Origin of the sequence: Streptomyces sp. HD, from assembly GCF_028369295.1 — a bacterium.
Lineage (GTDB): Bacteria > Actinomycetota > Actinomycetes > Streptomycetales > Streptomycetaceae > Streptomyces.
Map to the genome: position 1 here is coordinate 1 of NZ_JAQMYP010000045.1, position 84,294 is coordinate 84,294.

75 protein-coding genes and 2 pseudogenes are annotated in these 84,294 nt (G+C 70.5%); 31 read left to right on the top strand and 46 right to left on the bottom strand.

Annotated features, from left to right (window positions below):
* Positions 1-339 precede the first annotated feature (339 nt).
* Genes POF73_RS33985 through POF73_RS34000 form a run of 4 tightly spaced genes read right to left on the bottom strand, consistent with a single transcriptional unit; the run spans position 340 to position 3,932 of the window.
* Entirely contained in the window at positions 340-1,431 is a 1,092-nt protein-coding gene (locus tag POF73_RS33985) for an amidohydrolase family protein (RefSeq protein ID WP_272122919.1), read from the bottom strand.
* A gap of 21 nt (positions 1,432-1,452) precedes the next feature.
* Entirely contained in the window at positions 1,453-2,247 is a 795-nt protein-coding gene (locus POF73_RS33990) for an amino acid ABC transporter ATP-binding protein (RefSeq protein WP_272122920.1), read from the bottom strand.
* Complete coding sequence (locus POF73_RS33995) at positions 2,244-3,077, bottom strand: amino acid ABC transporter permease (RefSeq protein ID WP_272122921.1); 834 nt, start codon at positions 3,075-3,077, stop codon at positions 2,244-2,246. Before POF73_RS33995 ends, POF73_RS33990 begins: the two co-directional genes overlap by 4 nt.
* Positions 3,078-3,080: 3 nt before the next feature.
* Positions 3,081-3,932, bottom strand: a complete 852-nt coding sequence (locus POF73_RS34000; RefSeq protein WP_272122922.1) for an ABC transporter substrate-binding protein — start codon at positions 3,930-3,932, stop codon at positions 3,081-3,083.
* A 155-nt stretch (positions 3,933-4,087) separates the two neighbouring features.
* Here POF73_RS34000 and POF73_RS34005 point away from each other — a divergent pair, with 155 nt between their 5' ends.
* Positions 4,088-5,188, top strand: a complete 1,101-nt coding sequence (locus POF73_RS34005; RefSeq protein WP_272122923.1) for a pyridoxal-phosphate-dependent aminotransferase family protein — start codon at positions 4,088-4,090, stop codon at positions 5,186-5,188.
* A 28-nt stretch (positions 5,189-5,216) separates the two neighbouring features.
* On the opposite strand, the gene POF73_RS34010 is transcribed toward POF73_RS34005, so the two are convergent.
* The gene (locus POF73_RS34010; protein ID WP_272122924.1) at positions 5,217-8,261 is read right to left on the bottom strand and encodes a M56 family metallopeptidase; all 3,045 of its coding nucleotides are present in this window, start codon (positions 8,259-8,261) and stop codon (positions 5,217-5,219) included.
* A 31-nt stretch (positions 8,262-8,292) separates the two neighbouring features.
* Complete coding sequence (locus POF73_RS34015; RefSeq protein WP_272122925.1) at positions 8,293-8,787, bottom strand: hypothetical protein; 495 nt, start codon at positions 8,785-8,787, stop codon at positions 8,293-8,295.
* Positions 8,788-9,025: 238 nt separating this feature from the next.
* Between POF73_RS34015 and POF73_RS34020 the strand changes: the two genes are divergently transcribed.
* From POF73_RS34020 to thpD, 5 genes are all read left to right on the top strand, one after another.
* Positions 9,026-9,562, top strand: a complete 537-nt coding sequence (locus POF73_RS34020; protein WP_272122926.1) for a DinB family protein — start codon at positions 9,026-9,028, stop codon at positions 9,560-9,562.
* 305 nt (positions 9,563-9,867) lie between these two features.
* Positions 9,868-10,374 (top strand): diaminobutyrate acetyltransferase, encoded by a 507-nt coding sequence (gene ectA, locus POF73_RS34025; RefSeq protein ID WP_272122927.1) that lies wholly within the window; start codon positions 9,868-9,870, stop codon positions 10,372-10,374.
* A 30-nt stretch (positions 10,375-10,404) separates the two neighbouring features.
* On the top strand, positions 10,405-11,676 hold the full coding sequence (gene ectB / locus POF73_RS34030; protein ID WP_272122928.1) for a diaminobutyrate--2-oxoglutarate transaminase: 1,272 nt from the start codon (positions 10,405-10,407) through the stop codon (positions 11,674-11,676).
* Positions 11,677-11,748: 72 nt separating this feature from the next.
* Positions 11,749-12,153 (top strand): ectoine synthase, encoded by a 405-nt coding sequence (locus POF73_RS34035; protein WP_272122929.1) that lies wholly within the window; start codon positions 11,749-11,751, stop codon positions 12,151-12,153.
* Between the two features lie 7 nt (positions 12,154-12,160).
* Positions 12,161-13,063: an ectoine hydroxylase gene (gene thpD / locus POF73_RS34040; RefSeq protein ID WP_272122930.1), complete on the top strand. Its 903-nt coding sequence runs from the start codon at positions 12,161-12,163 to the stop codon at positions 13,061-13,063.
* 23 nt (positions 13,064-13,086) lie between these two features.
* On the opposite strand, the gene POF73_RS34045 is transcribed toward thpD, so the two are convergent.
* The 6 genes from POF73_RS34045 to POF73_RS34070 form a co-directional block, all read right to left on the bottom strand.
* On the bottom strand, positions 13,087-14,088 hold the full coding sequence (locus POF73_RS34045) for a maleylpyruvate isomerase family mycothiol-dependent enzyme (RefSeq protein WP_272122931.1): 1,002 nt from the start codon (positions 14,086-14,088) through the stop codon (positions 13,087-13,089).
* A 105-nt stretch (positions 14,089-14,193) separates the two neighbouring features.
* Complete coding sequence (locus POF73_RS34050) at positions 14,194-14,811, bottom strand: RNA polymerase sigma factor (protein ID WP_272122932.1); 618 nt, start codon at positions 14,809-14,811, stop codon at positions 14,194-14,196.
* Positions 14,812-14,856: 45 nt separating this feature from the next.
* Positions 14,857-15,909, bottom strand: a complete 1,053-nt coding sequence (locus tag POF73_RS34055; RefSeq protein WP_272122933.1) for an aminotransferase class V-fold PLP-dependent enzyme — start codon at positions 15,907-15,909, stop codon at positions 14,857-14,859.
* A gap of 99 nt (positions 15,910-16,008) precedes the next feature.
* Entirely contained in the window at positions 16,009-16,734 is a 726-nt protein-coding gene (locus POF73_RS34060) for a DsbA family oxidoreductase (protein WP_272122934.1), read from the bottom strand.
* 75 nt (positions 16,735-16,809) lie between these two features.
* Positions 16,810-17,313 carry a GNAT family N-acetyltransferase gene (locus tag POF73_RS34065; protein ID WP_272122935.1) on the bottom strand — a complete coding sequence of 168 codons (504 nt, stop codon included), beginning with the start codon at positions 17,311-17,313 and terminating at the stop codon, positions 16,810-16,812.
* The gene (locus POF73_RS34070) at positions 17,310-18,305 is read right to left on the bottom strand and encodes a GlxA family transcriptional regulator (protein ID WP_272122937.1); all 996 of its coding nucleotides are present in this window, start codon (positions 18,303-18,305) and stop codon (positions 17,310-17,312) included. The genes POF73_RS34065 and POF73_RS34070 overlap by 4 nt, the downstream gene beginning before the upstream one ends.
* Positions 18,306-18,376: 71 nt before the next feature.
* Between POF73_RS34070 and POF73_RS34075 the strand changes: the two genes are divergently transcribed.
* A complete protein-coding gene (locus POF73_RS34075) occupies positions 18,377-19,765 on the top strand; it encodes an MFS transporter (protein ID WP_272122938.1) in 1,389 nt (462 codons plus the stop codon).
* On the opposite strand, the gene POF73_RS34080 is transcribed toward POF73_RS34075, so the two are convergent.
* Positions 19,725-20,333, bottom strand: coding sequence for a DUF1349 domain-containing protein (locus tag POF73_RS34080; RefSeq protein ID WP_272122939.1), 609 nt, complete (start codon positions 20,331-20,333; stop codon positions 19,725-19,727). The two genes, POF73_RS34075 and POF73_RS34080, sit on opposite strands and share 41 nt — an antisense overlap.
* Before the next feature lie 182 nt (positions 20,334-20,515).
* Here POF73_RS34080 and POF73_RS34085 point away from each other — a divergent pair, with 182 nt between their 5' ends.
* The gene (locus POF73_RS34085; protein ID WP_272122940.1) at positions 20,516-22,240 is read left to right on the top strand and encodes a sensor histidine kinase; all 1,725 of its coding nucleotides are present in this window, start codon (positions 20,516-20,518) and stop codon (positions 22,238-22,240) included.
* A 93-nt stretch (positions 22,241-22,333) separates the two neighbouring features.
* Positions 22,334-22,996 (top strand): response regulator transcription factor, encoded by a 663-nt coding sequence (locus POF73_RS34090; RefSeq protein ID WP_272122941.1) that lies wholly within the window; start codon positions 22,334-22,336, stop codon positions 22,994-22,996.
* A gap of 143 nt (positions 22,997-23,139) precedes the next feature.
* Here POF73_RS34090 and POF73_RS34095 read toward each other — a convergent pair whose 3' ends face one another.
* Positions 23,140-24,669, bottom strand: coding sequence for an aldehyde dehydrogenase (NADP(+)) (locus tag POF73_RS34095; protein WP_272122942.1), 1,530 nt, complete (start codon positions 24,667-24,669; stop codon positions 23,140-23,142).
* Positions 24,670-24,811: 142 nt separating this feature from the next.
* On the opposite strand from POF73_RS34095, the gene POF73_RS34100 reads away from it, so the two are divergent.
* The 5 genes from POF73_RS34100 to POF73_RS34120 all read left to right on the top strand — a co-directional run bounded on the left by POF73_RS34100 (position 24,812) and on the right by POF73_RS34120 (position 30,066).
* On the top strand, positions 24,812-25,585 hold the full coding sequence (locus POF73_RS34100) for an IclR family transcriptional regulator (protein WP_004002235.1): 774 nt from the start codon (positions 24,812-24,814) through the stop codon (positions 25,583-25,585).
* A gap of 84 nt (positions 25,586-25,669) precedes the next feature.
* Positions 25,670-26,668: a hypothetical protein gene (locus POF73_RS34105; protein WP_272122944.1), complete on the top strand. Its 999-nt coding sequence runs from the start codon at positions 25,670-25,672 to the stop codon at positions 26,666-26,668.
* A complete protein-coding gene (locus tag POF73_RS34110) occupies positions 26,665-27,921 on the top strand; it encodes a sensor histidine kinase (RefSeq protein ID WP_272122946.1) in 1,257 nt (418 codons plus the stop codon). Before POF73_RS34105 ends, POF73_RS34110 begins: the two co-directional genes overlap by 4 nt.
* On the top strand, positions 27,918-28,568 hold the full coding sequence (locus tag POF73_RS34115; protein WP_272122948.1) for a response regulator transcription factor: 651 nt from the start codon (positions 27,918-27,920) through the stop codon (positions 28,566-28,568). The genes POF73_RS34110 and POF73_RS34115 overlap by 4 nt, the downstream gene beginning before the upstream one ends.
* A gap of 55 nt (positions 28,569-28,623) precedes the next feature.
* The gene (locus POF73_RS34120) at positions 28,624-30,066 is read left to right on the top strand and encodes a peptidoglycan D,D-transpeptidase FtsI family protein (protein WP_272122949.1); all 1,443 of its coding nucleotides are present in this window, start codon (positions 28,624-28,626) and stop codon (positions 30,064-30,066) included.
* Between the two features lie 108 nt (positions 30,067-30,174).
* Here POF73_RS34120 and POF73_RS34125 read toward each other — a convergent pair whose 3' ends face one another.
* Entirely contained in the window at positions 30,175-31,626 is a 1,452-nt protein-coding gene (locus POF73_RS34125) for an NCS2 family permease (RefSeq protein ID WP_272122950.1), read from the bottom strand.
* Between the two features lie 250 nt (positions 31,627-31,876).
* Between POF73_RS34125 and POF73_RS34130 the strand changes: the two genes are divergently transcribed.
* The 3 genes from POF73_RS34130 (at position 31,877) to POF73_RS34140 (ending at position 34,202) form a co-directional block, all read left to right on the top strand.
* Positions 31,877-32,446, top strand: a complete 570-nt coding sequence (locus POF73_RS34130; RefSeq protein WP_272122951.1) for a SigE family RNA polymerase sigma factor — start codon at positions 31,877-31,879, stop codon at positions 32,444-32,446.
* Positions 32,443-33,288: a hypothetical protein gene (locus POF73_RS34135; protein WP_272122952.1), complete on the top strand. Its 846-nt coding sequence runs from the start codon at positions 32,443-32,445 to the stop codon at positions 33,286-33,288. The genes POF73_RS34130 and POF73_RS34135 overlap by 4 nt, the downstream gene beginning before the upstream one ends.
* An 83-nt stretch (positions 33,289-33,371) precedes the next feature.
* Positions 33,372-34,202 (top strand): pectate lyase, encoded by an 831-nt coding sequence (locus POF73_RS34140; protein WP_272122953.1) that lies wholly within the window; start codon positions 33,372-33,374, stop codon positions 34,200-34,202.
* A gap of 117 nt (positions 34,203-34,319) precedes the next feature.
* On the opposite strand, the gene POF73_RS34145 is transcribed toward POF73_RS34140, so the two are convergent.
* Positions 34,320-35,300 carry a right-handed parallel beta-helix repeat-containing protein gene (locus POF73_RS34145; protein ID WP_443049678.1) on the bottom strand — a complete coding sequence of 327 codons (981 nt, stop codon included), beginning with the start codon at positions 35,298-35,300 and terminating at the stop codon, positions 34,320-34,322.
* Positions 35,301-35,535: 235 nt separating this feature from the next.
* Here POF73_RS34145 and POF73_RS34150 point away from each other — a divergent pair, with 235 nt between their 5' ends.
* A complete protein-coding gene (locus POF73_RS34150) occupies positions 35,536-37,734 on the top strand; it encodes a family 43 glycosylhydrolase (protein WP_272122954.1) in 2,199 nt (732 codons plus the stop codon).
* Between the two features lie 3 nt (positions 37,735-37,737).
* On the opposite strand, the gene POF73_RS34155 is transcribed toward POF73_RS34150, so the two are convergent.
* On the bottom strand, positions 37,738-38,547 hold the full coding sequence (locus POF73_RS34155; RefSeq protein ID WP_272122955.1) for an HAD family acid phosphatase: 810 nt from the start codon (positions 38,545-38,547) through the stop codon (positions 37,738-37,740).
* A 329-nt stretch (positions 38,548-38,876) separates the two neighbouring features.
* On the opposite strand from POF73_RS34155, the gene POF73_RS34160 reads away from it, so the two are divergent.
* From POF73_RS34160 to POF73_RS34170, 3 genes are all read left to right on the top strand, one after another.
* Positions 38,877-39,275 carry a hypothetical protein gene (locus POF73_RS34160; protein WP_272122956.1) on the top strand — a complete coding sequence of 133 codons (399 nt, stop codon included), beginning with the start codon at positions 38,877-38,879 and terminating at the stop codon, positions 39,273-39,275.
* Positions 39,276-39,439: 164 nt separating this feature from the next.
* Positions 39,440-40,060, top strand: a complete 621-nt coding sequence (locus POF73_RS34165; RefSeq protein ID WP_272122957.1) for an ABC transporter ATP-binding protein — start codon at positions 39,440-39,442, stop codon at positions 40,058-40,060.
* Complete coding sequence (locus tag POF73_RS34170) at positions 40,057-42,324, top strand: ABC transporter permease (protein WP_272122958.1); 2,268 nt, start codon at positions 40,057-40,059, stop codon at positions 42,322-42,324. The genes POF73_RS34165 and POF73_RS34170 overlap by 4 nt, the downstream gene beginning before the upstream one ends.
* Positions 42,325-42,357: 33 nt before the next feature.
* Here the strand turns inward: POF73_RS34170 and POF73_RS34175 are convergent.
* The 19 genes and pseudogenes from POF73_RS34175 to POF73_RS34265 all read right to left on the bottom strand — a co-directional run.
* Positions 42,358-42,777 (bottom strand): annotated as a pseudogene (locus tag POF73_RS34175) (pectinesterase family protein); the annotation flags it as partial.
* Positions 42,778-42,907: 130 nt separating this feature from the next.
* The gene (locus tag POF73_RS34180; protein ID WP_272122959.1) at positions 42,908-44,221 is read right to left on the bottom strand and encodes a pectate lyase family protein; all 1,314 of its coding nucleotides are present in this window, start codon (positions 44,219-44,221) and stop codon (positions 42,908-42,910) included.
* Between the two features lie 31 nt (positions 44,222-44,252).
* Complete coding sequence (locus tag POF73_RS34185; RefSeq protein WP_272122997.1) at positions 44,253-45,047, bottom strand: rhamnogalacturonan acetylesterase; 795 nt, start codon at positions 45,045-45,047, stop codon at positions 44,253-44,255.
* A 108-nt stretch (positions 45,048-45,155) separates the two neighbouring features.
* Positions 45,156-46,505 carry an ABC transporter substrate-binding protein gene (locus tag POF73_RS34190; protein WP_272122960.1) on the bottom strand — a complete coding sequence of 450 codons (1,350 nt, stop codon included), beginning with the start codon at positions 46,503-46,505 and terminating at the stop codon, positions 45,156-45,158.
* Positions 46,506-46,555: 50 nt separating this feature from the next.
* Positions 46,556-48,556: a pectinesterase family protein gene (locus tag POF73_RS34195; RefSeq protein WP_272122961.1), complete on the bottom strand. Its 2,001-nt coding sequence runs from the start codon at positions 48,554-48,556 to the stop codon at positions 46,556-46,558.
* 33 nt (positions 48,557-48,589) lie between these two features.
* The gene (locus POF73_RS34200; RefSeq protein WP_272122962.1) at positions 48,590-50,131 is read right to left on the bottom strand and encodes a glycoside hydrolase family 43 protein; all 1,542 of its coding nucleotides are present in this window, start codon (positions 50,129-50,131) and stop codon (positions 48,590-48,592) included.
* Positions 50,128-50,973, bottom strand: coding sequence for a PmoA family protein (locus tag POF73_RS34205; RefSeq protein ID WP_272122963.1), 846 nt, complete (start codon positions 50,971-50,973; stop codon positions 50,128-50,130). The genes POF73_RS34200 and POF73_RS34205 overlap by 4 nt, the downstream gene beginning before the upstream one ends.
* Positions 50,973-52,127: a Gfo/Idh/MocA family protein gene (locus POF73_RS34210; protein ID WP_272122964.1), complete on the bottom strand. Its 1,155-nt coding sequence runs from the start codon at positions 52,125-52,127 to the stop codon at positions 50,973-50,975. Before POF73_RS34210 ends, POF73_RS34205 begins: the two co-directional genes overlap by 1 nt.
* Entirely contained in the window at positions 52,124-53,440 is a 1,317-nt protein-coding gene (locus POF73_RS34215) for a pectate lyase family protein (protein ID WP_272122965.1), read from the bottom strand. Before POF73_RS34215 ends, POF73_RS34210 begins: the two co-directional genes overlap by 4 nt.
* Before the next feature lie 95 nt (positions 53,441-53,535).
* Positions 53,536-54,432 (bottom strand): carbohydrate ABC transporter permease, encoded by an 897-nt coding sequence (locus POF73_RS34220; RefSeq protein ID WP_272122966.1) that lies wholly within the window; start codon positions 54,430-54,432, stop codon positions 53,536-53,538.
* Positions 54,429-55,364, bottom strand: coding sequence for a carbohydrate ABC transporter permease (locus POF73_RS34225; protein WP_272122967.1), 936 nt, complete (start codon positions 55,362-55,364; stop codon positions 54,429-54,431). The genes POF73_RS34220 and POF73_RS34225 overlap by 4 nt, the downstream gene beginning before the upstream one ends.
* 182 nt (positions 55,365-55,546) lie before the next feature.
* The gene (gene araD, locus POF73_RS34230; RefSeq protein WP_272122968.1) at positions 55,547-57,292 is read right to left on the bottom strand and encodes an L-arabinonate dehydratase; all 1,746 of its coding nucleotides are present in this window, start codon (positions 57,290-57,292) and stop codon (positions 55,547-55,549) included.
* Positions 57,289-58,197, bottom strand: a complete 909-nt coding sequence (locus POF73_RS34235) for a dihydrodipicolinate synthase family protein (protein ID WP_272122969.1) — start codon at positions 58,195-58,197, stop codon at positions 57,289-57,291. Before POF73_RS34235 ends, araD begins: the two co-directional genes overlap by 4 nt.
* Positions 58,194-58,862 (bottom strand): GntR family transcriptional regulator, encoded by a 669-nt coding sequence (locus POF73_RS34240; RefSeq protein ID WP_272122970.1) that lies wholly within the window; start codon positions 58,860-58,862, stop codon positions 58,194-58,196. The genes POF73_RS34235 and POF73_RS34240 overlap by 4 nt, the downstream gene beginning before the upstream one ends.
* A 122-nt stretch (positions 58,863-58,984) precedes the next feature.
* A complete protein-coding gene (locus tag POF73_RS34245) occupies positions 58,985-59,746 on the bottom strand; it encodes an MBL fold metallo-hydrolase (protein WP_272122971.1) in 762 nt (253 codons plus the stop codon).
* Positions 59,747-59,792: 46 nt separating this feature from the next.
* Positions 59,793-60,440: a dihydrofolate reductase family protein gene (locus POF73_RS34250; protein WP_272122973.1), complete on the bottom strand. Its 648-nt coding sequence runs from the start codon at positions 60,438-60,440 to the stop codon at positions 59,793-59,795.
* A gap of 27 nt (positions 60,441-60,467) precedes the next feature.
* Complete coding sequence (locus POF73_RS34255) at positions 60,468-61,085, bottom strand: TIGR03086 family metal-binding protein (protein WP_272122974.1); 618 nt, start codon at positions 61,083-61,085, stop codon at positions 60,468-60,470.
* 241 nt (positions 61,086-61,326) lie between these two features.
* Positions 61,327-61,752, bottom strand: a complete 426-nt coding sequence (locus POF73_RS34260; RefSeq protein WP_272122975.1) for a VOC family protein — start codon at positions 61,750-61,752, stop codon at positions 61,327-61,329.
* A 75-nt stretch (positions 61,753-61,827) separates the two neighbouring features.
* A complete protein-coding gene (locus POF73_RS34265) occupies positions 61,828-61,986 on the bottom strand; it encodes a hypothetical protein (RefSeq protein ID WP_272122976.1) in 159 nt (52 codons plus the stop codon).
* A 265-nt stretch (positions 61,987-62,251) separates the two neighbouring features.
* On the opposite strand from POF73_RS34265, the gene POF73_RS34270 reads away from it, so the two are divergent.
* Complete coding sequence (locus tag POF73_RS34270) at positions 62,252-63,490, top strand: MFS transporter (RefSeq protein WP_272122977.1); 1,239 nt, start codon at positions 62,252-62,254, stop codon at positions 63,488-63,490.
* On the opposite strand, the gene POF73_RS34275 is transcribed toward POF73_RS34270, so the two are convergent.
* A complete protein-coding gene (locus tag POF73_RS34275) occupies positions 63,427-64,590 on the bottom strand; it encodes a hypothetical protein (protein ID WP_272122978.1) in 1,164 nt (387 codons plus the stop codon). The two genes, POF73_RS34270 and POF73_RS34275, sit on opposite strands and share 64 nt — an antisense overlap.
* A complete protein-coding gene (locus POF73_RS34280) occupies positions 64,587-65,552 on the bottom strand; it encodes a 5-dehydro-4-deoxyglucarate dehydratase (RefSeq protein WP_272122979.1) in 966 nt (321 codons plus the stop codon). Before POF73_RS34280 ends, POF73_RS34275 begins: the two co-directional genes overlap by 4 nt.
* Before the next feature lie 178 nt (positions 65,553-65,730).
* Here POF73_RS34280 and POF73_RS34285 point away from each other — a divergent pair, with 178 nt between their 5' ends.
* From POF73_RS34285 to POF73_RS34320, 8 genes are all read left to right on the top strand, one after another.
* A complete protein-coding gene (locus tag POF73_RS34285) occupies positions 65,731-66,540 on the top strand; it encodes an NAD-dependent epimerase/dehydratase family protein (RefSeq protein WP_272122980.1) in 810 nt (269 codons plus the stop codon).
* Between the two features lie 357 nt (positions 66,541-66,897).
* The gene (locus POF73_RS34290; RefSeq protein WP_272122981.1) at positions 66,898-67,668 is read left to right on the top strand and encodes a DeoR/GlpR family DNA-binding transcription regulator; all 771 of its coding nucleotides are present in this window, start codon (positions 66,898-66,900) and stop codon (positions 67,666-67,668) included.
* A gap of 131 nt (positions 67,669-67,799) precedes the next feature.
* Complete coding sequence (locus POF73_RS34295) at positions 67,800-69,161, top strand: ABC transporter substrate-binding protein (protein ID WP_272122983.1); 1,362 nt, start codon at positions 67,800-67,802, stop codon at positions 69,159-69,161.
* A gap of 2 nt (positions 69,162-69,163) precedes the next feature.
* The gene (locus POF73_RS34300; RefSeq protein WP_272122984.1) at positions 69,164-70,111 is read left to right on the top strand and encodes a carbohydrate ABC transporter permease; all 948 of its coding nucleotides are present in this window, start codon (positions 69,164-69,166) and stop codon (positions 70,109-70,111) included.
* Complete coding sequence (locus POF73_RS34305; RefSeq protein ID WP_272122985.1) at positions 70,111-70,977, top strand: carbohydrate ABC transporter permease; 867 nt, start codon at positions 70,111-70,113, stop codon at positions 70,975-70,977. Before POF73_RS34300 ends, POF73_RS34305 begins: the two co-directional genes overlap by 1 nt.
* Complete coding sequence (locus POF73_RS34310) at positions 70,974-71,963, top strand: zinc-dependent alcohol dehydrogenase family protein (protein ID WP_272122986.1); 990 nt, start codon at positions 70,974-70,976, stop codon at positions 71,961-71,963. The genes POF73_RS34305 and POF73_RS34310 overlap by 4 nt, the downstream gene beginning before the upstream one ends.
* A 65-nt stretch (positions 71,964-72,028) precedes the next feature.
* Positions 72,029-72,253, top strand: coding sequence for a hypothetical protein (locus POF73_RS34315; protein ID WP_272122987.1), 225 nt, complete (start codon positions 72,029-72,031; stop codon positions 72,251-72,253).
* Positions 72,254-72,327: 74 nt separating this feature from the next.
* Entirely contained in the window at positions 72,328-73,530 is a 1,203-nt protein-coding gene (locus POF73_RS34320; protein ID WP_272122998.1) for a TerD family protein, read from the top strand.
* A 93-nt stretch (positions 73,531-73,623) separates the two neighbouring features.
* On the opposite strand, the gene POF73_RS34325 is transcribed toward POF73_RS34320, so the two are convergent.
* The 6 genes and pseudogenes from POF73_RS34325 to POF73_RS34350 all read right to left on the bottom strand — a co-directional run bounded on the left by POF73_RS34325 (position 73,624) and on the right by POF73_RS34350 (position 80,430).
* Positions 73,624-73,773, bottom strand: a complete 150-nt coding sequence (locus POF73_RS34325; protein ID WP_272122988.1) for a hypothetical protein — start codon at positions 73,771-73,773, stop codon at positions 73,624-73,626.
* 258 nt (positions 73,774-74,031) lie between these two features.
* A complete protein-coding gene (locus POF73_RS34330; RefSeq protein WP_272122989.1) occupies positions 74,032-75,069 on the bottom strand; it encodes a LacI family DNA-binding transcriptional regulator in 1,038 nt (345 codons plus the stop codon).
* A 95-nt stretch (positions 75,070-75,164) separates the two neighbouring features.
* Positions 75,165-75,371 (bottom strand): annotated as a pseudogene (locus POF73_RS34335) (pyridoxal-phosphate dependent enzyme); the annotation flags it as partial.
* Positions 75,372-75,374: 3 nt separating this feature from the next.
* Positions 75,375-76,955, bottom strand: coding sequence for a TROVE domain-containing protein (locus tag POF73_RS34340; RefSeq protein ID WP_272122991.1), 1,581 nt, complete (start codon positions 76,953-76,955; stop codon positions 75,375-75,377).
* 341 nt (positions 76,956-77,296) lie between these two features.
* Positions 77,297-78,757 carry an alkaline phosphatase PhoX gene (locus POF73_RS34345; RefSeq protein ID WP_272122992.1) on the bottom strand — a complete coding sequence of 487 codons (1,461 nt, stop codon included), beginning with the start codon at positions 78,755-78,757 and terminating at the stop codon, positions 77,297-77,299.
* Positions 78,758-78,987: 230 nt separating this feature from the next.
* Positions 78,988-80,430: a hypothetical protein gene (locus POF73_RS34350; protein WP_272122993.1), complete on the bottom strand. Its 1,443-nt coding sequence runs from the start codon at positions 80,428-80,430 to the stop codon at positions 78,988-78,990.
* 302 nt (positions 80,431-80,732) lie between these two features.
* Here POF73_RS34350 and POF73_RS34355 point away from each other — a divergent pair, with 302 nt between their 5' ends.
* Positions 80,733-82,562: an endonuclease/exonuclease/phosphatase family protein gene (locus POF73_RS34355; protein ID WP_272122994.1), complete on the top strand. Its 1,830-nt coding sequence runs from the start codon at positions 80,733-80,735 to the stop codon at positions 82,560-82,562.
* A gap of 12 nt (positions 82,563-82,574) precedes the next feature.
* Here POF73_RS34355 and POF73_RS34360 read toward each other — a convergent pair whose 3' ends face one another.
* Positions 82,575-83,309 carry an SRPBCC family protein gene (locus tag POF73_RS34360; protein ID WP_272122995.1) on the bottom strand — a complete coding sequence of 245 codons (735 nt, stop codon included), beginning with the start codon at positions 83,307-83,309 and terminating at the stop codon, positions 82,575-82,577.
* A 13-nt stretch (positions 83,310-83,322) separates the two neighbouring features.
* Positions 83,323-83,937, bottom strand: a complete 615-nt coding sequence (locus tag POF73_RS34365) for an ArsR/SmtB family transcription factor (RefSeq protein WP_272122996.1) — start codon at positions 83,935-83,937, stop codon at positions 83,323-83,325.
* Positions 83,938-84,294: the final 357 nt, after the last annotated feature.

Sequence of the window (84,294 nt, forward strand, 5' to 3'; positions counted from 1 at the left end):
AGCAGGGAGACGTCGAGCCCGGTACGCAGCACGGCGGCGCTCGCACGGCCCTCGTCACCGGTCGCGTGGGCGGTGCCCGCGGCGCCCAGCACCGCGGGACCTGCGGTCAGGGCGGCGGCCGTCGCGACGCCGGCGAGACGGCGTGCGGGCAGGCGGAAGTTCTTGCCGTTCAAGGTGGGGACCCCTCGGAGGAGACTTGCTCGGGACCTGCCAAGAATCGCGCATGCGGGGTGCCCGGTCAGCATCCTGCCGTGAGTTCACCCCTACGTGTGTTTCCCGTGCAGGTTTTCGAACCCCGGGGCACGCACGTTCTCCACAGTCACAGGCGCAACGGGGCTCTCAGCCCACGATCGTCCCGTTCAGGACGATCCGCCGAGGCGCCGCCAGCACCCGTACGTCGGCCCGCGGGTCGGTCTCGTACACCACGAGGTCCGCCGCGGCCCCCTCCTCCAGGCCCGGTCGGCCGAGCCAGGTCCGGGCCGTCCAGGTGGCCGCCGCGAGGGCCTTCGAGGCAGGGATGCCCGCGGTGACCAGTTCCGACACCTCGGCCGCCACCAGGCCGTGCGGCAGGGTGCCACCCGCGTCCGTGCCGACGAAGACCGGGATACCGGCGTCGTAGGCGGAGCGGACGGTGTCGTAGCGGCGTTCGTGGAGGCGGCGCATATGGGCCGACCACTGCGGGAACTTGGACTCGCCGCCGTCGGCCAGCTTGGGGAAGGTCGCGATGTTCACGAGGGTGGGGACGATGGCCACGCCCCGCTCGGCGAACAGCGGGATCAGGTCGTCCGTGAGGCCGGTCGCGTGCTCGATGCAGTCGATGCCGGCCTCGACCAGGTCCCTCAGCGAGCTCTCGGCGAAGCAGTGCGCGGTGACCCGGGCGCCCAGCCGGTGGGCCTCCGCGATGCCCGCCTCGACCGCCTCGCGCGGCCAGCTGGGGGCCAGGTCGCCGAGGTCGCGGTCGATCCAGTCGCCGACCAGCTTGACCCAGCCGTCGCCGCGCCGGGCCTCCTGGGCGACGTACGCGACCAGGTCCTGCGGCTCGATCTCGTGCGCGTAGCCGCGGATGTAGCGGCGGGTGCGGGCGATGTGCCGGCCGGCCCTGATGATCTTCGGCAGGTCGTCGCGGTCGTCGACCCAGCGGGTGTCGGAGGGTGAACCGGCGTCGCGGATCAGCAGGGTGCCCGCCTCGCGGTCGGTGAGCGCCTGCTTCTCGGCGATGTCGTCGTCGACGGGGCCGTGCGCGCCGAGGCCGACATGGCAGTGCGCGTCGACGAGGCCGGGCAGGGCCCAGCCCTCGACGGTACGGACGTCGTGGGCGCCGACGGGACGGTCGTAGGAGATCCGGCCGTCGACGACCCACAGCTCGTCCCGGACGTCGTCCGGACCGACGAGGACCCGGCCCTTCACGTGCAGCACCGCGCGTTCGCTCATGTACCGCACCCTAATGACCGGCTAGTCGCCCTTGCCCACCTGGTCCGAGGTCTCCTCCTCCACCTCGGCCATCGCCGGGTCGAGGAGTCGCGACAGGAAGTGGCGGGTGCGTTCGTGCCGGGGGGCGCCGATGACCTGGTCCGGGGTGCCGTCCTCGACGATCACTCCGCCGTCCATGAAGACGACCCGGTCGGCGACCTCGCGGGCGAAGGTCATCTCGTGGGTGACGACCATCATCGTCATGCCCTCGTGGGCGAGCATGCGCATGACGGCGAGGACGTCCCCGACCAGCTCGGGGTCCAGCGCGGACGTCGGCTCGTCGAAGAGCATCACCTCGGGGCCCATGGCGAGGGCGCGGGCGATGGCGACACGCTGCTGCTGGCCGCCGGAGAGGGACGCCGGGTACGCCGACGCCTTCTCCGCCAGGCCCACCCGCTCCAGGTTCTCGGCGGCCACCTTCGCGGCCGACGCCTTGTCGCGCCGGAGGACGCGGCGCTGCGGCAGCGTGAGGTTCTCGGTCACCGTGAGGTGCGGGAACAGGTTGAACTGCTGGAAGACCATGCCGATCCGGCGGCGTACGGCGTCGATGTCGACGTCCGGGTCGGTGAGCTCGGTGCCGCCCACGAAGACCTGGCCCTTGGTGGGCTCCTCCAGCAGGTTCACGCAGCGCAGCAGCGTCGACTTGCCGGAGCCGGACGGGCCGATGACGCACACGACCTCGCCCTGGTTGATCTCCAGGTCGATGCCGCGCAGCACCTCGTTGTCGCCGAAGGACTTGTGCAGGTCACGGACCTGGATCTCTGCCCTGGTACTCACTTGACGGCCTCCTGGGCCTTCGCCTCCATGCGGCGTACGACGAAGCCGAGCGGGATGGTCACCAGGAGGTAGCACAGGCCGGCGACCAGGATCGGCGTGGAGTTGGCGGTGGTACTGGCCAGGTCACGGCCGAACTTGGACAGTTCGCGCTCCTCCAGCGTGACGCCGAGGAGCAGCACGAGGGAGGAGTCCTTGAAGAGGATGATGAACTCGTTCGTCATCGGCGGGAGGATGATCCGGAACGCCTGCGGGATGACGATCGAGATCATGGCCCGTGCGGGCGAGAAGCCGAGTGACCGGGCCGCCTCCATCTGCCCCTTGGGCACCGCCTGAATGCCGGCCCGGAAAGTCTCCGCCAGATAGGCGGCACCGACCAGACCGAGCGCGATGGCGGCCTTGCCGTAGGTACCGCCGACGATCTCCGTGCCCGGGAAGGCCAGGGGGATCGCCACGCCGATGAAGATGAAGATCAGCAGGGCGGGCAGCCCCCGGAAGATCTCGATGTAGACGCCGGCGACCCAGCGGTACGGTCCGACGGACGACAGGCGCATCAGCGCGAGCACCAGTCCGAGCACCAGGGCGAAGACGAACCCGGACACGGTGTAGAGCACCGTGTTCTTCAACGCCAGCGTGATGACGTCCGGGAACATCTGCCGCGCGACGTCCCCCTGCGCGAACTGGTTCTGCAGTCGGTCCCAGTCGGCCGCGAACGCGAAGGCGATCACGGCCGCGACGAAGACGGCGTACTGGATGCCGCGCGACAGGCGACGCTTCTGGCGCCGGGTCAGGCCCTTTTTCCTCGGCTGGAGTTGTGTGTCTGTGTCGGTCATCGGTCAGGAGGAGGCGGGAGAGGGGGCGGCGGCGGACTCGTCGTACGGGCCGATCCACTGCTCGTACAGCTTCTTGTACGTGCCGTCGGCCTTGGCGTCCTTGATCGCCTTGTTGATGGCCTCGCGGAGCTTGTCGTTGCCCTTCTTCACCGTGACGCCGTACTGCTCACCGGTGTTGACCTGCTCGGCGACCTCGAAGGCGGCCGCGTTGGCCTTGTCCTTCAGCCAGCCCTGAACGACCGGGTAGTCGATGACGACGGCCTCGACCTGGCCGGTGCGCAGGCCGTTGAGGACGGCGTCGGAGGACTCGAAGGAGACCGGGTCCAGGCCCTTGCTCTTGGCGTAGTCCTCGCCGGTGGTCTGCGCCTGGGCGCCGACCTTCTTGCCCTTGAGGTCGGCGAAGGAGGAGATGCCGCTCTTCTTGTCGGCGAGGACGGCCTGGGTGGCCTCGAAGTACGGGTCCGAGAAGTCGACGTTCTTCTTGCGCTCCTCGGTGATGGTCATGCCGGCCGCGGCGAGGTCGCACTCGCCGGAGTTGAGGAACGCACCGGTCTTGAAGTTCTCGAAGGGCGTGTCGAGGATGCTCTGCTTCACGCCCAGGTCGTCCGCGACCAGGTCGATGAGGGAGACGTCGAAGCCCTGCACCTTGCCGTCGATCTCCGACTGGAAGGGCGGGTACGGCAGGTGGGTGCAGGTGGTGAGCTGGCCCGCCTTGACGAGCTCGACACCGCCGGCTGCGGTCTTCGTGCCGCTGCCGCCGTTGTCGCTGGAGGTGCAGCCGGCCACGAGCACCAGCCCGGCCGTCGCGGTGGTGGCGGCCAGAATGCGGGTCCGGCGCCCGAGGGTCGTCTTCACGGGGGGCCTCCTGTCAGGGAACTATGGGTTCCGATTATAAGGATGGGTTTGAGCACCTCAAACCAAACCGATGGCTGTGGAGCCGTTCTACCTAAGATCGGCGGAGTAGACCTCCATGAAGAAGTAGATCTCCACGAAGAAAGCGAGCGCCCTCCATGACCCACCCATTCCTCGATCTTCCCCCGCTGAGCGCCGCGCACTTCGCCTCGATCGAGGACCGGGTGGCCCGGCTGCTCGACACCCTGCAGGACGTCGTGATCATGCAGGGTGAGGCGCTGCTGCCGCTGGAAGGGGCGATCCGGGGGACGGCCGGGCCCGGTACGACCGCGCTGAACGTGATCACCGGTCCGTACGGGCAGACCTTCGGGAACTGGCTGCGGGACTGCGGGGCGACCGTGATCGATCTGGCGGTGCCCTTCCATACGGCGGTCACGGCGGACCAGATCCGGGAGGCCTTCGCCGAGCATCCCGGGATCGACTTCGTCTCCCTGGTGCACGCGGAGGCGGCGACCGGCAACACCAATCCCGTCGCGGAGATCGGCGAGGTCGTGCGGGCGCACGGGGCGCTGTTCTACCTGGACGCGGTGGCGTCGATCGGGGCGGAGCCGGTGCTGCCGGACGCCTGGGGTGTGGACCTGTGCGTCATCGGGGCGCAGAAGGCGATGGGCGGGCCGGCCGGGGTGTCGGCGGTGTCGGTGAGCGAGCGGGCGTGGGCCCGGATGGCGGCGAATCCGGGGGCGCCCCGGCGGTCGTATCTGTCGCTGCTGGACTGGAAGGAGCGCTGGATCGACGGCGGGCGCACGGCGCTGCTGCATGCGCCCGCGCAGCTGGAGATGCTGGCGCTGGAGGCTTGCGTGGAGCGGATCGAGGGGGACGGGCTCGCGGCGGTGATGGCGCGGCACCGGGCCGCCGCGGCCTCCGCCCGGGCCGGGGCGGTGGCTCTCGGCGGGGGGCTGGAGCCGTATGTGTACGAGGACCGGGAGGCCGCTCCGGTCGCCACGACGTTGCGGGCGCCGGTGGGGGTGGTGGCGTCGGAGGTGGTGGCCCGGGCGCTGGAGGTCGATCCCGTGGTGCCGCTCGCCGCGGGAGGCGGGGCGTTGGCCAAGGAGATGATCCGGGTCAATCACTACGGGGCCGATGCGACGGCGGGGGCCGTGCGGGCGAGTCTGGCGGCGTTGGGGGCCGCGCTGGCGGAGAAGGGGCTGGCTGTGGATGTGGAGGGGGCGCTGCGGGCCGTCGAGGAGGCCTGGCGGTAGTCGTGGTCCCCTGGGGAGCCGGCGGGCGTTACCGGGCACCGGGCGGGACCTCGAAGAACCAGTCGGGGTGTTCGGGTGCCTCGTAGTCGGCGTCCAGCAGCACCTTGTCGACCCTGCTCTTGACCGCTTCGGCGCTGTTCCTGGCCCCGCCGATCTCGCGTATGGCGGTCCGGAAGAGGGTGAAGTCCCGCTGGTCCAGGGCCTTCTGGCAGTCCTGGCTGCCCTGCCGGGCCTGGGCGCCGAACTGCTGCCAGAGCAGTCGGGCGCGCAGGTCGGGGATCCGGAAGTAGGAGCCGTTCGCCCACTGTGCGACCTTGCCCAGGTTGACGCAGGCGGGGCGGACCGGACTCAGGGCCTGCTTCAGGTCGCTCCAGTCGACGTCCTTGGCCGCCGCGATCGTGCGCAGTTCTTTGACGAAATGGTCGGCGTGGGCATTGGCGTGCCAGATCAGGTAGTGCCCGCCGAGGCGGTACCAGGCGTGCACCTGCTCCGCCTTCCTTTCGGCGGAGACCGGCGCGTCGGCGACGCCGCCCCACTGCTGCGTGGCGCGCTGGGCGGCCGTCGCGGTGATGATCCGGAGCTTCTGCCGCGCCTGGCCGACCGTTTCCACCGCGGCGATCCCCACCGCCACCGCACAGAGCACGAACACGCTGATACGCCGGGCGCGCACCGCCGATGGTCCTCTCCCGGGAGAGGACATCCGGGCAGGCCGGACAGGCCGGACAGGCCGGACAGGCCGGACAGGCCGGACAGGCCGGACAGGCCGGACAGGCCGGACAGGCCGGACAGGCCGGACAGGCCGGACAGGCCGCCACGCCCGGAACGCTCCTACGCGAGCGCAGACCGAGCCGACTGCCGCGACGACGACCGCGGTGACGGCCCCCAGTACCAGGGTGCCGTTGACCAGGAACAGAAACGCCGGCCCCAGCGACTGCCAGGGAGGCGTCCACGTACAGCTGGACTCAAGGGTGTTCAGGGGCGCGACGCATCCGTCCGAGGAGGTGAGCAGGATCATCCCCGCGAGGCTCGGCAGGGCCGCCGTCTCGGCTGCGATCAGCGCGCCGAGCAGCCGGTAGGGACCGCTTCTCGCGACGGCCGTGATCGCCGCGACCGCTGTCGCCGACACCAGGGCCACGAAGAGCCAGGCCACATAGCTCCACGCGAACATGCCCCCGCGCTGCTCCGGGCCGGGCTGCCAGGTGTGCATGTACGCCTGCACACCCGCGACGGCGGCCCAGCCCACGGCCCCGCCCAGCAGTCCCGGCAGCAGGACCCGGCGCAGCGGCGGAATCCCGTCCCCGGGTGCCGCCCCGTGGGTGCCGGTGCCGCGCAGGGCACCCTCGGCCCAGCGGGGCACGGCCGTGCGCGGGCCGGCGGCCCAGGCCAGCAGCGGCACCACCCAGAACACGGCGACCGCGGCGGGGATCAGGGGCAGCAGCAGTGTGCTCTGCACCGGGGGCATCACCGCGGTGATCGCGGACAACAGGGCCGGGTGACCGGTGAGGCGGCCGGGGAAGTCGTACAGCAGAGCTCTGTGCACCCCGTCGGCGGAGAACGAGAACCCGGTCGCGAACGGTCCCCCGACCATTCCCCACCAGGCGAGCCAGCAGGACAGCAGCACGACGGCGGCCGTCAGGCTGACCAGCAGCGCCGGACGTAGGGTCCGTCCTCGCCAGGTCCTGGTCCACAGGCGGGCGCACTGGGCCACCCACACGGCGTACACCACGCCGGCACATACGACGAGCAGCAGGAACTGGGGGCGGGTCGGATACCACTCGGCCCCCGAGCCGAACCCGGTGATCAGGTTGCCGGCGGTCATCCCGGCGCCGAGCCACAGCCCGCTCCGCAGACCCGAGGGCGCGCGTCCCGACGTCAGGACGGCGTGCGCGACCTCCCGCCACAGCGCGATCCCGACCACCCCGGTGACGAGGACCGCCGACGCCAGGACGACGGCCTGGTTCAGCCACGCGCCGGACACGTAGTACGGCGACAGGTAGTTCAGCACATGGAAGTCGATCAGTGCCGCCGCGGCGCCGGTCAGGAACATCGGCAGCGCTCGGATGCCGAACAGCGGCGCGGGATCGGCCAGGATGTCCCGGCGTAGTTCCCATCGCGGGTGGGTGCGCCACATGTCCAGGAACGGCGTGAAGGCCCGCCGTCGCGCGCCGTCGGCCGGCGCCGGCCCTGCGGTGCCGGCCCAGCCGCTCGGGTCGGCGCCCCAGCGCACCGCCGTCAGGTCGGCGTAGACCTCCCGGCTGTGCAGCACGTTCGATCGCGCGAGGTACACCAGCGCCACCAGGACGACGGGGAGCAGCACGCCACGCGCGGTCGTCGGCAGGCTACTGCGCCAGTTCGACGCCCCGAACTCGATGTAGGTCCCGTAGATCATCGTGCCCTCCCAGATCAGGTAGGGCACGAGCACCATGGCGAGGAACACCCGCCACAGGGCGACGGTGACGTAGGTGATGGTCACGTCCCGGTTGGCGATGTGCGCGAGTTCATGCAACAGGACCGCCCGGAAGCGCTGGGGGTCGCTGTTCCTCCCGGCGAGGAGGCCGCCGTGCAGGCACACGGTGGGACGGCCGTTGCGCCCGAACACGACCGCGCCGGTCGAGAGCGCCGTCGGGTCGACGACCACCCGCGGCGTCCGGGCCAGGCCGGCCGTCGCAGCCAGGTCGGCGAGCAGCCCGCGGAGTTCGCCGTCACGGTCGACCGACTCCAGCGGCACGACCCGGCCGCGCCTGGCCTTCCAGACCGGAAGCACGAGGAACAGCACACCCGCCGCGCCGGACAGCAGGACCGGCCACCCGGCGGTGGCCCACCACGGCGGCGGCGGGGCGTACTTGGCCATACAGGCCAGATAGGGAACGGCCTGGCTGAGGGCGCTGATCAGAGCGGGCCCGTTGCCGAGGTTGTCGGGATCCACCCCGGCGGCGAGATTGCAGCCCAGTCTGTCCCCGCTGCGCAGCGTTTCGACGACGGGCAGGATCATCGCGCCGCCGGCCGCCAGCATCAGGACCACCAGCATCGCGAAGCGGACGGTCGTGCCCACGCCGATCGCCCGCTCGGCCAACTCAGGCCGAGGATCGTAAGCAGCCACCGGATCAGCCCCGGCCCGGGGCGCCGCCGTCGGCCTGGGTGTCCGGCTCCTGTGGGGGGTCGCTCGCCTCGGCCAGCACCAGCCTGGCCACCACGGCGTCCGCGATCTCCTTGGCCCGCCGCTCGGACATCCCCCGCTCCCCGGCGGCCTCCAGCACCTGCTCCCGCACCTGGGCCAGCTGCTCCCGGGTGAGCGGCGGGACGGCGACCGGGGCGGGGCGACGGCGGAAGACCCTGCGCAGGACGGCCGTGGTGCGCTGCGCCGAGCCTTCCACGATCACGTCGGCCGCCCGCCTGGCCGCCTGGTCCACCGTCAGCCATACGACCGGTGTCACCAGGACCATGACCTCGCCCCAGCCGAACCCCAGCGGTTCCCGTCGACGGCCGCGTCCGCTCAGCCGCCGTACGACGGTGGCGTCGTCGAACCGGAACAACCCGTCCACGAGCGGAAGTTCGTCCACCGCCACGTCGGCCACCACGTCGCGGACGATGTCACGCACGTGCCTCCCGTCCGACGCCGTCATCCCAGAAGCCATGTCCGTCCCCCGAAGGCTCGCCGGCTGTCACGTCCGCAAAGTTGACCCGCACACAACAACTCTGGCACGGATTCCGAGGAACCCGGCATGGATTCCGAGGAACCCGTACGCCTGTGGGAAAGCCGGGCCGAGGCGGCCCTGCGGGGTTCGCCCGACGCTGAAAGCCGTACCGCCCCCGATCCCCCGTGCCACCCTCCCCCGCATGACGACCGACACCCCCACCCACCACCTCCCCGACGGCCGCCCGATCCCCCACTTCACCGGCGACGAGCGCCGCATGCTCGAAAGCTGGCTCGACTTCCACCGGGCGACGCTGGAGCTGAAGTGCGCGGGACTGGACGACGCGCAGGTGAGGCTCGCCGCCGCCGAGCCGTCGGAGTTGACGTTGCTCGGGCTGGTGCAGCATCTCGCGGAGTGCGAGCGGAACTGGTTCCAGCGGATGGCGGGCGGGCTGGAGCTGCCGCCGGTGTACGGGGAGGGGAACGAGAGCGGGTACGGGCTCGATGCCGGGCGCGGTATCGGTGAGGCGCTCTCGGTGTGGCGGCGGGAGATCGCGCGGGGGCGGGAGGTGTGTGCCGGGCGGGCGCTGGAGAGTGTGGGGCGGATCGCGGACGGGCCGATGGCCGGGGTCGAGGTCAGCTTCCGGTGGGTGCTCATACACATGATCGAGGAGTACGCCCGGCACAACGGCCACGCCGACATTCTGCGAGAGCACATCGACGGACTTACCGGTGCTTAAATTCTGAGTAATTCTCGAATTCCTTTTAAGGGTAGCTCCCCATTCTCTTCTGCCCGCTTTCGGCAGACCTAAACGCAAAGATTCCGCGAACGCCAACCGACGTATTTCGGGCAGGTCCCGTGAGAGTTACACGGCTGTGACGCGTTCCACATCGCGACCCCTTTGTCCGGTATTAACCGGACAGAAGGTGCATCTCGCGGCCATTTTTAGCCCATCCTCACGCCCGCGTGATAACACACCCAAGGCTCACACGTAACCCCTGACGGCCATGCAATTTCGAATTTCCCTCGGTAAATTCAATTCGCATGACTGCCGCACAAGCAGACCTGCAAATCGACCGTCCGGCGGTGGCCGACGGGGCCGCGCTGTGGCGGATTGCCAGAGACTCCAAGGCCCTCGACCTCAACTCGTCGTACAGCTATCTGCTGTGGTGCCGTGACTTCGCCGGCACGTCTGCCGTGGCCCGCGACGAGCACGGGGAACCGGTCGGCTTCATCACCGGCTACGTACGCCCGGACCGTCCGCGCACCCTGCTCGTCTGGCAGGTGGCCGTGGACGACGCCTACCGCGGCCGCGGCATAGCCGCCGCGCTGCTGGACGGGCTCGTGGCGCGGGTCGGCGGCGAGTACGGCGTCACCGGCATCGAGACCACCATCACACCCGGCAACACCGCCTCGGAGCGGCTGTTCGGCGCCTTCGCCGAGCGGCACGGCGCCCACCTGGAGCGCGAGGTGCTGTTCCCGACGGGCCTGTTCCCGGACGGGCCGCACGATCCCGAAGTCCTGTACCGCATCGGCCCCCTCTCCCTCTGACCTCCCCCACGCATCGAGGAGCGATTCGTCGTGACCATCACCCAGCCCGACCTCAGTGTCTTCGAGACCGTGGAGTCGGAAGTGCGCAGCTACTGCCGCGGCTGGCCCACCGTCTTCGACCGTGCTCGGGGCAGCCGTATGTACGACGAGGACGGCCACGAGTACCTGGACTTCTTCGCCGGGGCCGGCTCGCTGAACTACGGGCACAACAACCCGGTCCTGAAACGGGCTCTGATCGACTACCTGGAGCGGGACGGCGTCACGCACGGGCTCGACATGTCCACCAGTGCCAAGCGGGCCTTCCTGCAGACCTTCCAGGACCTGGTGCTGCGGCCGCGTGACCTGCCCTACAAGGTCATGTTCCCCGGCCCGACCGGCACCAACGCCGTGGAGTCCGCGCTGAAGCTGGCCCGGAAGGTGAAGGGGCGCGAGGCCATCGTGTCCTTCACCAACGCCTTCCACGGCATGTCCCTCGGGTCCCTCGCCGTCACCGGCAACGCGTTCAAGCGGGCCGGCGCCGGAATCCCGCTGGTCCACGGCACGCCCATGCCGTTCGACAACTACTTCGACGGCACCGTCCCGGACTTCCTGTGGTTCGAGCGGCTCCTGGAGGACCAGGGCTCCGGCCTCAACAAGCCGGCGGCCGTGATCGTCGAGAGCGTGCAGGGCGAGGGCGGCATCAACGTCGCGCGTCCCGAGTGGCTGCGTGCGCTGGCCGACCTGTGCGAGCGGCAGGACATGCTGCTCATCGTCGACGACATCCAGATGGGCTGCGGCCGCACCGGCGCCTTCTTCTCCTTCGAGGAGGCGGGCATCACACCGGACATCGTCACCGTGTCCAAGTCCATCAGCGGCTACGGGCTGCCCATGTCGCTGTGCCTGTTCAAGCCCGAGCTGGACATCTGGGAGCCGGGCGAGCACAACGGCACCTTCCGCGGCAACAACCCCGCCTTCGTCACCGCCACCGCCGCCCTGGAGTCGTACTGGGCCGACGGCTCTGCGATGGAGAAGCAGACCCGGGCGCGCGGCGAGCAGGTCGAGCAGGGGCTGATCGCCATCTGCGAGGAGAACCCCGCCGACGTCAAGGAGTACCGGGGCCGCGGCCTGGTGTGGGGCATGGAGTTCCACGACAAGGAGCGGGCCGGGCGGATCGCCCAGCGCTCCTTCGAGCTCGGGCTGCTCGTGGAGACGTCCGGTCCGGAGAGCGAGGTCGTCAAGCTGCTCCCGGCCCTGACCATCACCCCGGACGAGCTGGACGAGGGGCTCCGCATCCTCGCCCGCGCCGTCCGTGAGACCGCCTGACCGGCAGGCAGGACAGCCGGGCAGACGGTCGGGAAGAAGAGAACACCACCACCTAGGAGGCATCGCAACACCGTGATCGTCCGTTCGTTCAAGGACATCGAAGGCACCGAGCGCCATGTGAAATCGGCGTCCGGCACCTGGGAGAGCAAGCGCATCGTCCTCGCGAAGGAGAGGGTCGGCTTCTCGCTGCACGAGACGGTCCTGTACGCGGGTACGGAGACGTCGATGTGGTACGCGAACCACATCGAGGCCGTCGTCTGCGTCGAGGGCGAGGCCGAGCTGACCGACCACGAGACCGGGCGGACGTACGCGATCACGCCCGGAACCATGTACCTCCTGGACGGGCACGAGCGGCACACGCTGCGGATCAAGGAGGACTTCCGCTGCATCTGCGTGTTCAACCCGCCCGTGACCGGCCGGGAGGACCACGACGAGAACGGCGTCTACCCGCTGCTCACCGAGCCCGAGGAGGTGTGAGAACCCCATGACCACCGCCATGACCGGAAACGTCACCGATCTCTACCCCAGCCGCGGTGCCACCGAGGTGTCGACCCCGCGCCAGGACCCCGTCGTCTGGGGCGCGCCCGACACCCCGGGCCCGATCGCGACCGGCGACCTCCAGTCGTTCGAGCGCGACGGCTTCCTCGCCATCGACCAGCTCATCACCGAGGACGAGGTGGCGGTCTACCACCAGGAGCTGGAGCGGCTCGTCAGCGACCCGGCGATCCGCATGGACGAGCGCTCGATCGTCGAGCCGAAGTCCAAGGAGATCCGGTCCGTCTTCGAGGTGCACCGGATCAGCGAGGTGTTCGCGCAGCTGGTGCGCGACGAGCGCGTGGTCGGCCGGGCACGGCAGATCCTCGGCTCGGACGTGTACGTCCACCAGTCGCGGATCAACGTCAAGCCGGGCTTCGGGGCCAGTGGCTTCTACTGGCACTCCGACTTCGAGACCTGGCATGCCGAGGACGGTCTGCCGAACATGCGCACGGTGTCCGTCTCGATCGCGCTGACCGAGAACTACGACACCAACGGCGGGCTCATGATCATGCCCGGCTCGCACAAGACCTTCCTCGGGTGTGCGGGGGCCACGCCGAAGGACAACTACAAGAAGTCCCTCCAGATGCAGGACGCCGGGACGCCGTCCGACGAGGCGCTGACCAAGATGGCCTCCGAGTACGGCATCAAGCTCTTCACGGGCAGGGCCGGTTCGGCGACCTGGTTCGACTGCAACTGCATGCACGGCTCCGGCGACAACATCACGCCGTTCCCGCGCAGCAACGTTTTCATCGTCTTCAACAGCGTGGAAAACGCCGCCGTCGACCCCTTCGCGGCTCCGATACGGCGTCCGGAATTCATCGGCGCACGGGACTTCACGCCCGTGAAGTGAGCCTCACACCGGTGAGGTGACTCTCACAGCCACGCCAGCGACGCGGCCCGCTCCAGTACGTTCCGTACGGCGGCCGCGTCGCCGGTTTCGCCCCGCGGGACGGTTTCCGGGGCGTGCCGCCCGCCGACCAGCAGGCAGAAGTCGACGGGATCGAGGGCGAGTTCGGCCCGGACCGGCTCGTCCCCGGAGCCCAGGACCCACTCCGTGCCCCCGGTGACCGAGAACAGCACCGGGGGCGCGCTGGGTCCCAGGGCCAGGCCGAGAATGCGGACGGCGAGGCGGACCAGCTGGTCCAGGTGTTCCCGGGGCGGCGGCGGGACGGCGAGGCCGAGGGCGCGGCCGATGTCGTCGGTGTGGATCCACGCTTCGAAGCCGCGTACCAGGAAGTGGTCGGCGACGGGCAGCCGCAGCCCCATCAACGTCACGGCGCGCGCGGCGAGTTCGGTGTCCCCGGCCTCGGGGGTGGCGAGCAGCTCGTCCGCCTGCGCGGACCAGTCGGCCACGGTCTCCTCGGGCGTACGGCCCTGCTCGTGCGCGATGACATCGGCACTGCGGCGGTCCCAGGCGTCCTCCCAGCCCGTGCCCTCCGCGATCCGCGAGGGCGGTACACGGGCCGCCACGCCGAGCCGGGCGGCCAGGTGCTCGTCGGCGGCGAGGAGGTGCGCGACGGTGGCGTGCACGTCCCAGTCGTGCACGACCGGCGTGGCCCAGCGGCCCTCCAGCTCGGGCACCAGCGCCTTCAGCCCGGCGACGGCGACGGCGTAGGGGGCGGCGTGCGCGGCGACGCGGGGGACGGCGGGGCGGGTGCGCAGGGCGAGGGACAGCACGCCGTTGTTCCGCCCCGCGGGAGCCCCCGGCGGCGGCCCGTCCAGCAGCCGTACGGTCTCCCGCAGTCGTGCCGCCTCCGCCGCGCAGCTTCCGCACGCGGCCAGGTGCGGCCGGACCGTCACCTCCTCGGCCGGGTCGAGGGCGCCGAAGGCCCAGGCGGCCAGCAGGTCACGTACGGCCTCGTGCTCGTCGGTCATCGCCCGCCTCCTCCCCGTGCCGGTTCCCCGCGAGGACCCGTCGCGCGTTCGCGCGTTCGCTCCGGGTACTCCTCTCGTCTTCCCTGCGAGTACCCCTTCCCGCCATCATGCGCCCCTTTCGAGCGCGGGATCCGGTGGGTCGGCCAAAGTTTCCGCCAAGGAGCGCAGGGCGGTGCGCAGCCGGGTCTTGGCGGTGCCCTCGGGGATCCCCAGCTCGACGGCGGCCTGCCGGTAGGTGCGGCCCGCGAAGTAGGCGAGGTGGACGACCTCCCGTTGGGGTTGCGGGAGTTCGGCGAGGGCGGAGTGCAGCAGGAGGGAGCGTTCCCGGTCGACGACCGTCTCGTCGGGGCCGGGTCCGGCGTCGGGGATGGCCTGGAGCGTGGAGTCGTCGGCGCCGGCGTGCTTGCGGTGCCGGGCCTCGCTGCGGACCCAGTCCACGGCCCGCCGGTGGGCGAGCACGGACAGCCAGGTGCGCAGCGAGCCTCGGCGCGGATCGAAGGCGTACGGCCTGCTCCAGAGCTGGGCGAAGACCTCCTGCGCGACGTCCTCGGCGGCGGCCGGGGACCGGGTGACCCGCACGGCGACCCGCCGTACCAGCCCGCCGTACGCCCCGTACACCTCGGCCAGCGCGCTCTCGTCGCCGTACACCAGCCGCCGGTGCACCTCCGCGTCGGCAGTCGGCTCGACGGACACATCGCCCGTGGACTCCACCGGCACCACCACCCCTGACGCCCTTCCTAGCGCCCCCGGCGGGTGGGCGCCAGTGGTTCACGGAGACAGGGCGTCCAGGAGCCGATCGACATCCTCGGGGGTGTTGTAGAGGTGGAAGGCCGCGCGCAGGTTGCCCGCCCGGTCGGAGACCTCGATTCCGGCAGCGCTCAGCTCGGGCTGGCGGTCGCCGAGGCCTGGCACGGAGACGATGGCCGAACCGGGTGAGGGCACGGGTTCGTGGCCGAGGGTGGCGAGGCCCGCGCGGAAGCGGTCGGCGAGGGCGAGGTCGTGGGCGTGGATGGCGCTCGCGCCGAGTTCCTCGATCAGTTCCAGGGAGGTGCGCAGTCCGGCGTGGGTGAACAGGGCGGGGCTGATGTCGAAGCGCCGGGCGGAGTGGGCGAGGTTCTCGACGGGGCCGTAGCAGCTGTCCCAGGGGAGCTCGCCGGAGACCCAGCCGGCGAGCAGCGGTGTCAGTCCGCCGAAGTCCTCGGGGACGACGCAGAAGGCGGCCCCGTGCGGGCCCATGAGCCACTTGAAGCCGACGGCGGCGACGTAGTCGTACGCGCCCGCGTCCAGCGGCAGCCAGCCGGCCGCCTGGGAGGCGTCGAGGTAGGTGCGGGCCCCGTGCTCCAGGGCGGCGGCGCGCACGGCGGGCAGATCGGCGATCCGTCCGTCGGCGGACTGGGCGGCGCTGACGGCGACGAGCGCGGTGTCCGGGCGGACGGACTCGGCGAGGCGTTCCAGCGGGACGGCGCGGACCTTGAGGTCGCCGCGCATGTGGAAGGGGTTCACCAGGGAGGCGAAGTCGGCCTCGGCGGTGAGGACTTCGGCGCCGGCGGGCAGCGACGCGGCGATCAGCCCGCCGTACTCGGCGACCGAGGCTCCGGACGCGACCCGCTCGACGGGCACGCCCACCAGCCGGGCGAAGGAGGCGCGGACGGTCTCCACGTTCTCGTAGAGCGGGCCGAGCGGGGTGCCCTCGGCCCGCATCCGCACGGCCCGTTCGAGGGCGGCGACGGTGCGGGCCGGCAGCAGTCCGCTGCTCGCGGTGTTGAGATAGACGTTCTTCGGGGCGAACTCGGCGCGGACGAGGCTCTCGAAGGTCTCCATGGCTCCACTCTGGGCCCTGAACACCTATCAGTCCATTGCGATTTTTTGCGTGCGATCGCTAAGTGATGCTTATAGATCGGCGCCGACCTGCGGGTTCACTCAGCGCTGCGGCACCGCGCACCCGTCGGGACCGCACGCGTCGGCGTCACTATGGCCTCCCTGGTCGATGAGCCGGAGCGGCGAGCGCTCGCCCCACGCCTGCGTCAGCGCCTGTTCGAAGACCTCGGCGGGCTGGGCGCCGGAGACGCCGTACGTGCGGTCCAGGACGAAGAAGGGCACGCCGTTGGCCCCGAGCCGGGCGGCCTCGCGCTCGTCGGCACGGACGTCGTCGGCGTAGGCGGTCGGGTCGGCGAGGACCCCCCGGACGTCGTCGGCGTCGAGCCCGGCCTCGACGGCCAGCTCCACGAGCCGCTCGTCGCCCTCGGCGAACACGGACCGCTCCTCGGCGAAGTTCGCCCGGTAGAGGATCTGGATCAGCTCGTCCTGCCGGCCGTGCTCCTTGGCGAGGTGCAGCAGGCGGTGCATGTCGAAGGTGTTGCCGTGGTCGCGGTCCCGGGTGCGGTACTCCAGGCCCTCGGCGGCGGCCTGCACACCCAGGTTGTCCTCGGCGGCCTCGGCCTGCGCCTCGCTGATGCCGTACTTCTTGGCGATCATGGGGATGACCGGGCCGGTGTCGGCCTTGTCGCGTCCGGGGTCCAGCTCGAACGAGCGGTGCACCACCTCGACCTGGTCGCGGTGCGGGAAGGCCTGCAGCGCCTTCTCGAAGCGGGCCTTGCCCACATAGCACCAGGGGCAGGCGATGTCGCTCCAGATCTCGACGCGCATGTCTTCGGCTCTCTCCCAGTCGTACGGGTACGGAGACTCCCTCCGGTTAGTGGGTGAACGTTCAAGCAGCCCGGTTCATTCCCCGGTCACGGAGAAGCGCAGGAAGAGATGGTGGTCGCCCTCGGCGGGCGGGTTCTCCGGGTCCGGACGCCAGCCCCGGCCGGCGTAGAAGGTCTGCGCACGCCGGTTGTCCACGTGCACGTCGAGCACGGCCGTCCGCTTGCCGTCGGCCCGCCACTCCTCCACGCAGGCGGCGTGCAGGGCCGCACCGACGCCTCGGCCCCAGTGGTCGGGATCGACATGGAACTGGAACAGCTTGACCAGGTCGGCGGGGGCACCCTCGGGGGTGCGGAAGGACGCGAGGCCGATGATCCGGCCCTTCTCCACCACGCACCGCACATGCCCGTCCGGCCGCGCGATGGCGCCCTGCCAGACGGCGAGCCAGTCGGTGCCGTCGTCCGGGATCCCGTCCGGGTAGTACGTCGCCCGGGCGCGTGCGTGCAGGGCGGCGACCGTCTCCGCCTCGACGGGCAGCACGGTACGGATCACCCGGATCGCGGTCTCTCTGTCACTGATCATGCAACGTTGGACGTGACCCCGGACGCGGCGGTTCCGAGCCGGCTGAACTGCGCCCGATAACCGCTCGGCGTCAGTCCCGTACGGCGCACCAGATGCCCCCGCAGCGAGTCGGCGGTGCCCAGACCGCAGGCGCGGGCCACCTGGTCCATGGGCAGGGCGGTGGTCTCCAGGAGTTCCTTGGCGCGCTCGATGCGCTGGTGCAGCAGCCACTGCAGCGGGCTCACCCCGCTCTCGGCGTGGAAGCGGCGGGTGAGGGTGCGGACGCTGACGCCTGCGTGCCGGGCCAGGTCGGTGAGAGTGAGCGGCTTGTCGAGGTTGCGCATGGCCCAGCCGCGGGTGTCGGCACAGGCGTTGCCGCGCTCGGGCGGCAGCGGGGTCTGGGTGAACTGGGTCTGGCCGCCGGGCCGTACGGGTGCGACGAGGGCGCGGCGGGCGACCTCGTTGGCGACGGCGGCGCCGTAGTCGGTGCGGATGACGTGCAGGCACAGGTCGATGCCGGCGGCGTAGCCGGAGGAGGTGACGTAGGGGCCGTCCTGGACGTAGAGCACGTCTCCGCGCAGGTCGACGTGCGGGTAGCGGCGGCGCAGCTCCTCGGCGTGGGCCCAGTACGTGGTGGCCCGGCGTCCGTGCAGCAGGCCCGCCTCGGCGAGTTGGAAGGCGCCCGTGCACAGGGAGGCGATCCGCTTGCCGTCGGCGGCCGCCTCGCGCACCGCGGTCACGATCCGCGCCTCCGGCTCGAAGGGCTGACCGGTGCCGGCGACGAGCACGGTGTCGGCCTCCCGTACCGCGTCGAGTCCGTGCCGTACATACAGGTCGAGCCCGCCGCTGGTGGGCACCGGGCCCGGCTCGGCCGCGCAGATGACCACCTCGTAGCCGGGCCGACCGTCGACCTCGACCTTGCCGAACAGCATCTCCGGGATGGCGAGGTTGAACATCGACACGGGCGACGGCGCGACGACGGCGATGCGGTGCGGGGCGTGCGGCTGGGGCATGGCCAGAACCTCCGGGTGCATGGCATTCCGGCCACTACTGTACGACGGCGCGGATCATCAGCATGGAGGGCATGTCAACGAACCAGACCCTCAAGGGCGACGAACTCGCCACCACACAGGGGGAGTCGGGACCCAGGAGGTCCTCCGCCGCCCTCACCCTCACCGCCGGTCTCCTCGGCTTCGCGCTGGTCTGCCTCGACGCGTCCATCGTGAACGTGGCGCTGCCCGCGATCGGTTCGTCCCTCGGCGGCGGGATGTCCGGCCTCCAGTGGGTGGTGGACGCCTACACGCTGGCCTTCGCCGCGCTGATGCTGTCGACCGGGGCGTTCTCGGACCGGGCGGGTGCGAGCCGGGCGTTCGGGCTCGGTGCGGCCGTCTTCACGCTGGCCTCGGCGGCCTGCGGACTGGCGCCGAATCTGCCCGCGCTGATCGGCGCGCGGGTGGTGCAGGGCATGGCGGCGGCGGTCGTGCTGCCCGCCTCGCTGGCGCTGGTGCGGCAGGCGTACGCCGACCCGGCGCGGCGGGCACGGGCGGTGGCCGGGTGGGCGGCGGGCGGTTCGGCGGCGGTGGCGCTGGGTCCGGTGGTGGGCGGTGCGCTGACGACGGCCTGGGACTGGCGCTGGATCTTCTTCGTCAACCTTCCGGTCGGTGCCCTGATCCTCGCGCTGCTGGTCCGGGCCCCGCGCTCGCGTCGCCGCCCGGCACCGCTGGACCTGCCCGGCCAGGTGACGGCGGTGGTGGCCCTCACGGCACTGACGTTCGCGGTGATCGAAGGCGGGGCGGAGGGCTGGGCGGCGCTGGCGGTGGCCGTGGTGGCCGCGGTCGTGTTCGTCCGGATCGAGGCACGGCAGTCTCACCCGGTCGTCCCGCTCGGCCTGTTCCGCAACCGGACCGTCGCGGTGGCGGTGGCCGCGGGAGCGGCGGTCAGCGTGGCCTTCTACGGCCTGGTGTTCGTCTTCTCGCTCTTCTTCCAGCAGGTCCAGCACCGTTCCGCGCTCCAGGCCGGCCTGATGTTCCTGCCGATGACGGGCCTGATCGCGGTGACGAACGTGGTGGCGGGCAAGCTCGCCGGCCGCCACGGTCCCCGGCTGCCCATGCTGGTGGGGCAGGGCCTGGCCGTCGTAGGACTGCTCATGACGCTGTACGTCGACAGCGGCACGCCTGCGGTCCTGGTGGCCCTGCTCCTCGTCCCGATGGCGCTGGGCTGCGCGCTGACGGTGCCGCCGCTGACCGCGGCCATGCTGGAGGCCGTGCCCGCCGAGCGAGCGGGCCTTGCGGCCGGCGTGCTCAACGCGGCGCGGCAGACGGCGGGGGCGCTGGGCATCGCCGTGTTCGGGACGCTGATCTCCGACGGCTTCGTGGCGGGGATGCGGGTGAGCGTGATCGTCAGCGCGGCCCTGCTCGCGGTGACGGGTCTGCTCAGCTTCCGTCTCGCAGGTCCTTCGGCCAGTTCGGCCTGAACTCCAGGTGGTCGTACGTCACGACGCAGCCCTCCCCCATCGGCGACTGCGTCATGAACCCGACGAGGGCGGCGTCCGCCTCCTTCTCCTCCCCCAGTGTGAAGAGGCGGACGAAGGTCCAGTGCTCGCCGTCCCGGGAGGCGTGGAAGGCGAAGGCCCGCCCGGTCCGACTCACCCGCAGCCAGACCGAACTGCCCTCGACGCTGAAGGAGTTGGCGTCGTCGGAGTGCCCACGGGTGACCACCGTGCACACGGTCGGCACATCCGGCGAGTACTCCAGACACAGCTTGGCCCAGGCCCGCTCCCCGACATGGACGTAGAGCACCCCGGCGTCGAAGGCGGCGGCGAACCCGACGGTGACCCGGGCGATCAGCTGGAAGTCCCCCTCGGGCGAACCGAGCAGACGCGGGGCGTCGGAGGCGGGGTCCAGAGCCTCCCCGGTGGGCGGCACGAACCGGTCCTGCCGGGGCCCGGCCCATCCGGAGAGGATGCCGTCCTCGTAGAGCCAGTGCCCGTCGGGACCGTAGGTACGGAGAGGGAAGGGCAGTTCGGGAAGTTCCACGTCCATGCCTGGATTCTTCCAGGCGATGCCCGGCGACGGGGCCCGAGGGGTGGTCCCGGTCGGCGGGACCGGAAGGCGTCCGGAATCGGTGTCGACTTTCGTCGTTCGCGACCGCACCGAAGGGCGGATGCGGGTGCCCGGCGGCCGGTGTCTATCGTCTGCGCGTGGACGCAGCCAACAGTTTGCGCATGGACGCAGCCCATGCACCGCTTGCCGACCTGCCGCTCCGGGCCCGGCTCGCCGCCGCCTCACCGTGGAGCCGCAAGCGGATCGCGGGGGAGGCGGCGCTCGCCCTCGTGCTGGCCGGGCTCGCCGGTCTGTTCGGCGGGGTGGCCTTGTTCGGGGCGTGGGCCGGTGCCGTGGCCCTGGCGGTCGCCGTGCTGTCACTGGCCCGTCGTTCGCTGCCGGCGACAGTGCTGATCATCTCGTCGGCCCTGGCCGGTGGGGTGGCCGGCGTGACACCGCTGCTCATCTACGCGAGCTGGTCGGCGGGCAGCCGCATCACGCGACCCGGGCGGGCGCTGGCCGCGTACACCGCCGGGTTCGTGCTGAACGTCGCCCTCACCATGCGCGAAGCGGTCGAGGAGAAGAGCGAGCTGTCGCTGCTCGCGACCACCGTGCTGGCCGCGGGCGCGTTCGTGGCGGTGGCGGTCGTGCCGGGCCTCGCCTCCCGGTACCGCGCCCAGCGCCACGCGTTGCTCGACGCCCTGCGGCGGCACAACGCCCAACTGGTGCGCGAGCAGACGATGGTGGCGCGCCAGGCGCGGCTCCTGGAACGGCAGCGCATCGCCCAGGACATGCACGACAGCGTGGGCCACCAGCTCGCCCTGATCTCCGTGCACGCCGGGGCGCTGGAAGTGGACCCGGAGCTGGGCGACCGCCAGCGGGAAGGGGTGGGCATCCTCCGGGAGGCCTCCAGGTCGGCGATGCAGGAGCTGCGCGAGGCGGTGGGCATCCTGCGGGACGACGTCGGCGAACCCGCCGGGCAGCGGCCGGACCAGGCCGACGCCGGGCCCCCGACGGCCCGCGCGGCGGCTGCCGTCGACGGTCTCGTCGAGGCATCGCTGGCCGCGGGCGCAGCCGTGGAACTGCACCGCTCGGGCACCGTACGGCCGCTCGCACCCGCCGCCGACCACACGGCGTACCGCATCGCCCAGGAGGGCCTGACCAACGCACACAAGCACGCGCCGGGCGCCCCGATCACCGTGGCGCTGCGCTATGAACCGGACAGCCTGGTGGTCGAGGTGGCCAACGGGCCCGTGCCGGCCGGGGCTCCGGCGACCGCGCCCGCGATCAGCGGCGGTCAGGGCCTGGCGGGACTGCGGGAGAGGGCCCGGCTGGTCGGCGGCATGGTCCACACGGGCGCCACCCCCGACGGGGGGTGGCGCCTCGCCGGTGTGCTGCCCTACGGCGGTGACGCGTCGCGGACCCGGCCGCACGGCGCGACCTCCGTCGCCCCCGACGACGACTTTGGAGGGCAGCTCGGCGGGGGCGCGGCGGGCGACGGTGGAGCGGTCATCGACCGTTTCGATCCGCAAGGGGAGTTCGCCACCATCATGAGCAGCAAGAAGAAGGTCGCCCTCGGCTGTGCCGTCACCTCCGCCGTCCTGGTCCTGGGCGTTCTCGGCCTCGGGGCCTGGGGACTGACGGCACTGTTCGACGAGGTGGAGAGCGGCACGATACCGGCGAGCGTGTACAAGTCCGCGAAGGTCGGCGACGCCGAGAAGGACGTGAAGGCCAAGCTGCCGGAGGGCAGTTCCCTGCTCACCGAGGGCCAGGAGAAGCAGGGCCCGCCGCTGCCCGAGGGTGCGACGTGCCGTCACTACCTGGACGTCGACGACGACATCGTCTACCGGTTCTGCTTCCGCGACGGGAAGCTGGTCGCGAAGGAGTCCTACAAGGACGAGCTCTGAAGGGCGACGACGAGGTCGCACGGGTGACCGGATCGGGCATGATGGCGGGGCTTTGCCATCCGTCCGTCACACCGAACCCGCGCAGGAGGCCGCGTGATCCGGGTCCTCGTCGCCGACGACGAGCCGCTCATCAGGGCCGGCATCAGGATGATCCTCACCTCGGCCGACGACATCGACGTCGTGGCCGAGGCGGCGGACGGCCGGGAGGCGGTGGAGACCGCCCGGAGCACCGCGGTGGACGTGGCCCTGCTGGACATCCAGATGCCGGTGATGGACGGGCTGACCGCGCTGGCCGAGATGGTCAGGGCCGCGCCGAGGGTACGTGTGCTGATCCTGACCACGTTCGGCGAGCGCGACAACGTCCTGCGGGCGCTCGGCCACGGCGGCGCCGGCTTCCTGCTGAAGGACTCCGCGCCGCAGGAGCTGATCCACGCGGTCCGTGCGGCGGCGGCCGGCAACGCCTACCTCTCCCCGGCCGCCACCCGGCATGTCGTGGACACCCTCGCCTCCCCGGCCACGACCGCGCGCGGTGAGGAGGCCCGCCGCCGCCTGGCCGGCCTGACCGAACGGGAACGCGACGTGCTGGCCCTGCTGGGCGAGGGCCTGTCCAACGCGGACGCGGGTGCCCGACTGCACATGAGCGAGGCCACCGTGAAGACGTACGTCAGCCGCCTCCTGACCAAGCTGGACTGCGACAACAGAGTCCAGGCGGCCCTCCTGGCCCGGGACGCGGGCCTGGAGTCGAACGCGGACTGACGGTTCCGTCGCGCCCCAGAGGGTACCGAGCTGCCTCGACATACGGTTCGGCAACGCCCTCAAGGGGCGCGGGGAACTGCGCGACCAGCCACGACGGCGCCGCGGACGAGCGACGACATGACTCGGCACTCCCAGCGGAGCGGCTAACGCTCCAGCGCGCCGTTGAACCTGCGGGGCAGCCCCAGCGGGTTGTCGTCCCGGAGCTCCGCGGGAAGCAGCGCCGCGGGCGCACCCTGGTAGGCGACCGGCCGCATCCAGCGCTCGATCGCCGTGCCGCCCACGGAGGTGGACGTCGAGGTCGTCGCCGGGTACGGACCTCCGTGATGCTGGGCCGGCGCGACGGCGACACCTGTCGGCCACCCGTTGACCAGCACACGCCCGGCCAGCGGCGTCAGCTCCGCCAGGATCTCCGCGCCGCGTCCCTCACCGGCGGCCTCCTCGGCCGACAGGTGGACGGTCGCGGTGAGGTTGCCCGGGAGCCGGGACAGGACGGCCTGCGCCTGCGCGTCGTCGTCGTAGCGGACGACTACCGTCACCGGGCCGAAGCACTCCTCCAGGAGCAGGTCGTACGCGCCCTCGCTCGTCAGCTTCTCGGCCGCGACCGTCAGGAACCCGGCGCTGACCGTGTGCTCACCGCCCGCGCCCGGCGTCACCGGCGACTCGACCTCCGGCAGCTCGGTGCGCTCGGCGACCCCGGCGATGAAGTTGTCCCGCATCCGGTGGTCGAGCAGGACGCCGGCCTCGGTGTCGCTGACGGCGTCCGTGAGCGACTTGACCAGGCCGTCGCCCGCGGCGCCGGACGGCACCAGCACCAGACCCGGCTTCACACAGAACTGGCCGACGCCCAGCGTCATCGAGCCCGCGAGCCCCGTGCCGATGGCCTCGGCGCGCTCGGCCGCCGCGGCCTCGGTGATCACGACGGGGTTCAGGGAGCCCAGCTCGCCGTGGAACGGGATCGGCACCGGTCGCGCGGCCGCCGCGTCGAAGAGGGCGCGGCCCCCCCGGATCGAACCGGTGAAGCCGGCCGCGGTGACCAGCGGGTGCCTGATCAGCTCGATGCCGGCCTCGAAGCCGTGGACGAGGCCGATGACGCCCTCGGGGATGCCGTGCTCGGCGGCGGCCGTACGCAGCACCTTGGCGACCAGCTCCGACAGGCCCGGATGGTCGGGGTGGGCCTTGACGACGACGGGGCAGCCCGCGCCCAGCGCGCTGGCGGTGTCGCCGCCGGCGACGGAGAAGGCGAACGGGAAGTTGGACGCCGAGTAGACGGCGACGACGCCGAGGGGCACCTTGTAGCGGCGCAGGTCCGGGATCGGCGGGGTGGCGGTGTCGTCGGGGTGGTTGATGACGACGTCGAGGAAGGCGCCCTCGTCGACGATGTCGGCGAAGGCCCTCAGCTGGTAGCAGGTGCGGGCGAGTTCGCCGGTGAGGCGGACCGGGCCGAGCGCGGTCTCGGCGTCGGCGGCCTCGACGAGCTGGTCCTTGGCCGCCTGCAGCCGGTCGGCGGCGCTGCGCAGGAAGGCCGCGCGGACCGTGCGGTCGGCGAGGGAGCCGCGCGCGTCGTGCGCGGCGCGGACGGCGGCGTCCACCTCCTGTTCTGTGGCCTCCACCGCAACCTGTTCACGCTGCTTCCCGGTTCGGGGGTCGACACTCCAGACTGGTGCTGCTGCCACCGCGGGTCCCTCCACACATGTATTGCCGCAGTACGGGGTCATCCACCAGGCTCGTTCGATATACTGAACGCTGTCTCTGATGATGAATATGCTGTCGGAGACTATATCTTCAGGTCCTCGTCGAACGAAGGGGTCAAGGGCGATGTCGGCTGGCGAGACGGGCGGCGGGGCGCAGGTCAAGTCCGCGGTACGGACGGTTGAACTGCTCGAATACTTCGCCGGACGCCCCGGCATGCACTCCCTCGCGTCGGTCCAGGAGGCCGTCGGATACCCCAAGTCCAGCCTCTACATGCTGCTGCGCACCCTGGTCGAGCTGGGCTGGGTGGAGACGGACGCGACGGGCACGCGGTACGGCATCGGCGTCCGGGCGCTGCTGGTCGGCACGTCGTACATCGACGGCGACGAGGTGGTCGCGGCGGCCCGCCCGACCCTGGACCGCCTCTCGGACGACACGACGGAGACCATCCACCTGGCGCGGCTGGACGGCACCAACGTGGTCTACCTCGCCACCCGCCAGTCCCAGCACTACCTGCGCCCCTTCACCCGGGTCGGCCGCCGCCTCCCCGCGCACTCGACCTCCCTCGGCAAGGCGCTGCTCAGCACCTACACGGACGAGCAGGTCCGCAAGATGCTCCCGGAGACGCTGCCCGCGCTGACCGAGAACACGATCACCGACCGCGAGAAGCTCATCGAGGAGCTCCACCAGGTCCGCGAGCAGGGCTTCGCCGTGGACCGCGAGGAGAACACCCTCGGGCTGCGCTGCTTCGGCGTCGCGATCCCGTACCGCACCCCGGCCCGCGACGCGATCAGCTGCTCGGTGCCGGTGGCCCGGCTGACGCCCGCCCACGAACAGATGGTGAAGGACGCCCTGTTCGACGCCCGGGACCGGCTGACGCTGGCGACGCGCCGCCTCTGAAGGATCCCGTCTCCCCCGTGCGGCGGAGACGGATCGTCGGTGTGCAGGACGTGCTGGTCGGGGTGCTCGCGGGAGCGTGGACGCATGACGCAGTCACTCGCCCCCGCCCCGGTCCTGCACACCCCGAGTCCCAGCCGGACCCGCCGCGCGCTGCGGGCCGTCGCCATCGTCTCGTGCGTGCCGTATCTCTCGCTCAAGATCGCCTGGGTCGCCGGGAGCCACGTCGGGATTCCCGAGGACAGCGGACTGCTGGACCACCGGGTCTCCATGGCGGTGGTCAACAGCGTCTCCGTGCTGCTGGACAGTGCCGTGATCGTGCTCGCGCTGGTGCTGACCAGGCCCTGGGGGCTCAGGGTGCCCGCGTGGCTGCTCGCGTTCCCGGTGTGGGTCGCCACCGGGCTGCTCACTCCGATCATGGCCGGGTTTCCGCTGCAGCTCGTGGTGCGGGCCTTCGGGGGCAGCACGCGGACGAGCGCGGGCGGTGAAGCCTTCCTGGACGAATGGGTGTTCGGGGTCGTGTACAGCGGGTTCATCGCTCAGGGGATCTCCCTGGGGGCACTGTTCGCGCTCTATGCCCGGGACCGCTGGGGACACCTGTGGCGGGGGCTGGTGTGGGAGTTGCCGGTCGGTGTCATCGGGGCCGCCCAGCGGGTGAGCGCGGTGGCCGCGGGGATCCTGGCGCTGTTCCCGCTCACCGTGCACGTGCTGTGGGCCTGCGGGGCGACGGCGGGGCTGAGCGAGGGGCGGGTGTCGGAACGGACCGGTGACTTCTACGCCCTGGAGACCGTGTACGCCCTCTTCCTCCTCGCCGCCGTCACCGGTGGCTGCATGCTCGCCTTCCGCCTGGGCCGCGCCCTGCCCGTGAAGGTACCGCTCGCCCTGGCCTGGGTCGGCTCGGGTGCCGTCACCTGCTGGGGCGGCTGGCTGTCGCTGGCCTCCCTGGGCGGCCCGGACGACATCGCCGACCGGGCCACACCGCTGATGAGCCTGACCTACGCTGGCCAGATGATCGTCGGCATCCTCGTCGCCACCGTCGGCGCCTACTTCCTGGCGGAGCGGTCCGCGGTGAAGCGGTCGACGTGAGCGGACATCTCCGGCTCCTGTTCGGGCGGCGGGCGCGGCGGCGCTGGATCCATCTGATCCTCGGCGGCGCGCTCGCCATGCCCTACGTCTTCGTCGGCCAGCTCGTCGTCGGGCCCGCCACCGACTCCCGGTATGTCTTCAACGACCTGCCCCTGCAACTCCTCTCCTTCGCCGTCGGGTTGCCCCTGGCCGCCGTCACCGCCGCCCTGTTCCCGCTGACCCGGTCCCTGGAGGCGGGTGCGGTGCGGTCGCTGTGCGGGGTCGACGCGGGGCTGCTCGCCCACGGCCCCGCACGGACGCGGGCCGCGAAGGGGCGTACGGCGGCCTGGTTCACGCTGCATCTCGGGTTCGGCGGGATCATCTCCGGGATGTCGCTGGCGGTGCCGCCGTTCGCCGGGTTCCTGGCCGCGCTGCCGCTGATCGTGTGGCTGGGCGGTGCGGAGTTCGTCGAACTCCCCGAAGCCCTCGACCACACGTGGGTGCTGGCGCTGGCGCCGCTCGCGGGGGTGGCGACGCTGCTGGCGCTCGCCTGCTGCGCGGCGGCCGCCGGCACGCTCCTCGCCCGCTGGGCGCCCGCGCTGCTCGGGCCCGCGCCGGAGGACCGGCTCGCGGCGGCCGAGGCGCGCGCCGCCGACCTCGCCGTGCGCAACCGGCTCGCGCGCGAGCTGCACGACTCCGTGGGCCACGCCCTCAGCGCCGTCACCCTCCAGGCGAGCGCGGCCCGCCGAGTCCTCGACACCGACCCGGAGTTCGTGCGCGAGGCCCTCGCCGCGATCGAGGACACGACCCGGCGCACGGTCGGTGAACTCGACGCCGTGCTCGGCGTGTTGAGGGACGGCGACGCTCCCGGTACGGCCCCGGCGCCCACCCTCGGCGGCGACCTCGACTGTCTCCTGCGCCGCACCCGGGCGGGCGGGACACGGGTGACGGCCACGGTGGGCATCGACCCCGAGGCGCTGCCGCCGGTGCTGTCCCGCGAGGCCTACCGCATCGTGCAGGAGGGGCTGAGCAACGCCCTGAGGCACGCCGGTGAGCGGGTGACGGTGACCCTGCGGATCGAGGCCGCCGACGGGCAGCTGGCGATCACCGTGGAGAACCCGCTGGACCACGCCCCCGTCTGTCGCCCCGGCGGCGGCCACGGCCTGCGCGGCATCGCCGACCGGGCCCGACTGCTGGGCGGGACGACGGAGGCCGGCCCCGCACCGGGGATGTGGCGGCTGCATGTACGACTGCCCCTGAAGGGACCCGCATGACGATCCGGATCGTCCTCGCCGACGACGAACGCATGGTGCGCAGCGCCCTGCGCGCCATCCTCTCCGCCGAGCCGGACATGGAGGTGGTCGGCGAGGCGGCCACCGGCGCCGAGGCCGTGACCGTCGTACGGGACCGGCGCCCGGATGTCGTCCTCATGGACGTCCGGATGCCCGAGATCGACGGTATCCGGGCCACCGAGCAGATCCTCGGCACGCTCGACGATCCGCCCCGCATCGTCGTCGTCACGACCTTCGAGAACGACTCCTATGTCTACGACGCCCTGCGCGCCGGAGCCGCCGGGTTCCTGCTGAAGCGGGCGGACGCCGACGCGCTCGTGCAGGCGGTACGGCTGGTCGCGCGCTCCGACACCCTGCTGTTCCCGTCGGCCGTCCGGAACCTCGCCGCCGAGCACGCGCGCGCGTACCCGGCACCGCCACCCTGGGTGGCGCGGCTCACGGGACGTGAGAGCGAGGTGCTGAGGCTGATGGCGCGGGGTCTGACCAACGCGGAGATCGCCCGGCGCATGGAGGTCGGTCCGGCCACCGTGAAGTCGCATGTGGCGGCGGTCCTGGCGAAGACCGGCACCCGGGACCGCACCCAGGCGGTGATCGCCGCGTACGAGGCGGGCTTCATGAACAGTCGATGAGAAAACGGGGCGCAAGGGAACGATTGCCCTCATCCCGCTCGTCTCCTCGGGTGGGATGAACAAGACGATCAGGCGGGTGTCCGTCTTCGTGCTGCTGCTGGTGTTCGCTCTGCTGGTCAGGGCGACATGGGTGCAGTTCTACGACGGCCAGGCACTCGCGGACGACAAGGACAACCGGCGGAACACGATCGCGCTGTACAGCGAGCCGCTCGGCAACATCGTCGTGGGCGGCAAGTCGGTCACCGGCTCGGCGCGCACCAAGAACGGCGACCTCGCGTACAAGCGGACGTACACGGACGGCTCGCTGTACGCGGCGGTCACCGGCTACAGCTCACAGGCGTACGGCGCCACGCAGCTGGAGGGCGTCTACCGCGATCTGCTGGACGGCACCGACAACCGTCTGAAGAGCGTGCTGGACACGGTCACCAACAAGCGGTCGGCCCCCGGCAACGTGATCACGACGATCGACCCGGACGTGCAGAAGGCCGCGTACGACGCGCTCGGCGACAAGAAGGGCGCCGCCGTCGCGATCGACCCCGGCACCGGGAAGATCCTGGCGACCGTCTCCACTCCGTCGTACGACCCGTCGCGGATCACCACGGGCGACTCGGACGCCTGGACGCAGCTGACCAAGGACTCCGACAAGCCGATGACGAACCGCGCGCTGCGCCAGCCGCTGCCGCCGGGTTCGACGTTCAAGCTGGTCGTCGCGGCGGCCGCGCTGGAGGACGGGCTGTACAAGTCGGTGGACGACAAGACGGTCAGCCCGAACCCCTACGACCTGCCCCAGTCGAGCAGCCGGCTGACGAACGAGAACCCGTCCGCCCCCTGTGAGAACGCCTCGATCCGGGTCGCGCTGCAGTACTCCTGCAACAACGTCTTCGGCAAGATGGCCGTCGACCTGGGCCAGGACAAGGTACGGGCGACGGCCGAGAAGTTCGGCTTCAACGACGAGTCGCAGGACGTGCCGGTGCGGGCGTACACCAGCGTGTACCCCTCCGGCATGGACAAGGCGCAGACGGCCCTGTCCGGCATCGGCCAGTTCGACGTCACCGCGACCCCGCTGCAGATGGCCATGGTGTCGGCTGCCATAGCCAACGGCGGCAAGCTGGTCTCACCGCACATGGTGTCGCAGATCACCAACAGCAGCGGGGATGTGCTGGAGAACTACGACGACCGGGCCGACACCAAGGAGATCGTCAGCTCGTCCACCGCCGAGCAGCTCCAGTCGGCGATGCAGACGGTCGTCGAGGAGGGCACGGGCACGAACGCCCAGATCTCGGGCGCGACGGTGGGCGGCAAGACGGGCACGGCCCAGCACGGCGAGAAGAACAGCAAGACGCCGTACGCCTGGTTCACGTCGTACGGCAAGGCCGACGGCAAGGAGGTCGCCGTGGCGGTACTGGTCGAACAGTCGGACGCGGCACGGTCGGAGGTCAGCGGTAACGGCCTGGCGGCGCCGGTGGCCAAGGCGGTGATGGAGGCGGCGCTGAAGTAGCGCCCCTCCGCCCCGCGCCCGAAGGGGCGCGGGGCGGTATCGATTTGCGGCTCCGCCGCGCGGGCGCGACCAGCCACGTCGAAACGCGCACTGGCCGCGCAGCGTCCCTCACTTCACGCCCAGGACCTGCTCGATCGGGTTGATGGCGAAGTACACCAGGAACAGCACCGACGTGCCCCACATCAGCCAGTGGATCTCCTTCGCCTTGCCGAGCACCGCCTTGATGACGACGTACGCGACGAAACCCGCCCCGATGCCATTGGTTATCGAGTAGGTGAACGGCATGACGGCGATCGTCAGGAAGGCCGGGATGGCGATCTCGTACTTGTCCCAGTCGATGTGCTTGACCTGGGTCATCATCAGGAACCCGACGGCGACCAGGGCGGGTGCGGCCGCCTGGAGCGGCACGATCGTGAGCAGCGGGGTCAGGAACAGGGCGAGTCCGAACAGGCCGCCGGTGATCAGGTTGGAGAAGCCTGTGCGCGCGCCTTCGCCGACGCCCGCCGCCGACTCGATGTAGGAGGTCGCGGAGGACGACGAGGCCGCACCGCCGGCGGCCGCCGCGGCGCCGTCGATCAGCAGCACCCGGCCGAGGCCCGGCACCTTGCCCTGCTCGTCCAGCAGGCCGGCCTCCGCGCTGATGCCGACGACCGTGCCCATGGTGTCGAAGAAGTCGGACAGCACCAGGGTGAAGATCAGCAGGACGACGGTGATGGCGGTGGTCTCACCGAACGCACCGAAGAGACTGAAGTCTCCGATGAGTCCGAAGTCCGGGGTGTCGACGACCTGGTCGGGCCAGGCCGGCGTGGTCAGTCCCCAGGCCTTTATGTCGGCGACGGAGTTGATGATCATCGCGACGACCGTCATGGTCACGATGCTGATCAGGATCGCGCCCTTCACCTTGCGGGCGAGCAGCGCGATCGTCAGCAGAACTCCGAGACAGAACACGAGCATCGGCCACCCGGCGAGCTGACCGGTGCCGCCCAGCTGAACCGGCACGGTGGTGTTCGCGGCGTCCGGGATCCGGCTGACGAATCCGGCGTCGACAAAGCCGATGAAGGCGATGAACAGGCCGATACCGACACTGATCGCCTGCTTCAGCGGTTGCGGGATGGCATGCATCACGGCCTCGCGCAGACCGGTGACCACGAGCGCACAGATCAGCAGGCCTTCGAGGACGACCAGCCCCATCGCGTCGTCCCAGGCCATCAGCGGGGCGATCTGGAAGGCGACGACGGCGTTCAGACCGAGGCCCGCGGCGAGTGCGAGCGGCAGGTTGCCGCCGACGCCCATGATGATCGTCATGACCGCGGCCACCAGAGCGGTGGCGGTGGTGAGCTGGACGGCATCCAACTGGTCGCCGAACTTGTCCTTCGCGCTCCCGAGGATGATGGGATTCAGGACAAGGATGTAGGCCATCGTGAAGAACGTGGCGAAGCCGCCGCGTATCTCACGGGTGAAGGTGGACCCCCGCTCGGAGATCTTGAAGAACCTGTCGACGCTGTTCACACCCGGCGGTGCGGCACTTGGCCGGTCGGTCACCTTCTGGGAATCGGACATGGCGGGTCGCTCCTTGCTGCCTGACTGATCGGTGTGCGGATGCTGGCTGGATTGTTCCCCTGTTGAACCCGTTTCAGGTTTTCCCCGTGTTACGGAATCAGGGCTGCTCACCGTACGACCTGCCACACCTTGTTCGAAGCCTCGTACGAACCAAGCAGTCGATCACTGCTACGCTTCCGCATCTCGTCCGGATGATCTCCGAATGAGCACATGTCATACACGTGGCACGCACAGCTGGGAGGGGTCATCCGTGGGCACGGTCGTCGACGACGCCGCCTCCGTGGAGTTCCACGCCTTCTTCGACCGGCACTATGCCGAACTGGCGCGCCTGGCCCATCTGCTGACGGGTGAGGCGGACGCCGCCGACGATCTGGCGGCGGACGCGTTGCTGGCGCTGTGGCACCGCTGGGACCGGGTGCGCGCGGCCGACCATCCGGTGGCGTACGCGCGCGGGGTCGTCGCCAATCTGGCCCGCACGAAGATCCGCAGCGCGGTCCGGGAGCGGCGGCGCATCGCCCTGTTCTGGTCGCAGCGCGAGGAGAAGACCGAGAACCCTGATGTCGCGGGCGTCGTCGACGTCCAGGAGGCGTTGCGTAGACTTCCGTTCCGCAAACGCGCCTGTGTGGTGCTGCGGCACGCCTTCGACCTGTCCGAGAAGGACACCGCGCTCGCACTGGGTGTCTCGGTCGGTACGGTGAAGAGCCAGACCTCCAAGGGGATGGCCGAGCTGCAGCGGCTGCTCGGGGCCCAGGGAGCTCCGCTCAAGGTGCATGCGGCCGCCATGGCTCGCGCCGGGAACGCCGGAGGAAGGAACCGATGATGCGGCGGGACGTGCACGACGAACTGCGCGCCCGGCTGCACGAGGCGGCCGAGGCGCACCAACCCGACCGCGCGCGGATCCTGGCCCGCGTCGAGCGCGGTATGGCCGAGCAGACCCGCCCCGACCACCGGGCGACCCGTCCGCCCGTCTACGGCTGGTTCCGGGTGGTGACCGCGACGGCCGCGGTGGCCGGCGTACTCGCGGTCGGCGGTTACGCGGTGGCGTCCGCCGTGAAGGAGGACACCCCGCAGCAGACGGTGGCGACCTCGCCGACGCCCACGCCGACGCCCGACGCGACGAGCCGTGCGCCGGTCCCGCCGGTGAGCCCGAAGCCGAAGCCCACGCCGGAGTCAGGCAAGAAGACCGGGCCCCCGTCGCAGCCGCCCGCGAACCCTCTGCCGCCCACCGCCGAGGGCAAGGAGGACGGCCCCCTGTGGTCGGACGGCTCGGTGGACCCGCACAGCAACGACTTCTGGGCGCAGAGCAACCTGACCCTCAAGGCGAGTGAGCGACTCACCGCGCTCACCGTGCAGCTGAAGGTCGCGCAGACCGGCGGGGTCACCTCCACCGGAGCCTGGCGCTCGCTGCCGGAGGGCGACTTCACGCTGACGGTCGAGGAGAAGGACGGCTTCGTCGTCTACACCTGGGTACTCAAGGAGGGCCGTACGGTCCGCGAGGGCGAGTGGGTGTTCGCGGGGCAGTACGACCATGAGCGCGGCGGCCGGGACGCCAGGAACGACCGCTATGCGATGACGGCCACGGCGGGCGGCGAACAGCTGTCCGTGGCGGGTGACTTCGCGGGCCACGACGACAACTCCGGTACAGACGCAGGGGATTCGTAAGAAAACCCGGAAGACCCGGCAACCCTTCCTTCACCTGGGGGCGACCAAGAGTCGCAAGGATCCCCCAGGCAAGGATTTGGGTAATGACAGCACGAGCCGAACAGCGCGTCAGCCACCGCCGCAAGGTCACGAAGCGACGGGCGCTGATCGCCGGAGCCTGCGCCCTCGGCATCACAGGTGCGGCGATCGTCACCACGACGCTCATGTCCACCGCCGGTGCTGCCGCGTCCTGGCCCACGCCCAACGGCAGCAAGCCGGTGTCCAGGACGATCCCGGTGTCGGGCACCTACGACGGCAGGATGGCGAAGTTCTACGGCACCGGTGACCTGGGCGGGAGCGGCCAGGAGGAGGGCCAGGACCCGATCTTCGAGCTGGCCGACGGCGCGGTCCTGAAGAACGTCGTCATCGGCACCCCGGCAGCGGACGGCGTCCACTGCAAGGGCTCCTGCACCCTGCAGAACGTGTGGTGGCTGGACGTCGGCGAGGACGCCGCCACCTTCAAGGGCAAGTCGTCCTCGGCGGTGTACACGGTGTACGGCGGCGGCGCGAGAAACGCCGACGACAAGGTGCTCCAGTTCAACGGCGCGGGCAAGCTGGTCGTCTCCGAGTTCCAGGTGGAGAACTTCGGCAAGCTGGTGCGCTCCTGCGGCAACTGCTCCACCCAGTTCAAGCGCACGATCACCATCAACGACGTGCACGTCACCGCGCCCGGCAAGTCGATCGTCGGCATCAACTCCAACTACGGCGACACGGCAGCGCTGCGCAAGATCCGTGTCCACGGCGACAGCGGCAAGAAGATCAAGACCTGCACCCGCTTCGAGGGCAACAGCAACGGCAAGGAGCCGAAGGAGCTCGGCAGCGGACCGGACGGAACGGCCTGCAAGTTCTCGGCGTCCGACATCGCCTACCAGTGAGTGGTTCCCGCCGGGAAACAACCACATGTTCATGTTCAACGTCCCTAGTAATGCACGGCAGACGGACACCCCCACCTCGTTCGACTGTCCGGACCTGCTGACCTGAGCCCCCCTCGGTCAGCGGCGCCGGCCGGAGCCCCCCTCGGGCCGGCAAGGAGAACGCCCCGCCAGTGACGACCGGCGGGGCGTTTCTTCTTGGCACGGAAGACCGGGAGCCGTCCGTAGGGCCTGTCCTAGTTCATGGTCGAGCCGATGGTGGCGGAGCCGGTCGTCAGGAAGGTCGTCGCGGGCAGCGAACCGTCCGCCTTGCGCGCCCCGTACGCCGTGGCGGCGTCCTTCGACCTGAAGGCCGCTCTCGCCACACCGCTGTCCCAGTCGTTGGCCGAGGAAACGGCCGACGAACCGAGCTTGGACGGTGACCGGCGAGGAGAACTGCCAGAGGTCGATCCCGTCGTCCGAGTTGTTGTACAGACGCGCCCCGGTGATCCTGTTGCCGGTTCCGGAGCCGAACTTCACGGCGATCCCGTCGGCGTTCTGACCGTGCCCGGCGGGGTCGTGGTTGCCGTGACTGTCCAGGTTCTGCACGAGGTTGCCGGTCGTGCCGTCGCCGCGGAGCGTGAACCCGGAGTCGCCGTTGTCGGCCGTGACCAGGTTCTTGAAGACACCGCCGACGCTCGACGTGGCGACGAAGCCCTGGGCCGGGGAGTTGACGAAGGTGAGGTTCCGCACGGTCCAGTAGTCGCCGTAGATCCCGGCGAGCCAGGACCCGGCGGGCAGCTTGGAGCCGTCGATCCGCACCTTCTCGCTGCCGTACGCCTGGAGCGTGATCCGGGCCGAACTCGTGCCGTTCGCCGTGGACTTGAGGGTGGCGGCCGGCTGGTAGGTGCCGCCGCGCACCTGGATGGTGGTACCGGCTGCGGCGTTCTTGACGGCCGACTCCAGCTGGGCGGTGCTGGACACGGTGACCGTGGTCGAGGCGGCTTCGGCACCGCCGTCCGAGAGGCCGAGACAGACGCCGCCCGCCCCCGCGGCGACGGCCACCGCGGCGGCGATGGAGAGGGTGCGTGTCCTGCGGTGGCGTCCGGTGCTCTGAAGCACAGGGGCGTTCCTTTCCTGGGCGATGGGGACGAAGCGGGCCGGAGGGGCCGCCCCGGCCCGCTTCTGGCATCTGGTCGCCACCGAGGGCGCGAAGGTTGCCACGCCTCACCGAAACCAACCGAAACTTTCGCCGCCCCTGATCGCACACGCACCGATTGACGTGCCGTTTCCCGCTGGCGAGACTCCGAAGGCGCACACCATCCAACACGAACCCCCACACTCACACAGGACCGATATGCGCCCACGGATACTCCTCGTCGCCTGTCTCTCGCTGCTTCTCGCCCTCCTCAGCGCCCCACCCGGTTCCGCCCACCCAGGAGCACCACCCGTGAACCAGCCCAAGTACGCCGGCTATCTCTTCGCCTATTTCACCGGCGAGGGCACCGCCGACGGCGAGCAGATCCGCTACGCCCTCAGCCGCGGCAACGACCCGCTGCACTGGCGTGAGCTGAACGCGGGGAAGCCGGTGCTCACCTCCACGACCGGGGAGAAGGGCCTGCGCGACCCCTTCGTGATCCGCTCCCCCGAGGGCGACCGGTTCTACATGATCGCCACGGATCTGCGGATGTACCAGAACAGCAGCGGCAGCTGGGACCAGGTCCAGCGGCACGGCAGCAAGTCGATCATGGTCTGGGAGTCCACCGACCTGGTCCACTGGACCGACCGGCGCCTCGCGCGGGTCTCCCCCGACAACGCGGGCAACACCTGGGCGCCGGAGGCGTACTGGGACGACAGCCTCGGCGAGTTCGTCGTCTTCTGGGCCTCGAAGCTGTACGCGGCCGACGACCCCGACCACACCGGCTCGACGTACAACAAGATGCTGTACGCGACGACGAAGGACTTCCGCACCTTCAGCGAGGCGAAGGTCTGGAACGACCCGGGCTACTCGGTCATCGACTCGACGGTCGTGCAGCACAAGGGCACTTACCACCGCTACACCAAGGACGAGCGGGACCCGAGCTCCGGATCGCCCTGCTCGAAGTTCATCACCGCGGAGAAGTCGACGAGCCTGACCGACACCTCGTACGACTTCGTGGCCGACTGCATCGGCAGCGGTGCGATGGAGCGCGGTGAGGGCCCGACGGTGTTCAAGTCGAACACCGAGGACAAGTGGTACCTGTTCATCGACGAGTACGGCGGCCGCGGCTACGTCCCGTTCGAGACCACCGACCTCGACTCGGGCAGGTGGACGCCGTCCACCGACTACCAACTGCCCGCGAGCCCCCGCCACGGCACGGTGATTCCGGTGACGCAGGCCGAGTACGACCGGCTGCTGGCCGCGTATCCCGCGAGCTCCGCCTCGGTGGTGGACGCGACGGCGAAGGACCAGAAGGGCTACGCGACCGTCACGGAGAGCGCGTCGAAGGTGGTCCTGCCGATGCGGCCGGACGCGGACCTGGCGCGTCTGGCCCCGAAGCTGTGGGTGGGCGAGGGCGCTTCCCTCACCCCCGGGTCCGGCACCCGGCGCGACTTCCGCAAGCCGCAGTCGTACACGGTGACGGCCAAGGACGGTACGAAACGCACCTGGACGGTCGAGGCGGTGAGAACCGGAAGCCCGGTCCTGCCCGGCCTCAACGCCGACCCGGACGTGCACTATCTGAACGGCGAGTACTGGATCTACCCGACCACGGACGGCTTCCAGGGCTGGAGCGGGACGAAGTTCAAGGCGTACTCGTCGAAGGACCTGGTCCACTGGAAGGACCACGGAGTCATCCTGGATCTCGGCCCCGACGTGACGTGGGCGGACAAGAACGCCTGGGCCCCGGCGATCGCCGAACGCGACGGCAAGTACTACTTCTACTTCTGCGCCGAGCAGCAGATCGGCGTGGCGGTGGCGGACTCCCCGGCGGGTCCGTTCAAGGACGCGCTGGGCAGGCCTCTGGTGGCGAAGGGCGGCTCACTGAAGGGGCAGATGATCGACCCGGCGGTGTTCACGGACGACGACGGGACGTCGTATCTCTACTGGGGCAACGGACACGGTTACGTCGTCCCCCTGAACGACGACATGGTGTCGTTCGACGCGTCGAAGGTGAAGGACATCACCCCGGACAACTTCCGTGAGGGATCCTTCGTGATCAAGCGGAAGGGCACGTACTACTTCATGTGGTCCGAGGACGACACCCGCAGCGAGAACTACCACGTGGCGTACGCGACGGGCCCGTCCCCGCTCGGCCCGTGGACCAAGCGGGGCACGATCCTGCAGAAGCGCCCCGAGTACGGCATCCTCGGCACCGGCCACCACTCGGTGGTCAACACCCCCGGCACCGACGACTGGTACATCGTCTACCACCGCTTCGCCCTGAACGGCCCCGGAAAGCCGGGCAGCGACGGCATGCACCGCGAAACGACCGTCGACCGCATGAAGTTCGCGGCCGACGGCACGATCCTGCCGGTGGTGCCGACGCTGGAGGGCATCAGGCCCGTACGACGGTGAGGCTCAGCCGACGAAGTACGTCGGGTTCGGCAGCTTGTACGTCCGCTCGGCGTGGCCGCCCTCCAGGTCCGAGTACTGGTCGCCGAAGTTGGCGATGATCTCGTATCCGAGGTCGTCCTCGATGTGGCCCCGGGTGCCGGACTTGTACTGCACGGTCGTGCAGTTCCAGGTGCCCGGCGTGGCACAGGCGCTCAGATAGGCCGGCGGGTTCGCCTTGTCCTTGAGGAACATGTGGTCGGCGTCGAGGTTCACATCGGCGCCGACCTTCTTCAGGTTCTCGACGGCGGCGGAACGCTGCGACTCGGCCAGACCCGAGTTGTAGAAGACCTCGACGCCCTTGGACTCGGCGTACCGGACCAGCTCCGGGCTGCCGAACACGGCCGGGCGGTCGGCCTTGTTCACGTACTCGGCCCAGGTGGTCGCGTTGAACGTGTAGTTGGTCTTCTTCTCGTAGTCGAGGCTGAGCAGCAGCGTGTCGTCGATGTCGAAGACGACCGCGGGCTTCTCACCCTTGTGCAGCGCCTTGCGGGCCGCCTTGTCTATGTACTTCCGGGCAGCCTTGTCCATCTTCGCCAGGTCCTTGGCGTAGGGGCTGTCCTTCGACGCCTGGTAGACACCGTTCGCGTCGAGCGAGGTGCCGTAGTAGGTGTCGATGTCCTTGACCAGCAGCCCGATGTTGTAGGGCTCGTGGGTGCTGTTCGCGGTCGTCTGTCCGGCCGTGGCGGCACCGGCGCCGTAGAGGGCGGCACCGGCGACGGCACAGGCGGCGGTGACGGCCGCGATACGCAGTGACTTGTGTGGTGGCTTATGCATGACAGATTTTCTACGCGCGTCACCCCTGTCTGCGCGAGTTCCGTTGCGAGATCGAGATCTGGGGAGATCCGAAGAGGGACGTGGATGCGAAAAACGGGGTTCGGGTTCCCTCAGATTGGTGCGATATCCGTGAAGAGCGTGCATGCCATTTGCGAATGCTTACCTGGGCAGCGCGCTCTTGATCAAAAAGTCGATCGCCTTTCGGCCAGCGGGTGTTAACGTTCCGAGCGCCCGGTGATCAAGGTCTGGCACCGGGAAAAACGGGAGGAAAACAAGTGAATCGAAAGCTGGCTGTCGGTGTGCTCGCGACTGGGCTCTTTCTGACGGGCATGGGGACAGCGTTCGCTACGGCAAGCGGTGGGACGACCAGTGCGGCCGAGGCTCGTGCCTCATGGAAGGGCATCCCCACACTGAACAGCGGGGGTGTCCAGTTCAAGGACGCCAAGTACAAGTTCGAGCCTTCGCACACCAACAAGGGTGCCTTCCACTGGAAGGGCAACCTCAAGGACGCCGACCACGGCGACGGGCACAACGTCTACATGCAGGTCCGCGTCGAGGGATACGGATGGGGCCGGTTCGACGGCAAGCAGAAGAAGACCGTCTGGCTGGACAAGCTGAGCTACGACGGTGCCGCTCTGCACACCGATGACGCGTCGATACGGGCCTGCCGTGACCGGGGTTCGCTGCACCCGGACAACTGCTCGGTGACGAAGAGCTACCACCGCTAGGAGAGACTGACGGGCGACCGTCAGTCACAGAACAACCCTGGGGCCCCGGACTGACCGCCGGGGCCCTCCGGCCTCCGGGGGACACGATCAGTACCAGTACGTCAGACGCGTCACACATCCTCTCCGCGAGCGGTGTCGAGCTCTCCTACGGCTCCACACCGGCCGTGCGCGACGCCCATCTCGCACTCGCCCGGGGCGAGGTCGCGGCGATCACCGGGGCCAGCGGTTCCGGGAAGTCGTCGCTGCTCTACTGCCTGGCAGGGGTACTGCCTCCGACGCGGGGCCGGATCAGTTTCGACGGGCAGACGTTCGCCGACCTGGACGACGAGGAGATCAGCGCCCTGCGCCGGGAGCGGTTCGGGTTCGTCTTCCAGTACGGCGAGTTGCTGCCCGAGCTGACCATCGAGGAGAACACCGCCCTGCCGCTGCGGCTCGCCGGGCAGCGCAAGCGCCCCGCGCTCAAGGCCGCCGCCGAGGTGCTCGACCGGCTGGGGATCGGCGAGCTGCGTGAGCGGCGGCCCTCCCAGGTGTCCGGCGGCCAGAGCCAGCGCGTCGCCGTCGCCCGCGCCCTGGTGCACAAGCCCGCTGTCGTGTTCGCGGACGAGCCGACCGGTGCCCTCGACAGTGCCAACGCCTCTGCCGTGCTGAAGGAGTTCCTGGACCTGGCCCGCTCGCAGGGCACCGCCGTGCTGCTGGTGACCCACGATCAGACGGTGGCCGCACAGGCCGACAACCGCTACACCATGGCCGACGGCGTGCTCGCCCCCATGGGAGCGGCGGGATGAGGGAGTTCCTGCTCGGTCTGCGGCTGCTGTTCGGCTCCGGCCGGGGCAACCGCGCCCGCTTTCTGCTGATGACCCTGGGCGGCTCGCTCGGCGTGTGCTGCCTCGCCCTCGTTCTCACGATCCCGGCGATCCTCGACGCCCACGACGGGCGGACCGCCGCCCGTGACCCCCGGGTCTACGCAGGTCAGCCGACCGGTCAGCGGAGCATGGTGCAGGAGTTCCGGGACCCGCACGGCTCCAGGCCGTTCGGCCGGGTCTTCATCGCCCTGGGCACCCAGGACACCCCCGCGCCGCCGCCCGGCCTGAGCAAGCTGCCCACCCCGGGCGAGGTGTACGTCTCCCCCGCCCTGCACGACCAGCTCCAGCGCGAGCCCGGCCTCAAGGGCCTGCTCCCCGGCACGGAGAAGGGCCTGATCGGCGCCGCCGGCCTGGCCGACCCCAACGAGCTGTACGCCTACGTCGGCACCACCCGTGCCCAACTCGGCGACGGCGCCCGTGCGTTGAAGAGCTTCGGCAGCAACTACCCGCCCACCTGGGCCGTCGACCCCTCCACCCTGGAGATCCTCCGCTTCACCCTGGCCACCCTGGTCCTGCTGCCCCTCGGCGTCTTCCTGTCGGTGTGCGCCAAGCTGTCCGCCGCCAGCCGCAACCGACGGCTCGCGGCGCTGCGTCTGCTCGGCCTCAGCGCCAAGGGCACCCAGCGGGTCAACGCCGCCGAGACCGTCGTGGCCGCCCTGCTCGGTGCGGCCCTCGGCCTCGCGGAGTTCTGGCTGCTGAACCAGATCGTCGCCAGGACGGGCCTGCCCGGCCTGAAGTGGTACGCCGCCGACGGCGCCGCCTCGGGGCAGACGATGGCCATCTGCCTGCTCGGCTGCCCGTTGCTGGCCTGGTTCGTCGGCCGGGCGAGCGCCCGCGCGGCGGCCCGGAACCCGCTGGCGACCCGTCGGGTCGCCGCCCCCAGGGCGCCGCGCGTCTGGGGCGGGCTGCTGCTCGTCACCGGCCTGGGCATCGTCGTCGGCTTCAGCGCCACCGGCCTGACCGACCGTCCCGCGAGCAGCACCGGCATCAACGCCCTGCTGGTGCCGGCCGGTGTGCTGCTGACCGGGCTCGGTCTGGTCCTGACGCTGCCGCTGCTGTCGTACCTCCTGGCCAAGCGGCTCGCCCGCTCCGGCAATCTCGCCCTCAACATGGCCATGCGGCGCAACGAGGTCGAGCCCGGCAGCGCGATGCGCGTGGTCACCGGCCTGGTGCTGCTGGTCTTCTCGGCGTCCCTCGCCCAGGGAGTCCTGGTCGAGCTGAGCCAGGTCTCGCGCAGTTCCTCACCGACCCAGGAATACGGCTTGCAGCTGTCCCGGTTGAGCCCGGACCAGCAGCAGCGGCTGCGCGAGATTCCCGGCGTGGACGTGGCCACCGTCGTCATGGACTTCGACAACGATCTGCAGAGCGACACCGACGACGACCAGGCCACCGCCCTGGTCGCCACCTGCGCCCAGCTCACCGCGCTGACCCGGCGGGTGGAGGGCTGTGTGGACGGCAAGGTGATGCGCCTGTCGGACCCGAACACCGGGGACGAGCCCTTCAAGGCCTCCACCTACACGCTGAAGAAGGACGGCAGGCGCACGACGCTGCGCATCCCGGTACCGAAGGACACCGTGCTGTTCGCGGGTCAGGGGGTGACGAACCTGCCGGGTACCGGCATTCTCGTCCCGCCCGGCAAGCTGCCGCCCGGCGCCGTCCCGGTGTCCGCCACTCTCGTCCTCGCCTCCTCCTCCGACCCGGCGACTGTGCGCTCGGTCCTGGACGGGATCGGGGCCATCGCACCGACGGCCGACGTGGATCCCACGGGCGTCAACGTCGAGGCCCTGCAGCAGCTCACGGTGATCAAGACGCTCCTGTTGCTGGGCATGGTGATGGGTCTGGTCATCGGCGTCGCCGCGTTCCTGGTGTCGGTCACCGACCGGGCCGTGGAACGCCGGTCCCAGGTCACCGCCCTCGCTCTCATCGGAGCCCGGGCCGGCACCCTGCGCACCGTGCAGTGTCTGCAGGTCGTCCTGCCGCTCGCGATCGGCCTGCTGCTGGCCCTGGTCTCGGGCAAGCTGGCCGAGACCGCCTACCTGGTCACGGGCGGCGGCGAGATCTTCTGGGACGGCGCGGGCCTGCCCGTACTGCTGGCCTCCACCCTCGGCGTCCTCGCCATGGCGATCATCGGCACCCTCCCCCTGGTCGGCCGCCGCATCGACCCGGAGCTGATCCGCCGGGACTGACGGTGCGTACGGAATCGACGTACGAAGCGGGCCGGAGCCGGTGGTGCCGTAGGTGCCGCCGCCGGGCTTGGGGGTGCCGGCGGCGTTGTCGTGGACGATGACGACGTCACGCGGGTCGTCGCCGGCCCCGAGCCAGGTCATCCCCGTTCGGGTCACGTCGACGGCGACCCTCTCCCGGTACGTCCCCGGCGCGATGACCAGCGTCCAGCCGCTGCCGTTCGTCGCGCTGACGGCGGCCTGGACGGTGGTGAAGTCGCCCTGGCCGGAGGGGTCGACGTAGCGGGTCCGCGGGGTGAGGCGGGCGGCCGGTGAACCGTATCGGCCGAAGGGACAGGGGCGTCCGGCCGCGGCGCGGGCGGGGACCGGGGTGAGGGCGAGCGCGGCACCGACGGCGGCGCCTGCCGTCAGGAGTCCCCTTCGGGACAGGGGCGGTCGGGGGTGGTGCGAGGGCATACGGGTGCTCCTTCGCGGTGCTGCTCGTACGGGGGCTGAGGGCCGGGGCGGGCACACGCCCGGGCGGCGGCGTGCGATCGCCCGGGTGGTGGCGTGCGATGCGGGCCGCCCCGGCGGACTCGGGAGGAGGTCAGCGCAGGTGGCCGGCGCCCGCGCAGCGAGCGACGATCCCCGGCACCGCCTTGGGGTTGTCGATCTTCGTCCGCAGGGTCGGTGTCCAGCCGGCGCCGGACTGGAGGGTCTCCGCCGGGATCTCGGCGTTGTGGACCGCGATGAGGTCGGTCGGCTTCCCGTTGACGTAGTTGTTCTCGGCGGTCAGCGGGGACTCGTTCCACTTCTTGAGGACCTTGCCGACCTTGGCACCGGCCGGCAGGGAGACGGCGTTGTCGCTGGCGTGGAGCTGTGAGGAGATGCCGACGCCGAAGATGTAGTAGTCGTCCTTCTGTTCCTCGGTCACCACGTAGTGGTTGTTGTAGACGTCGACCTGCCCGAACCGCACGCGCGGGGAGCGCTGGAGGATGCCCTCGAAGCGGTTGTGGTGCATGGTGACCTTGAGCTTGCCGCCGTCGGTGGCGGCGAGGCCGTCGCCGTTGCCGATCAGCATGTTCTTGTCGTGGTCCTGGTAGCGGTTCCAGGACACGGTCACGTGGTTGGAGCCGCGCACGATGTCCGTCAGCCCGTCGTGCTGCTGGAACCTCTTGCCGAAGTAGACCGGCCGCTCGCTGTCGGGGTAGCGCCCGTCGGTGAACGTGTTGTGGTCGAGCCACACATGGTCGGTGCCGTAGACGACCACGGCGTCGTACTCGGAGTTCCAGTTGCCGGTCTTGTTGTCGTCGGTCGGGTCCCACTTGGGGAAGCAGTCCAGCGGGGCCTCGATGGTGAGGTTGCGCATGATGACGTTCGAGACGCCCTTGATCTGGAGGCTGCCGCCGAGGATGCCGGAGTTCGGGCCGACGCCGACGATGGTGGTGTTGCTGGGGACGTTGGCCTTGATCTCGGTGTCCTGCCTGGCGGCGGAGGCGACCCGGGCGTCCTCCTGGGGACCGCTGGCGACCTCGTCGTTGCCCCAGACGGCCGGGTCGTAGTCCTTCAGGTACTGCTGGAGGTCGTAGCCGTCGGTGACGAAGGCCTCGCAGCCCTCGGAGACGGCGTCGATCATGCCCTTGACCTGGATGATCTTCGGGGCGTCCGCACCGGCCTTCAGCGCGGCCTTGAACTCGGCCCACGTGGTGACGGTGTAGACGTGCTCGGCATCGGCGGCCGACCCACCGGTGGTCCCCGCACCCTCCGCGCCCCAGCCGTCACCCGAGCCGAGGACCTGCCGGCCGAGGTCACGGGGCCCGGCCTGCGCTCCGGTGCCGGTCAGCCCGAGGAGGAGCGCGGTGCAGCCGATCAGCACAGCGGTCCTCACTGTGGCATGCCCATGCCATACCTGTGCGTTCATTGTGCGGCTCTCTTTTCTGCGGTCGGGGTGGTTACGCGGCGGCCTGCGGCCAGGTGATCCAGGACTCCGGGATCTCCTCGTCGAGCCGACGCATGTCCTGCGGGCCGAGCACCCGCGCACGCAGCAGCTCCTGCGCCACGAGCCGCGCCACGGCGATCGCGCCGGGCGGGTTGAAGTGCGTGTTGTCCTGCTCGGCGGCCGTCCAGTTGAAGTACTTCTTCGTCTCCTCGACCCCGATCCGCTGCCACAGCGCGAGCGACAGCGCCTGGATGTCGAGCAGCGTCACCCGCTTCTCCTGCGCGAGCGCGCGCATCGCCGCCGGATAGTCGCCGTGGGTCGGCACGGAGTTGCCGTCGGCGTCGAACCTCCGCCGCTCGACAGCGGTGGCCAGCACCGGCCGCGCCCCCCGCTCCCGGGCACCGTCGACATACAGCCGCAGATACTCCTGGTACGTCGTCCAGGGCTCGGTGTACCGCGTCGGGTCGGTGGCCTTCTCGTCGTTGTGTGCGAACTGGATCAGCAGGAAGTCACCGGGCCGAATGGCCCGGAGAACGACATCCAGCCGCCCTTCGTCGACAAAGCTCTTGGAACTGCGCCCGTTCACGGCGTGATTGGAGACGAGCATGCTGTTACGCAGAAAGAAGGGCAGCGCCATACCCCACCCGGTCTCCGGGGCGGCATCGGCGTATTTCTGGGCGGCGGTGGAATCACCGGCGATGTAGAGGGTGCGGGAGCGCCGGCGTGCCTGAGCGGTACCAGTGCCCGCGAGAGCAAATGGAACGGTGGCAGCGGCAGCCACGCCGACCTGTCTGCGGGTAAGAGACACAAGGGTGCCTTTCAACAGGGGAAAGTGAAACCCCCCAAGGGGCGCGGGGAACTGCGCGACCAGCCACAACGAACCCGCAGCCGGCCGCGCAGCGAAGCGACCGAGCTCTCAGCCGTTACGCGACTTCCACTCGGCCTGAGCCTCGTTCAACTGCTCGGCCATCGTGTCCAGAAAGTCCTTGGCGCTCATGTCCCCGTTCAGCACCTTCTGGAAGTTCGGCTCGTTGTCGGCCTTGGAGATGGTGTTCCAGTCAGGCAGGTAGTACGGCAACTGCACAATCGACGTCGACCCGTCCGTCAACGCGGCGGCAGCCAGCTTCGTGGGCTCGGCCTCGGAAATCCACGCATCCTTGGCGGCGTCGTTGTTCGCCGGCACCTGCCCCGCCGCCTCGTTGAACTTCGAGTTCTCCTCGCGCGAGGTGGCGAACTCGATGAACTTCCAGGCGGCTTCCTTGTTCTTGGAGCTCTTGAACAGCCCGATTCCGTCCACGGGGTTGGACACCTGAACCCGCCTGCCGCCGGAGCCGACCGGCTGCGGAATTCCCCGGAACTTGTCGGTCCCCAGCGCCTTCACATGGTCCTGGTACGACCCCAGGTTGTGATTCAGCATCCCGATCGTGCCGGAATCCCACTGCGCGACCATCTTGGTGAAGTCGTTGTTGAGGTCGGCGGCCGGGGTGACCTTCTTGTAGAGCGCGGCGTACTTCTCCAGCGCGGCCACGTTCTTGGGGTCGTTGACGGTCGTCTTCGCACCGCTCGCGTCCCAGAACGACGTGATCCCCGACTGCCCGTACATCGCGTCCAGCGCCTGGGCGATGGACCCGGCGCCACCACGGATGGTGTACCCGAACTCGTTCTTCTTGGCGTCGGTCAGCTTCTCGGCGGCGGTGAAGAACTTGTCCCACGTGGTCGGCTCGTCCAGCCCGGCCTTCTTGAACAGGTCGGTGCGGTAGTACAGCACACCGTTGTTCGCGGAGGTCGGAATCGAGTACAGCTTGTCGTCGCCACCACCCGCGGCCCTCAGCGAGGCGACCATGTCGTCGTTGAGCTTGCCGTTCAGGGAGGACTTGGCGAGCCGGTCGTCCAGCGGCTCCAGCGCGTTCTGCGCGGCGAACCCGGCGAGCATGGCCGCGCCCACGCCGCCGACGTCCGGCAGGCCGCCGCCCTGGAGGGCGGTGTCCACCTTGGACTGGTAGTCGGTGGACGGGATCCCGACGTACTCGACCTTGATGTCGGGGTTGGCCTTCTGGAAGTCGGCGATGAGCTCCTTCCAGATGTCGGTGCGGACACCGCCGTTGTTGTCCCAGAAGACGATCTTTCCCTTGCCGCTGCCCTCGGCGCCCTTGTCGCCGCCCGCGCCGCTCCCGTCGTCACCGCAGGCGGTGGCGGTCAGGGCGAGGACGGACCCGAGGGCGACGGCTGTGACGACGCGCCTGCTTCTGCGGATGCTGTTCTTCATTGGTCGGCTCTCTTCGTTCTGGATCCGGCGGAGATGTGAAGCTGTGGGGGTCAGTGACGGGCGTACGGCGCCCAGCCGTCCGTGCCCTGGAGGTAGTCGGCGACGGTGTGGTCCCGTGCCTCGGCCTCGCTCATCTGCGGCCGGTCCGCGGTCACGGCCGCGCCCGGTCCGAAGTTCCGGTACTCGGTGAACCGCGCGTCCTGCCACGGGAACCCGCTCATGTCGGTCCACGGCGAGGCCTTGATCGCGGCGGGCAGTTCGGTGTCGCGGATCAGCACCTGGGCGACCGCCGCGGGCTCACCGCCCGGATGCCAGGGCCGCCCCAGATGGAACGTCCCGGCCGGGGCGTCGCTCACGACCTTCGAGCGGGTGATCAGGAACCCGTACGGGTTGCCCGTCCAGGTCGAAGCCGCCGTGATGTAGCCGTTGTTGGTGTCCGATCCCCGGCTCAGCGCGCGGATCACGGACCGCTCGATGACGGTGGTGGCCCGCCCGTAGACGAAGTCGACGTCGCCCTCGATGTAGGAGTCGCGGACGTACACCCGGCTGATCACGTCCAGCTTGGGGCTGTCGGCCATCAGCGTGTCCTGGTTGCCCAGGAAGGCGGTGTCCTCGAAGACGATCCGGTCACCGGTCGTCTTCATCGCCAGCGCCTGCTCGCCGTTCAGCTCGTGCGCGGCCTCGTCGAAGTCGTTGCTGAAGGTGAGGTTGCGGGCGGTGACGTCGTTCGCGGCGATCCGGACGGTCGCGCTGCCCGTCGAACCCCCGTACGCGGCGGGCGTGTCGAAGACGACGACGGTGTCGGACCGGTCGCGTCCGGTCCCCTGGAGCACGATGTCCGGCTTGCTCGCGGGGATGAACACCTTCTCGCGGTACGTCCCCGGCGCGACGGCGATCGTCACCGGCACGGTGTTGCCGTCCGGCACGGCGTCCACGGCGGACTGCACGGTCGGGTGGTCGTCCGGGACGCGCAGGGTCACCCCGCCGATCCGCTGCTGCGGCCCGGAGAACCGCTTCACCAGGGCCGGCACGGCGGCCGCCGGGTCCAGCCGGTAGTCGTAGAACTCCCGTGGATCGAAGGCGGCACCCCGCTCGTCGGTCCGCCCCGTCGTGTTCCTCAGGATCGACCCGCGCTCGACCAGCTCGGCCGTCACATCGGCCTGATAGGGATGCTGGACCCCGTCGTAGTAGCTGTTCTCGATGACCATCCGGGTCCAGCCGCGCGACCAGTTCCCGTACGTCCACGTCGGGTCCCCGTCGGCCACCTGGGCCGACAGGTAGTTGTTGTACAGGTGGGCGTAGGCGCAGTTGTCGGCCGACGGATTGCGCTGTTTCGTGCCCCTGAACCAGTTGTGGTCGACTGTGATCTGCGTCCGGACGTCGGTCGTCCAGCCGATCCCGAACGCCTTGTTGTGGTTCGTGAACCGGTTGTAGGAGACGGTGATGTACTGGCTGTCCTTGCGGATGTCGAGCAGCCCGTCGCCCATGTGCGTGAAGCGGTTGTGGTCGATCCAGACGTGGTCGACGGTGTCCATCTGGATGGCGTCGAAGTCGGTCGTCTTGCCGTCCCAGTCGCCCTCGACGTACGAGTCACGGATCGTCAGGTTGCGGATGATGACGTTGCTGGTACCGGGGTTGAGGTGCAGCTCGCCGTGCACGATCTCACCGGTGTCGCCGACGCCGATCACGGTCTTGTTCGACCCCACCACGATGTCCGAGCCGAAGGGTTCGACGTCGATCGATCCCGACACCCGGATGATGTACGGCTCGGGCGCCGCCGCGTACTTGGCCAGCGAGGCCTGATCCGTGACGGTCACGACCTTGCCGCCCGCCCCGCCGGTCGTGCCCCCGGCGAGGGAGGCGAATCCATGGGGCCGGTCGGTCCAGCGGTCGGCGGCGACCGGGGTCGCCGTCGGACTCGCGGCCTTCGCCTCCCCCATCGCCCCGAGGCCGAGCGCGGCGACCAGGCTGAGCACGGCGGCCACGACCTTGCCGTGTCCCGGTCTCGACCTCGATCTCTGCAAGCGCTTGCTATCAAGGTGCTGCGTCATTGCGGCTCCCAACAGGCTCACGGGTGGGGTGCGTTACAGGGGTTCGATCCTGAAGTGCGAGAAGGTTGCCGCGCCGGCATGCCCCGCTCCGGCAGGCGCGAGGGCGAACAGGCCGAGCAGCGCACCGACCCAGCGCCAGGGCGTGGCGGCGAAGACGGGTCCGGACGGGCGCGGGCCGTCCCCCGTGTCGGAGAAGAAGCGGCAGCGCGCTCCCGCCCCGACCTCGACCCGCAGCCGCACCCGCCCCTCGGGGGCGAGCCGCGCGTGCTCGGCGTCCCGTTCCCTCCCCCACTGCCCGAAAGGCGTGGGAGGTGCCCCCATGGCGACCGCTTCCGCGAACCGGTGCACGACGTGCACCGCCCCGTCCGCGCCCCGCTGGAGCCCGATCCAGCCGAACGCGTCCCCGAGCACCGCGAGCCCGGCCCGCGCCCCCGGCTCCTCGCTGTGCAGCCGTAGCTCGACCTCCACCGCGCAGGGCGTGCCCGGCAGCCGCTGGGTGAGGATGTGCGGCAGTCTGCGCAGGTCGTGGGCGTCGGCCGAGCGGACGCAGGTCAGTCTCAGGCCGTCGCCGGAGTGCTGGGTGGCCCAGCCGTCCCGCGGGTTGGCGGTCCATGACCACTGGCGTCCGAAGCGTCCGCCGGGGAAGTCGTCGTCGGTGGCGGGCGCGGCGGGCAACTGGGCCGGCAGGTCGGGTCTGCGGTGGACGGCGACGGGGGCGCCGTCGTGGCCGAGCACCGGCCAGCCGTCGGTGCCCCAGCGCATCGGCTGGAGGTGGACGACGCGGCCGTAGGCGCCCCGCTGCTGGAAGTGCAGGAACCAGTCCTCACCGGACGGGGTGCGCACCCAGCCGCCCTGGTGGGGGCCGTTGACGTCGGTGTCCTTCTGTTCGAGGACGATCTTCTCCTCGTACGGCCCGAAGAACTCGCGGGAGCGGAAGGCGCCCTGCCAGCCGGTCTCCACTCCCCCGGCGGGCGCGAGGATCCAGAACCAGCCGTCGTGCTTGTAGAGCTTCGGGCCTTCGAGGGTGAACCAGCCGGGGATCCGGTCACCGTCGACGATCAGCTTGCCCTCGTCGAGGAGTGCGGTGCCGTCGGGGTGCATCCGGTGGCCGGTGAGCCGGTTCTTGACGCCGGAGCGGGACTTGGCCCAGGCGTGCACGAGATAGGCCTCGCCGGTCTCGTCGTCCCACAGGGGGCAGGGGTCGATCAGGCCCTTGCCGGCCTTGACCAGGTGCGGGCGGGTCCAGGGGCCGCGGATCGCGGGGGCGTTGACCTGGAAGATGCCCTGGTCGGGGTCGCCCCAGAAGATCCAGAAGCGGTCGTCGTGGTGGCGCAGGGAAGGGGCCCAGACTCCGCAGTCGTGCCGGGGCGCCGCGAACTCCTTCGCCGGTTCGAGCCGGTCGACGGCGTGGCCGACCAGGGTCCAGTTGACCAGGTCGCGGGAGTGCAGCAGGGGCAGGCCCGGTGCGCGGCCGAAGCTGGAGGCGGTGAGGTAGAGGTCGTCTCCGACGCGGACGACGTCCGGGTCGGACCAGTCGGCGTCGAGAACAGGGTTGGTGTACGTATCGGGGGTCACTGGCTCACCGCCTTGCGCACCAGGGACGCCGCTTCGATCCGGCTGATACGGCCGTCGGCGACGACGGTGACGATCCGGCGTACGGCGGTCTCGCCGGGCGGGATCGGCAGCCGTTCCCCGGCGGCGAGGGAGGAGCCGACGCCGGGGTACTCCTCGGCGCGCACGAACCACGGGTCCCGGCGGGTCTCCTCGGTGGCCCCGGCGAAGATCAGGGTCCAGGTGGAGCCGGCGAGCGCCACCCAGGGGGCGGACGTGCCGTGGATCTGCCGTTCGCCCTCGCGGTCGACGGTGAACACGTCCGGCGTCGACGCCTCCTTGCGGGCCCGCCAGAAGAAGCCGCCGTACGCCGCGCCGGGGCGGCCGTTGGTGGCGGGGCTGCCGATGGACAGCGGGTCGGAGGTGACGTTGGTCAGGGAGAAGGTGAAGTCCAACGCCCAGGCGAACTCGGTGAGTTCGGTGGCCGCGACCGTACGGCGCTCGCGCAGCAGCTCGGCGCCGGAGGCCACCCAGCGCAGTTCCTCGACGAAGCCGTCGGGGTCGCGCAGCTGGAAGGCGGTGTGCCGCTGGGCGCCGTGGTTGTCCAGTTCGGTCGGGCCCCGGTCGCGGACGAAGGTGCGTCCGCCCCAGAAGTTGTGCCCCTCGACGTCGGGAACGGCGACACCGACGCCGAGGTGGTGTGTGTGGTCGGCGGGGCTGAGCTCGGTGACCGCCGTGCCGGCCAGGGTGGTGACGGGGTGCAGATACGGGCGTGGGGAGAGCCGGGCCGGCAGTTCGGGCCGGGTGACGTACCGGCCGACCGGGCGGCCCCCGGCGCGCAGCACCGCGGTGTCGTGAGGGGTCATCAGGTGCTCACCTCATTCGTTGGTGCCGGAGGAACCCAGGGGGCGCCCAGCTCGGAGTACAGGGCGAGGGTGTCGGCGGCGGCCGCGACCAGGCCGTCGATGCCGGGCACGACCCGGCGCTGCTCGTCGGGGAGCAGTTGCCAGGCGTCGGCCGGCAGCGGGGCCGGGTCGGGGGCCAGTCGAATCGCTTCAACGACCTTCATGAAGGCGCCGGTCATGTCGGGTGTGACCAGCAGTTCGGCGCCGTCGGTGAGGTGGTCGACGAGGTTCTCCAGCAGGTCCGTACGGCCGTACTCGTACTCCTCCGGGCCGTGGTTCGCGCGCTGGAGCAGGACGCGGTCCTGCTTGTACCAGAAGGTGATCCGGCCGTGTTCGCCGTGGACGACGACATAGGGATCGTCGGGGTCCTCGGCGCAGAGGGTCGCGCCGACGACGACCTGGGGGCCGTGTGTGGTGACGCGGACGCAGGAGGTGTCGTCGGACTCGATGTCGTTGGCGCGCAGCAGCTCGGTCTCGATGCCGGTGACGTCCTCGGCGCGGGTGGTGCCGCCGAGGGCGAGCGCGGTGGCGACGGCGTGCGCGAGCGGGTTGGTCAGCACCCCGTCGATCACGTGGATGCCGTTCAGCCTGCGCCTGCCCGCCCAGGGCGCCCGCCGGAAGTACGCCTCGGGCCGCGCCCAGGCACCGGCCCCGCCGATTCCGACGATCTCCCCGATCGCGCCCTCGGCCATCAGCGTCCGCACCGCGGGCACGGCGTGCGAGCCCAGCGACTGGAACCCGATCTGGCAGGTGACGCCCGCCTCGGCGACCCCGTCGGCCATGCGCCGGAACTCGGCGTACGACGGGGCGGGCGGCTTCTCCAGCAGGAGGTGGACGCCCCTGCGGGCGGCGGTCAGCGCCAGGTCGGTGTGGGTCGGGATCGGCGTGCAGATCACGGCGACGCGCGCGCCGGTGGAGTCGAGGAGGGCGCCGAAGTCGGCGGACTGCCGCGGCGAACCGAGGCCCTCGGGGATCTCCTGCGCGGTGAGCGGGTTCAGCTCGCAGATCCCCGCCAGCCGCACGATCCCCTTGTCCTGGAGCCGACGGATGTTGTCGAGGTGCCAGCGGCCGTGGCCGCGCGCCCCGGCCAGCACGATGGGTACGGCAGTGCTCATGGGGTCCTCCCTGCGCCCGCGCCTCGGGCCACTGCTCGGTCGGCGGCCTCGGCGCTGTCGATCTTTGTGTGCAGGGTAGGTGTCCAGCCGACGTCGGCCGTGAGGTCGGGCTCGCTGCCGGAGTTGTAGGCGTTGTGGATGGCGAGCAGGTCCACCGGATAGCCGTTGAACAGGGTGCCGGACTGGTGCAGCGCGGTGCCGTTCCAGCTCTTGACCAGGTCGGCGACCTCGATGTGGCCGGGGGTGTGGAAGGCGTTGTTCTCCGCGTAGACGCCGGACTCGGTCGACACGCCGATGGAGTAGCGGTAGTCGTGGGCGTCGGCCGGGACGACGTACCGGTTGTCGTAGAGGTGCACCTGCCCGAAGCGGACGCGCGGGGCGCGCTGGACGACGGACTCGAACTCGTTGTGGTGCAGCGTGACGCGGAGCTTGCCCCGGTCCCCGGTCGCGGTGTCGCCGTTGCCGATGAGGATCGCCTTGTCGTGGTCGGCGAACCGGCTCCAGGAGACGGTGACCAGGTCGGAGGCGTTGGTGATGTCGAGCAGGCCGTCGTGGCGGAGGTAGTTGCGGCCGAAGTAGGTGGGCTCCTCCTCGTCCGGGTGCCCCTTGTCGCTCAGGCTCACATAGTCGATCCACACATGGGTGGCGCCGCGCAGCCAGATGTTGTCGTACGCCGTCTTCCAGTCGCCGAGGCCGCCGGTGTTGGGCTGCCAGACGGGGAAGCAGTCGTAGGCGTCGCGGAGTTCGAGGTTGCGGACGATGACGTTGTCCACGCCCCTGAGCTGGAGGCTCGCGCCCTTCAGTACAGCTGTGTTCTCGGAGTCTCCGAGTCCGACGATGGTGGTGTTGGACCCGACGGCGAGCTCGATCCGCTCGGCCTGTCCGGCCGCCGAAGCCTGACGGGCCTCCTCCTGCGGGCCGCTGGGCTTGGCGGGGCCCCAGGTGCGGGGGTCGTAGGCGGCCAGGTACTTCCCTGTGCTGTAGCCGTCGGTGGCGTAGTCGGCGCAGTCCAGGTGGTCGCCGTCGTCGTCGGTGTTGGCGTCGATGGTGCCGGCGATCCGGATGATCTTCGGCGTCGCGCTGCCGCCGTCGAGGGCCCGGACGAGCTCACCCCGGTTGCGTACGGTGAAGACGTGGGCGTCGTCGGCGGTGGAACCCCCCGTGGTACCACCATCGGCGGCGGCCCAGCCGTCGTTCGCGGGCAGGGTGTCGCGGCTGATGTCGCTGAGACGGACGTCTGCGGCAGCGCCCCTGAGGGGCGCGGGGAACTGCGCGACCAGCCACGACGGCGCCGCAGAAGACCCAGGACCCATCGCGGCACTTCCAGCCGGGTTTCTCGGGTCGTCGGCGCGAGCAGGTACGCACAGCAGCCCCAACAGAGCGGTCAGCAAAGCTACTTGACGGAGTCTCACCCCTTCACCGCCCCCGCGCTGAAGCCCGTGATCAGCCACTTCTGGATGAACGCGAACACGATCACCACCGGCACGGCCGCGATGATGCCGCCCGCGGCGAGCGCGCCCAGGTCCACGCTGTCGGCGCCCATCAGGGTGTTGAGGCCGACCGGGATGGTCTGCTTCTCCTGGTTGTTGAGGAACATCAGGGCGAACAGGAAGTGGTTCCAGGAGTGCACGAAGGCGAAGGAGCCGACAGCGATCAGGCCGGGCCGCAGCAGCGGCAGGACGATGATCCGAAAGGCCGTGAACCGGTTGCAGCCGTCGACCCAGGCGGCCTCCTCCAGTGAGTACGGCACGTTCTTGATGAAGTTGCTGATCAGGATCATCGACAGCGGCAGCTGGAACACCGTCTCGGCGATGATGACGCTGCCCAGCGAGTTGATCATCTTCAGCTCGGCGAAGATCTCGAACAGCGGCACCAGGAGCAGCGCGCCCGGCACGAACTGGGAGCACAGCAGGGCGAGCATGAAGGCGCGCTTGACCTTGAAGTTGAAGCGCGCGAGGGCGTAGCCGCCGGCCAGGGCGACCAGGGTCGTCATCAGCAGGGTGACGACGCCGACCAGCACGCTGTTCTGGAAGTAGGTGCCGAAGGCCCGCTCCGTCCAGACCTTCTCGAAGTGGTCGAAGGTCATCGGCCAGGGCACGAGCGAGGTCGAGCCGGCCGGGCGGAGCGAGAAGAGCAGGATCCAGTAGAAGGGAATGAGGGTGAAGACCAGGTACATCGACAGCGGGAGGTAGATCTGCCAGCGCGGGACCTCGTCCCAGGAGCGGTTCCTCTTCGTCGGACGCGGCGGCTCGGGGGCGGCACGCAGGGGCGCGGGCGCGGCCTTGGTGGCTTCCTTCACGCTCACTTGTCCTCACCTCCGAACTTGCTCAGCCGCAGATAGACGATCGAGCAGAAGAGCAGAATCACGAACGCGACCGTGGTCAGGGCGGACGCGTAGCCGAAGTTGTGGGCGTCGACGCTTGTGTTGGCGATGTAGAGCGGCAGAGTCGTGGTGACTCCCGCCGGGCCGCCGCCGGTCAGGGTGTAGAGCAGGTCGACGTTGTTGAACTCCCACACCGCGCGCAGCAGCGTGGACAGCACGATCGCGTCCTTCAGATGGGGCAGCGTGATGTGCCAGAACTGCTTGATCCGGCCGGCCCCGTCGACCTCGGCGGCCTCGTACAGGTCCTTGGAGACGGACTGGAGGTCGGCGAGGATGAGGATCGCGAAGAAGGGCACGCCGCGCCACAGGTCGGCGACGATCGCCGCCGGGAAGACGGTGGAGGTGTCCGACAGCCAGCTGGTGCCGTAGGAGCCGATGCCGACGTCGGCGAGGTAACGGGTGATGCCCGTCTGGGAGTTGTAGAGCAGCACCCAGATCGCCGAGGTCAGTACACCGGAGACGGCCCAGGGGGAGAACACGAGCGCGCGGCCGAGCGCACGGCCCGCGAAGGTCTGGTTGACGATCAGCGCGAGCGCGAGCCCGAACAGCAGTTGCAGCCCGACCTCGACGACGACCCACTTGGCACTGAACACCAGCGTGTCCCAGAACAGCGGGTCCTCGGTGAAGGCGTGGACGAAGTTGTCGAGGCCCGTGAAGCCGTTCCGCCACGGTTTGGTGGGGTTGTACTCCTGCAGGCTGTAGTAGAAGACGCTGACGACCGGGTAGGCGATGAACCCCAGCATGAGCAGCGCCGCCGGGGCGATCAGCAGATACGGGAGCCTGCGCGGCGTGGCGGAGGCACGGCGTCGCCGGGGTGGCGCGGGCGGTTTCGCCACGGCTGCGGCTTGGGCCATGACTGGACTCCGTTCTTGGTACGTCGTGCGTGCGGCTCGCTTCGCGGTTCAGGAAGCGCTTTCTCGGTGTGCAGGGGTTGGCCTGGATCTCGCGATACGGGGTGCCTCTTGCGGTTGTGTGGCGGGTGCGGACGCCGTGTGGCTGGTCGCGCAGTTCCCCGCGCCCCTATAGGGCGCTGTTGTCAGCCTGCGTAAGGATCTGGGGACTTGCCCGGCCGGGCCAGGAACTCGAAGTCGCAGCCGGTGTCGGCCTGGGTGATCTGTTCGTTGTAGAGCGCGCCGTAGCCTCGCTCGTAGCGTGCGGGCGGCGGCGTCCACTGGGCCCTGCGCCGCTCCAACTCGTCGTCGTCCACGTCGAGTTGAAGAGTCCGTGCCTCGACGTCCAGGGTGATCGGGTCTCCGGTGCGCACGAGGGCCAGCGGTCCGCCGACGTACGACTCGGGCGTCACGTGCAGCACACATGTGCCGTAGCTCGTGCCGCTCATCCGGGCGTCGGAGATCCGCACCATGTCCCGCACCCCCTGTTTCAGCAGATGGTCGGGCAGCGGCAGCATGCCGTACTCGGGCATGCCCGGACCGCCCTTGGGCCCGGCGTTGCGCAGCACCAGCACGTTGTCGGCGGTGATGTTCAGCGACGGATCGTTGATGGTCCGCTGCATCGTCCTGTAGTCGTCGAACACGACGGCACGGCCGGTGTGCTTGAGCAGATGGCGCTCGGCGGCGATGTGCTTGATGACGGCGCCGTCCGGACAGAGGTTGCCGCGCAGCACGGCGACCCCGCCCTCGCCGGCCACCGGGTTCTCGCGGGTGCGGATCACGTCGTCGTTGTGGACGACGGCGCCGTCGATCCGCTCCCCCAGGGTGCCGCTCACGGTCGGCCGGTCCAGGTGCAGCAGGTCGGTGATCCGCGAGAGGAAGGCGGGCAGGCCGCCGGCGAAGTGGAAGTCCTCCATCAGGTACGTCTGTCCGCCGGGACGGACGTTGGCCAGGACCGGGACGGTGCGGGCGATGCGGTCGAAGTCGTCGAGGGTGAGCTTGATGCCCGCGCGGCCCGCCATCGCGATCAGATGGATGACGGCGTTGGTGGAACCACCGAGCCCGAGCACCGTGGTGACGGCGTCCTCGAAGGCCTCGCGGGTGAGGATCCCGGACGGTTTGAGCCCGGTCCAGGCGAGCTCCACCGCGCGGCGCCCGGAGGCGGCGGCCATCCGCTCGTGCGCGGAATCGACGGCCGGGATCGAGGAGGCGCCGGGCAGGGACATGCCGAGGACTTCCGCCGCAGCGGTCATCGTGGACGCGGTCCCCATGGTCATGCAGTGACCCGGTGAACGCGCCAACCCGCCCTGGAGCTCCCGCAGTTCGCAGTCGGTCAGATTGCCCGCGCGGTGCTCGTCCCAGTACTTCCACATGTCGGTGCCGGACCCGAGGGTCTCACCGCGCCAGTGCCCCGGCAGCATCGGCCCCGCGGGAACGAATATCGACGCGACGTCGGCCGAGGCCGCGCCCATGAGCAGCGCCGGTGTCGACTTGTCGCAGCCGCCGAGCAGCACCGCCGCGTCGATCGGATACGACCGCAGCAGCTCCTCCGTCTCCATGGCGAGGAGGTTGCGGTAGAGCATCGGGGTCGGCTTCTGGTACGTCTCCGAGAGCGTGGAGACCGGGAATTCGAGCGGGAAACCCCCGGCCTGCCACACCCCCCGCTTGACCGCCTCGGCACGCTCCCGCAGATGGACGTGGCAGGGGTTGATGTCCGACCAGGTGTTGAGGACGGCGATCACCGGGCGGCCCCGGTACTCCTCCGCCTCGTAACCGAGCTGGCGCATACGGGCGTTGTGCGACCAGGTGCGCAGCTGGCCCTCGGTGCCGTACCACTGATGGCTTCTGAGTTCCTCGGGGCGCTTCCTGCCGGGGCTCTGCTCGCCGGTCATATGGACCACCCGGCGGCGATGGCGGCGACCTCGGCGCGCTCGTCCTCGGGGAGGTGCCGGCTCGGCGGCCGGACGTCGCGGCGGCACAGGCCGAGGGAGGCGAGGGCCTCCTTGACGACGGTGACGTTGTCGGCGGAGCCGTTCGCGGCGCGCAGCTCCTCGAAGCGGCGGACCTGTTCCCAGACCTTCATCGCACCCGGGTAGTCACCGGATCGAAGCGCTTCGATCATGTTCAGCGAAACGGACGGGGCGACGTTCACGAGTCCTGAGGTGAACCCGGTGGCGCCCGCGGAGAAGTACGAGGGCGCGTACGGCTCGGCGAGTCCGGCGACCCACACGAAGCGGTCGAGACCCGCGTCCCGTGCGAAGGCGGCGAACTTGGCGGCGTCCGGGACGGCGTACTTCACGCCGATGACGTTCGGGCAGTCGTCGGCGAGTTCGGCGAGACGGGCGCCACCGAGCTGGGCGTTGCGGATGTACGGGACGACACCGAGCTCGGGCACGGCCGAGGCGATGGCGCGGTGGTAGTCGACCCAGCCGCTCTGCGAGACGTACGGATGGACCGGCTGATGGACCATCACCATCCGGGCGCCGAGCTCGCGGGCGTGCCGGGCGGAGGCGACGGCGGTGGGCACGTCGTGGCCGACGCCGACGAGGACGACCGCACGGTCACCGGACTCGTCCACGGTCAACTCGGTGACCAGGCGGCGCTCTTCGGGCGTGAGGGCGTAGAACTCGCCGGTGTTGCCGTTCGGGGTAAGTGTGGTGACGCCCCCGTCGAGCAGACGACGCAGCAGGGCCCGGTGGGCGTCCTGGTCGATCGTGCCGTCCTCGGCGAACGGGGTCACCGGGATCGCCACCACGTCGGCCAGGGCCGTCCGTTGGGTCTCGAACGTCGTTGTCATGCCGGACCGTCCTCATTCTGGGCCTCGACTCCCGCGTCCGGGAAGGCCCGCTCGACGAACGACGCGATATGGGCGTGCAGGGCGCGCGCGGCGCCGTCGGCGTCCCCTTCGAGCGCGAGCCGCAGGATCTCCCGGTGCTCACCGGCCTCCCGCTCCCAGGAGGGGGAGGCGGCCCAGGCGACGGCGGAGACGAGGGCCGCCTGGTCGCGGACCTCGTCGAGCATCCGGCCGAGCAGCGGGTTGCCGCAGGGCAGGTACAGGGCGCGGTGGAAATCCCGGTTGGCGAGGGAGCGTTCGGCGGTGTCGGCGGCGGCGTCTGCGCGGGTCAGCGCGTCCCGGGCGGCGTCGAGAGACGCCCCGCGCCGCACGGCCCGCTTCAGCGCCTCGGGCTCCAGCAGCAGCCGCACGTCGTAGACCTCGCGTGCCATGTCCGCGTCCACCATGCGCACCGTGACGCCCTTGTACTGGCTCATCATGACCAGCCCGGTCCCGGCCAGCGTCTTGAGTGCCTCGCGCACGGGGGTCTTCGACACCCCGAACTGTGCGGCGAGCTCGGTCTCGACCAGGGCCTGACCGGGCGTCAACTGCCCGGTGAGGATGCGGCGTTTGATCTCCTCCAGCACGAACTGCGTGCGCGAGGGGATCGGTGTGGGCACAGAGGTCATGCGCGCCTCTCGGATCTCACATATCGCGTCTCATATATGACGTACGAAGTACGACGCGATGAAGGTAGGAGCGCCTCCGTGTTTCGTCAACGCCTATGACAAAAGGAAGTTGAAGTTCCCGGTCAGCGTGGCCGGACGGACAGCACGTCGCCTTCGCGCGCGGTGACGGTGGGCCCGCCGAAGGCCGCGGCGGCGCGGACGGTCGCGGCCTCCGGGGTGAGAGTGGGCCCGACGTGTGTGACGACGAGCTCCCGGACTCCCGCCCGGCGGGCGACTGTTCCGGCGTCCTCCGGCGTCAGATGCACCTGTTCGCCATCGCGATGCCCGTCGATGTCGGCCTCACACAGGAACAGGTCGGCGGCGCGGGCGAGTTCGATGAGCGCCGGGCAGGGCCCGCTGTCCCCGGAGTAGCCGAGCACCCGCCCGCCGCTCTGCGCCCGCAGTCCGTACGCCTCGACGTCGTGCACGACGGCACGCGAAGTGAGCTCCAGGTCGCCGTGCCGGACGCGATGCCCGTCGTACAGCGGCTGGATGTCGAGGACACCCTTCAGGAACCCGCCGTCGGGCCGCCCGAAGAACCCCGCCAGACGCTCGGCGCAGCCCTGCGGGGCGTACACGGGAATGGGCGCGGCGGGAGCGAGTCCCCCGTACGCCAAGCCGTAGACGGCCGCCAGCAGATCGGCACTGTGGTCGGCGTGCAGATGCGAGATCCAGATCGCGTCGAGGCCCGCCGGATCGGTGTGCCGCTGCAACTCCGCGAAGCTCCCGGTCCCCGCGTCCACCCACACCTCGGCACCGCCTCCCCGCACCAGATACCCCGAGCAGGGGCGATCGGGCCGTGGATGCGGGGAGGCGGTGCCGAGGACGGTGAGGGTGAGGGACATGGAGGGCAGCGTACGTACCGTCCGGCCCTGAAGCGGATTTCGTGTCTCAGAGACCGGCGCGGGTGAACGTCACATGTGTGACTCCGGCGGGTGAGGAGGTGGCCTCGATCTCGTAGTCCTTCTCAAGGCCCTCCAGTCCGTCCCAGAGGCGTACGCCCCGGCCGAGCAGGATCGGGGCCACCACGACGTGCAGGTGGTCGATGAGCCCGGCGGCGAAGAAGTCGCGGATCACGGTGGGGCCCCCGCCGATCCGCACGTCCTGACCGTCCGCGGCCTCGCGGGCCGCCTTGAGCGCCTCGGCGGGCGAGGCGTCGAGGAAGTGGAACGTCGTGCCGCCCTCCATCTCGATCGACGGGCGCGGGTGATGGGTGAGGATGAAGGTCGGGGTGTGGAAGGGCGGGTTGGGCCCCCACCACCCCCGCCACTCCGGGTCCTCGTGCCATCCGGGATAGCCGAACTTCCCGGCACCCATGATCTCGGCGCCGATCCCGGGCATGAACTGCCGCGCGAAGGCGTCGTCGACACCGCCGCCACCGCCGGACCCGCCGGTCATCTGGTTCCACCACCGGGTGGCGAACATCCACTCGTGCAGCCTTTCGCCGGCGTGGCCGAACGGGGCCTCCTGGCTCAGGCCCTCACCGGTGCCGAAGCCGTCGAGCGAGATGGAGAAGTTGTGTACGCGGACGAGTGACATGGCTGGCGATTCCCTTCCTTCTGCTGGTCACGGCCGATGAGCGGGGTTCTGGCCGGCCGCCGCCCGCCACTGCGGATCCCGCCCGCTCAGTCCCACCGCCCGGTCGAGCAGCGCCGCGTCGTCCGGGACGGGGACGACCGGGCCGAAGATGCCGCCGCCGCGGCTCGGGTCCTCGGCGGCCGCGAGGAGCATGCCGTACGACAGCTGCAGGGCGGCCGGGTCGGGGACGTACGGCCGGCCGGTCGCGCGGGCCAGGTCCCAGCCGTGGATCACCAGCTCGTTCGCGGCGACGGCACCCGCCTCCGGGCCCGTCAGCGGAATGCCGCCCGCGCGGGTCTCGCCGGTCCAGGCGGCCGGGTCGCGCCACGCCTCGGCCAGTTCCGCCAGGACCTTGGGCAGCTCCTCGCGCCAGCCCGGCCCGATGTCCGGTACGGCGGCCTCCGGGCTGGTGTCGGTGGTGGGGCCCAGGTCCTTGCGGCCGGCGTCACGGAAGGCGACGGACAGGCCGAGCAGGTGACCCAGCAGATTGCGCACCGTGTACGCGGGGCAAGGTGTCCCGTCCGTGAGCTGATCGTCACGGACGGCGTCCGCCAGGCGGGCGATCACGCGGGTCTGGGGTTCGAGGTCGAGGGTGCTGTCAGTCATGGGCCGGCTCCTCATGGACGTGTTCCTGAGAGGTTGACCGACGGCGCGGGCGAAACTCATCGCCGACACCAAGCACCCTACGACCGGCCCACCCGAGCCGCCTCCGCCCGCACCGCACTTCCGTGCCCCGACGGCTCCCACCCACTGCGGCACCTCCTTCGGCGCCTTCCCGCCCGCGAGGCGCCGAGATTTGCGACAGCTTCCGACGGATTCCCGCCGGGCCCCGCTCGGGCCGCCGGTTTCAGTCCGTCCAGTCGGCGCCCGTGATGCCGTCGGGATGGCCCGTCGGCCACTGCACCAATTCGATGCGGTTGCCGTCCGGATCGGTGAGCCAGGACGTCAGGAACTCGTCCGAGCCGTCCGGCGATACGGGCGCCTCGGCGTCGATGCCGTGCGCGGCGAGTTCGACGAGGGTGGCCGCCATCGACTCCACCTTGATGACGAAATGGTTGAGGACGCCGGCCTTACTCGCGTCGGCCGTGTATCCGCCCGCGGGATCGTGGACGAGTTCGATGCTGACGAACTCGTCGCCCGGCAGCTTGAGCATCGTCAGGCTGCCGAACGGGGTGTCCGGGACACTTCCGATCACCTCGTATCCCACGGCCGTGTAGAACGCCAGTGATCGTTCGAGGTCGGCCACGCGGAGGCCGAAGTGCAGGGTCCTCATCGATTCACCTTCCCGGACAGCCGAAACGGCCCGCCGGAGAACCCGACGGACCGTCACAGTACTGCGAGCCGGAGGTCAGCCGACCGGCTCCGCGGCAATGGCGGCCGACGTCCGAGTGGTCGCGGTCTTTTCGGACTCGACGCCCTCGTCCCGCTGCTTCTTCATCGCGAGTTCCTTGGCCGTCTTTTCCGAGAACAGCCTCATCTCGGCCTCGGTCCGCAGATCGAACACCATTGCCTCCTTCGGTCTCTGTCCAGCCGCGGTTCACTTGGTCACCGCGAACGCCTCTTTACCTGGACATTACCTTACGGCCGTCCTCCGAGTCAGGCTCAAATCGCGTTCGCACACAGGGACTTGGCGCACTGTTCACCCGGCCACGCACCCCGCCCCACCCCGCCCCACCCCGCCGCACGCTCTAAGGCGCGCAGCGCGCAGCAGACGCCGCCTAGGGCACTTCCCCGATCCGTGGGCCCCCGCCTTAGACCCACGATGACGTGGCATGACGACGACCACCGCCCGGGCACTCCCCCGCATCCTGCGCGACCGCAACGCCCGCCTCTACCTCACCGGAGTCGTGATCTCCGGCTTCGGCACCTCCGCGCTGTGGCTGGCGTCCGGCGTCTGGGTCAAGGACCTCACCGGCTCCGACGGCCTGGCCGCGCTGTGCATGCTCGCCATGTGGGCGCCCACCCTGGCCGGCCCGTTCCTCGGCACGCTCGCCGACCGCACCCGCCGCAAGCCGCTGCTGATCGGCATGAACCTGCTCCTGGCCGCACTGCTGCCCACCCTGCTGACCGTCGACTCCCCGGACGGGGTCTGGCTGGTGTTCGCGGTCCTGTTCGTCTACGGCGCGGCAGGCGTCGTCCATGACGCCGCCGAGTCCGCCCTGGTCGCGAGCGCCGTCCCCGCGCCCCTGCTCGGCGACTTCAACGGGCTGCGCATGACGGCCACGGAGGGCATGAAACTCCTCGCCCCGCTGGCCGGAGCGGGCGTCTACGCGGCGTACGGCGGCGCGATGGTCGCCCTGCTGGACGCGGTCACGTTCGTGGTCGCGACCGGCCTGTACGTCTGCCTCCGGGTCCGCGAGAGCAGGCCCGGGCCGCCGACCGGGGACTGGCGGAAGCAGACCGCCGAGGGCGCCCGCCACCTGTGGTCGCATCCCCGGCTGCGGCCCCTCGTCGTGGCCGCCGGCACGACCATGCTCTTCGCCGGCCTCAACGGCGCGATGACCTACGCCGTCATCGACGGCCTCGGGCACGCCCCCGCCCACGCCGGTGTGCTGTACGCCGTCCAGGGCGCCGGTTCGGTGGCGATCGGGCTGCTCTGCGGCCCCGCCCTGCGCCGGCTCGGCGAACGCCGTTTCGCCGCGTACGGCATCGCCCTGACGGCCGCTGCGGCGGGCCTGCGCGCGATCCCGTCCGACCCGGTGGCGCTGGTCTGCAGCGCGGCGATCGGCGCGGGTCTGCCCTGTGTGCTGATCGCCGCGCTCACCGCCGTACAGCGCGAGACACCGGACGCACTGCTCGGCCGTACCGCCGCCACCGCCAACACGCTCGTGTTCGCACCGAACGTCATCGGGCTGGCGGCGGGCGCGGCACTCGTCGAACTGCTCGACGTACGGCTGCTGTCGGCGGCCGTCGGCCTCGCGTGGTCGGCGTCCGCCCTACCGCTGTTTCAGAGCCCGGCGAGCCCTTCCCGGACCGCCGCCAGGTCCCCGTCCGACGCCAACCCCGCGTGATAGAGCCGGATCTCCGTCGCCCCCAGCTCACGCGCGCGTGCCGCGTCCGACGCGAGCGTGCCGGGACTGCCTCCCATCCCGGAGACCACACCGAGGTTGGCGGCGACGACGGCGTCCTCGCGGCCCTGTTCGGCGAAGGGTGTCAGCAGGCCGGGGCCGCCCGCGCAGGGCACCACCACGCCGTCCGCGACGGACAGGATGTGCGCGGGGTCGACGCCGGGGTTCGCGCCGACGCGGTAGGTCAGCGGGTCGGCGTGCAGCAGCACCTGGAAGCCGTCGGGGGCGGCCCGGCGTACGGCCGTGATGGCCGTCTCCTGGAGCGTACGGGCGGTTTCGTCGCGCCACGCGCGTGTGGCCGCCGCCGTCTGCGAGCCGAGCAGCTTCTCGACCCCGGCCCACCCCTCGTCGGCGACCACGCCCTGCCACAGCGGTTCGAGGGCGGTGCGCACGGCGGCCGCCAGCTCGTCGGCGTCCACGCCCTGGGCGCCGTAGCCCTCCTTGCAGGTCGGGCAGAAGCAGAGCGCCATGAGGTAGTACCCGGCGTCGCCGAGTGGGACGCCGCCCGTCTTGTCGTGGGCGTGCAGATGCTGGAGGCCGTACCAGCCGAGGGACTCCAGCTCGGTACCCCGGGCCCCGGGGCGAACGGCGGCCTCGGCGGCCAGGTCGACGAGGTACGCGCGCGTGGCGGGCTGGGCGATGCACGGGGCCCAGGGGTAGCGGTCGCCGTAGGCGTTGACGACCGAGGTGTCGGGGTGCTCGGCGCCGAGGCGGGAGTTGTGCGCGAGGACGACCCAGGTGTGCACCTCCAGGCCGGCGCCCGCGAGTGCGGCGGCCGCCTCGCCATGGGCGTCCCCGGGTGCCCAGTCGCCGGCCGGGTACGGGCGCGGCACGCGGCCCTTCCAGCGGTCGTCCGGCGGGTACAGCACGGCCGCGTGTTCGGCGGTGACGATGCGGTGACGCGGGTGGCGGGGGGTGAGGGCGCGGGTGGAGTGGTAGGCGGCGGCGAGCGTCACCTGCTGCACGCCGAGGGCGGCGATCCTGCCGGGTGCCTCCGGGTCTCCGTTGACGTCCCAGGGGTAGACGAATGCCGACGCCTTCACTTGGTGTCCTCCGGCTCCTGCTCCTGCGGCTTCTCCAACATCGCGTAGCCGCGCTCGATCACCTGCGCGAGCTGCTTGACATGGTCCTCGCTCGGCTCGTGCAGCGGGGGCCGCACCTCCCCCACGTCCAGTCCGCGCAGCCGTACGCCCGCCTTGACGAGGGCCACGGCGTATCCGCGGCCCTGGGCACGCAGTTCGACGAACGGGCGGTAGAAGCCGTCGAGGAGGCGGTTCACGCTCGTGTCGTCGCCCGACTCCAGGGCCCGGTAGAAGGCGAGGGCCACCTCCGGGGCGAAGCAGAACACGGCGGAGGAGTAGAGGGTGACGCCGATCGCGCGGTAGGCGAGCTGGGTCTGTTCGGCGGTCGGCAGTCCGTTGAAGTACAGGAAGTCGCCGGGGACCTCGGTGCGCACGGCGCTGACGATCCGCTGCATCAGGTCCAGGTCGCCGAGGCCGTCCTTGAGGCCGATGACGCCGTCCGTGCGGGCCAGCTCCACCACGGTGTCCGGGCTGAACACGGCGTTGTCGCGCTGGTAGACGATCACGGGGAGCCCGGTCGCCGCCGCGACCTCCTTGTAGTGCCGCAGCAGCCCCTCCTGTCCGGCGACGACGAGGTAGGGCGGCATGGCGAGCAGCCCGTCCGCCCCGGCCGCCTCGGCGAGCCTCGCGTACCGCACGGCGAGGGCGGTGCCGTAACCGGCGCCCGCGACGACCGGCACGCGGCCGTCCGTGGCCTCGACGGCGGCCCGTACGCACGCCTCGTACTCCTCGGGTGTGAGCGCGTGGAACTCCCCGGTCCCGCAGCACGCGAACACGGCGGCGGCCCCGGCCTCGACGCCCCGGCGCACATGGGTGCGGTAGGTGTCGAGGTCGACCGAGCCGTCGGGGTCGTAGGCGGTGACGGGGAAGAACAGCGGCCCGCCGGGCGTGCCGAGGCGTGCGGCGAGGGGGGCTGGCGTCACGGGCTCTCCCTGGAGCGAGAACAGACGAGTACGGAGTGAAGTGCAGGTTTCTGATCAGAGTTTACGGTTATGAACGCCACCTGCACCACTCTTGACGCCGAAGGATGGTGATCCTTAACTAGTCCATGAATGTGAATACCGTGCACGCATGCGGCCGATGACCCTAGGAGACCCGAGGATGCCAGCGCCCCGCACCGTTCTGCTCACCGGCGCCGCCGGCGGCCTCGGCACCCTGATGCGGGACCTGCTCCCGGCGTACGGCTACGAGCTGAGGCTGCTCGACCTGCGTCCGGTCGAGGGCGAACCGGACTCGATCGTCGCCGACCTCGCCGACCGGAAGGCGCTGCGCGAGGCCGTGCGGGGCGTCGACGCGGTCATCCATCTCGCGGGCATCTCCCTGGAAGCCCCGTTCGAGAAGATCCTCCGGGCGAACATCGAGGGCACCTACAACCTGTACGAGGCCGCCCGCGAGGAGGGCGTCGGGCGCATCGTGTTCGCCTCCTCCAACCATGCGGTCGGCTTCACGCCCCGCCCCCGGGGCGACGACCCCCTCATCCCCATCGACACCCCGCGCCGTCCGGACACCTTCTACGGCCTGTCCAAGTCCTTCGGCGAGGACCTGGCGCAGTTCTACTGGGACAAGCACGGCCTGGAGACGGTGTCCGTACGCATCGGTTCGTGCTTCCCCGAGCCGACCAGCGTGCGCATGCTCTCGGTGTGGATGAGCCCGGCCGACGGCGCCCGCCTCTTCCACGCGGCCCTGACCGCCGAGCACGTCGGGCACACGGTCGTCCACGGTTCCTCGGCGAACACCCGCCTGTGGTGGGACCTGACCTCCGCCCGCTCCCTCGGCTACGACCCCCAGGACGACTCCGAACCGTACGCCGAGAAGCTGATCGCCGAGCAGGGCGAGCTCGACCCGGAGAACATCGCGCACGCCTACCTGGGCGGCCACTTCGTGAGCGACCCGCCCATCTGGCCGTACTGAGGGCCCGCCGTACCGGAAATCGGGCCGTGCCGTAACCGGGCCGTACCAAGATCGGGTCGTGCCGAATCCGGCGTTGTTGAAATCTGGCCTTTCTGACCGAAACAAGTCGTCCTGTGGGGGCGGGCGGGCACCGAACGGGCCCGCCCGCCCCCGTATTCGGGCACGGACGACGCCCGATCTCACGCGCCACATCGCAACCACGCAGGTCCGCGACGGGCACGCCACACGGTGAACGGGCATATACGGGCAGCATCGAACCCGCAACAGACCTGGTCAGCACCGGGCACCCGCTGTAGAACTTCCCCCAAGGCCCCCACCGGGCCCGAACGGGCAGCGAAGCGGAAGGCAGGTGTCGGCATGAGCACGAGAACGGCGGAAGAACGCCAGCGCGAGATCGTGCTGGCCGCACGACGTGATGGCTCGGTCGACGTCACCGCGCTCGCCGTCGAACTCGGCGTGGCCCGGGAGACCGTACGGCGGGATCTGCGCGTCCTGGAGGACCACGGCCTGCTCCGCCGCACCCATGGCGGCGCCTACCCCGTGGAGAGCGCCGGCTTCGAGACGACGCTCGCCTTCCGTGCCACCAGCCACGTCCCCGAGAAGCGCCGGGTCGCGTCCGCCGCGGCCGAGCTGCTCGGGGACGCCGAGTCGGTCTTCGTCGACGAGGGCTTCACCCCGCAGCTCATCGCCGAGGCCCTGCCCACGGACCGGCCGCTGACCGTGGTCACCGCCTCCCTGCCGGTCGCGGGCGCGCTCGCCGAGGCCGAGAAGATCTCCGTGCTGCTGCTCGGCGGCCGGGTGCGGTCCGGCACGCTCGCCACCGTCGACCACTGGACGACGAAGATGCTGGCCGGCTTCGTCATCGACCTGGCCTTCATCGGCGCCAACGGCATCTCCCGCGAGCACGGCCTCACCACCCCCGACCCGGCCGTCAGCGAAGTGAAGGCACAGGCGATCCGGTCCGCGCGGCGCACGGTGTTCGCCGGCGTCCACACCAAGTTCGGTGCGGTCAGCTTCTGCCGGTTCGCCGACATCGGCGCGCTGGAGGCGATCGTCACCAGCACGCTCCTGCCCGCCTCGGAGGCCCACCGCTACTCCCTGCTGGGGCCACAGGTCATCCGCGTCTGACCCCCGGCCGCACCCGCCGTCCCACCACCACAGACAGTCCGGCAATCCAACCGACCCACCCGTAGGGCAACCCGTAGGGCACTCCCCGCCCCAAGACCGTCCCCTTTGCACCTAATGTCCAGGAGTACCGCATGCGAACCCAGAGCCGACGCGCGCCACGCACCCTCTACGCCGTGGCAGCGATAGGGACGCTGATCGCTCCGCTCGCCGCCTGCTCGGGCGCCGGCGGGTCCTCGTCCGCCGACGGGCGCTCCATCAACGTCCTGATGGTGAACAACCCGCAGATGGTCGAGTTGCAGAAGCTCACCGCCGACAACTTCACCAAGGACACCGGGATCAAGGTGAACTTCACCGTCCTCCCGGAGAACGACGTCCGCGACAAGATCAGCCAGGACTTCGCCAACCAGGCCGGCCAGTACGACATCGCCACCCTCAGCAACTACGAGATCCCGATCTACGCCAAGAACGGGTGGCTGCACTCCCTGGACTCCTACGTCAAGGCCGACACCGCCTTCGACCAGGCCGACGTCCTCAAGCCGATGACCCAGGCCCTCACCGCCGAGGACGGCAAGCTCTACGGCGAGCCCTTCTACGGCGAGTCCTCCTTCCTGATGTACCGCAAGGACGTCTTCGAGAAGGCGGGCCTGAAGATGCCGGACAAGCCCACCTGGCAGCAGGTCGCCGGACTCGCCGCCAAGGCGGACGGCGCCGAGTCCGGCATGAAGGGCATCTGCCTGCGCGGCCTGCCCGGCTGGGGCGAGGTGATGGCGCCGCTGACGACGGTCGTCAACACCTTCGGCGGGACCTGGTTCGACAAGGACTGGAACGCACAGCTGGACTCCGAGGAGTTCAAGCAGGCCACCCAGTTCTACGTCGACCTGGTGCGCAAGCACGGTGAGTCCGGCGCCGCGCAGTCCGGCTACGCCGAGTGCCTGAACAACATGACCCAGGGCAAGACGGCCATGTGGTACGACGCCACGGCGGGCGCCGGCTCCCTGGAGGCGAGCGGCTCTCCGGTCAAGGGCAAGATCGGCTACGTCCCGGCCCCGGTCGACAAGACCGACAGCTCGGGCTGGCTCTACACCTGGGCCTGGGGTGTGCAGAAGGCGTCCCAGAACGCCGAGGACGCCTGGAAGTTCATCTCGTGGGCGTCCGGCAAGGAGTACGAGAAGCTCGTCGGCGGGAAGATCGGCTGGGCCAACGTGCCCGGCGGCAAGCGGACATCGACGTACGACATCCCGCAGTACCGCAAGGAGGCGGCCGCGTTCGCGGACGTCACCCGGGACGCCATCGCGAACGCCAAGCCCGAGGACCCGGGCGTGCAGCCCCGGCCCGCGCCCGGCATCCAGTTCGTCGGCATACCCGAGTTCACGGACCTGGGCACCAAGGTGTCCCAGGAGATCAGCGCCGCCATCGCCGGCCGGCAGTCCGTGGACAGCGCACTGAGCAAGTCGCAGAAGCTCGCCGAGGCCGTCGGAAAGAAGTACCAGTAGCCATGACCGTCACCACTCCCCCCACCCGGGTCGCCGCCGCCCACGCGCGGCCGGCGGCCCGGCGGCCGAACCGTATGCGTGCCTGGGCCACCCGGGCCCCGCTGCTGCCCGCGCTGATCTTCATGATCCTCGTGACGCAGCTGCCCTTCGTGGCGACGCTGGTGATCTCGTTCTTCGACTGGAACGCGCTCTACCCGGACGACCGTCACTTCGCCGGCCTCGCCAACTACTCGGAGGTGCTGAGCACACCCGATCTGCGCAAGTCGGTGTGGACAACGGTCCTGCTGACCGCCACGGTCGTGCTCGTCAGCCTGGTGCTGGGCCTGCTCCTTGCGCTCCTGCTGGACCGGAAGTTCCGTGGCCGGGCCGCCGTGCGCACGATGCTCATCGCCCCGTTCCTGCTGGTGCCGATCGCGGCCGCGCTGCTGTGGAAGCACGTGCTGTTCAACCCCGAGTACGGCCTGTTCAACGGCATCCTGCACTGGATCGGAGGGGATGGCGCGGTCCAGCCGGACTGGATCTCCGAAATGCCGCTGATGGCGGTCGAGGCCTCACTGATCTGGCAGTGGACGCCGTTCATGACGCTGATCCTGCTCGCCGGACTGCAGAGCCGTGACCCGCAGCTCATCGAGGCGGCCCGGGTGGACGGCGCGAGCGACTGGCAGGTGTTCGTCCACATGACGCTGCCGCACATCCGCCGCTACATCGAACTGAGCGTGCTGCTCGGCTCGATCTACATCGTGCAGAACTTCGACGCGGTGTACACCATCACCTCCGGCGGCCTGGGCACCGCGAACCTGCCATACACCATCTACCAGACCTTCTACCAGGCGCACGAGAACGGCCTCGCCTCCGCGGCCGGCGTCATCGTCGTCATCGGCTCGATCATCCTCGCGACCTTCGCCCTGCGCGTCGTGTCGTCCCTGTTCCGCGCGGAGGTGTCCCGCTGATGACCACGCTCACCACCGCCACCCCGCGACGGCCGCGCCCCCGCGGCAGGTTCCAGGGCGCCGCCCTGGGCGTCGCCGCATGGCTGGCCGGCATCCTGTTCGTGCTGCCGATCCTCTGGCTGGTCCTGACGTCCTTCCACTCCGAGGCGGACGCGGCGACCAACCCGCCGTCGCTGGCGGCCTCGCTGACCCTGGACAGTTACCGGGAGTTCTTCGGCGTGGCGGGCGGCGCGAGCCCCTGGCCCGCGCTGATCAACTCCACGACGGCTTCGGTGGTCTCCACGCTTCTGACGCTGGTCCTGGCCCTGCCCGCGGCGTACGCGCTGTCCATCCGCCCGGTGAAGAAGTGGACCGACGTCCTGTTCTTCTTCCTGTCCACGAAGATGCTGCCGCTGGTGGCGGGCCTGCTGCCGATCTACCTCTTCGCCAAGAACACGGGCCTGCTGGACAACATCTGGGCCCTCGTCATCCTCTACACGGCCATGAACCTGCCGATCGCGGTGTGGATGATGCAGTCCTTCCTCGCCGAGGTGCCGGTGGCGATCATCGAGGCGGCGCAGATCGACGGCGCGCGACTACCGACGATCCTGGGCCGCGTCGTAGCCCCGATCGCCCTTCCCGGCATCGCGGCGACCTCCCTGATCTGCTTCATCTTCAGCTGGAACGAGCTGCTGTTCGCCCGAGTGCTGACCGGCGTGGTGGCGGAGACCGCCCCCGTCTTCCTGACCGGCTTCATCACCAGCCAGGGCCTGTTCCTGGCGAAGGTGTGCGCCGCGTCGCTCGTCATCTCCCTGCCGGTGCTCGCCGCGGGGTTCGCCGCCCAGGACAAGCTGGTCCAGGGCCTGTCGTTGGGAGCCGTCAAATGAAGGCCGCCGTCATCGAGTCCGTGGGCAAGGCCGTCGTCGCCGAGGTCCCGGACCCGACGCCAGGACCCCGCGAGGTCGTCGTCGAGGTGGCGGCCTGCGGCCTCTGCGGCACCGACCTGCACATCCTCCAGGGCGAGTTCGCACCGAAGCTGCCGATCGTGCCCGGGCACGAGTTCGCGGGCGAGGTGGTCGGCGTCGGCACCCAGGTCACGGAGGTGTCGGTGGGCGACCGGGTGGCGGTCGACCCGTCGCTCTACTGCTACGAGTGCCGCTACTGCCGTACCGGCCACAACAACCTCTGCGAACGCTGGGCCGCGATCGGCGTGACGACGGCGGGCGGCGCGGCGCAGTTCGCCGTGGCACCGGTCGCCAACTGCGTGAAACTGCCGGACCATGTGCGCACGCAGGACGCGGCGCTGGTGGAGCCGTTGTCGTGCGCGGTACGCGGCTACGACGTCCTGAAGTCCCGCCTCGGCGCCCACGTCCTCATCTACGGCTCGGGCACGATGGGCCTGATGATGCTGGAACTGGCCAAGCGGACCGGCGCGGCCAGCGTGGACGTGGTGGACGTGAACCCGGCCCGCCTGGAAACGGCCCGCCGCCTCGGCGTCTCCGCCTCCGCCGCCAACCCCGACGAACTGGACCGCCCCCAGGGCTGGGACCTGGTCGTCGACGCCACGGGCAACGCGGCGGCGATCCAGGACGGCCTGGACCGGGTGGCGAAGGCGGGCACGTTCCTGCAGTTCGGGGTGGCGGACTATGCGACGCGGGTGACGATCGACCCGTACCGCATCTACAACCAGGAGATCACCATCACGGGCTCCATGGCGGTCCTCCACAGCTTCGAGCGCGCGGCGGAACTGTTCGCGGGCGGCGTCCTCGACCCGGAGGTCTTCATCAGCGACCGGATACCGCTGGAGCGCTACCCGGAGGCGCTGGAGCAGTTCGCGTCCGGGGTCGGACGGAAGATCGTGGTGGTGCCCTAGCCGACGGGATATCCATCGGGAAATCCATTGGGGGCGCGGGGCCACCGGACCATACGATCCCGGGCATGCCGCGCCCCCATGGATTCGAGTACCGGGAACATGCCGACGGCACCGTGCGGATCACCCACCACGGTCGCCCCGCAACCACTCTGCACGCCCCCCGCTCCGGCCAGTTCCTCGCCGAGGTCGAGGCGTCCTCCGACCCCCAGCTGGTCATGGCCCGCTGGACCGGGAACTACAGGCGGGGCAACGAGCGCACGGCCCGTAACCACCCCCGCAACCGCCGCTGACCCCGCTTCCGCCAAATGGCCGCCGGGTAAGGGAACGGTAAAAGACCGCCGCTCGTTCACCGGGCATGACAGCTATGACCCCCGGCTCGAACATCCCTCTCTCCGCCGCGCGCGTGACGGTGGACGTCGCCGCTCCGGTGCGGCTCGACGTATCGGGCCTGCTGCTCACCGCCGACGGCAAGGTGCGCTCCGACGACGACTTCATCTTCTACAACCAGCCCAACGGCCCGGGCGTGACGTACCGCTCGGGCGGCGGCACCAGCCCCGACGCGATCGTGGTCGACACGTCGGCCGTTCCCTCCGGTATCGAGAAGATCGTCGTCACCGCCAGCCCGGACGCCGCCGGCCAGACCTTCCAGGGCATCGAACCGACGGCGACGATCCGCAGCGCCGACGACAACAGCGTCCTGGCCACCTTCACACCCCCGCAGCTCGGCACCGAGACGGCACTGGTGATCGTCGAGGTCTACCTGCGCAACGGCCAGTGGAAGGCCCGCGCCGTGGGCCAGGGCTACGCCAACGGCCTGGCCGGCATCGCCACCGACTTCGGCGTCACGGTCGAGGAACCCGCCCCGGCGCCGGTGGCCCCGCCGCAGCCCACCATGCAGCCCCCGGTCACCCCGCCCGCCCCGCCGGTGTCCACTCCGGCCGCTCCCCCGGCCCCGCCGGCACCCCCCGCCCCGCCGGCACCCGGCGCCGGCAAGATCAACCTCGACAAGGGCCGGGTCAGCCTCCAGAAGAACCAGACCGTGTCCCTGATGAAGGGCGGCCGCCCGCTGCTCTCACAGGTCAAGATGGGCCTCGGCTGGGAGCCGGCGTACCGCGGCAAGGACATCGACCTGGACGCCTCGGTCATCGCCTACGGCCCGCAGCGCAATCACATCGACAGCTGCTACTTCGGCAAGCTCCAGATCGTGCAGGGCGCCATCCGCCACTCCGGCGACAACCTCACGGGTGAGGGCGGCGGGGACGACGAGGTCATCACCGTCGACCTCGGCCGCCTCCCCCAGGACGTCACCGGCCTGGTCTTCACCGTCAACTCCTTCTCCGGCCAGAAGTTCACCGAGGTCGCCAAGGCCTACTGCCGGCTGATCGACGCCGCGTCCGGCGAGGAACTCGTCCGCTTCGACCTCACCAGTGCCGAGCCCCAGACGGGCGTCCTGATGGCCAAGTTGATCAGGCAGTTCTCCGGCGAGTGGGAGATGACGGCGATGGGCGACTTCGTGAAGGCCCGCACCGTACGGAACATGGTGAAGCCGGCGGCACAGGCGCTGTAGACAGCCCGCCGCACAGAGCCAGACCCGACCCGTCGTACGACGTCCAGGGCGCCCCCACCCCACAGGGGCGCCCAGCCGTACGGCGCGCACCGCTCACATCTTGGTGGCCCCCGCCGCCAGATCCCGCAGGAAGTGCCTCGCCCCGAGCAGGAACACCACGATCAGCGGGACGACGCTCATCACCGCGCCGGCCATCACGAGCGCGTGGTCGGCGTTGTAGAGGACGTTGAGGTTGTCAGCCATGTCGTCCCGACCGCCTGGACATCGCACTGCGGGAGGTCACTGTGGGGGGTTCTGTAGGTCCGTGAGCGTTCACGTGAACGTTGCCGTCGAGCATCGAGGCGGCTGAAAAGCACTGTCAAGGGACGTGCGCGTCCTCTGTGTTGAGGCATCTCCGGGCTGTGTCGAGGTGTGTCCGACCCGCCGGTAGGACGCCTCCGGCGGTGCGGCAACGGGGCACACCGCCCGATTCGCCCGCCTCGCGCATGCCGCGGGGCAGAGTCAGGCCGAGGCCCGCACCACCAGCCCCGGCGCCACCCAGGCGTCGGCTCCCCGCAGCGGCTCCTCCCCCGCGAGCAGCCGGGCCACCTGCTCCACGGCCAGCCGTCCCAGCCGCCGTTTGTCGATGTGCAGGGTGGTCAGGGCGGGCTCCACCAGCTCGCCCAGCGACAGCCCGTCGAAGCCCATGACGGCCAGGTCGTCCGGCACCCGCCGACCGCGGCGCCGGGCGGCACGCATGGCGCCGACCGCGATCAGGTCGTTGAACCCGAACACCGCGGTGACCTCGGGCCGGCCGGCCAGCAGCTGCTCCAAGCCGGCCTCGCCGCCGGCCACGCTGTGCTCGGGGCACAGCGCGATCCAGCTGTCGTCGACGGGCAGGCCGTGCCGCCGGGCCTGCTCCAGGAAGGCCTGCCGGCGAGGGCCGGGGCCGTGCACGCCGTCCAGCATGCCGATCCTGCGGTGCCCCGCGCCCACCAGATGCGCCATGCCCTGTGCCAGCCCCGCGGCGGCGTCGATGCCCACGGCCGCGAAACGGGTCTGCTGCGGACCGCGCTCCAGCAGCACCAGCGGTACGCCGCCGAGGTGCCGGGCGAGTACGTCGTCGGGGCTCTTGAAGTAGCCCACGACCGCGTCCGCCTGGTGGGACAGCGCATCGAGCGCGTCCCGCTCCCGGCCCTCGTCGATCCGGGAGTCCCACACGACGACCTGCCAGCCGCGCCGTTCGGCCGCCTCCAGCACCCCGGCGGCCACCTCGGGGAAGAAGGGGTTCATCAGATCCGGGATCACCAGACCCGCGGTCACCGTCCCCTTGCGCACCAGGCCCCGCGCGAACCGGCTCGGCCGGTAGTCCAGCAGCCGGGCCGCCTCCAGGACGCGTTCCTTCGTGGCCGGGTCGATCTCACCCTTGTCGTTGACCGCGCGGGAGACCGTCTGGCGTGACACTCCGGCCAGCTTCGCGACGTCGTGGATCGTGGCCCGACGGCGGGCACCGTCCGGCCCCTCGGCACCCGGCTCCCGCTGCTGATCGTCCGCCCACACGGTGTGCACTGTATCCGGCCACGTACGCACCGGGGCAGGGCCCGGTTCAACGAGGGTGGGCGACCGCGGGTCTCGAAGGCCGTAGCCCGAGCCGCCTAGAACGGCGCGCTGTACGCCTTCAGCGCCGGCTGGCCGCCGAGGTGGGCGTACAGCACGGTCGACTCCCGGCCGATCTCTCCCCGCCGGACCAGGTCGACCACCCCGGCCATCGACTTGCCCTCGTACACCGGGTCGGTGACCATCCCCTCGGTCCGCGCCGCCAGCCGCATCGCCTCCAGCGTCGTCTCGTCCGGGATGCCGTACGTCTATTCAAGCCATGGCCAATGACCAGAGTTCTCCTGCTCGATCAAAGGCACCATCCGGAAGGCCGTGTCCGTCAGGCCCCCGAAGGTGTGCCGGTTGCCGTTGCCCGACGGGCCGTGGCCCGCCCGGTACCCCGCGAGGTTCCAGGTGTAGACCGGCACGTCGGCGGGGACCTGCTGGGTCGGGTCACCGTGGTGGTTGTACGCGTACTGCTCGTCGGTGACGATCAGCACCCGGTCCTGCCCCCGGTAGTGCGCGCGGACGGCCGAGGTGGTGTCCGTGCCGCCCAGGTCACCGAAGCGCCCCAGGATCTTGAGCACCGACTCGCCCTTGCCGAAGGTCAGGCGCCGGCTGGTGGTGCCGAACTCGACGAGGTCGGCGTCCTTCGCGCGCAGCGCCAGCGCCGTGCCGAAGATCGCCGCCGCGTCCGCCCGGTTGAGCTTCGAACGGTCGGACAGCGGACCCCACATCGAGCCGGAGCGGTCGACGAGCACCAGCGTGCGGCCGGGCAGCGCCGGCACATTGGCCAGCGAGTGGCCGAGCGCCTGCTCCAGCGGATACGCCCAGCGCAGCGAGGGCGCGTGCTGGTACGCGGCGAGGTACCGGAAGGGGAACTGCCGCGACCGTGCGACCTCGGCCGGGTCACTGATCCGGGCGGCGACCCGGGCCGCCACCTCGTCGGAGACACCGGCCTCGTCGAAGTTCCGCAGATTCCGTACGAGCGCCATGGCACCCATCGACGGAATAACGGCCTCCCAGGCCTCCTTGTCCATCGGCCCCTGGAGCCAGCCCGCCAGCGCCTCCCAGGTCATCCCCGCCGCCGCGAGCCGCTCGGCACCGTCGGCCGACGTGACCACGGCACGCCGCTGCGCCACGGGCACCGCCATCAGCTCGCGATGCGCGACCAGCGTCCGGCTCGACGCGGGCGGCACGGCCGTGTCCGGGTTGTGCCGCCGGTCGAGGGCGTACTGGAACAGCTCCCCCTGCCATGGCTTCGCCGGGTCCGGCGCCGCGTGCACCAGGTTGAGGATGTCGCCGAAGCGGTAGCCCCTGGACGCGGTGTCGTACTTCAGCAGCGACTTGCCGCTGTAGAGCCGCCGTACGGCGTCGGCGATGCCGCGCTTGACCGGCTTGGGCACGTTTCGGCCGTACGTCGCCGTCCAGTACGCGAGCAGTTCGCCGGGCTCGTCCGGGCGCCGGAGCACGGAGTCGACGACCTGCCGGTTGGACGGGCCGTCGGTGGCGCCCGCGTCGAGGCGTGCCTTCACGTACTCGGCGGCGCCCACGACGGCCGCGGTGCGCAGATTGCCCTCGCCGCGCAGCCAGCCGAGCAGGCCGGCGGTCCAGGTCGAGTCGGTGACGGCGAGTTCGCCGACGAGACGTGCGAACCGGTCGTCGCGGTCGGCGCCGGTCTCGTAGAAGGTCTGCTGGGTGACGAAGTTGGCGACCGCGAGCAGGAAGAGCTCGGAGCGTGCGTCACGCTCACGGCCCCGGCCGCCCTCGTAGGTACGGAGCACCCGCCCCGTCGACGTCACCCGCGAAGTGGGCCGCAGCTCGGCAGCCCGGGTGTTGAATCGCGCCATGATGAATTCCCCCGAATTCGTTCGCGTTTCGGAGGGCGGCGCAGCAAAAAGTGAGTGCCCGAGATCAGGAGTCGGCGACGGACTAGCCTGGTGCTCTATCCGAATTGAGCTACACCGACCCGAAGTCGATGACGGGATTCGAACCCGCAACCGCCAGATCCAACGAAGTAACCGTTGCCTGCGCACCGGGCACCCACCATGAGCTGCGCCTCCCGAGATCAAGTCGGCTGCGGCACTGGATTCTCTTTGCAAAAGAAGTAGCCGCTGCCTTCGCACCGGGAGGTGCGATGTCGTGATCTCACTGTAGGAGGCGCAACTCAGGTGGAGCGAGCGAATTAAGTTCAGCCGCGCTTCTGCCGCTTCCACGGCCCCGTGATCGCCAGCATGATTCCAGGCGTCTGGATGTTGGCGTAAAGGGTCCTGCCGTCGCAGGAGAAGGTGACGCCGGTGAACTCGCTGTATTCCGGCTCGGCTTCGGTGCCGATGTTGAGGTCGTTGCGGGCGATGGGGTAGGTGCGGCCGCTGTCGGTGGCGCCGAACAGGTGCTGGACGCCCTCGCCGTCCTCGGCGATGACGAGGCCGCCGTACGGGGAGACGGTGATGTTGTCGGGGCCGTCGAAGGCGCCATCCGCCGACGAATCAGCCGGGTCGGGGTTGACGCCGAGCAGGACCTTCAGGGTCAGGGTGCGGCGCTTGGGGTCGTAGAACCAGACCTGGCCGTCGTGCTGGACGGGGCTCTCCGCGCGGGCGTACGAGGAGACGATGTACGTGCCGCCGTCACCCCACCACATGCCCTCCAGCTTGCGGGCGCGGGTGATGTCGGTGGCGCCGAACTGCTTGCGCACGGGCGTGGTCTTGGCGTCGCGGTCGGGGACGTCCACCCAGTCGACGCCGTAGACCGTGCCGATCTTCGTGGCACGGGAGAGGTCGTCGACGAACTTGCCGCCGGAGTCGAAGCACTTGGGGGCCTGCAGGACGCCCGCGTCGTCGGCGAGGGCGCGGAACTTGCCGCGGCCGTACTCGAAGCCCTTCGGCGGGGTCCAGCGGAAGAGCAGGCCGTTGGGCGAGGCGGCGTCCTCGGTGAGGTAGGCGTGGCCGCGCTTGGGGTCGATGACGACGGCCTCGTGGTCGTAGCGGCCGAAGAACTTCAGCGGCTTGGGGTCGCGGTTGGCGCGCCGGTCGATGGGGTCGACCTCGAAGACGTAGCCGTGGTCCTTGGTCATGCCGTTGGTGCCGGCCTTGTCGGAGTTCTCCTCGCAGGTGAGCCAGGTGCCCCAGGGGGTGCGGCCGCCCGCGCAGTTGGTGGAGGTACCGGCGATGCCGACCCACTCGGCGACCTGTCCGCCGGGGCGGACCTCGACGACCGTGCAGCCACCGGAGGCGGCGGGGTCGTAGACGAGGCCCTCGGTGAGCGGGACGGGGTACTTCCAGTTGGCGCGCGGGCCCTTCAGCTCGTGGTTGTTGACGAGGAGGGTGGTGCCGCGCGGGCCGTCGAAGGCGGCCGTGCCGTCGTGGTTGGAGGGCGTGAACTCGCCCGACTCCAGCTTCGTCTTCCCGCTGTACGTGATGACGCGGTACGTGAACCCGGCGGGCAGCGCCAGGATGCCCTTGGGGTCCGGGATCAGCGGTCCGTACCCGACACCGCCACCGTGGGCGTCCGCGGACTCCTCGCTCGCGACCTCGGTGTCCGTGGACGCGAGGGCGTTCGGCGCGGTGGCGAGAACGCCGGCACTGCCCGCCAGCGCGACACCGGCACCGGTGATCGCGGAGGTTCTGGCGAAGTCCCTGCGAGTGAGCGACATGGGGTCTCCCTGTGACCGTGGGTGCCGTGGAGGGTGGCGGACTTCGGAACGGCGCCACAGTCGCGCTCACATCTGAACGCCGATTGAACTCCAGACGTCCTCAGAGCACTCGCTTCCATGAATCAACGCCGGGTGCGGCAACGCCCTTAGGGGCGCGGGACTGTATCCATCTGCGGCTCCGCCGCGTGGGCGCGACCAGCCCCCACGCACCCGCACTCGCAGAACAGCCGTCACCCACCCTGTTGCGACCGCGCCTTGAACGCGGCCTTCCGCGCCTCCTTCGCGATCTTCTTGTCCGGATGCAGCCGCCCCATCGCCTCCAGCACATCCGCGGTCGCCGGATGCTCCACCCGCCAGGCCGCCGCGAAGAACCCGCTGTGCTGCGCGGCCAGCCCCTCCACCAGCGCCCTCAGTTCGTCGGAGTTGCCCTCGGCCGCCAGCTGCGCGGCAACCGTGTCGACGGTCAGCCAGAACACCAGGTCCTGGGACGGCGCGGGCACATCGGAGAACCCGGCCTCGGTCAGCCAGACCCGGGCCAGCCCGCCCAGCTCCGAGTCGTCGAGGACCTCGCGGAGCGCCGGCTCGGCCTCCGCGCCGACCAGGGACAGCGCCTGCTGGCAGCGCAGCCGCCGCAGCGGTGCCCCTTCATCGGCGCCCCGTGCCGCGGCGAGCAGCTCCCGTGCGGCGGCGAGGGGTTCGGGCCGGGCGGCGAGCCACTGCTCGGTCTCGGCCTGCGCGGCGCTCTGCGGGTACAGGGCGGTCCCGTCGAGCAGCGCGTCGGCGCCCTTGTCGGCGAGGTCCCCGACGGCCGGCGCCTCGAACCCGGCCTCAAGCAGCCGGGACCGCAGCCCGTACCGTCCGAGCGGGGTCAGCCGCACCATGCCATAGCGCGACACGTCGGTGTCGTCGACGGCGGCGGGGTCCTCGACGGCGGCCTCGGCGTCGGCCATCAGCGCCTCGTCCACCGGCTGGTAGTCCACCAGGCCGACCGGCTCCAGCAGCCGGAACTGGTCGTCCAGGCGCATCATCGCGTCGGACACCTGCTCCAGCACGTCGTTGGTGGGCTCGCCCATGTCGCTGGGCACGATCATCGACGCGGCCAGCGCGGGCAGCGGTACGGGGCCGTCGCCGGGGCCGTCCTCGCTGACCGTCAGCAGGTAGAGGTTGCCGAGGACGCCGTCGAGGAACTCCGCCTCGGCCTCCGGGTCCCAGTCCAGCGAGGAGAGGTCGACCTCGCCGCCCGCGTCCATGGCGTCGACCAGGTCATCGAGGTCGGGGACGCTCGCGTCGGCGAGCACCGTCTCCAGCGCCCCGAGCCACACGCCGAGCACGTCCTGCGGCGAACCGCCGGTCAGCAGGGCCAGGTCGGCGCCGGTCGCGACCGTGCCCGCCTCCTCGTCGACGACCTCGACCAGCCCAGTGTCGACGGCCACCCGCCAGGCCTCGCCGGCGTAGGCGGCGGCGTCGTCCCCGCTCAGGCCGAGCTCCTCGGCGGCGGCGGGCAGTTGTTCGTCCACGAGCCCGCCGCCGGCGTCGATGCGGGTGTCGGGTCCGGCCCAGCGGGCCAGTCGCGCGGCCCGGGAGAGCAACGGCGTGGACAGCGCGTCCCGCGCCAGCTCCGCTTCGGGATGCAGCCGCACCGGCGGCAGGGGGGAGCGGGAGCTGTCTGACATCGGCTGGTTCTCCTAGAGCGCTCTGCATGGCCGTACACATCACGGCTCAGCCGCTCAGCCTAGACGGATTTCCACCCATGCCGCCCGGTTCATCTCCCCGTCGGGGCGCGTACATGGCCGAAACCTTGACAAGTGGCTTGACCAGGCAGGAGATTACGCGCGTAGAAGTCTGGCGGACATCTGTTCACTGTATTTTTCTACGCGCGTCGCCTCCGGCCAACCGGTCGCGACCCCACGTTCCACGCTTCACCTCACGTTTCACTCTCGTCCCGGCACCCACGTATGTCCCCGGAGGGATCCCGTTGCCGAGCAAGAAGACCGCGCGTCTCGCCGCGCTCACCGTCGCCGCCGTCTGTTCCGCGGCGTCCACCGTTGTCCTGACCGCGCCCGCGCACGCCGACTCCGTGCGCATCCATGACATCCAGGGCAGCACCCGAATATCCTCGTACGTCGGCAAGCAGGTCACGGACGTGGCCGGAATCGTCACCGGCGTACGCACCTACGGCTCGTCCAGAGGCTTCTGGATCCAGGATCCGCAGGCAGACGACAACGCCGCCACCAGCGAGGCCATTTTCGTCTACACCAACACCACGCCGAAGGGCGTCGCGGTCGGCGACGCGGTCACGGTGTCGGGCATGGTCCAGGAGTACGTCCCGGGCGGCGCCGCCACCGGCAACCAGTCGATCACCGAGATCGCCAAGCCGACGTTCACCGTCGTCTCCAGCGGCAACGCCCTCCCGGCCGCCGTGGTCATCTCCGCCAAATCCGTGCCGGCCGCGTACGCCCCCGCCGGCGACACCGCCGCGAACGGCTCGATCAACGGCCTGCCGCTCCAGCCTTCGGCGTACGCCCTGGACTACTACGAGTCCCTGGAGCACATGAACGTCCGGGTCGCCGACGCCCGGGTGGTCACCGGCACCGACGACCACAGCGAGCTGTGGGTCACGGTGAAGCCGCGCGAGCACGCCAACCGCCGCGGCGGCACGGTCTACGGCTCCTACGAATCGCAGAACACCGGGCGCCTGCAGATCCAGTCCCTCGGCGCGGCCGCCGACTTCCCCAAGGCGAACGTCGGCGACACCCTGGCCGGAACCACCTCGGGTCCGCTGGACTACACCCAGTTCGGCGGCTACACCCTGGTCGCGAACGAGCTCGGCACGCTCAAGAGCGCCGGCCTCAAGCGGGAGACGACCGAGAAGCAGGGGCGTGGCGAGCTGGCGGTCGCGACGTACAACGTCGAGAACCTCGACCCGTCCGACACCACGTTCGCCGCGCACGCGTCCGCGATCGTGAACAACCTCCAGTCGCCCGACATCGTGTCCCTGGAGGAGATCCAGGACAACAACGGCGCGACGAACGACGGTACGGTCGCCGCCGACCAGACGATGCAGAAGCTGATCGACGCGATCGCGGCCGCGGGCGGCCCGGCGTACCAGTGGCGCTCCATCGACCCGGTGAACAACGCCGACGGCGGTCAGCCGGGCGGCAACATCCGCCAGGCGTTCCTGTACAACCCCGAGCGGGTCTCCTTCGTGGACCGCGCGGGCGGCGACGCCACCACCGCCGTCGGCGTGACCAAGGTCAACGGCAGGGCGGCACTGACGGCCTCCCCCGGCCGTGTCGACCCCGCCAACGAGGCCTGGGCGAACAGCCGCAAGCCGCTGGCCGGCGAGTTCACCTTCCGTGGCCGCACGGTCTTCGTGATCGCCAACCACTTCGCCTCCAAGGGCGGCGACCAGTCGCTGCACGCGCAGTACCAGCCGCCGGTCCGCAGCTCGGAGACCCAGCGCCACCTGCAGGCGACCGCGGTCAACACGTTCGTCAAGGACATCCTGGCCGCCCAGAAGAACGCGGACGTCGTCACGCTCGGCGACATCAACGACTTCGAGTTCTCCGGCACCGCCGAGCGGCTGGAGGACGGCGGCGCGCTGTGGTCGGCGATCAAGTCGCTGCCCAAGAGCGAGCGTTACTCCTACGTCTACCAGGGCAACGCCCAGACGCTGGACCAGATCCTGGTCAGCCCGTCGATCCGGCGCTCCTGCGACTTCGAGTACGACAGCGTGCACGTCAACTCGGAGTTCAACGACCAGATCAGCGACCACGACCCGCAGGTGCTGCGCTTCCGCCCGTAGCTCCACCCGGTCTCAGGACTGGCTGAACACGCCGTTCAGCCAGTCCTGCCAGGCGGCCTCGCACTCCTTGATGTCGGCGCCCGGTGTGAAGTCGTGCAGGGAGACACCGACCGGGTGGCCCCAGTGGTTGCGCCCGAAGATGCGCGTCAGGCCCCGGTCCGTGCGCAGCCCGATGAAGTACGGGTTGCGGAAGTCGACCACGGCGTCGAACTCGTCGGGCCCGTGGACGGTGACCCGCGTGCCCGCGGGCACATCCTCCCCCACCCCGAGCGCCCGCCCGACGGTGACGAGCGCGTCCGCGGCCTTCGACCCCTCGGGTCCGTCGAAGGTCCCGAAGGCGGCGGTCCGGCCGTCGAAGTGCGTCAGGTACTGCCGCAGCGTGTGCAGGTAGAAGTCGGTGTGCTTGGCGGCGCCGTCGTACTGGTTGTCCCAGTCGTCGACGAAGATCCCGCTGTGCACGTACCGCACCCAGGCTCGACGGCCCTCGTCACGCGGCTCGATCGTGTAGTCGAGCTGGTTGAGGGTCTGCTCGGAGATCCCCTCGACGTCCTCGACCCGGTTGGTGTAGCGGTGCGGCGGGTCCCAGGCGGTGACCTTCGATCCGAAGGGGCCCTTGCCGCCCTCGCGCGGCTCCGGCGGCTCCATCGGCCACAGCCAGCCGCCGGTGCCGGACGTGACCGCCTCCCAGACCTGTTCGGGGGTGGCGTCGACCTCGAACTCACGGGCGATCTCGAATTCCTTGGACATGGTGGACTCCTGCTTACTGACTGTCGAGTTCAGGGCTCTGCTGCTGAGATTTGACCGTGGGATGGACGGCGACCACGATCCGGTGGTCCCGGCCGCCCTCCGCGTCGGGCGCGTCGTACTTGCGGATCAGCGCGCTCACGCCGGCCGTCAACTCCTGGATGAAGGCGGCCCGTTCGGCCGCGGAGGCGAAGCGGACCTCGCCGTCCAGCGCGTACGTCGCCAGCCGTTTGCGGGCCTTCGTCGCGCCGGTGATCAGCGAACCGACGTCCCGGACCAGCCGGGCGCCGAGCGCCAGCAGCCAGCGCGCGGAGAGCTGGTCGCGGAAGCGGTCGGGGTCCGGCTGCACGGAGGCGAGCGCGAGCGGCGAGATCACGTACGAGGCGGCGGTCGCCCGCATCAGCCGCTCGGTGACGTTGCCCTTGCGGCGCTCGCCGGCCAGCTCGACCAGCCCGTGCCGCTCCAGCGCCTTGAGGTGGTAGTTCACCTTCTGCCGGGGCAGTCCGACCTTGCCGGCCAGCATGGCGGCCGACGCGGGTCCCGCCGCCAGTTCGGCGAGCAGCCGGGCCCTTATGGGGTCCAGGGAGACGGCTGCGGCCTCGGGGTCCTCGATCACGGTGACGTCCAGCATGGGTCCACCGTCCCACCGAAAACTTTTTTTGTCCAGACGGTTCAAGTTTTCGGAGTGGGCGGTTGACCGGAGGCTTTGATTGGCCGGAGGTCGCGGGGTGGCTGGAGGCAGCGGGGGGCCGGAGGCCGCGAGGGGGGCTGGGGCCGCAGAGGGACTGGAGGCAGCGGGGTGATTGGAAGCCGCGAGGGTGACTGGAGGCCGCGAGGGGGGGGCTGGGGCCGCGGAGGGGCTGGAGGCAGCGGGGTGATTGGAGGCCGCGAGGTGACTGGAGGCCGTGGTTCAGTCGTCGGGCCGACGCCGTCATCCGGGGCGGCGAGGGCGTCGACGGGGGCCTGGGCGGTCACCACTCGGCGTGGG

Bases quoted from the DNA above. Each gene is read 5' to 3' on its own strand.
- POF73_RS33985 (WP_272122919.1), bottom strand. From the start codon at position 1,431: ATGAGCGAACGCGCGGTGCTGCACGTGAAGGGCCGGGTCCTCGTCGGT.
- POF73_RS33995 (WP_272122921.1), bottom strand. From the start codon at position 3,077: ATGACCGACACAGACACACAACTCCAGCCGAGGAAAAAGGGCCTGACC.
- POF73_RS34005 (WP_272122923.1), top strand. From the start codon at position 4,088: ATGACCCACCCATTCCTCGATCTTCCCCCGCTGAGCGCCGCGCACTTC.
- POF73_RS34020 (WP_272122926.1), top strand. From the start codon at position 9,026: ATGACGACCGACACCCCCACCCACCACCTCCCCGACGGCCGCCCGATC.
- ectA (WP_272122927.1), top strand. From the start codon at position 9,868: ATGACTGCCGCACAAGCAGACCTGCAAATCGACCGTCCGGCGGTGGCC.
- thpD (WP_272122930.1), top strand. From the start codon at position 12,161: ATGACCACCGCCATGACCGGAAACGTCACCGATCTCTACCCCAGCCGC.
- POF73_RS34045 (WP_272122931.1), bottom strand. From the start codon at position 14,088: ATGACCGACGAGCACGAGGCCGTACGTGACCTGCTGGCCGCCTGGGCC.
- POF73_RS34055 (WP_272122933.1), bottom strand. From the start codon at position 15,909: ATGGAGACCTTCGAGAGCCTCGTCCGCGCCGAGTTCGCCCCGAAGAAC.
- POF73_RS34060 (WP_272122934.1), bottom strand. From the start codon at position 16,734: ATGCGCGTCGAGATCTGGAGCGACATCGCCTGCCCCTGGTGCTATGTG.
- POF73_RS34065 (WP_272122935.1), bottom strand. From the start codon at position 17,313: ATGATCAGTGACAGAGAGACCGCGATCCGGGTGATCCGTACCGTGCTG.
- POF73_RS34070 (WP_272122937.1), bottom strand. From the start codon at position 18,305: ATGCCCCAGCCGCACGCCCCGCACCGCATCGCCGTCGTCGCGCCGTCG.
- POF73_RS34075 (WP_272122938.1), top strand. From the start codon at position 18,377: ATGTCAACGAACCAGACCCTCAAGGGCGACGAACTCGCCACCACACAG.
- POF73_RS34080 (WP_272122939.1), bottom strand. From the start codon at position 20,333: ATGGACGTGGAACTTCCCGAACTGCCCTTCCCTCTCCGTACCTACGGT.
- POF73_RS34085 (WP_272122940.1), top strand. From the start codon at position 20,516: ATGGACGCAGCCCATGCACCGCTTGCCGACCTGCCGCTCCGGGCCCGG.
- POF73_RS34100 (WP_004002235.1), top strand. From the start codon at position 24,812: ATGTCGGCTGGCGAGACGGGCGGCGGGGCGCAGGTCAAGTCCGCGGTA.
- POF73_RS34105 (WP_272122944.1), top strand. From the start codon at position 25,670: ATGACGCAGTCACTCGCCCCCGCCCCGGTCCTGCACACCCCGAGTCCC.
- POF73_RS34115 (WP_272122948.1), top strand. From the start codon at position 27,918: ATGACGATCCGGATCGTCCTCGCCGACGACGAACGCATGGTGCGCAGC.
- POF73_RS34120 (WP_272122949.1), top strand. From the start codon at position 28,624: ATGAACAAGACGATCAGGCGGGTGTCCGTCTTCGTGCTGCTGCTGGTG.
- POF73_RS34125 (WP_272122950.1), bottom strand. From the start codon at position 31,626: ATGTCCGATTCCCAGAAGGTGACCGACCGGCCAAGTGCCGCACCGCCG.
- POF73_RS34135 (WP_272122952.1), top strand. From the start codon at position 32,443: ATGATGCGGCGGGACGTGCACGACGAACTGCGCGCCCGGCTGCACGAG.
- POF73_RS34140 (WP_272122953.1), top strand. From the start codon at position 33,372: ATGACAGCACGAGCCGAACAGCGCGTCAGCCACCGCCGCAAGGTCACG.
- POF73_RS34150 (WP_272122954.1), top strand. From the start codon at position 35,536: ATGCGCCCACGGATACTCCTCGTCGCCTGTCTCTCGCTGCTTCTCGCC.
- POF73_RS34155 (WP_272122955.1), bottom strand. From the start codon at position 38,547: ATGCATAAGCCACCACACAAGTCACTGCGTATCGCGGCCGTCACCGCC.
- POF73_RS34160 (WP_272122956.1), top strand. From the start codon at position 38,877: ATGGGGACAGCGTTCGCTACGGCAAGCGGTGGGACGACCAGTGCGGCC.
- POF73_RS34170 (WP_272122958.1), top strand. From the start codon at position 40,057: ATGAGGGAGTTCCTGCTCGGTCTGCGGCTGCTGTTCGGCTCCGGCCGG.
- POF73_RS34180 (WP_272122959.1), bottom strand. From the start codon at position 44,221: ATGAACGCACAGGTATGGCATGGGCATGCCACAGTGAGGACCGCTGTG.
- POF73_RS34190 (WP_272122960.1), bottom strand. From the start codon at position 46,505: ATGAAGAACAGCATCCGCAGAAGCAGGCGCGTCGTCACAGCCGTCGCC.
- POF73_RS34195 (WP_272122961.1), bottom strand. From the start codon at position 48,556: ATGACGCAGCACCTTGATAGCAAGCGCTTGCAGAGATCGAGGTCGAGA.
- POF73_RS34205 (WP_272122963.1), bottom strand. From the start codon at position 50,973: ATGACCCCTCACGACACCGCGGTGCTGCGCGCCGGGGGCCGCCCGGTC.
- POF73_RS34210 (WP_272122964.1), bottom strand. From the start codon at position 52,127: ATGAGCACTGCCGTACCCATCGTGCTGGCCGGGGCGCGCGGCCACGGC.
- POF73_RS34215 (WP_272122965.1), bottom strand. From the start codon at position 53,440: ATGGGTCCTGGGTCTTCTGCGGCGCCGTCGTGGCTGGTCGCGCAGTTC.
- POF73_RS34225 (WP_272122967.1), bottom strand. From the start codon at position 55,364: ATGGCCCAAGCCGCAGCCGTGGCGAAACCGCCCGCGCCACCCCGGCGA.
- araD (WP_272122968.1), bottom strand. From the start codon at position 57,292: ATGACCGGCGAGCAGAGCCCCGGCAGGAAGCGCCCCGAGGAACTCAGA.
- POF73_RS34235 (WP_272122969.1), bottom strand. From the start codon at position 58,197: ATGACAACGACGTTCGAGACCCAACGGACGGCCCTGGCCGACGTGGTG.
- POF73_RS34240 (WP_272122970.1), bottom strand. From the start codon at position 58,862: ATGACCTCTGTGCCCACACCGATCCCCTCGCGCACGCAGTTCGTGCTG.
- POF73_RS34245 (WP_272122971.1), bottom strand. From the start codon at position 59,746: ATGTCCCTCACCCTCACCGTCCTCGGCACCGCCTCCCCGCATCCACGG.
- POF73_RS34250 (WP_272122973.1), bottom strand. From the start codon at position 60,440: ATGTCACTCGTCCGCGTACACAACTTCTCCATCTCGCTCGACGGCTTC.
- POF73_RS34255 (WP_272122974.1), bottom strand. From the start codon at position 61,085: ATGACTGACAGCACCCTCGACCTCGAACCCCAGACCCGCGTGATCGCC.
- POF73_RS34260 (WP_272122975.1), bottom strand. From the start codon at position 61,752: ATGAGGACCCTGCACTTCGGCCTCCGCGTGGCCGACCTCGAACGATCA.
- POF73_RS34265 (WP_272122976.1), bottom strand. From the start codon at position 61,986: ATGGTGTTCGATCTGCGGACCGAGGCCGAGATGAGGCTGTTCTCGGAA.
- POF73_RS34270 (WP_272122977.1), top strand. From the start codon at position 62,252: ATGACGACGACCACCGCCCGGGCACTCCCCCGCATCCTGCGCGACCGC.
- POF73_RS34285 (WP_272122980.1), top strand. From the start codon at position 65,731: ATGCCAGCGCCCCGCACCGTTCTGCTCACCGGCGCCGCCGGCGGCCTC.
- POF73_RS34290 (WP_272122981.1), top strand. From the start codon at position 66,898: ATGAGCACGAGAACGGCGGAAGAACGCCAGCGCGAGATCGTGCTGGCC.
- POF73_RS34295 (WP_272122983.1), top strand. From the start codon at position 67,800: ATGCGAACCCAGAGCCGACGCGCGCCACGCACCCTCTACGCCGTGGCA.
- POF73_RS34300 (WP_272122984.1), top strand. From the start codon at position 69,164: ATGACCGTCACCACTCCCCCCACCCGGGTCGCCGCCGCCCACGCGCGG.
- POF73_RS34305 (WP_272122985.1), top strand. From the start codon at position 70,111: ATGACCACGCTCACCACCGCCACCCCGCGACGGCCGCGCCCCCGCGGC.
- POF73_RS34310 (WP_272122986.1), top strand. From the start codon at position 70,974: ATGAAGGCCGCCGTCATCGAGTCCGTGGGCAAGGCCGTCGTCGCCGAG.
- POF73_RS34315 (WP_272122987.1), top strand. From the start codon at position 72,029: ATGCCGCGCCCCCATGGATTCGAGTACCGGGAACATGCCGACGGCACC.
- POF73_RS34320 (WP_272122998.1), top strand. From the start codon at position 72,328: ATGACCCCCGGCTCGAACATCCCTCTCTCCGCCGCGCGCGTGACGGTG.
- POF73_RS34325 (WP_272122988.1), bottom strand. From the start codon at position 73,773: ATGGCTGACAACCTCAACGTCCTCTACAACGCCGACCACGCGCTCGTG.
- POF73_RS34340 (WP_272122991.1), bottom strand. From the start codon at position 76,955: ATGGCGCGATTCAACACCCGGGCTGCCGAGCTGCGGCCCACTTCGCGG.
- POF73_RS34345 (WP_272122992.1), bottom strand. From the start codon at position 78,757: ATGTCGCTCACTCGCAGGGACTTCGCCAGAACCTCCGCGATCACCGGT.
- POF73_RS34350 (WP_272122993.1), bottom strand. From the start codon at position 80,430: ATGTCAGACAGCTCCCGCTCCCCCCTGCCGCCGGTGCGGCTGCATCCC.
- POF73_RS34360 (WP_272122995.1), bottom strand. From the start codon at position 83,309: ATGTCCAAGGAATTCGAGATCGCCCGTGAGTTCGAGGTCGACGCCACC.
- POF73_RS34365 (WP_272122996.1), bottom strand. From the start codon at position 83,937: ATGCTGGACGTCACCGTGATCGAGGACCCCGAGGCCGCAGCCGTCTCC.